The organism is Nonomuraea sp. NPDC023979 (genome assembly GCF_040639085.1).
GTDB classification, from domain to species: domain Bacteria; phylum Actinomycetota; class Actinomycetes; order Streptosporangiales; family Streptosporangiaceae; genus Nonomuraea; species Nonomuraea ceibae.
Genome location: NZ_JBEZZG010000006.1, coordinates 54,661 through 168,352 on the forward strand (window position 1 = coordinate 54,661; position 113,692 = coordinate 168,352).

105 protein-coding genes and 2 tRNA genes (2 of these 107 running past the window's edge) are annotated in these 113,692 nt (G+C 69.3%); 69 read left to right on the top strand and 38 right to left on the bottom strand.

All coding sequences use genetic code 11. The features are described from left to right. The 5 genes from AB0G11_RS13835 to AB0G11_RS13855 all read left to right on the top strand — a co-directional run. Positions 1–10: the final stretch of a cellulose binding domain-containing protein gene (locus tag AB0G11_RS13835; RefSeq protein WP_219500088.1), read on the top strand. Its footprint begins 1,319 nt before the window's first position; 10 of the gene's 1,329 nt are visible here — the last part of the coding sequence; the start codon falls outside the window, past its left edge; the stop codon is at positions 8–10. Positions 11–465: 455 nt separating this feature from the next. Then, on the top strand, positions 466–1,503 hold the full coding sequence (locus AB0G11_RS13840) for a ketoacyl-ACP synthase III family protein (protein ID WP_219500090.1): 1,038 nt from the start codon (positions 466–468) through the stop codon (positions 1,501–1,503). After that, positions 1,500–1,769, top strand: a complete 270-nt coding sequence (locus AB0G11_RS13845) for an acyl carrier protein (RefSeq protein WP_357586038.1) — start codon at positions 1,500–1,502, stop codon at positions 1,767–1,769. Before AB0G11_RS13840 ends, AB0G11_RS13845 begins: the two co-directional genes overlap by 4 nt. Then, positions 1,766–2,809 carry a ketoacyl-ACP synthase III family protein gene (locus tag AB0G11_RS13850; RefSeq protein WP_219500094.1) on the top strand — a complete coding sequence of 348 codons (1,044 nt, stop codon included), beginning with the start codon at positions 1,766–1,768 and terminating at the stop codon, positions 2,807–2,809. Before AB0G11_RS13845 ends, AB0G11_RS13850 begins: the two co-directional genes overlap by 4 nt. 45 nt (positions 2,810–2,854) lie before the next feature. Further along, entirely contained in the window at positions 2,855–6,766 is a 3,912-nt protein-coding gene (locus AB0G11_RS13855; protein WP_357586040.1) for a beta-ketoacyl synthase N-terminal-like domain-containing protein, read from the top strand. 88 nt (positions 6,767–6,854) lie between these two features. Here the strand turns inward: AB0G11_RS13855 and AB0G11_RS13860 are convergent, their stop codons facing one another. Then, positions 6,855–7,562 carry a hypothetical protein gene (locus AB0G11_RS13860; protein WP_219500097.1) on the bottom strand — a complete coding sequence of 236 codons (708 nt, stop codon included), beginning with the start codon at positions 7,560–7,562 and terminating at the stop codon, positions 6,855–6,857. Between the two features lie 324 nt (positions 7,563–7,886). Here AB0G11_RS13860 and AB0G11_RS13865 point away from each other — a divergent pair, with 324 nt between their 5' ends. Genes AB0G11_RS13865 through AB0G11_RS13875 form a run of 3 tightly spaced genes read left to right on the top strand, consistent with a single transcriptional unit; the run spans position 7,887 to position 13,276 of the window. Continuing rightward, on the top strand, positions 7,887–8,429 hold the full coding sequence (locus AB0G11_RS13865; protein ID WP_357586042.1) for a hypothetical protein: 543 nt from the start codon (positions 7,887–7,889) through the stop codon (positions 8,427–8,429). A 54-nt stretch (positions 8,430–8,483) separates the two neighbouring features. Beyond that, complete coding sequence (locus tag AB0G11_RS13870; RefSeq protein WP_357586043.1) at positions 8,484–9,350, top strand: hypothetical protein; 867 nt, start codon at positions 8,484–8,486, stop codon at positions 9,348–9,350. Further along, positions 9,347–13,276, top strand: coding sequence for a CHAT domain-containing protein (locus AB0G11_RS13875; protein WP_357586045.1), 3,930 nt, complete (start codon positions 9,347–9,349; stop codon positions 13,274–13,276). The genes AB0G11_RS13870 and AB0G11_RS13875 overlap by 4 nt, the downstream gene beginning before the upstream one ends. A 159-nt stretch (positions 13,277–13,435) precedes the next feature. Here AB0G11_RS13875 and AB0G11_RS13880 read toward each other — a convergent pair whose 3' ends face one another. After that, positions 13,436–14,314, bottom strand: coding sequence for a hypothetical protein (locus tag AB0G11_RS13880; protein WP_357586047.1), 879 nt, complete (start codon positions 14,312–14,314; stop codon positions 13,436–13,438). Positions 14,315–14,629: 315 nt separating this feature from the next. Further along, positions 14,630–14,929 (bottom strand): nucleoside triphosphate pyrophosphohydrolase, encoded by a 300-nt coding sequence (locus AB0G11_RS13885; protein WP_357586049.1) that lies wholly within the window; start codon positions 14,927–14,929, stop codon positions 14,630–14,632. Positions 14,930–15,051: 122 nt separating this feature from the next. On the opposite strand from AB0G11_RS13885, the gene AB0G11_RS13890 reads away from it, so the two are divergent. Continuing rightward, the gene (locus AB0G11_RS13890; RefSeq protein ID WP_357586051.1) at positions 15,052–16,068 is read left to right on the top strand and encodes a hypothetical protein; all 1,017 of its coding nucleotides are present in this window, start codon (positions 15,052–15,054) and stop codon (positions 16,066–16,068) included. Between the two features lie 266 nt (positions 16,069–16,334). On the opposite strand, the gene AB0G11_RS13895 is transcribed toward AB0G11_RS13890, so the two are convergent. Beyond that, positions 16,335–19,403 carry a DUF3427 domain-containing protein gene (locus AB0G11_RS13895; protein ID WP_357586053.1) on the bottom strand — a complete coding sequence of 1,023 codons (3,069 nt, stop codon included), beginning with the start codon at positions 19,401–19,403 and terminating at the stop codon, positions 16,335–16,337. A 1,010-nt stretch (positions 19,404–20,413) separates the two neighbouring features. Here AB0G11_RS13895 and AB0G11_RS13900 point away from each other — a divergent pair. After that, entirely contained in the window at positions 20,414–21,874 is a 1,461-nt protein-coding gene (locus tag AB0G11_RS13900) for a S1 family peptidase (protein ID WP_357586055.1), read from the top strand. Between the two features lie 1,469 nt (positions 21,875–23,343). On the opposite strand, the gene AB0G11_RS13905 is transcribed toward AB0G11_RS13900, so the two are convergent. Next, a complete protein-coding gene (locus tag AB0G11_RS13905) occupies positions 23,344–24,132 on the bottom strand; it encodes a PaeR7I family type II restriction endonuclease (protein WP_357586057.1) in 789 nt (262 codons plus the stop codon). A gap of 714 nt (positions 24,133–24,846) precedes the next feature. Between AB0G11_RS13905 and AB0G11_RS13910 the strand changes: the two genes are divergently transcribed. The 3 genes from AB0G11_RS13910 (at position 24,847) to AB0G11_RS13920 (ending at position 27,819) form a co-directional block, all read left to right on the top strand. Beyond that, the gene (locus AB0G11_RS13910; protein WP_357586059.1) at positions 24,847–26,523 is read left to right on the top strand and encodes an Eco57I restriction-modification methylase domain-containing protein; all 1,677 of its coding nucleotides are present in this window, start codon (positions 24,847–24,849) and stop codon (positions 26,521–26,523) included. A 13-nt stretch (positions 26,524–26,536) separates the two neighbouring features. Then, entirely contained in the window at positions 26,537–27,280 is a 744-nt protein-coding gene (locus tag AB0G11_RS13915) for a PaeR7I family type II restriction endonuclease (protein WP_357586061.1), read from the top strand. A gap of 170 nt (positions 27,281–27,450) precedes the next feature. Beyond that, the gene (locus AB0G11_RS13920; protein ID WP_357586063.1) at positions 27,451–27,819 is read left to right on the top strand and encodes a hypothetical protein; all 369 of its coding nucleotides are present in this window, start codon (positions 27,451–27,453) and stop codon (positions 27,817–27,819) included. Positions 27,820–28,279: 460 nt separating this feature from the next. Here the strand turns inward: AB0G11_RS13920 and AB0G11_RS13925 are convergent, their stop codons facing one another. Both AB0G11_RS13925 and AB0G11_RS13930 read right to left on the bottom strand, forming a co-directional pair. Then, positions 28,280–31,303 (bottom strand): N-6 DNA methylase, encoded by a 3,024-nt coding sequence (locus AB0G11_RS13925; protein ID WP_357586065.1) that lies wholly within the window; start codon positions 31,301–31,303, stop codon positions 28,280–28,282. 430 nt (positions 31,304–31,733) lie between these two features. Then, on the bottom strand, positions 31,734–32,018 hold the full coding sequence (locus tag AB0G11_RS13930; RefSeq protein WP_357586067.1) for a winged helix-turn-helix domain-containing protein: 285 nt from the start codon (positions 32,016–32,018) through the stop codon (positions 31,734–31,736). A 249-nt stretch (positions 32,019–32,267) separates the two neighbouring features. On the opposite strand from AB0G11_RS13930, the gene AB0G11_RS13935 reads away from it, so the two are divergent. Together AB0G11_RS13935 and AB0G11_RS13940 are read left to right on the top strand one after the other, a co-directional pair. Beyond that, positions 32,268–32,555 (top strand): hypothetical protein, encoded by a 288-nt coding sequence (locus AB0G11_RS13935; protein ID WP_357586069.1) that lies wholly within the window; start codon positions 32,268–32,270, stop codon positions 32,553–32,555. A gap of 62 nt (positions 32,556–32,617) precedes the next feature. Then, positions 32,618–33,958 (top strand): helix-turn-helix transcriptional regulator, encoded by a 1,341-nt coding sequence (locus tag AB0G11_RS13940; RefSeq protein WP_357586071.1) that lies wholly within the window; start codon positions 32,618–32,620, stop codon positions 33,956–33,958. A 190-nt stretch (positions 33,959–34,148) separates the two neighbouring features. Here the strand turns inward: AB0G11_RS13940 and AB0G11_RS13945 are convergent, their stop codons facing one another. Further along, positions 34,149–34,532, bottom strand: coding sequence for a GntR family transcriptional regulator (locus AB0G11_RS13945; RefSeq protein WP_357586073.1), 384 nt, complete (start codon positions 34,530–34,532; stop codon positions 34,149–34,151). A 143-nt stretch (positions 34,533–34,675) separates the two neighbouring features. Between AB0G11_RS13945 and AB0G11_RS13950 the strand changes: the two genes are divergently transcribed. The 10 genes from AB0G11_RS13950 to AB0G11_RS13995 all read left to right on the top strand — a co-directional run bounded on the left by AB0G11_RS13950 (position 34,676) and on the right by AB0G11_RS13995 (position 42,178). Then, positions 34,676–35,005: a hypothetical protein gene (locus AB0G11_RS13950; RefSeq protein ID WP_357586075.1), complete on the top strand. Its 330-nt coding sequence runs from the start codon at positions 34,676–34,678 to the stop codon at positions 35,003–35,005. After that, positions 34,998–36,332, top strand: a complete 1,335-nt coding sequence (locus tag AB0G11_RS13955) for an FtsK/SpoIIIE domain-containing protein (protein WP_357586077.1) — start codon at positions 34,998–35,000, stop codon at positions 36,330–36,332. The genes AB0G11_RS13950 and AB0G11_RS13955 overlap by 8 nt, the downstream gene beginning before the upstream one ends. A gap of 28 nt (positions 36,333–36,360) precedes the next feature. After that, positions 36,361–37,062: a DUF2637 domain-containing protein gene (locus AB0G11_RS13960; protein WP_357586315.1), complete on the top strand. Its 702-nt coding sequence runs from the start codon at positions 36,361–36,363 to the stop codon at positions 37,060–37,062. Between the two features lie 14 nt (positions 37,063–37,076). Next, the gene (locus AB0G11_RS13965) at positions 37,077–37,400 is read left to right on the top strand and encodes a hypothetical protein (RefSeq protein WP_357586079.1); all 324 of its coding nucleotides are present in this window, start codon (positions 37,077–37,079) and stop codon (positions 37,398–37,400) included. Between the two features lie 12 nt (positions 37,401–37,412). Continuing rightward, complete coding sequence (locus AB0G11_RS13970; RefSeq protein WP_357586081.1) at positions 37,413–37,574, top strand: hypothetical protein; 162 nt, start codon at positions 37,413–37,415, stop codon at positions 37,572–37,574. A 5-nt stretch (positions 37,575–37,579) separates the two neighbouring features. Continuing rightward, the gene (locus tag AB0G11_RS13975; protein WP_357586083.1) at positions 37,580–37,732 is read left to right on the top strand and encodes a hypothetical protein; all 153 of its coding nucleotides are present in this window, start codon (positions 37,580–37,582) and stop codon (positions 37,730–37,732) included. 133 nt (positions 37,733–37,865) lie between these two features. Beyond that, complete coding sequence (locus AB0G11_RS13980) at positions 37,866–39,197, top strand: replication initiator (RefSeq protein WP_357586085.1); 1,332 nt, start codon at positions 37,866–37,868, stop codon at positions 39,195–39,197. Further along, entirely contained in the window at positions 39,194–39,385 is a 192-nt protein-coding gene (locus AB0G11_RS13985) for a helix-turn-helix domain-containing protein (protein ID WP_357586087.1), read from the top strand. Before AB0G11_RS13980 ends, AB0G11_RS13985 begins: the two co-directional genes overlap by 4 nt. Continuing rightward, entirely contained in the window at positions 39,382–40,746 is a 1,365-nt protein-coding gene (locus tag AB0G11_RS13990; protein WP_357586089.1) for a tyrosine-type recombinase/integrase, read from the top strand. The genes AB0G11_RS13985 and AB0G11_RS13990 overlap by 4 nt, the downstream gene beginning before the upstream one ends. A gap of 118 nt (positions 40,747–40,864) precedes the next feature. Then, on the top strand, positions 40,865–42,178 hold the full coding sequence (locus tag AB0G11_RS13995; protein WP_357586091.1) for an IS256 family transposase: 1,314 nt from the start codon (positions 40,865–40,867) through the stop codon (positions 42,176–42,178). Positions 42,179–43,063: 885 nt separating this feature from the next. Here AB0G11_RS13995 and AB0G11_RS14000 read toward each other — a convergent pair. Next, positions 43,064–43,816, bottom strand: a complete 753-nt coding sequence (locus AB0G11_RS14000; RefSeq protein WP_357586093.1) for an AAA family ATPase — start codon at positions 43,814–43,816, stop codon at positions 43,064–43,066. A 224-nt stretch (positions 43,817–44,040) separates the two neighbouring features. Here AB0G11_RS14000 and AB0G11_RS14005 point away from each other — a divergent pair, with 224 nt between their 5' ends. Then, positions 44,041–45,804: a hypothetical protein gene (locus tag AB0G11_RS14005; RefSeq protein WP_357586095.1), complete on the top strand. Its 1,764-nt coding sequence runs from the start codon at positions 44,041–44,043 to the stop codon at positions 45,802–45,804. A 2-nt stretch (positions 45,805–45,806) separates the two neighbouring features. Continuing rightward, a complete protein-coding gene (locus AB0G11_RS14010; protein ID WP_357586097.1) occupies positions 45,807–46,100 on the top strand; it encodes a hypothetical protein in 294 nt (97 codons plus the stop codon). Between the two features lie 6 nt (positions 46,101–46,106). On the opposite strand, the gene AB0G11_RS14015 is transcribed toward AB0G11_RS14010, so the two are convergent. Continuing rightward, a complete protein-coding gene (locus AB0G11_RS14015; RefSeq protein ID WP_357586099.1) occupies positions 46,107–46,460 on the bottom strand; it encodes a hypothetical protein in 354 nt (117 codons plus the stop codon). 451 nt (positions 46,461–46,911) lie between these two features. Between AB0G11_RS14015 and AB0G11_RS14020 the strand changes: the two genes are divergently transcribed. Continuing rightward, positions 46,912–48,180, top strand: coding sequence for a DUF6236 family protein (locus tag AB0G11_RS14020; protein ID WP_357586101.1), 1,269 nt, complete (start codon positions 46,912–46,914; stop codon positions 48,178–48,180). A gap of 324 nt (positions 48,181–48,504) precedes the next feature. On the opposite strand, the gene AB0G11_RS14025 is transcribed toward AB0G11_RS14020, so the two are convergent. After that, positions 48,505–48,577 (bottom strand) — tRNA-Arg (locus AB0G11_RS14025). Positions 48,578–48,784: 207 nt separating this feature from the next. Between AB0G11_RS14025 and AB0G11_RS14030 the strand changes: the two genes are divergently transcribed. Beyond that, on the top strand, positions 48,785–49,240 hold the full coding sequence (locus AB0G11_RS14030; protein WP_357586103.1) for a hypothetical protein: 456 nt from the start codon (positions 48,785–48,787) through the stop codon (positions 49,238–49,240). A 449-nt stretch (positions 49,241–49,689) separates the two neighbouring features. Then, a complete protein-coding gene (locus AB0G11_RS14035) occupies positions 49,690–50,805 on the top strand; it encodes a D-alanyl-D-alanine carboxypeptidase family protein (protein ID WP_357586105.1) in 1,116 nt (371 codons plus the stop codon). Here the strand turns inward: AB0G11_RS14035 and mscL are convergent. From mscL to AB0G11_RS14050, 3 genes are read right to left on the bottom strand one after another with little or no spacing between them, the layout of a single operon-like run. Beyond that, positions 50,802–51,203 carry a large conductance mechanosensitive channel protein MscL gene (mscL, locus tag AB0G11_RS14040; RefSeq protein WP_219500158.1) on the bottom strand — a complete coding sequence of 134 codons (402 nt, stop codon included), beginning with the start codon at positions 51,201–51,203 and terminating at the stop codon, positions 50,802–50,804. The two genes, AB0G11_RS14035 and mscL, sit on opposite strands and share 4 nt — an antisense overlap. A 23-nt stretch (positions 51,204–51,226) precedes the next feature. Next, positions 51,227–51,790: an SAF domain-containing protein gene (locus AB0G11_RS14045; RefSeq protein WP_357586107.1), complete on the bottom strand. Its 564-nt coding sequence runs from the start codon at positions 51,788–51,790 to the stop codon at positions 51,227–51,229. Continuing rightward, complete coding sequence (locus AB0G11_RS14050) at positions 51,787–52,593, bottom strand: S-methyl-5'-thioadenosine phosphorylase (RefSeq protein WP_357586109.1); 807 nt, start codon at positions 52,591–52,593, stop codon at positions 51,787–51,789. Before AB0G11_RS14050 ends, AB0G11_RS14045 begins: the two co-directional genes overlap by 4 nt. Positions 52,594–52,703: 110 nt before the next feature. Here AB0G11_RS14050 and AB0G11_RS14055 point away from each other — a divergent pair, with 110 nt between their 5' ends. Then, entirely contained in the window at positions 52,704–54,671 is a 1,968-nt protein-coding gene (locus AB0G11_RS14055) for an MFS transporter (protein WP_219500163.1), read from the top strand. Positions 54,672–54,675: 4 nt separating this feature from the next. Here the strand turns inward: AB0G11_RS14055 and AB0G11_RS14060 are convergent, their stop codons facing one another. The 3 genes from AB0G11_RS14060 to AB0G11_RS14070 all read right to left on the bottom strand — a co-directional run bounded on the left by AB0G11_RS14060 (position 54,676) and on the right by AB0G11_RS14070 (position 57,138). Beyond that, the gene (locus AB0G11_RS14060; RefSeq protein ID WP_357586111.1) at positions 54,676–54,969 is read right to left on the bottom strand and encodes an FmdB family zinc ribbon protein; all 294 of its coding nucleotides are present in this window, start codon (positions 54,967–54,969) and stop codon (positions 54,676–54,678) included. A 69-nt stretch (positions 54,970–55,038) separates the two neighbouring features. Then, complete coding sequence (locus tag AB0G11_RS14065; RefSeq protein WP_357586113.1) at positions 55,039–56,544, bottom strand: potassium/proton antiporter; 1,506 nt, start codon at positions 56,542–56,544, stop codon at positions 55,039–55,041. A 24-nt stretch (positions 56,545–56,568) separates the two neighbouring features. Beyond that, the gene (locus tag AB0G11_RS14070; RefSeq protein ID WP_219500169.1) at positions 56,569–57,138 is read right to left on the bottom strand and encodes a 5-formyltetrahydrofolate cyclo-ligase; all 570 of its coding nucleotides are present in this window, start codon (positions 57,136–57,138) and stop codon (positions 56,569–56,571) included. A 24-nt stretch (positions 57,139–57,162) separates the two neighbouring features. On the opposite strand from AB0G11_RS14070, the gene galU reads away from it, so the two are divergent. The 7 genes from galU (at position 57,163) to AB0G11_RS14105 (ending at position 61,715) form a co-directional block, all read left to right on the top strand. Beyond that, positions 57,163–58,065: a UTP--glucose-1-phosphate uridylyltransferase GalU gene (galU, locus tag AB0G11_RS14075; RefSeq protein ID WP_219500178.1), complete on the top strand. Its 903-nt coding sequence runs from the start codon at positions 57,163–57,165 to the stop codon at positions 58,063–58,065. Continuing rightward, positions 58,052–59,236 (top strand): gephyrin-like molybdotransferase Glp, encoded by a 1,185-nt coding sequence (glp, locus tag AB0G11_RS14080; RefSeq protein WP_357586115.1) that lies wholly within the window; start codon positions 58,052–58,054, stop codon positions 59,234–59,236. Before galU ends, glp begins: the two co-directional genes overlap by 14 nt. Then, positions 59,233–59,703, top strand: a complete 471-nt coding sequence (gene moaC, locus AB0G11_RS14085) for a cyclic pyranopterin monophosphate synthase MoaC (RefSeq protein WP_219500182.1) — start codon at positions 59,233–59,235, stop codon at positions 59,701–59,703. Before glp ends, moaC begins: the two co-directional genes overlap by 4 nt. Beyond that, positions 59,700–60,179 (top strand): MogA/MoaB family molybdenum cofactor biosynthesis protein, encoded by a 480-nt coding sequence (locus tag AB0G11_RS14090; RefSeq protein ID WP_357586117.1) that lies wholly within the window; start codon positions 59,700–59,702, stop codon positions 60,177–60,179. Before moaC ends, AB0G11_RS14090 begins: the two co-directional genes overlap by 4 nt. Positions 60,180–60,219: 40 nt before the next feature. Continuing rightward, on the top strand, positions 60,220–60,864 hold the full coding sequence (locus AB0G11_RS14095) for a GNAT family protein (RefSeq protein WP_219500184.1): 645 nt from the start codon (positions 60,220–60,222) through the stop codon (positions 60,862–60,864). A 124-nt stretch (positions 60,865–60,988) separates the two neighbouring features. Then, on the top strand, positions 60,989–61,576 hold the full coding sequence (locus AB0G11_RS14100; protein ID WP_219500185.1) for a hypothetical protein: 588 nt from the start codon (positions 60,989–60,991) through the stop codon (positions 61,574–61,576). A 65-nt stretch (positions 61,577–61,641) separates the two neighbouring features. Beyond that, positions 61,642–61,715, top strand: a tRNA-Ala gene (locus tag AB0G11_RS14105). A 1,230-nt stretch (positions 61,716–62,945) separates the two neighbouring features. Here the strand turns inward: AB0G11_RS14105 and AB0G11_RS14110 are convergent. After that, positions 62,946–63,329, bottom strand: a complete 384-nt coding sequence (locus tag AB0G11_RS14110) for a helix-turn-helix domain-containing protein (RefSeq protein WP_357586119.1) — start codon at positions 63,327–63,329, stop codon at positions 62,946–62,948. Between the two features lie 130 nt (positions 63,330–63,459). On the opposite strand from AB0G11_RS14110, the gene AB0G11_RS14115 reads away from it, so the two are divergent. Together AB0G11_RS14115 and AB0G11_RS14120 are read left to right on the top strand one after the other, a co-directional pair. Continuing rightward, on the top strand, positions 63,460–63,918 hold the full coding sequence (locus AB0G11_RS14115) for a nuclear transport factor 2 family protein (protein ID WP_219500187.1): 459 nt from the start codon (positions 63,460–63,462) through the stop codon (positions 63,916–63,918). 556 nt (positions 63,919–64,474) lie between these two features. After that, complete coding sequence (locus tag AB0G11_RS14120; protein WP_357586121.1) at positions 64,475–67,774, top strand: serine/threonine-protein kinase; 3,300 nt, start codon at positions 64,475–64,477, stop codon at positions 67,772–67,774. A gap of 64 nt (positions 67,775–67,838) precedes the next feature. Here the strand turns inward: AB0G11_RS14120 and AB0G11_RS14125 are convergent, their stop codons facing one another. From AB0G11_RS14125 to AB0G11_RS14135, 3 genes are read right to left on the bottom strand one after another with little or no spacing between them, the layout of a single operon-like run. Continuing rightward, a complete protein-coding gene (locus tag AB0G11_RS14125) occupies positions 67,839–68,612 on the bottom strand; it encodes an alpha/beta hydrolase (protein WP_357586123.1) in 774 nt (257 codons plus the stop codon). A gap of 43 nt (positions 68,613–68,655) precedes the next feature. Next, on the bottom strand, positions 68,656–69,300 hold the full coding sequence (locus AB0G11_RS14130) for a response regulator transcription factor (protein ID WP_357586125.1): 645 nt from the start codon (positions 69,298–69,300) through the stop codon (positions 68,656–68,658). Continuing rightward, on the bottom strand, positions 69,278–71,365 hold the full coding sequence (locus AB0G11_RS14135; RefSeq protein WP_357586127.1) for an ATP-binding protein: 2,088 nt from the start codon (positions 71,363–71,365) through the stop codon (positions 69,278–69,280). Before AB0G11_RS14135 ends, AB0G11_RS14130 begins: the two co-directional genes overlap by 23 nt. Before the next feature lie 233 nt (positions 71,366–71,598). On the opposite strand from AB0G11_RS14135, the gene AB0G11_RS14140 reads away from it, so the two are divergent. The 4 genes from AB0G11_RS14140 to AB0G11_RS14155 all read left to right on the top strand — a co-directional run bounded on the left by AB0G11_RS14140 (position 71,599) and on the right by AB0G11_RS14155 (position 75,360). Then, positions 71,599–72,504, top strand: coding sequence for an NADP-dependent oxidoreductase (locus AB0G11_RS14140; RefSeq protein ID WP_357586129.1), 906 nt, complete (start codon positions 71,599–71,601; stop codon positions 72,502–72,504). 137 nt (positions 72,505–72,641) lie between these two features. Then, complete coding sequence (locus tag AB0G11_RS14145) at positions 72,642–73,721, top strand: hypothetical protein (RefSeq protein WP_357586131.1); 1,080 nt, start codon at positions 72,642–72,644, stop codon at positions 73,719–73,721. A gap of 9 nt (positions 73,722–73,730) precedes the next feature. After that, positions 73,731–74,717 (top strand): histidine kinase, encoded by a 987-nt coding sequence (locus AB0G11_RS14150; protein ID WP_219500199.1) that lies wholly within the window; start codon positions 73,731–73,733, stop codon positions 74,715–74,717. Between the two features lie 16 nt (positions 74,718–74,733). Further along, on the top strand, positions 74,734–75,360 hold the full coding sequence (locus AB0G11_RS14155; RefSeq protein WP_219500201.1) for a response regulator transcription factor: 627 nt from the start codon (positions 74,734–74,736) through the stop codon (positions 75,358–75,360). A 48-nt stretch (positions 75,361–75,408) separates the two neighbouring features. Here AB0G11_RS14155 and AB0G11_RS14160 read toward each other — a convergent pair whose 3' ends face one another. Further along, entirely contained in the window at positions 75,409–76,275 is an 867-nt protein-coding gene (locus AB0G11_RS14160) for an LLM class flavin-dependent oxidoreductase (protein WP_357586132.1), read from the bottom strand. A gap of 218 nt (positions 76,276–76,493) precedes the next feature. Here AB0G11_RS14160 and AB0G11_RS14165 point away from each other — a divergent pair, with 218 nt between their 5' ends. The 6 genes from AB0G11_RS14165 (at position 76,494) to AB0G11_RS14190 (ending at position 82,118) form a co-directional block, all read left to right on the top strand. Continuing rightward, a complete protein-coding gene (locus tag AB0G11_RS14165) occupies positions 76,494–78,605 on the top strand; it encodes a hypothetical protein (RefSeq protein WP_357586134.1) in 2,112 nt (703 codons plus the stop codon). Positions 78,606–78,659: 54 nt separating this feature from the next. Then, positions 78,660–79,520, top strand: a complete 861-nt coding sequence (locus AB0G11_RS14170; RefSeq protein ID WP_357586136.1) for an SDR family NAD(P)-dependent oxidoreductase — start codon at positions 78,660–78,662, stop codon at positions 79,518–79,520. Positions 79,521–79,530: 10 nt separating this feature from the next. Beyond that, a complete protein-coding gene (locus tag AB0G11_RS14175; RefSeq protein ID WP_357586138.1) occupies positions 79,531–80,019 on the top strand; it encodes a MerR family transcriptional regulator in 489 nt (162 codons plus the stop codon). 163 nt (positions 80,020–80,182) lie between these two features. Further along, positions 80,183–80,770 (top strand): RNA polymerase sigma factor, encoded by a 588-nt coding sequence (locus AB0G11_RS14180; protein ID WP_357586140.1) that lies wholly within the window; start codon positions 80,183–80,185, stop codon positions 80,768–80,770. Next, the gene (locus tag AB0G11_RS14185; protein ID WP_357586142.1) at positions 80,763–81,467 is read left to right on the top strand and encodes a hypothetical protein; all 705 of its coding nucleotides are present in this window, start codon (positions 80,763–80,765) and stop codon (positions 81,465–81,467) included. The genes AB0G11_RS14180 and AB0G11_RS14185 overlap by 8 nt, the downstream gene beginning before the upstream one ends. 219 nt (positions 81,468–81,686) lie before the next feature. After that, the gene (locus AB0G11_RS14190; RefSeq protein WP_357586144.1) at positions 81,687–82,118 is read left to right on the top strand and encodes a hypothetical protein; all 432 of its coding nucleotides are present in this window, start codon (positions 81,687–81,689) and stop codon (positions 82,116–82,118) included. Between the two features lie 18 nt (positions 82,119–82,136). Here AB0G11_RS14190 and AB0G11_RS14195 read toward each other — a convergent pair whose 3' ends face one another. Continuing rightward, entirely contained in the window at positions 82,137–82,559 is a 423-nt protein-coding gene (locus AB0G11_RS14195) for a MarR family transcriptional regulator (protein WP_357586146.1), read from the bottom strand. Positions 82,560–82,641: 82 nt separating this feature from the next. On the opposite strand from AB0G11_RS14195, the gene AB0G11_RS14200 reads away from it, so the two are divergent. Further along, positions 82,642–83,451 (top strand): SDR family oxidoreductase, encoded by an 810-nt coding sequence (locus AB0G11_RS14200; RefSeq protein WP_219500217.1) that lies wholly within the window; start codon positions 82,642–82,644, stop codon positions 83,449–83,451. A 6-nt stretch (positions 83,452–83,457) separates the two neighbouring features. Here AB0G11_RS14200 and AB0G11_RS14205 read toward each other — a convergent pair whose 3' ends face one another. From AB0G11_RS14205 to AB0G11_RS14215, 3 genes are all read right to left on the bottom strand, one after another. After that, positions 83,458–83,679 carry a hypothetical protein gene (locus tag AB0G11_RS14205; protein ID WP_357586148.1) on the bottom strand — a complete coding sequence of 74 codons (222 nt, stop codon included), beginning with the start codon at positions 83,677–83,679 and terminating at the stop codon, positions 83,458–83,460. Between the two features lie 110 nt (positions 83,680–83,789). Continuing rightward, a complete protein-coding gene (locus AB0G11_RS14210; protein WP_357586150.1) occupies positions 83,790–84,194 on the bottom strand; it encodes a hypothetical protein in 405 nt (134 codons plus the stop codon). 115 nt (positions 84,195–84,309) lie between these two features. Next, a complete protein-coding gene (locus tag AB0G11_RS14215; protein WP_357586152.1) occupies positions 84,310–85,050 on the bottom strand; it encodes a hypothetical protein in 741 nt (246 codons plus the stop codon). Between the two features lie 197 nt (positions 85,051–85,247). Here AB0G11_RS14215 and AB0G11_RS14220 point away from each other — a divergent pair, with 197 nt between their 5' ends. Then, a complete protein-coding gene (locus AB0G11_RS14220; RefSeq protein WP_357586154.1) occupies positions 85,248–85,835 on the top strand; it encodes a hypothetical protein in 588 nt (195 codons plus the stop codon). On the opposite strand, the gene AB0G11_RS14225 is transcribed toward AB0G11_RS14220, so the two are convergent. After that, complete coding sequence (locus AB0G11_RS14225) at positions 85,807–86,175, bottom strand: MerR family transcriptional regulator (protein ID WP_219500229.1); 369 nt, start codon at positions 86,173–86,175, stop codon at positions 85,807–85,809. The two genes, AB0G11_RS14220 and AB0G11_RS14225, sit on opposite strands and share 29 nt — an antisense overlap. A 79-nt stretch (positions 86,176–86,254) precedes the next feature. Between AB0G11_RS14225 and AB0G11_RS14230 the strand changes: the two genes are divergently transcribed. The 6 genes from AB0G11_RS14230 to AB0G11_RS14255 all read left to right on the top strand — a co-directional run bounded on the left by AB0G11_RS14230 (position 86,255) and on the right by AB0G11_RS14255 (position 90,208). Beyond that, positions 86,255–86,920 carry an SDR family NAD(P)-dependent oxidoreductase gene (locus AB0G11_RS14230; RefSeq protein ID WP_357586156.1) on the top strand — a complete coding sequence of 222 codons (666 nt, stop codon included), beginning with the start codon at positions 86,255–86,257 and terminating at the stop codon, positions 86,918–86,920. A gap of 148 nt (positions 86,921–87,068) precedes the next feature. Next, a complete protein-coding gene (locus AB0G11_RS14235) occupies positions 87,069–88,271 on the top strand; it encodes a glycerophosphodiester phosphodiesterase (RefSeq protein ID WP_357586158.1) in 1,203 nt (400 codons plus the stop codon). Positions 88,272–88,333: 62 nt separating this feature from the next. Continuing rightward, positions 88,334–88,693, top strand: a complete 360-nt coding sequence (locus AB0G11_RS14240; RefSeq protein WP_219500232.1) for a DUF1801 domain-containing protein — start codon at positions 88,334–88,336, stop codon at positions 88,691–88,693. A gap of 109 nt (positions 88,694–88,802) precedes the next feature. After that, positions 88,803–89,348, top strand: coding sequence for a dihydrofolate reductase family protein (locus AB0G11_RS14245; RefSeq protein WP_357586160.1), 546 nt, complete (start codon positions 88,803–88,805; stop codon positions 89,346–89,348). Positions 89,349–89,368: 20 nt separating this feature from the next. Further along, entirely contained in the window at positions 89,369–89,782 is a 414-nt protein-coding gene (locus AB0G11_RS14250) for an AraC family transcriptional regulator (RefSeq protein WP_357586162.1), read from the top strand. Positions 89,783–89,785: 3 nt separating this feature from the next. Further along, entirely contained in the window at positions 89,786–90,208 is a 423-nt protein-coding gene (locus AB0G11_RS14255; protein WP_357586164.1) for a VOC family protein, read from the top strand. Here the strand turns inward: AB0G11_RS14255 and AB0G11_RS14260 are convergent. Genes AB0G11_RS14260 through AB0G11_RS14270 form a run of 3 tightly spaced genes read right to left on the bottom strand, consistent with a single transcriptional unit; the run spans position 90,198 to position 92,587 of the window. Continuing rightward, positions 90,198–90,566 (bottom strand): MerR family transcriptional regulator, encoded by a 369-nt coding sequence (locus tag AB0G11_RS14260; RefSeq protein WP_357586166.1) that lies wholly within the window; start codon positions 90,564–90,566, stop codon positions 90,198–90,200. The two genes, AB0G11_RS14255 and AB0G11_RS14260, sit on opposite strands and share 11 nt — an antisense overlap. A gap of 36 nt (positions 90,567–90,602) precedes the next feature. Next, positions 90,603–91,808: an MFS transporter gene (locus AB0G11_RS14265; RefSeq protein ID WP_357586168.1), complete on the bottom strand. Its 1,206-nt coding sequence runs from the start codon at positions 91,806–91,808 to the stop codon at positions 90,603–90,605. Positions 91,809–91,843: 35 nt separating this feature from the next. After that, on the bottom strand, positions 91,844–92,587 hold the full coding sequence (locus tag AB0G11_RS14270; protein WP_357586170.1) for an amino acid racemase: 744 nt from the start codon (positions 92,585–92,587) through the stop codon (positions 91,844–91,846). A gap of 109 nt (positions 92,588–92,696) precedes the next feature. Here AB0G11_RS14270 and AB0G11_RS14275 point away from each other — a divergent pair, with 109 nt between their 5' ends. Beyond that, positions 92,697–93,725 (top strand): AsnC family transcriptional regulator, encoded by a 1,029-nt coding sequence (locus tag AB0G11_RS14275; RefSeq protein ID WP_357586172.1) that lies wholly within the window; start codon positions 92,697–92,699, stop codon positions 93,723–93,725. 12 nt (positions 93,726–93,737) lie between these two features. On the opposite strand, the gene AB0G11_RS14280 is transcribed toward AB0G11_RS14275, so the two are convergent. Both AB0G11_RS14280 and AB0G11_RS14285 read right to left on the bottom strand, forming a co-directional pair. Further along, the gene (locus AB0G11_RS14280; RefSeq protein ID WP_357586174.1) at positions 93,738–94,913 is read right to left on the bottom strand and encodes an amidase; all 1,176 of its coding nucleotides are present in this window, start codon (positions 94,911–94,913) and stop codon (positions 93,738–93,740) included. A 39-nt stretch (positions 94,914–94,952) separates the two neighbouring features. Next, a complete protein-coding gene (locus tag AB0G11_RS14285; protein ID WP_219500244.1) occupies positions 94,953–95,828 on the bottom strand; it encodes a LysR family transcriptional regulator in 876 nt (291 codons plus the stop codon). Positions 95,829–95,940: 112 nt separating this feature from the next. Here AB0G11_RS14285 and AB0G11_RS14290 point away from each other — a divergent pair, with 112 nt between their 5' ends. Genes AB0G11_RS14290 through AB0G11_RS14305 form a run of 4 tightly spaced genes read left to right on the top strand, consistent with a single transcriptional unit; the run spans position 95,941 to position 100,186 of the window. Then, positions 95,941–97,509, top strand: a complete 1,569-nt coding sequence (locus AB0G11_RS14290) for an amidohydrolase (protein ID WP_219500246.1) — start codon at positions 95,941–95,943, stop codon at positions 97,507–97,509. A gap of 16 nt (positions 97,510–97,525) precedes the next feature. Then, positions 97,526–98,479, top strand: coding sequence for an ABC transporter substrate-binding protein (locus AB0G11_RS14295; protein ID WP_357586176.1), 954 nt, complete (start codon positions 97,526–97,528; stop codon positions 98,477–98,479). A gap of 1 nt (position 98,480) precedes the next feature. After that, a complete protein-coding gene (locus AB0G11_RS14300; protein WP_357586178.1) occupies positions 98,481–99,389 on the top strand; it encodes an amino acid ABC transporter permease in 909 nt (302 codons plus the stop codon). A gap of 29 nt (positions 99,390–99,418) precedes the next feature. Next, positions 99,419–100,186 carry an amino acid ABC transporter ATP-binding protein gene (locus AB0G11_RS14305; protein ID WP_357586317.1) on the top strand — a complete coding sequence of 256 codons (768 nt, stop codon included), beginning with the start codon at positions 99,419–99,421 and terminating at the stop codon, positions 100,184–100,186. Positions 100,187–100,193: 7 nt separating this feature from the next. Here the strand turns inward: AB0G11_RS14305 and AB0G11_RS14310 are convergent, their stop codons facing one another. Next, positions 100,194–101,228 carry an iron-containing alcohol dehydrogenase family protein gene (locus AB0G11_RS14310; protein WP_219500385.1) on the bottom strand — a complete coding sequence of 345 codons (1,035 nt, stop codon included), beginning with the start codon at positions 101,226–101,228 and terminating at the stop codon, positions 100,194–100,196. 175 nt (positions 101,229–101,403) lie between these two features. On the opposite strand from AB0G11_RS14310, the gene AB0G11_RS14315 reads away from it, so the two are divergent. Beyond that, complete coding sequence (locus tag AB0G11_RS14315; RefSeq protein WP_219500250.1) at positions 101,404–101,676, top strand: hypothetical protein; 273 nt, start codon at positions 101,404–101,406, stop codon at positions 101,674–101,676. Here AB0G11_RS14315 and AB0G11_RS14320 read toward each other — a convergent pair. The 3 genes from AB0G11_RS14320 to proS form a co-directional block, all read right to left on the bottom strand. Then, the gene (locus tag AB0G11_RS14320; RefSeq protein ID WP_357586180.1) at positions 101,630–102,511 is read right to left on the bottom strand and encodes an alpha/beta fold hydrolase; all 882 of its coding nucleotides are present in this window, start codon (positions 102,509–102,511) and stop codon (positions 101,630–101,632) included. The genes AB0G11_RS14315 and AB0G11_RS14320 overlap by 47 nt on opposite strands. Next, positions 102,508–103,182 (bottom strand): TetR/AcrR family transcriptional regulator, encoded by a 675-nt coding sequence (locus tag AB0G11_RS14325; RefSeq protein ID WP_219500254.1) that lies wholly within the window; start codon positions 103,180–103,182, stop codon positions 102,508–102,510. Before AB0G11_RS14325 ends, AB0G11_RS14320 begins: the two co-directional genes overlap by 4 nt. Before the next feature lie 76 nt (positions 103,183–103,258). Then, positions 103,259–104,692 (bottom strand): proline--tRNA ligase, encoded by a 1,434-nt coding sequence (proS, locus tag AB0G11_RS14330; RefSeq protein WP_357586182.1) that lies wholly within the window; start codon positions 104,690–104,692, stop codon positions 103,259–103,261. Between the two features lie 65 nt (positions 104,693–104,757). On the opposite strand from proS, the gene AB0G11_RS14335 reads away from it, so the two are divergent. Beyond that, entirely contained in the window at positions 104,758–105,261 is a 504-nt protein-coding gene (locus AB0G11_RS14335) for a class I SAM-dependent methyltransferase (RefSeq protein WP_357586184.1), read from the top strand. Here AB0G11_RS14335 and AB0G11_RS14340 read toward each other — a convergent pair. Both AB0G11_RS14340 and AB0G11_RS14345 read right to left on the bottom strand, forming a co-directional pair. Then, entirely contained in the window at positions 105,246–106,787 is a 1,542-nt protein-coding gene (locus AB0G11_RS14340; RefSeq protein ID WP_357586186.1) for a DUF5722 domain-containing protein, read from the bottom strand. The genes AB0G11_RS14335 and AB0G11_RS14340 overlap by 16 nt on opposite strands. A gap of 92 nt (positions 106,788–106,879) precedes the next feature. Next, entirely contained in the window at positions 106,880–107,914 is a 1,035-nt protein-coding gene (locus AB0G11_RS14345) for a LacI family DNA-binding transcriptional regulator (RefSeq protein WP_308125604.1), read from the bottom strand. Between the two features lie 182 nt (positions 107,915–108,096). On the opposite strand from AB0G11_RS14345, the gene AB0G11_RS14350 reads away from it, so the two are divergent. From AB0G11_RS14350 to AB0G11_RS14365, 4 genes are all read left to right on the top strand, one after another. After that, complete coding sequence (locus AB0G11_RS14350) at positions 108,097–111,234, top strand: glycoside hydrolase family 78 protein (RefSeq protein WP_357586188.1); 3,138 nt, start codon at positions 108,097–108,099, stop codon at positions 111,232–111,234. Positions 111,235–111,404: 170 nt separating this feature from the next. Beyond that, the gene (locus AB0G11_RS14355) at positions 111,405–112,295 is read left to right on the top strand and encodes a sugar ABC transporter permease (protein ID WP_308125605.1); all 891 of its coding nucleotides are present in this window, start codon (positions 111,405–111,407) and stop codon (positions 112,293–112,295) included. Next, entirely contained in the window at positions 112,292–113,116 is an 825-nt protein-coding gene (locus AB0G11_RS14360) for a carbohydrate ABC transporter permease (protein WP_219500261.1), read from the top strand. Before AB0G11_RS14355 ends, AB0G11_RS14360 begins: the two co-directional genes overlap by 4 nt. Before the next feature lie 49 nt (positions 113,117–113,165). Further along, positions 113,166–113,692, top strand: the 5' end (the start) of a protein-coding gene (locus AB0G11_RS14365) for an extracellular solute-binding protein (protein WP_219500263.1). Its footprint extends 925 nt past the window's final position; 527 of the gene's 1,452 nt are visible here — the first part of the coding sequence; its start codon is at positions 113,166–113,168; its stop codon lies off the right edge, out of view.

Consider the following 113,692-nt stretch of genomic DNA (forward strand, 5'->3'; position numbering starts at 1 on the left):
CATCGTGTGAGCCCCGGCGCCCGCGGCCCAGGTCGCGGGCGCCAATTTCGGAAAGCCGTAATGGAACCGTCCAATCGGCGGAACCGCAGCTCGGCCGAGAAATGTGCATTTCAAAAATGAACACGTTCCGCCGGGTTGCGGTCACGGAATGAGGCCGTCCAGATTTCGGACCTTATATTGCTTTACCCGAAGGGCGGCCCTATCCTTTCCCCTGTGATCGCCGAGGACAGAGAGAGGGCGCTCGTGACGGCATCGACCGGCGGGAATCGCGCAACTCGACATCGCAAAAACGCCTGACCGCCGACTTCCGAAATTCACGACGCTCTCGTCCGCCGGCCGCCTTTTCCGGCCTCACGCGCCGACTCGCTGCCGCTGGCCGGCTGACTCCGCTTTCCCCTGGTGCTCCGTCCGCACGACGGCGCCCTTGCCATGCTCAGAGTTAGGGGACGTGTGCGTACTTCCAACATGTTCGTCAGGAGCCTCGGCGTTCACGTGCCGGACGCCGTGACCGTCGAGCAGGCGGTCAGCGAAGGCCTGTACCCGGCCGACGAGGCCGAGAAGTTCCAGCAGATCGGCGCCGCCGTCGCCGGCGACATGCCCGCCCCGGAGATGGCCAGGCGCGCCGTCGTGGACGCCTACGAGCGCTGGGGCGAGTCCTCCCCGCGCGAGCTCGACCTGCTGCTCTACCCGTCGGTCTGGCACCAGGGCCCCAACGGCTGGCAGCCGCAGCACTACCTGCAGATGCACCTGCTCGGCGGCGGCGTGCCCGCGTACGAGATCCGCAGCGGCTGCGTCGGCATGATCAGCTCGTTGGAGCTGGCCGCCAGCTACCTCCAGGCCGACCCGGGCCGCGAGACCGCGATGGTCGTCTCCGCCGACAACCACGGCACCCCGCTGGTCGACCGCTGGCGCATGACGCCCGGCGCGCTCATCGGCGACGCCGCCTGCGCGCTCGTCCTCGGCAAGGACTACGGCATGGCCCAGCTCCTGTCGGTGAACGCCACGACGATCCCCGAGGCCGACGCGGTCAACGACGGCGCCTACCCGCTGTTCCCCCCGGACGCCACCGTCGGCCGGGGGCTCAGCTTCGGTGACCGGCACGAGGAGTTCCGCCAGCGGCTGCTCAAGGAACGCGGCACCGGCATCCACCTGACGATCCAGAAGACGATGATGCAGCAGGTCGAGCAGACCCTGGACGAGGCCGGGATCGAGCTGTCCGACATCACCCGGGTGGCCTTCCCGCACGGCCGCCGCGAGGACCTGGACGGGCAGATGTCCTGGCTCGGCATCGAGGTCGAGCAGACCACCTGGGACTACGGCAGGCGCGTCGGCCACTGCGGCGCCGTCGACCAGTTCATCGCCTTCGAGCACCTGATCGCCACCGGCGGGCTCGTGCCCGGCGACCACCTGCTCGTGGTGGGCTTCGGCTCCGGGACGTCGGTCGCCGCGGCGGCGTTCAAGGTGCTCGCGCCCGCCCCCGTGACGAAAGAGGCACGCGCATGACGATCGGACAGACCACCGGCGAGACCACGTACCGGCTGGTCGCCTTCATCCAGGACAACCTCGTCCCGGGCGACGCCGACCTGGAGGTCGACGAGGCCACCCCGCTCCTGACGTCCGGCCTGCTGGACTCCCTGCGGACCGCGCGCCTGCTCAACTTCATCCGGAAGGAACTCGGCGTCCCGGTCCCGGCCGCGAAGCTCGACCCCGAGAACTTCCGCGACGTCACCACGATCGTCGCGATGCTCGACGAACTCGCCCCGGCATGACCCCGCCCGGCACGTACGTCAGCGGGGTGGGAGCCTTCGTCCCCCGCACGGTCGTCAGCGTCGAGAAGGCCGTCGCCAAGGGCTGGTACCCGGCCGAGGAGGCGGAGCTGCACAACCTGGCCGGGGCCGCGGTGGCCGGCGACCTGCCCGCGCCCGAGATGGCGCTGCACGCGGCGCAGAGCGCGCTCAAGCGCAGCGGGCGCGCCCCCGCCGACCTCGACCTCCTGCTGTACGCCTCCACCTGGCACCAGGGGCCCGACGGCTGGCCCCCGCACTCCTACCTGCAACGCCACCTCGTCGGCGGCGACGTCCTGGCCACCGAGATCCGGCAGGGCTGCAACGGGATGTTCACCGCCCTGGAGCTCGCCGCCGGCTACCTCGGCGCCGACCCCGCCCGGCAGGCCGCCCTGCTCGTCGCCGCCGACAACTACGGCACCCCGCTGATGGACCGGTGGCGCATGGGCCCCGGCTACGTCGGCGGCGACGCCGCCAGCGCGCTCGTGCTCACCAGGGAGCCCGGCTTCGCCCGCCTGATGTCGGTGCGCACGGTGACCGTCGCCGAGGCCGAGGAGCTGCACCGGGGCACCGAGCCCCTGTTCCCGCCCGGCGTCACCGTCGGGCGCAAGTTCAGCTTCGCGGCCAGGAACGACCAGTTCCGGAACCAGGTCATGCCCCAGGGCGAGAGCACGGCCGCCCTGTTCAAGATCCAGCGGGCGCTCATGGAGATCGTCGAACGCGTCCTCGACGAGAGCGGGATCGAGGCCCGCGACCTCACCCGGGTCGCCTTCATGAACTACTCCGAGGAGATCGTCGAACAGCGCTGCATGGCCCTGCTCGACCTGCCCATGTCACGTTCCACCTGGGAGTACGGGCGCACCATCGGCCACTGCGGGGCCAGCGACCAGGTCCTCGCCCTCGACCGGCTGCTCACCACCGGGCAGCTCGGCCCCGGGGACCACCTGCTGATGCTCGGCACCGGCCCCGGAGTCACGGTCTCCGGCGCCGTGATCAAGATCCTCGACACGCCTCCGTGGTGCTGAGAGCCGTCACCGAAACCGCGTAGTCATCGAAGGGAAACGAGCGCGATGGTCGATAGTCCGAGCGGGATCCGGCCGGAACCGGTGGCGGTGGTCGGGATCGGTTGCCGCTTCCCCGGCGACGCCGGCTCACCTGACGCGTTCTGGGACCTGCTGTGCGACGGCCGCAACACCACCCGGCCGCTGCCCGCCGAACGCTGGCTCCCGTACGAGAACCGCAGCCCCGAGGACGCCGCCGCGCTGCGCGACGCCGTGCGCCACGGCAGCTTCCTGAACGACGTCGAGGGCTTCGACGCCGAGTTCTTCGGGCTGTCGCCGCGCGAGGCCGAGCTGATGGACCCGCAGCAGCGGATCCTCATGGAGACCGCGTGGGAGGCGCTCGAACACGCCGGCCTGCCCCCGCACGAGCTGGCCGGCACCGACGCCGGGGTGTTCGTCGGCGTGTGCACCGCCGACTACGGCAGCCGCCTGCTGGAGGACCTGCCCCAGATCGAGGCGTGGACCGGCATCGGCGCCGCGACCTGCGCCGTCGCCAACCGCATCTCCTACTCCCTGGACCTGCGCGGGCCCAGCATGGCCGTCGACACCGCCTGCTCGGCGTCGCTGGTCGCGCTCCACCTCGCCGCGCAGAGCCTGCGGCTCGGCGAGAGCGACGTCGCCCTGGCCGGCGGCGTCAACCTGCTCGTCACCCCCGGCCAGACCCTCACGCTCGGCACCGCCGGAGCCCTGGCCCCCGACGGCCGTTCCAAGTCGTTCGACGCCGCCGCCGACGGCTACGGGCGCGGCGAGGGCTGCGGCGTCGTCGTGCTCAAACGGCTGTCCGACGCCCGCCGCGACGGCGACCGCGTCCTCGCGCTCGTCATCGGCAGCGCCGTCAACCAGGACGGGCACACCAACGGCATCATGGCGCCGTGCGGCGAGGCGCAGGAACACGTGATGACCAGGGCGCTGCGCCAGGCGCGCGTCTCGCCCGCCACGGTCGGCTACGTCGAGGCGCACGGCACCGGCACCCGCCTCGGCGACCCGCTGGAGGCCGGCGCCCTCGCCGCCGTCTACGGCACCGGCCGCGCGCCCGGCGACCCGTGCCTCATCGGCTCGGTCAAGTCCAACATCGGCCACCTCGAAGGCGCCGCCGGCATCGCCGGGATCATCAAGGCGGTGCTCGCCCTCCACCGCGGCGAGATCCCGCCGACCGTCCTGACCACCCCGAACCCGGCCATCGACTGGGAGAGCTCCGGGCTCAGCGTCGTCACCGAACGGACGGCCTGGCCCGAGAGCGACCACCCCCGCCGGGCGGGCGTCTCCAGCTTCGGCTACGGCGGCACGGTCGCGCACATCCTCCTCGAACAGGCTCCTGCGGAAGCGGCGAAGCCGCCGGCGGGCGAGCGGGCCGGGGCGCGGCAGGGGGAGCTGTCTGCGGCGCGGCAGGGGGAGCTGTCTGAGGCGCGCCTGTTCCCGGTGTCGGCCGCGTCGGAGGCGGCGCTGCGCCAGTACGCGGGCACGCTCGCCGAACAGCTCAAGCGCCTCGACCTCGCCTCGGCCGGGCACACGCTCGCCCTGCGGCGCACCCACCTCGGCCGCCGAGCCGTCGTCATCGGCGCCGGCCACGACGAGGTGACCACCGGCCTGCGCAGGCTCGCCGACGACCTGCCGTCCGAATCCGTCCTCACCGGCGACGTGCTGCCCGACCTGGGCCCCGGCCCCGTCTGGGTGTTCTCCGGGCAAGGGTGCCAATGGCGCGGCATGGGCCGCGACCTGCTCGCCGAACCGGAGTTCGCCGCCGTCGTCGACGAGATCGAGCCGATCTTCGCCGAGGAGATCGGCTTCTCCCCCCGGCAGGTCCTCACCGAGGGCGCCCTGGACGGCATCGACCGCGTCCAGACCATGATCTTCGTCATGCAGCTGGGACTCGCCCGGCTCTGGAACGCGCACGGCGTGCGGCCGACGGCCGTCATCGGCCACTCCGTCGGCGAGATCGCGGCGGCCGTGACAGCCGGCGCGATGAGCGTCGCCGACGGCGCGCGCCTGATCTGCCGCCGCTCCCGGCTGCTGCGCCAGGCCGAGGGCAAGGGGGCCATGGTGATGGCCGGACTGTCGTTCGAGGAGGCTGCCGAGCGGCTCGCCGGCCGTACCGACCTGGTCGCCGCCATCGCCTCCGCGCCCGGCTCCACCGTGCTGTCCGGCGACGTCGCCGCCGTCGAGGCGGTCCTGAACGAGTGGCCCGCCGAAGGCATCGTGGTCCGCCGGGTCGCCTCCGACGTGGCCTTCCACAGCCCCCAGATGGAACCGCTGGCCGTCGAGCTCGCGGCCTCGCTCGCCGACCTCCCGTTCGGCGCGCCCCGCATCCCCATGTACACCACCGCGCTGCCCGACCCCAGGTCGACGCCCGTCCTGGACAGCGCCTACTGGGCGGCCAACCTCCGCGACCCGGTACGCCTCGCCGCTGCCACGACCGCCGCCGCGCAGGACGGCTACCGGGCGTTCCTGGAGATCTCCCCGCATCCCGTGGTCGCCCACTCCGTCACCGAGACGCTGGAGGAGGCCGGGTTCGAGGACGTCTTCGTCGGCACGACGCTCCGCCGCAACCAACCCGAGCAGGCGACGTTCCTGACCGCGCTGGGCCTGGCGCACTGCCACGGCATCGACGTGGACTGGCGGCGGCTGCAGCCCGGCGGCGGCCTGGCCGACCTGCCGCCCTACGCCTGGCAGCACCGCCGCCACTGGCGCGACGCCTCCGGCGGCGACGACAACCGCGGCCACGACGTACGCTCCCACACCCTGCTCGGCGCCGGCACGACCCTCGCGGGCAGCGCGACGCGCCTGTGGCGCACCAGCCTGGAGGACGCGAACCGCCCCTACCCGGGCAGCCACGCCGTCAGCGGCATCGAGATCGTCCCCGCCGCGGTCCTGGTGAACACATTCCTGGAGGCCGCCGGTTCGGGAGCGGCCGGTACGGGGGCGGCCGGTACGGGGGCGGCCGGTTCTGGGGAGGGCGCTTCGCCGCCCGTACTCTCCGACGTGGAGATGATGCACCCCCTGATGACAGCCGAACGCCGGCAGATCCAGGTCGTCCACGAGCCTCCCGCGATCCGGCTCGCCGCCCGCACGCCCGCGACCCCCGGCGAACCCGAACCCGCCTGGCTCGTCCACGTCACCGCGTCGACGACCACCGCCCCGACGGCCACCGCGTCGACCGGCGCGGCCACCTGGGCCCCGGACGGCGCACTGCCCGACGCGGACGCGGCCGGACTCACCCCGATCGACCCCGGTTTCGTCCACGCCCGGCTGGCCGCCGTCGGTGTCCCCACCACGGGCTTCGACTGGACGATCGAGACGCTGCTGGGCCGCGACGGCGCCCTCCGCGCGACCGTCCACACCCCGCACGCCGCCGACACGCCCCCCACCTGGGCGCCGGCGCTCGACGCGGTGATGTCCGTGGCCCCCTGCGTGTTCCCCGGCGACCCGGTGCTGCGCATGGTCGTGCACATCGACGAGGTGGCGCTGACCGGCACCCCGCCGGACACCGTCATCATCGACGCCGCCGTGGACCCGGCAGCCGACGACACGGTCCTCGCCCTCCTGGCCGACGCCGACGGCCACGTGATCGGCCACCTGACCGGTCTTCGCTACCCGGTCATCGACGCACCCGTGGCGGCCGAGGACGACCTCCAGGAGCCCGCGGAATCGCTCGCCGGGCTGTCACCGGAGAAGCTGCGCGCGTACGTCCTCGACGAGACCCGCGCGGAGATCGCGTCGGTGATGCGGCTCGCCCCGGCAGACCTGGCGATCCGCCGCCCCCTCGTCGAGCAGGGGCTCGACTCGGTGATGACCGTCATGGTCAGGCGCCGCCTGGACAAGCGCTTCGGCTGCCGCCTCCCCGCGACCCTGCTGTGGCAGCAACCCACCATCTCCGCCATCGCCGACCACCTCACCACCCTGCTCACCCCCGCCCAGGACTGACCCGCCCGGCCGACGCACCCGCGTCGGCCGGCCCCAGGTCGTCAGCTCACCCCGGGCGAAGGTCATGCCGTCGTGCCCTCGCCCAGATTCAGCCGGCCGAGCCAGGGGAGAGCGGACCATACCGCAAGTACGAATAAAGGGCATCGGTCGGCAACGCAGCCCAATTACCCGGGTAAATCTCCCCATGCTCCGGTTCAGAACAGCAGGTGATGTAATGCGTCATGAACCGATGAATCTGAACCGGCGTACGAATCTCCACGGCATTCGGAGGAATCTGCAGTTCTTGGAACGTGTGCCCCGAGTATGAGTAAGCGAGCCGCCGATCACGCGAACGCGCCTCGTTGGCCGTACGCGCGTTCCACACGCTGACCCGCAGGGACAGCGAATCCACCAGCCACAACTCGTAGTCGTCGCGATGATCGGCGAGGTGGGTGATGTAGCGGCCCATGACGGTCCGCGCGACGACCTCGGCCCGCTCGGCGAACGTGATCCCGTCGGAGTGCTCGCTGGGCGCCGGGTGCCAGCCCTTGGCATGCTGGTCGGTGTATTCGACCAGGTAGACGAACTCGTCGGCGATCTCGGGTGCGCCCGACTCGTCGAGTTGATCGGCCGCCATCGCCGAGAGCCGAGCCCAGTCAGCGATGCCCGCATACAGCGTCGCCTGCTGCCTGGATGGCGGAACCCCGTCCTGAGGGGTGGTCTCGTCCAGGTTCGGCATGTTGAGCAGGGCCGCGACCTGGTGGAGCCGGCGAGGGGGAACCAGACGGTCCCGCGCTTCGGTGAGATCGTTCGTCACGGCCTTCAGTGTGGCGTGGCACCCAATGGCGAGTCATAGGAAAGCCCAAAAGATCTTCCTAGCGCTCTTCCCCTTAGGCGGAATGCGCGCTTCAGAAGCCCCTTTGTCCGGAAATATCCGGACAGCCCGGAAGTTCTTCCGCCCAACCCCGAAACCCTGCCCTGGACCCGGGACCCGACCTGCCATTGACCACGCTCTGGCCGAGTTTTCCCGGATCGCCCCTCGGCCAGGCTTCCTGCGTCATCCTAGGCATACGGTCAGCGTCGCCGTCTCCACGGAGGGTCACGCATGTCGCTCTTCCCCTCGTCGGCATCCGATTCGCAAGTGTCGCTACGCAAGCTGGCGACCACCGACTTCCTGGTGGTCGACGCACCTCCCGTCGCCAGCGTGGCGCAGGAGGTCAGGTTCCTCGTCGTCCGTACCTCCAGGGATGGCATCGTCGGGCTGTTGCGCGGCGGTTCCACGGCAGGTCCGGATCAGGCCCCGGCGGCGGGGGCGCTGGTCGTGCCGGAGGAGACCCCGATCGGGGACCTGCTCGCGCCGGGCGCGGCGAGCCTGTTCGACATCGATCCCGACCCGGCGGGAGTGGTGCTCGTCTCGCCCACGGGAGCGCCGACGGCTGTCGTGCCCCAGGAGGTCATCGACGACTTCTTCGCCACGCAGGCCGCCGAGCGCTCGCTCGGTCCCGGTGGAGAGGCGGGCGACAACCGGTTCCCCGACCTGCCGGATCAGGGCCGGCCGCACTACCGGCTGCTGTGCCGGGAGCCCGGGTGCGGCTGGCCGAACGAGATCACCGAATGGAACCGGCTCCGCCCGCTGAAATGCGGCAACCCGGTCATGGAGCACGACATCCGGCTGTACGCATAACCCGGGGCGACGCTGATGCTGCCGTTGCTGACAGGCCCGGTCGATCGTCGTTTCATGCTGACCGCGGTGCTCCCCGCGCTCCTCCTCTGCGCCGGACTGTTACTCCTCTGGGCGTACGTGACCGGCCTCTCCCAAGCGCTGGCCGGGTGGAAGGCGCTCGACGCCACCGTCCAATGGCTGCGCTGCGGAGCGTTCGCCGTCGTCGTCGCGTTCGTCTCGCTGCTGCTCACCGCGGCGCAGCCCAAGCTGGTCGAGCTGTTCGCCGGAACGTGGCCGACACCTCTCGGACGGGCCGCGGCGCGCGTCTGGTCCGCCTACCACAGGGCGCGGCTGCGGCGCTGGAAACGCCTCAGCCGCACCGGATCGCGGCACAAGCAGGCCCGCGCCCGCAAGGCGCTCTCCACCGTCTACCCGTCCCCCGACGTGCCCGAAGAGGTGCTGCCGACCCGGTTCGGCAACGCGCTGCGCCGCTCCGAGCAGTACGCTCGCGCCCGCTACGGCATCAGGCCGAGCTCGGTGTGGCCCCGCCTGCAGCCGATGCTCAGTCAGCAGTCCCTCGTCGACCTCGCCGCCGCCCGCACCAACATGATCCTGATGCTCACCCTCACCGTGGTCGCCTGCGTGTTCACGGTCGCCGCGCTGGCGGCCCTGGTGCTCTCCGGCCGCGAGAGCCTGCCGACGGCCGTGTGCGCCGCGGCGGGCCTGGTCGTCACCCTGGCCGCGCACCGGGCCGCCACCCCCGCGGCGGTGCTGTACGGCGGGCATGTCGAGGTCGCGTTCGACCTGCACCGGCGCACCCTGCTCGGGCAGCTCGGGATCGAGCCGCCGGACACGCTGCAGGACGAGATCGTCCTCTGGGAGCGGCTCGCCGCCTTCTGGGACGACGGCATCCCCTTCGACGTTCCCTGGAGTGCCGGATGACCCTCGCCGACCCGCTGTGGTGGTGCTGTTTCGGCGTCGCCGTGGCCATCTGCGTGGCCGAACACCGGCGGACCCGGCCGCGTCGCCGCAGCAGGATGCCCGCGTGGCGCCGCAGGGCCGTCCGCAACAAGCAGGCGCTCTCAGCACTGCTCGTCATAGCGATCTTGGCCGCCGTCCTCCTCGTCCTCACCCCGGTCCTGCGGCCCGTAGCGGACACGGCGGCCGGAGCCGTCGTGCTCGGCGTGCTGCTGGGGCTGCTCTCCTTCGCCGGCCTGACGTACCTGCCGGTGGCGGCCACGATCACGTACGGCCCCGTCCTGGGGGACGAAACGCTCTGGGCGGCCGTGGCGCTGCCGGTCGTCGCCGCCGGAGCGCTCGGCGAACTCGCCGACTGGTGCATGACCTCCCGGGGCTGGAGCCGGGATCCAGGCTGGCGACTCGAACGGCTCCGGTGGGCGACCTGGTCACTCCGGTCACGCAACGAGCAGCGTACGGCCGACCGCGAGCAAGGCAGAGCGGACCAGATCGCCCGTCAGCGGACGATTCTCACCGTCCCGCCCAGCCGCTGGGGGGCTTTCAGCCGGACGCTGCTGTGGTCGCTGATGATTCTGCCCGGCGCTGTGGTCGTGCTGGTCTCGGCGGGGGCGTTGGCAGGGGCGGTGCCGTCCGGGCTGCCGCCCGGCTTCCTGATGGCCTCGCTGCTGGGAGGCTGGCTCGCGATCCTGGTGGTCGCCGCGTTCATCACCGTCACCAGCGGTGACGCACCGCTCGCCCGGGAGGCGCTGTCCACCGGAGCCGTCGCCGAACTGGCCCTGATGGCGTATCTCGTCGCGGGCCCGTTCGGTGACTGGCTGGCCTCGGCCTGGCCACGGGACGGGTCGCCGCTGTGGACCCTGGCCGTCGTGGGCGTCTACCTCCTGGACTCCCACGCCCACAGGCCGCTCCGCACGTCCGTCCCGGCGATCAACGCCGCGTACGCGGTGGTCATGTTCCCGGTCGGGCTGCTGGCGCTCACGCTGTCGGACAGAGGACTGACGCTGCTGCTCATCGGCACGCTCGTGCACCCCCATCCCGGCATCGTCATGGCCGGGCTGACGCTCAGCATGATCTACGTGTTCCGTGCCGGGCTGGTGATGTGGCGTCTGCCGAACCCGAGGGTGACGATCGCCCGGCTGCGCCGCAGCCCTGAACTGCAGCGGCTCAAGCTCTGGGGATCGTGGCTGCACACGTGGGAGAGCGGACTCCCGCGGCGCAGAGGCATGGATCTCATCCGGTGGCTGGGGATCGTCCCGCTCCAGATGAGCCAGGGCGTGCCCGTACACCGCCGGGGCGCGGTCCACCAGCAGCCGGGGCTGTCCGAACAGCACATGCTGCCGCTGTTCGACCTGGTGGAGGAAGGGCTGGAGCTGGCCGGGCGGGTGGCAGAACGCCAGCCGGACACCGTCCAGGACAAGATCTTCGAGGCCATCCGCGGGGAACGGGGATGGGCGACGCTGATGCACTCCCAGACCCTGCTCGCCCTGCGCCGGATCGAGGAGGCGGAGATCCTCGGCGCGCAGGCCGTGGAGCTGTTCGACCGCACCGAGCGGCGGTCCGCCGCCGCACTGGCCCGGGTCGCGCACGGCATGACCCTGGCCGAGCTCGGCAGGGACGGCGACGCGCTGCGGCTCCTGCGCGGCGTGGCCGACGACGCGGCGATCGATCCCGGGGTGCGAGAGCTGGCGGCCCGCCGCGGGGTCCCCCTTGCCCCGCCCGGGGCGGACCAGGCCTCCTGGCTCGAGCTCGCGGGAAGCGTACAGTCCCCGGCGGCTTTCAAGGCGTTGCTGAGCGAGGACGAGGAGCCGCGCGGTGAGCGATATCCGCCGCTCACCCGGCACGCGATCCTCGCCGTCGGCCGGCGGATACTCAAGCGGCTGCGCCGGTCGGCCGCCGACGGGACGGCGCTCTATCCGACACCGTTCACCGCGCACCTCGAACTGCTCGCGGGCGCCCGCGAGGACGCGTCCGACGGCCGGACCCGACGGGCGCGGCGGGAGCTGCGGCGAGCCCTGGCCTGGGCCAAGGCCAACGGCCAGCGGCTGGCGGCGGCCGAGACCGGCATCGAGCTCGCCCGCCTGGACCGCATGGTCGACCCCGGCAGCGCCTACCGGCTGCTGTCCGAGGCGCGCGCCACGCTGGAGGAACTGCGCGCCGACTACCTGGAGCCCGACGCCCGGATCACGCAGGGCAGGCTGCTCGCCGAGGCGTGCGCCATGACGGTGGACCTGCTGACCGCCGGTGTGCCCGGCCCGGCCCGGCTGTGGCCGGCGGATCCCGCCGCCGCCGCGCTGGAGGTGAGCGAGCTCGGGCGGGCGCGTGTCCTGCTGGAACTCCTGGGCGACGGCGTGCTGAGCAGGGCGAGCGGGCACTGGGCGGCGGCCGAGCGCCGCGCGATCGAGGCCGAGACTGCGGCGCGTACCAAGGTGTCCGGCACGGACGGCGCCGCCAGGGCCGCGGCGATCGGCACGTGGCGCACCGCGCTGCGGGAGCTGAACGAGGTCTGGGCAGGCATGGAACGCCAATCAGCCGCACCGGAGCTGGCCGAGTACGCGGCGCTTCGCCGGGGCACCCCGGCCGGAACGAGCGAGATCCGCGCGCTCCTCACCGGGTCCGCGACACTGCTGCTCGCCTTCCACGTCACCGAGGGGCCCGTGGTCACCTTCGGCGTCACCGGCGCGCACGACGGGGTCCGGGTGATCCGCGACCCGCACTCCGGCCTGAAGGCACGGACCCCGGATCAGCGCCCTGGCCAGGCTCCGGGCACGCCGAAGGAGCTGGCGAGCCGGTTCCTGACCGAGGCCGGGGAGAACTACGCGGGTCTGCCAGCCCCTGCGCTCCGCTGGAGCGAACCGGGCGACGTCATCTGCCTGGTCCCGCACGGCCCGCTGCACCAGGTGCCGCTCGGCGCGCTCGACCTCGATCTCGGCGACGGGGTCACGGGCCCCCTGATCACCCGCAACCCGGTGGTCTACCTGCCCAGCGCCTCGGCGCTCCGGCACGTCCGAGCGCGTACGAAGCCGCGTACGGGGCCGCGAACAGGGGCCCGGCGCGCCGGGGCGATCGTCGTGGCGGACACGATGGCCGACGCGCCCGTGGTGCACGGCCGCCTCCAGGCCGCCGATCTGGCTGCCCGGTTCGGCGCCCGCGTCCTCAGCGGAGCCGAGGTCACCAAGGAGCGGGTCCTCGCCACCCTCGCCGAACAGGGCCGCCTCGACGTGCTGCATCTGGCCTGTCACGGGTTCTTCGACTCCGAGGAGCCGCTCAGGTCCGGCGTTCACCTGGCGGGAGGCGACCTCCTTACCGCGGCGGACATCCTCGACCTGCGCCTGGACGCCGACCTGGTGACGCTCGCGGCCTGCGACAGCGGGCTCGGCAGGCACCGCCCCGGCGACGAGCTCATCGGCCTCACCCGCTCGCTCCTCTACGCCGGAGCGGCGTCCGTGCTGGTCACGCTCTGGAAAGTGGAGGAGATCTCGACCGTGCTCCTGCTGCGCGAGTTCTACGCCCGGTGGGCGTCCGGCACGTCGAAGGCCGAAGCGCTTCGCCAGGCCCAGCTCTCGCTCGCGGCCCTCCGCCCGGACCGGCTGATCTCCTACCATCAGCAGATCCGCGCCGAGCTCGGCTCATCGGACGCCGGCACGCGACGACAGCTCGACCGCGGATTCGCCGACGCGCTGCTCAAGGCCCGCCGGTTCGCCGAGGCGTACGCGGCCTACGAGGGACTGCTCGAGGCCGCCGCGCCGGACTCGCCGGAGGCCCTGGAGCTCACCGCCCTGCTCGCGCGCTCCCGCCGGGCGAGCCGGGCAACGCCAGCGCCGACCGGCTACCGGCCTTACGCCGATCCGTACTATTGGGCGGGGTTCACCCTGGTGGGCGCCTGGGAGTGACCTTGGGCCGCCGGTAAGTGGACGGCCATCGCGTGATCCTTCGAACGGTGTGCATCCACGAAGGAGGCCAGGCGATGGCCGCAGATCACAGTCTGACGGCCGAGCAGTCGCCGGCCAGGCAGATCGGGACCGGGGACTCCGACTTGTTGCACGCGGGCCTCAGGTCTGATCGGCGGCTGCCGAGCCGTCCGAATCCTGGGTCACGGGTTCCGGGCCGTTGCGGAACCGGTAGCCGGTCGACCGGAGATGCCGGTATTCGAGCACGGCCAGCACCAGGGCCGTGGCGGCGCCGCAGAGGTTCAGCGTGAGCCACAGCCAGTCGGGCACGCCCTTGGTGTCGCGCGTGATGAGCTCCTGGCCGCTGATCAGCAGCATGAGCACCGTAGTGCCGATCGGCGCGAGCAGCGGATGGACCTCGCCCATCCAGAACCCGGTGCGCGCCGCCCAGTAGATCGTGCAATACCAGAGGCCGAAGAACCAGGGAACGAGGACGATCGCCGCGAGTATCGCCACGAGAACCCAGAGTGCCGCGCTCCCTGAGGCGTTGATGTCGATGTCACTGGTGAACTCGGCCTCACCATTGGCCAGCGAGGCGAAACTGAGGTTGCCGGCCGCGGCGAAAATCAACACGATCGGCAGGTAGAAAAGGGCCAGCGCGAGCACCGAGCGCCCGATCAGCCGGAGCACGCCGGGCAGGAGCTGAGCGCGAAGTCCGGAGCGCGTGACGACGAATATCGTGAGCAGCGCCAGCGGCAACAGGATGACGGCCAGCCGCCCGGTCTCCATCGCCTTCTGGATGATGTTGCCCCAGACGTCCTGGTAGTGGGAGGTCGCCACCAGGATCACGCCGAGGCCGATGATCGATCGCCAGAACGCCAGCCGGTCCAGCATCCGGTCCTTGGGCGACGGGCCGACCCGGGGCTTGTACAGGAACTTCGCAGTCATCCAGGGAAAGAGCACGGTGGCGACGACGCGCCAGGTCGATTTGCGGCCACCGGGATCGAGCCTCTGACCGTCGTTCGTCTGCACTGCGGACATCTGGCTCCTCTGCGATATCAACCCGGTACCGCGGACCCCTCGTCTAGCAGGTTGACCGTATAACCAGCGAGTTGGTTCGCACATCCGGTCAAATGTGAGTGGAGTCACAAAGTGCTTGGCGACCCGATCAACTCAGACAGCATCGCAGGGCTGCTGGAGCAGCGGGCCTGGGCTGCGCGTTTGTCGGTGGCGTGCTCTAGCTTGCTCATACCGACCGGCGTGGGAGGCAAGGATGAACGCTGCCGAACTGCTCGAGCCGCCCAAGCTGTGGGAGGCGGCCGAAGTTCTCGGCCGTCCCGGCCCAGGCGGGTACGTTCACGCGAGGTAGAGGCGTTCGCGGAAGGCTCCGCGTTCTTCGCGTTTGGCCGCTGCCACTGCTTCGATCGTGGCCCAGTCGTGCCCGTGGACCGCGGCTAGAGCGCGTAGGACCTCGTACACGTCAGCTATCTCGCCGGTTACCTCGTCTGGTGACGCCTGGCCGAGCTCGGTGGACTCCTCGAACAACTTGGCCACCAGAGCATCCCGGTAGGCATCCTCGGGGAGCACCGTGACGGCCGGTTCCTGGCCGCTCTGGCGAATGATGTCCGGAATTTTGTCTCGCACCAGTTTCCCCATGTCCCGGAGTCCTCCAAGGTCAGTACGGCAGAGGTGCTGAGCCTACTGACCTTCAGTGACATCCTCCTGATCGCGAACTACCCTTAACCGGTCGAGATCGTGATCAAGGCTGGCATGTGCTGATGAGTGTGGAGTTCTTTCGCGAAGAGCCGACTGCCCGCTCCTCCTGGCGGCTGGCGGTGCTCATGGGCGCCAACGTGCGCACGTACAAGTTCGCCTTGGGCGAGGCGCTGCTGGGCGCTGCCGCCGAGGGACGTACCGACATCCCGCTCAGCGAGCTGGCCGAGCCGTACGCGATGAGCCTGGTCGAGCACCTGGCCCACGCGCCGCAGGCATCATCGAAGACCGCCGCAGGCGAGCTGGACTTCCTGACCGTGGCCCAGCAGGAGGCCGCGGAATCCGTACGGCACGGTTCTCCGACCGGGAAGCTGCTCGCGGCTGCGATGAAGTCGATGCCCGCAATGGTGATGCAGAAGTTTCACAACCTGCGGGGGAGTGGCGCGTCTGAGGTGCCGCACCGCTTCTACGAAGTCACCGGCACTGGCCAGAAGCGGGTGGTCAGGCTGACCGAACACCTGCGTGAAGTCGCTCTGTCCGAGCAGCGGGAGAACCTTCAAACGGAGCTGGCGGCGAGGTGGAGCATTGTCGAGACGTCATTCGCCGCCGGCGTGGGACGGAGTCTGATCGAAGAGGGCATCGCGGTCGACCTTGAGACGCTGCGCATCACGGACAAGGAGCGGCGGCGTTCGGTAGCGGGGGTCACCGAGGCCGTCATCGGCTTCCAGCATGGCCGCTGCATCATCTGCGCCGAACCGCTCATCGTCGGCGTCGACGCGATCGTGGTCGACCACGTCTTCCCGTACTCGTTCAAGCGGCTGCTGCGCGGCTCTGCTGCCATCGACTTGGACGCCATCTGGAACCTCGCCCCGGCGCACGGAGCCTGCAACGGGCAGAAGAGCAATCAGCCGCCTACTGAGGGGCAGCTGACTCGCCTGGCGCTTCGGAACGAGGCGATCATGCAGTCACCTCATCCGTTGAAGAAGACGCTACAAATGATCTTGAAGCGTCATGGCTACACGGGCGGGCGGGTGGGCGAATGGTGGGACTTCATCCAGACGGTCCGTAACGAGCTGCGGTGATCGCTGCGATGGGGTCGTCCCGTCAACCTTGTGGTCACCGTGAGAGCTCAAGTACGCGGGCGACCTTGCGAGGTCAACCAGTCTGCCCTCGTGATGGGCGAAAGCTATGGCGGTGTCCTTCACCTCGAACGAGGACAGCCCGTTATCCGGACCTGGCCCGTACCCCCCTACCTCGCAGGCAATCCGTCTCTCGCGGGATGGCACGATGTGCGACAGCCCCACTGCTCTATGCCTGATCTGAGCGACTTGCGTGAGGACCGGGTGGCTCAGCCGGCGGTTGCCTTGGCGTAGTGGAATACCTCAGGTGGGAGCCGGTGGTCTAGACGCCAGACGAAGCGGACGGGTCGCTCGCCCTCGTGGCTCACGTACCGCATCGGCCCCGCGTACGTGTACGGCGGGGCGCCCAGTCCTTCGTCGCGCTTGGACTGCCTGATGAGGAGGTGGATCGTGGATTCGCCCGTCACGTAGCGGCGGGCGGTGGCGGCCGACGAGCGTAGGGTGCTCTGCGACTCCCACTGGAACAGGTCCTCGCTGATCGCCCGGTCGGCGTACAGCGTGGTGGGGGAGTAGTGGTCCTCCAACTTGTCGATGGTGACGAAGAACAGGTCCGCCCGGTGCTCCTGCACGTATTTGACGCCCTCCCGCATGTGCGCGGGCTTGTCGATGCCGAAGGCGGCCAGCACCTCGTTCTTGCTGTAGCGGGCGTGCACGTGCAGAGGCACGACGGGGTCCAGCGGCGGGGCCACGTGTCGCAGGCCGGAGCGGAGCACGTTCGCCAGCTCTTTCAGCTCATCCGCGCGAGCACCCGTGAGGCGGGCGAATCGGGTCTCCATCCCGGAGATCGGTTCGGTGCCGCCCCACAGCATCGCGTCCAGCATCGCCATCAGGCGTAGCTCGCGCGGCGATTGTGGAGCCTTTCCGGCCAGCACCTCGGTGAGGAAGGCCAGGCGTTCGACGTCGTCGATGTGCAACATACGGCCGAAGGCCCGTCCGAGCGCCTCGTCACCCGGCGTGCTGCTGAAGCCTGCCGCGTGCCGCAGTGAGGCCCAGCCCTGGCGGCTGCGACGGTAGAGGTCTTCGACGTCCAGCCCGGTCTCCTGCAGGAACGTGGGCAGACGAACGTCTCCGAGGTCGCGGAGTTCTCGTGCCAGGTCCCGCCAGCTGAGGTTGAGGGCCTGCCGGACATTGTCGAGGACGAGTCGGCGTACGTCCCGGTCCAGGTCGATCACGCAACCTGCCGGCAGGGTGGGGAAGCCCTGCTCGATTTCCCGGGCGATGCCGGTACGGCTGGCGCCGGTGAGCGCTCGGTAGCGCCGGTCGAAGCGGAACTGTTTGTGCTGGTGGCCGACGAAGTCGAGCACGGTCAAGCACGGCTTGTCCTCGGCCAGCCGTAGCCCACGGCCGAGCTGCTGCAGGAAGACGGTGGCGCTGTCGGTAGGCCGCAGGAACAGCACGGTGTCGATCTCCGGGACGTCAACGCCCTCGTTGAAGAGGTCGACGGTGAACACGGCGTTGATCTTGCGGTCTCGCAGGTCACGTAGTGCCTGGTCCCGCTCGTCACGCAGGCTGTGCGCGGTGACGGCGACGGAGGGGAGCCCGGCTCGGGTGAAGCGGTCGGCCATGAAGCGGGCATGGTCGATGCTCACGCAGAAGCCGAGGGCGCGCATCCGCCCGACGTCGCCGATCTTGCGTTGCAATGCCTCCAGGACCACGGCGGCACGGCGGTCGTTGCCGGTATAGACGTTGGAGAGCTGGCCCACGTCATACCCCTGGCCCCGGCGCCAGCCGATCTGACGCAGGTCGGTGCCGTCGTGGACGCCGAAATACTGGAACGGGGCCAGCAGTCCGCGTTCCAGCGCCTCCCACAGGCGGAGTTCGGCGGCGATACGGCCACCGAACCAGTGCTTGATGTCCTGCCCGTCGGCGCGTTCCGGTGTGGCGGTCAGGCCCAGGAGCACCTTGGGCCGAACTCCGGTGAGCAGTTTCCGGTACGTGGCGGCCTCGGCGTGGTGGAACTCGTCCACAATCACCATGTCGTAGCGGTCAGGCTCGAGGAGCGGGTTGGCGTCCAAGGTCTGGATCGAGGCGAACACGTGCCGCCACTGCTCGGGGCGGGCGCCGTCCACGTACAGCTCGCCGAACGTCTCATCTCGCATCACCTGCCGGAAAGTGAGCAGGCTCTGCCGCAGAATTTCCTTGCGGTGAGCGACGAACAGCACCGACTCCGCCTGCCCGGCCGCGCGCAGCCGCCGGTAATCGAGCGCGGCAACGACGGTCTTGCCGGTGCCGGTGGCCATGACGACAAGGTTGTGCCACCGGTTGTGGATCTGCCGTTCGGCGTCGAGCTCGTCCAGGATTTCCCGCTGGTAGGAGTACGGCCGGACGTCCACGTGCGCGAAGTCGAGCACGACGGCCCGCCCGCCGGCCCGTTCGGCGGACAGGGCGCGGTCCAGCCGCTCGGCGTCATGCTCCGGGTCGTAGGGCTCGAACGACGGATCGCCCCAGTAGTCGTCGAAGGTGGCGCCGAACGTGTCGATCAGGTGTGGCTGTTCGGCCTGGGCGAGGCGGACGTTCCACTCAAGGCCGTGACTGAGAGCGGTGCGCGACAGGTTGGAGGAGCCGACGTAGGCGGTGGACAGGCCGTTGCCGCGGTGAAACAGCCACGCCTTGGCGTGCAGCCTGGTCATCCGGGTGTCGTAGGAGACGCGGATCTCGGCGCCCATGCCCGCCAGCCGGTCCAGCGCAAGGCGGTCGGTGGCGCCGATGTACGTGGTGGTGACCACGCGCAACCTGCCGCCACGCTTTAGGAATTCGTGGATCTCCTCGGCCAGGACGCGCACGCCGTTCCACTTCACGAACGCGCACAGCAGGTCGACGTGATCGGCGGAGGCCAGCTCGCGCTTGAGCTCATGGCCGATCTCCGGCTGTCCGCGGCCGTTGACCAGCAAGGCGCTTCCCGTGAGAGGGACCACCGGCCGCGCTGGGAAGCGCACGCGCCCGCCCGCGTCCCGGCCCCTGGCGATGCCCAGCAACTCATCTGCGGCTTCAACGAGTTCCTCGGGTGAAGCGGCCTCGGGTACCAGTTCACCGATCAAGTCGGCGACCCGGTTGACGATCTCCACCTGCCGCGCCAGCCGCACCGTGTCGCTCTCACCCCGCACCGAGCGGAGCGCCCGGCGAGTGAGGGCAGCCAGATGCCGGGCCAGTGTCTCGTGAGAGTCGGCGAGATCCAAGGACCGGCGATCGATCAGGTCGCGATCGGACACCGCACGCAGCAAGGCGCCCACCTCGCGGGTGATCAGATGCTGGTAGACACCCGGCTGAAGATCGCTCACCTCGGCGACTATAGGACGCGGCCGGCCAGAGCGGTATGCCTTTGCCGAGGTCGAAAAGTGCCTCCCTACTGCGGCTGATGGTGAACTGGATCAAGTGGTCGACTAGATCTGGCGCTGGGGCAGGGGCGGTGAGCGCACCTGTACGAGTGGCTGCTTCTTCTGTGCGTCCTGGGACATTTGCAGCGGCACGACAACCCGTCTAGGCAGAGCCTGGGAACTGCTTAAGGGAGTACGGACCGTCCTGCGACACGAGCGCCGACCATCCCGTCTACCTCATGATCGACAGCCTCTGGCTGTTGAGACTCGCCGTGGGGCAGAGAGTCAGCGCCCGAAGCTGGGCCACTGGACGAGGGCCAGGCCGCCGGACGCGTACACCCTGATCTGGCCGGCCATGTCGGAGGAGCCTGGCCCGCTGTGCGCATCGCCGCTACCTCTGGACGCCAACTTCGCTTCGTCTCTCCACCAGGACCTGCTGCACAGGTCGCCGCGTGTGCAGGCCACAGCGCGGAGGTCCACTTACATGTCTACGCCAAGTGCATCGTCGGGCACGACGAAGGTGCCAAGCGTCGCATCCCTCTGAGTACGTGGGAGCCCTATCGCCGACCTGCACATTACCCCAGGCGGCAGAGGCCGTTCTGAAGCACTTCTATGAACCGGACATTACGGGCTTGCTGGGGGCTGGAGCGTGGAGGCGGTGCAGCACATCGGATCGTGGCAACAGTGTGGCGTGTCCAGAGCCGTGCGCACGTACAAGACTGCAGCGTCCCCCTAAATATGTCGAGCAACAATATGTTCTTTGTTTGAATACGCGATCGCCCACAGTCTGCGGAGGGCGACTGTCCAGATGCAATGCCAGCCCCACAGAATGATAGGAATATCAAGCCTTACTCGTAGAAAAAGGCCATGTTAACTTCGCTCCGGAACTCCCTCAAGTGCGTGGAGGTAAAGTGGCGGATCATTCTTCACAGTTAGCAGGCGGGACCGCGGCAAGGCGGATAACGTTCCTGGCCATGGTGGCGCTACTGCTGCCGTTATCGGCGTTCAGCCTCGCGGGTTCCCCCGCTGTAGCATCTTCCGCTCAGACCGAGACCATGGTACTGGCCGCAGAGTCGCAACCGAAAGTCCACCGTCCAGCACTGGAAAGACTCAAGCGAAACGCGGCTCGCAAGGGGATCTCCCTGGAGCACGCCGTGGCCGCTTACATCGCGCACAAGGCAAAGACGGATCCGGCGGCGACCGCGAACTGGCCAGACGGCCCCGTCGATATCCCCGACGTCACCATCGATGATCTTTCCGCCGCGCACCTCGAAGTCCTGAAGGGTATGGCGCAGGCCCAAGGCGTCAGTTTCAGCGAGGCCATCGAGCGCCACGGATCATGGCCAGCGGCCAAACAGAAGCTGGTCCAGCTCCAGCGCACCTTCAAGGGCGATTTTGCTGGTGGCGAGCGCGCCGCCGACGGCTCGCAGGTCTGGCTCGGCTTCAAGGGGGATATCCCGGCGCCGGCCGTAGAAACTGCCAAAACCCTGCCCTTCCGGGTGGAGCTACAGGGTCGCCTGGGCTACACCGAGGCCGAGCTGAACGACACGAAGAAGCGTGTGCATCGTGCCCTACGGGACGACCCTCGCTTCTCTGATGTGGCCAGCTACTACGACGCCAAGACCGGTACTGTGCACAGCCTCGTCGTCCCCGCACCCGCAGCTAAAGCGTCCGTCCAGGAGGACGCCGTCAGTTCGGCGGTGACCTCGCTGGTGACCAATCCGTCCATCACCGTGGACGTGACGGTCACGGAGAAGCCTGTCGCATCCAACTTCTCATCCACCACCACCGCCTCGGCCACCACCTCTGCCGCGGACCCGTACATTCGGGGCGGGGGGAACCTCGGAGACTGCACGTCCAACTTCAATGTGGTAGCCACCTGGGACTATGAGACGCGGCGCCATGCCACGGCTGGGCACTGCTCTAATGGCGCACCGACGAGAACATACTGCAACTATCCCGTTGATGGAGGCAACTGCACCGGGATCAGCTTGACCAACTCATGCTGGTTGGGTTGCGACTACGGTGAAGCTGCGCTGTACACCCGGGGAGGTCTAACGCTCACCCGGACCTTCTACTGGAGTTCCAACCAGAAGGCATACGTGGATGCCGAGGATCCCATCCAGTGGGTCGGTGATGCCGTATGCAAGTGGGGGAAGAGCACCGGGACAACTTGCGGTACTGTGCAGAGAACCAACTGGTCCAACGGCACCGTAGATAATCTCTACGTCACCAACGAACGTGCCGGGACCAAATGTGCCGGTGGTGACAGCGGCGGCCCCGCCTTCACGGGAGGCCCGTCAACAGGCTTCACCGCATATGGCATCGTCGTCGGAGAGGGTGCACTCGCTGGCGAGACGGCACTGTACTGCGCGTACAGCCACGTGACGGTGTACCGCGACGCCTTCGGCTACAGGATTTGGAACCGCGAATAGAGGGGCTAGGAGTAGCGTAGAGGGCTGGACCGCGGCCTTATAAGGCGGTCCAACCCTCCTTGCCAGAAGGGTGGTCTCCGTGAGACGAGTGTCCGCAATCGCTGCGATGCTTGTGGCGGCCGTGAGTCTAGTGGCCTGCACTGCAGACGCTCGCCGAAGCGGGTCATCATCCGCTGCCGCTCCGCCTGAACCGTGCCCGTCGGACAAGGTATGCCACGCCGTTATCGGCACCGATCCGGCCATCGCTGTATACCACGGGGAGTTCTACTCCACCTTGATGCCGTTGACGGCACGGCTTGAGTGGGTGGAAAGTGAGTCGTGTCTTGTGGTTACGAGACATGGCGATCACGATCGTCAACTCAGGACGCTGATCCCCCTATGGCCCGAGGGGACGAAACCGGTCCGAACATCAGACGGCAGACGAGGCATCGAGATTCACCAAATTGGACAGATTTTCGAGGGTGCATTATTTACGGCAGATGGCTCGGACTATCCGCCTAACCTCAAGCCGCCCGTCCCTGGAATCTCTACGCTTACTCAGCCGCCTGGCACGTGTACCGCCCATGATGGATTCTTCATCGTCGAGCCATCTGGGATTGGACGTTTGAAAAGTTAGTTTCGCGGGCTCTCTACGCTAGATGCGGCGCATAGTGCATTTGGCTGTAGTGGGGCATGCCAGGAGTCGTGCTCACGCATTTGGCGCGATCAGCTGCAAACGATCAGCAGCAGCCGGACATCGCCGGACACAAGAAGGCCATCAGCCAGCGCTTTCCCGGGTCAATCCCTCTTTGTCGCTGCTGGACGATGGGGTCTCGGCTGGATTTGAACCTGCGGCACCCGCTTTAGGAGAGCGGAGGCTGGGACGTAAATTTACATGGGCGGACCTGCTGAAAGACGGTGATGGGCTGGTGCGAGCTGCTTGATCATCCCGCACTTGTCCCGTGTCACCGCCATACGGATGTCGCGTGTCTGCCGATTGGAGGGACGGACAGCTTCGACGGCGCGCGAACCGGTTATTGGGGCGACAGCCGGCCCCGTCCTCGTTCTTCGCCTGAGTAGGCGCGCGGAGGTAACTGCGAGGACAACCATGCCTGCAACCGAGATATCAATGCTCCGTCGCGTTCCCCGGTCTTAGAAGTGAGCAGATCTTGCGCTGCGCTGCACCGCCACTCACCGCACGATCGGCGTACTGCCTACGCCTACCGCCGCACGTTCCGGCGTGAGGCTGCGCTCCTCGGCGCCCAGGCACGATCAGGAACCGCAGCACCTACTGTAGGAGAGCGGCAGACGTAAGGTTGGTGTAGGTGTCTGAACTGGGCGCGCCTGTTACGCAGCCCAAACCGCTCGCGAGATCCTCCCCCACATGGTCCGAACACGGTGCACGTCAGAAGGTCCCAGACCGCACACGCAGTTTGCGACCGAGTACAGGGCCATGTGGTGGCCGGGGCGCCGCTCTTATATATTTCCTTCTAGAACAATTCAGGAGTGCGGCCAGTGCTGGGTTCGTCGGACTGAGTCTGCTTCTCGCGACGGTCCTCAAGGAAGGCCTGAACCTGTTGGACTCGGCCGTTGAGTGCTGCTGCGAATACGGCGAAGCTAGCGATACTAAGTGGCTCTTTGTGTGTGCGTACACCGTCGATATAGGTCGTTGTGAGGAACCATCCAGCGTCGTACACCTTGTGCAACAAGAAACGCCTGATCATTTCTTGGTAGCGATCTTCGTATGACATGCCGACGTAGGTTGGATCGACTTCAAACTTCGCGCTTGTATCGCGATCTTTCTTGGTGGTTTCTTCGTCTTCTTGGAGGATGAAGACATAGCCCATCCAGGGGGCAATGGGTCCAAATGCTTCGTTCCTTTCCTGGGCGGCCGCTGTGTCTGTGGCAGTTCCAAGCGCTTCTTCAAACCTGTTGTTGATGTTCTTGGAGACACTGCCGATCTGTGACTTGAACTCGATCGCCGCGACTAGAATGCCATCATAGCTAACAACTAAATCCCACTGCTTCCGTGCGCGATAGTATCCAGGGAGGTAAGGCTTTCCGGTGAAGATATAATTATCTGGAATGCCAGCGTTAATGAGCTCTTGTCGTATGAGGGCCTCAAAGCCTTTCATGTGAAGATTTCTCTGGACACTCTGCTTGTCGCGATTAGTCCAGAAGACATCAAGTGCTTCGTCGATCTGCGCTCCGTGCACCGTGGCACTCCCCTCGGCCCGCTCCGTCGGGTTCTGAATGCGATCAAGGGTACCGGTGTACATCTCGCGATCAAGCCGGAGTAAAGTCCCCAGCAGGGATCGCTGCTGGCCTGTCTAACTGAGTGCTGTCGGATGCGGCTACTCACCGTCGATCTCTGCATCGCCGTGAAGGTGGCGTCCCCTATCGCGTGGAGAGCCGAACGCGAGAGACGGTCGGCTTGCGGCACGAAAGAGGCTCCGGGGGTTAGCATGCCCGTCACGTAGGTCGTGCGTGATGTGGGGAGCAAACCCGTACCTTGCCCAACTGGATGTCCATCGACCACCCATCCAGCAGCACGGCGACGGGAACACGGTGTCGGCCGCTTCTGGAGCAGGAAGAAGGGCCCCTGCTGCAGCGGAAACCGACCGGCAAGGAACGTGATCATCCGGAAGAGGCGCGTGACGACATCCTCAGGCGCTCAGTGGTCTTGTGGGCATAGAGGTGATGGGCCCGGTAAGCGCATGTGCGCGAACGATCTGGAGTGACAGCGACACATGGGCTGACCATGACCATCACGCGGACCACGTCTACCGGTCTGGGGCCAAGCCCGTGCTCATCGGCGAACTGCTCGGACCACCCACATCCGCACGCCTTGTCCAGGTCTTCGGGGCGTTTGTACAGGTCGAAGAGGGTGTAAGCGGCAGGGGATCATCCTAGGCTTGGCCGCCTTTGGCTCCAGATGGTTACGCTCGTTCAAGGGCCAAACAAGCATGCTGAACAGCGGGTATGGTCGGTCAGTGGCCACTCGCGAACTCTCCCGGACCGACAGCTTGCCCTTGCCCGTCTCCCTGCAAGAGGCAGTCTCGCACGGCGAAGTCTTTACCCGACGGTGGGTAGTCGAGACTGTCCTTGATCTTGTGGGGTACACCGCTGAATGCGACCTGGCCGAAATGCGCATTGTTGAGCCTGCCTGCGGTGCTGGCGCCTTCCTCAGCCCCATCGTGGAGCGCCTGAGCGCGTCTTGTCGAACCCACGGACGCTCGCTTCTCGAGGCAGTCGACGCAGTAGAAGCATTCGATCTGTTGGAGCGGAACGTTCAGCTGAGTCGCGACTTGCTGGTCAACCAGCTGGTTGCAGATGGGTGGGATCTCGCTGAAGTTGGGAAGGTAGTCCACTCCTGGGTCAACCAAGGCGACTACCTACTTCAGGAACAGATCACACAGACGGCTGACTTCATCGTCGGCAATCCTCCCTACATCAGGCTGGAAGATGTCCCGGATGAGCGTATGGCTGCCTACCGAGCGGCATGCTTGTCCATGGGCGGCAGGGCGGACGTCTACGTCGGCTTCTATGAGGTGGGCCTACGGAGCCTCAAACCTGGAGGACAGCTCGGCTTCATCTGCGCAGACCGCTGGATGCGTAACCAGTACGGGCAGAAGCTCCGGCAACTAGTGACCCAGTCCTACAGCATGGAACTCGTCTTGAGCATGCACGATGTGGATGCCTTCCACGAACAGGTGTCCGCGTATCCAGCCATCACGATCATCAGGAACGGGCCACAAGGCCCGGCCATTGCCGCTGATACGACACAGCATTTTGGCGCCTCAGAAGCTGCAGAGTTCATAGCGTGGACAAGAGTCGCCGATCAGATCAGGGTTGACCGTCCAACTTACCACGCGGCTCGACTTCCTCACTGGTTCCCAACTGGAGACTCCTGGCCGGCGGCCTCACCCGGCCGCCTCGCAATGCTGGAAGACCTCAGCGACCGTTTCGCCCTGCTGGAAGACAAGACGACAGGCACACGAGTCGGCATAGGCATCGCCACGGGTGCTGACAAGATCTTCATCACCCACGACAGAGACCTTGTAGAAGAGGACCGACTGCTACCCCTGGCTATGGTCCGCGACACCACTAGCGGCACCCTCAAGCGTGGGGACGCTTACCTGGTCAACCCCTGGGATACACAGGGCAATCTAGTGGACCTAGCACAGTACCCCCGCCTTGGTGCCTATCTCAGACGGCACAGTGCAGTCTTGAGGAAGCGCTACGTTGCCGTCAATCAGCCCGAACGCTGGTACAAGACCATCGACAAGGTGGACCACAGTCTCACTGGGCGGCCGAAGCTTCTGTTCCCCGACATGAAGTTGACCATCCACCCTGTTCTTGATCCCGGTGGGGTGTACCCTCACCACAACCTGTACTACATCGTCTCGAATACGTGGGATCTCCGTGTACTTGGAGGCCTACTCCTCTCGAAGGTTGCCGAAGCCTTCGTGGAGGCGTACGCGGTGAAGATGCGGGGCGGGACCCTACGGTTCCAGGCCCAGTATCTTCGCAAGATTCGCGTTCCTGACCCATCGGAAATGAGTTTCGAGGTCTGCACGGCTCTGATCGAAGCGTTTGAACGTCGTGACGTACAGGCTGCCACAGAGGCTGCTCTATGCGCCTACGGGCTATCTGAGCTTCCGGACTAGGAGGGGAACTCTGGTGACGGTCACCCGCCAGGACTTTGTGGACGCTATCGCCGCGTATTGGGGGGCAAAGCACACGCAGAGGGAGATGTCTGCGATCAAGGACGCGGTGGGAGCTGGCACGGCAGGTTCTGTGCGCGGAGGCAAGCACTTCGATGACATCGCGGCTCTGCTGGCTAAGTTCTTCCTTGAGGCTGGGTATGCACCGCGAGACATCCGGATCAGTAAGGGCCTGGAACTGCCTGGCTATTACCGTCCTCAGAAGAAGTGGGACGTTGTTGTAGCACATCGGAATACTTTGGTTGCGGCATTCGAGCTTAAGGCGTTAGGCGGTCCCTCGTTTGGTAATAACTACAACAACCGAGTAGAGGAAGCACTCGGTAGCGCTGTAGACCTCCGACGGGCCGCGCTGGCCGATCTCTTCCCAGGCGAGAAGCCATGGCTCGGCTACTTCTTTATAATGGAAGACGCCAAAGGGTCACGCTCTCCCGTGAAACCCAGCAATGGTGCGGCCTTCCCGATAGAAGATATTTGGCACGGCGCTTCTTATCAAGACAGATTTTCGATTTTCTGTCAAAGGCTATTGGCGGAAGGGCTATACGACGCAGTGTGCTACATTGCTTCGTCGCAGGTTAATCCTGAGCCTAGCGAGCCAACCAAGAGCCTCGATTGGCAGCATTTTTCTGCAGCTATCACGGCAAGAATCACCTATTTGAAAGAGTTGGGACTACCTGAGCGCGTGGATACGCTGCCACTCTGATCCTGCAAGCTCAGGGAAAGGGTTAGAGAAACGGAAGAGTCGCAAGGATGACAAACGTACGTCTGTCCAGACCTCATACCGCGGCAGAACATGCTTAGGAGAGCAGGGTAGCTCGGCCTATTTAGGCCGCTTAGGCTGGGCAAATAGCCTGCACGGCGGATGCGCGGTGCGTGATCACCCCATGCAAGGAATTGAGTATTCGCGAGGTACCTTTCGATGTTTCGGTATCCGAGAATGCGTCCGCCTTCCGGGCCACGACTGTGAGGGTCTCCAAGAAGAAGGCGTACATTCTCGCGGCGATCCGCGCGTTGCTCGCCCGATCTGGACGTGACAGCTTCACCCCGGCTCAGGTCGTTGCTGAGATAAAGCGTCGTGGAACCGGCTATGCGGACGCGACCATTCGGACCATGGTCACTGGGCACATGTGCCGCAACGCGCCGGACAATGCGGGGACGACCTATGACGATCTGGAACGGATCAACCGTGGAGTCTATCGCTTGAACCGTAACGGCCATGCAGACGATCGACTACAGAGGTAGATCCCAGCGAATTGCTGCTGTGGATGACGGTGCAGCCCAGGTTCCGGAGCGGCGGCGTGAGGGCCACGACCGTGACATCGTGACCGGATTGCGTGCCACATTGCCGGCGCCCGACAAGAATGGGCCTCGGCGTCGATCGCCCCGACACAGCCAGCGAGTGGCGAATGAGCGATCGTCACGGTCAAAGTCGATCGACATCCGCCGTAGGAGAGTGGGCGCCTCTCCGGCTCCTTAGGCATGTTGAGCTGGGCGAACGTCCTCCGGACAGTCCATGTCAGTGCGATCATCCCCTGCATATCCTCAGCCCGAGGGGGGAGCACCACGTCATCCGGTGGCAAGCCGACCCGGAGCGCAGGGCCGCCAGGCCCGAGCACCGGAAGCGGCGCGGCAGCCCAGCGTTTCCGCTTTCCGGTGTAGCAACAGCCCACGCCACGCCACGCGGTGCTCGACGGTACCCCAATTAGACCAGCGTCCCAGCTCTAGCGAAGAGTTCTTCAACCAGAACCCTCATGCGAGACACGATCCCAAGACGCTCCAGCTCCTGAAGTACAGTCTCCCGGGCCTTCCGGAAGTGCAAATCTGGCGTAAGAGTCAAGTTCGCAGCTGCCGTCTCTGCCTCGGCACCGAGCGCGGCGATCCGAAGATGCAACTGGTCGGACGAGTCAAACAAAGGGATGGGAGCGTACCATACATACTTATCAAAATCGCGGCCACCGAACAGTCCACGTGATTGCATGGCAGACGCTATTTTGTGGACCGCGTCGCTATTGAGAAGCGTTACAAGGTAATGGGCTTCATCAACACTACTAACTGCGCCCCAATACAGCTTCTGATCGATTATCGCACGCACATCCTTGATGCGAGCTGCAGCAAGATTGTTCCCAGCCTTCGTATAGACGACCCTGTGCGGGCTAGCGGGAACCTGGCTACTTAGCTGCCGATGAAAGTCGATTCTCTCCAAGAACGTTGAATTATCGCTCCTCCGTTTGTTCTGATCCCAGATCTCACTCGCCCGATTCCACCATTTAGCAAGTCCTGGATATTCTTCGATTTCCTCCGCTTCGAGGAGTCCATTCTGCCGGATAGGCACCACGGCCCGAAGAGGTGCAAGTGCTCTGAAGGGAGCCACAGTTTCGCCAAGGTGAACCGGATGTACAAACTGGGACTCAACATTAGCCGAGATATCCGGAACCGAGCTCCACGGCGGCTTCTCCTGAGTGGTTCGTCGAGATCGGATAGCTTTTCTTCCAGAGCCTGCGCCTAGAGGCTTTGATGGTGCTTCCACACAGAACAGTAGCGCTCTTGGGATGAGCACCGCCCCCTGTCTAAAACGAGTCCGATACGGCGAGCCGGCAGCTTCCCTCGCGCGTGTAACCTGATGTACGTATCCCTCGCTGACCGTGATATAGCTCTCGGCAGTAATCCATCGGACATCTGCCGCCGGAAGTCTTCCCTCCCAGTACTGCACGTCTGCGGAGAGTGCTTTGGCGCTCTCCGCAGAAAATACGGCTCTAATGACAGCCGACGGCACAGGAAAGATATTCGGACTGATATGCTCTAGATCCCACGCAGTATCGAAGGAAACCTTGAGACTGCCATGACCGGGGGACATCCATGCGCCGGTCCTGAAGCCCTCATATCCCTGCCGTGAGAGGGTAGCCCTTGGCATTACAAAAGCAAAGCTCCCCCCCACTTTTAGGTAGAGCTCTACCGCCCTCGTAACAAAAAGGGCCGACAAATCCCGTCCAGAGATTCCGAGCTTGCCCACCAGCTTGCGCTCTTTGGACAGCGTCGTAAATCTCCGTTGCATGGCGGGCGTCATGAATCGGTATGCTAGCCAAGGCGGGTTACCAATAAGAACGTCTACGCGATTTTCTGGCCTCGCCAGCCAGATAGGCCTAATGTAGTTCCGAACATAGTAACCCCAGATGTGATTCCGCCCGTCTGCGTGTAGTCGACACATCGTCGCAAAGGTAGCCTCGACGATAGGCCAATCACCTGGATGGATTCCTAGCCTGGTCAACACTGGGCGAATGCTGGGGTAGCGGCCTTGCCCAGTATAAGAAATAGCTCGATCCGCCATTTCCGCCACCAAGCGGTCAAAGATTTGTGCATCGGCCAGAACCCGTTCAGGAAAGACCAAATCGTCGCCGAAAAGCATCGACTCGGCGCCTTCGGCTAGGTCCGAACCTGCTGTGGGAATAGAAACTTCGCCTTGCGAAATAAAGCCTCTGTTCTGCTCCCATTGCACAGAATCGCCTAGGTATACGGGAACTGCTAGTGCCTCTCTATCTTCGGCACTCAATCGATCTGCACCAATTGCCATGAGATAAGTAACACGTGCTAGCGTTACTGACACAGGGTGAACGTCCACGCCGATTACATGCCTCGGAAGCTTGGCTAGTGCTTCGCCGTTGCTCATCCCGGACTCATCGGCGGCACGCAAGTATGCCTTGATGGCATGAAAAAGGAATGTCCCTGATCCGCATGAAGGGTCCATTACTCGCTGATGCAGCGGATCCTTAATCGTCTCGGACACCATACGCTCTGCGAGCCAGTCGGGCGTATAGTACTCTCCGAGATCTTTTCGGGTCTGCTGATTAATGACCGATTCGTAAAGCACCTTAAGCACATCATGTTCGATGTCGGACCAGTCGAATCGGGAGAGCCGGCGGGCTAAATCACTGACAAACTCTCTTCCGCTGGGGACCTCTAGCACCCAATCAAAGAAGTCTGCTTCAACGACTCCAAGAATGTCAGAGTCGCTAAAAGACTCCCCGCGCACCAAGCTCTGCGGCGAGAGCTCAGCTGAGGTCAGATCGAAGCCCAGAACTGCATGGGCGATAACTTCCGCTGTTAGAACCAGCAGGGTGTGGTCGACAAAAAGCTTGTCATCGTCCGTGAATGCCGACCCAAGTGCAGTTCGGAGCAACTTCGCCCAGAGATCCTTCTTCAAGCGAATCTCTGAGTTATTGGATGCCGTCTCATAGAGAGTTAGGAGAGAGGCGTGATCGAGCTTATATGCTGGAGAATCGGCCCCGAGTCGCCTCTTGATTTCGGCGGGTGTTGGCCGGATATCTTCCCTTGTTGCAAGGATGGCCTCAAGCCACGTCAGCAGCTGGTCAACTGCTGGATCGCTTGGATTAAGGCTTAGGCGAGCAACCTCCGAGAGCGAGCCCTCCGCGAGGTGAAAGAGATGCCACTCTGCACCATCGGTCAAGATTCCAACGTACCGGGTACCCAGTCGGTAAGTCTGGGCTTCGACATAACCCTTTAGCTGACCGATCGCTTCTTGCATTACCCCTGGACGCCTGAGATCACGCTTTACCTCAATAACAGCATGACCGATCTCTATATCAATGCGGCGACGGGTGCCATCCCTTAGCGGCTGCTCCATTACTGCAACCTGCGCATCAAGGATGTTGAGGTTGGCAGTCGTGAGCAGCTGCTTGATGTCGGCCTGTAGATCAGCCTCGGGTCTCATAGCGTCGCGAGCGGCGATGCGCTGGACCAGTTGCTCCAAGCGATCCACTTGCGACGTCATATGAAAATCCTCCATGCACCGGTGGTCTGGCCAGCAACTCTACGGCCTACCCTTCGTCTGAGCTACACATCTCGCCGCATGTCTCTATCCACCCGCCGGGTTCGGGCGGAACCCCGAGAGCTCCTCACCGTCGCCTTGGTACGCCAGGCAACGGCTCCGTTGGTGGGAGAACGTCGTCGACGGCTGCTGTCCGTTGTGACGGTTGGGCGCGTGGGTGGCGCTGGTCGCGACCGGCCGGAGAGCCGCAGCGCGGCCAGCGACCGCCCGACGCGCGGCAGGCCGCCGTAGGCGGGCTGCCCTTGAAGACGTAGAGAAAGTTCTCATCCGCCGGTATCACGTCTCGAAATGATCTTGGCGTGATGCTGGGCGCTCAGCCGTTGCCGCTGGTCGCGCCTTCGTCGCCGGCGCCCTTAACGAAGCTGCCCAGGTTCGGGACGGTATAGATCCTGTCGGCAGCTCTGAGGCGTTCCATGGCCTTGCGTACGGTGGGGCGGGCGACCCCGAACTCCTCCATCAGCTTGACTTCGGAGATCTTGAACTTGGCTCCCCACTCGCCTGAGTCGATCCGCGCGTTGAGGACCTCAAGGATCTGCTCCCAGCGAGAGCGATCCTCGTCGAACTCCCAAGTGCGCGTGTGCTCGACATATCTGGCCACACTACGAGGCTAGGAGGGCGCTTCATGCCCTTTCACACCGGCTCATGAAGCTTCATGGAGCTCCATGCAGTAGACAGGGACTTACAGGCTCGCTACTCTTGCGGTATGGCGTCGATGAGCGACAGGACAGAGCCCCTCCGGGTGGGGCAAGCGCGTACGCGCTCGGCCGCAAGCGCAGACGTACGTGCTGCATGGCCGGATCTATCCGCTCACTCATCGGCGCCCCTTCCCGTCAAGGGTGGAGGCGCTGTGGACGAGTTCGGGATCTATCACGGCGCTCACCCGGCTGCGGCGAGCCCCAACCTGACTGCGGTTCGCTGGTATCCCTGCGCCTCCCGCACCACCAATGTCCGTGTCCGCGACTACACGTGTGGCTGCCTGCCCGTCGTCTTCGAGCTCTGTAACGCCGCCGGCCTCGCCTTCATTCGCCGTCACCAACGCTCGACCTCTGGCACGGTCGTCACCGAAAGCGGCTGGGAGACCTGGAGTCGAACCGAGGCGCTCTGGAGCCACATCTTGAGAGGGGAAGCAGGCTAGAGAGACGCCACGCCGGTAATCAGTAGCGCCACGGTCACGTTGCGCTACTGATTTGTGGCGGCATGTTTCCGCAGGTCGAAGGCCGACCTGCGCCTTCGCTTGTCCCCGCACTGGCAATTTTTCTGCTGGTGACGCAGGTCACCCGCCTTATCGTCGAGTCAGGCGACGGAGATAAGGAGGCGGGACACGTGGCCACCGAGAACCTGACACAGGGGCAGCGGATCGCGCGCGCTCGTCATCGTAAGGGCTGGGACCAGGCGACCCTGGCCGAGAAGATCGGCCGGTCCGTCTCTTGGCTCTCCAAGGTCGAGAACGGGCGCATGCCCTTGGACCGCATGAGCGTGGTCGGACAACTCGCCGAAGTGCTGGGCGTAGAGGTCGCTGAACTGACCGGTCAGCCGTACCGGCACGAGACGGCAGAACTCGACTCAGGCCATGCCGCAGTTCCGGGGTTGCGCCTCGCCCTCCAACAGGCTTCATTGCCCGCCGGGGTTGCACCCCTGCCGGCCCGTGCTCCGCGCACGCTGGCCGACCTGGAGGCGAATGTCCGCCTGGCCGAGCAACTCCGCCAGGACGCGAAGTTCACGGCGCTGGGAGAAGTCCTGCCCGGCATCCTCACGGACCTGATCGCTATCACGGGCGACTCCTCGACGGACCGCGATCGGGCTGAGGCGCTCATGCTGCGGGCCTGCCACATGGCGCGAGTCTCATCCAACCTCCTGGGTCACCACGACCTCGGCTGGACAGCGGTGCAGCGCGAACTCGTCGCCGCTCAACGCGTCGGCTCACCGGACCTGATCGCCGCAGCCAGTTGGGACCTATGCGGCGTCTGGCTTCACGAAGCCCAGCTCGACCCAGCGAAGAGCGCAGCACTGACCGCCCTGGATCAGATCGAACCGTACGTGGGCGCGAGCGACACGATCAAAGCCATGTGGGGCGCGCTGCACCTACGGGCCGCCGTCGTCTGCTCCCGGCTATGGGACCAGCACGAGGCCGAGAACCACCTCGACGAGGCTCGCCGCATTGCTCAGGCTCTTCCCCCGGACGGCAACGTCTTCCAGACCCAGTTCAACCGCGTCAACACCACCATCCACGCGGTAGAAGTCAGCATGGAGCTGGGAAGACCCAGGGACGTCATCACCCGCGCGGAACAAGTCGAGATCGCCACTATCGCCTCCTCCGAAAGACAGGCGCACTACTGGACCTGCACAGCCGCCGGCTTCCACATGAACCGAAGAGACAACGAAGCCGCGGATGCCCTGCCCCGCGCGGATCGCATCGCACCTCAGCACGTCCGCAACCGTCCACTCGTTCGCAACATCGTGCGCGACCTACGCGACAGCGCCCGTCTGCACCGCCAACGCGAGGTCCTCAACCTCGCCAAGGCGATGCGACTGCTCTAATCCCGATCATCGGTGAGCCGACGGCCCGCCGGCTCCCAGCCCATCAGGTAACCCGGGGGCGCCACGGCGTCCTGCCTAACGAATGGGGTAGTGCTCGTGGGTCTCACAGAGGACGAACGACAACTCTTGCTACGCGAACTGGCGGAGATCACGGTCGGCCTAGCCGAACTACAGAAGCGAGCAGAAGGGATCACTGCTCGGATCGATCAGGAGAAGTCCGAGCGTCTAGCTCGTCCAGCCTGATCGTGAGCTTCTCCATGTGCTGCCGGATCTCGTGGAGCTGCTCGGCGATGATGCGAAACTCTTCGCTTCGCTCTCCTGGTGGCGGCTCGGCAGCTTCATCACCGGGAGGGCGCATGACGAAGCTGCCCGCGCCCTGGCGGGTCTCGATCAATCCCTCGTCCCGCAGCACGGCCAGCGCGTTGCCGATGGTCATCATGGCCACGCCATATCGTTCGGCCAGCTCGCGAGCCACGGGGAGTTGCTCACCCACGGCATATCGGCCTGACGCGATGTCGCGCCGGACGTCCTCGGCAATCCTGAGGTACGGCCGGCGCCGGTCAGTGGATGCCATGTCTCCACAGTAGACGTTCTAGATGCCTAGGTCTCTGGGCAACCTGTAACCAATCTCGAAAAGATCATGGCATTCTCGGTTTGCAGAGCTAGATACCTAGGTATCTTGATAAGCAGAACAATCTCTTCAAAGGAGCTCCACTCATGCGCACCGTCCCCATCCCTGTGGACACCAGCAAGCTCACGATCACCTGCGTTAAGGCCCCGCGCCCGCGCGTTCTCAACCGCGACACCGGCGAGATCAAGACCGACAAGCACGGCAACACCGTCTACGAGGTCACCGTCTCCGTGGAAGACGAGTTCGGCCGGATCGAACTCGTCAAGATCGGCATCACGGGCGAGCCGCCCATCAAGGCCGGGCACGCGGTCAACGCGGTCGGCCTGCTCGGCTACATCTGGGAGATCGCCGGCAAGTGGGGCATCTCCTACCGCGCCACCGCGCTCCTCCCGCTCCAGGAGGCCGAGGATGTCTGACCAGCTCTACACGGTGCTCGGAGTCCTGGCCGCCGTCGCGGCTGGGCTCTGGGCCTGGCACCGCTGGCACTACCGCTCGTTCTGGCTCGTCGTCGGCTTCCCCATCATGGCCATCACCGTCCGGGCCACCTGGCGCAAGGTCGCCCTCGGCTGCGGGCTGACCAAGAAGCGGCAACGCTTCTGGTTCACCACCGTCCCCGGCCTGGTCGCCTCCACGGGCGTCGTCCGCGTCAAGCGCAAGTTCCAGCGCATCGCCGTGGACACCAAGCCGTTCATGTGGCTGCCCATGCCAACTCGGCACGGCTGGCGGGTCACCCTGCACACCCTGGAAGGACAGATCCCCGCCGACTACGCCGACGTAGCCGAACGGCTCGCGCACTCCTGGGGGGTGCACGCCGTACGGGTCACCTCCGACAAGCCAGGACGGGTACGGCTGGCCGCGACCATCCGCGACCCACTGGTCAAGGTTGACGAACTACCGCCCTCGACTGAACTGCTCAAGGTCACCGTCGGCAGACTGGAGACCGGCGGCCCCTGGGTCGTCGACTTCAAAACCGTTCCGCACTGGCTCAACGCCGGGGCCACGCAGTCCGGCAAGTCCAACCTGGCCAACGCGCTCATCGTCGGCCTCGCGCCGCAACCGGTCGCCCTGGTCGGCTTCGACCTCAAGGGCGGAGTCGAGTTCACCCCGTACGCGCCCCGCCTGTCCGCCCTCGCGACCTCTCGGGCCGAATGCGGCGGGCTGCTCGATGACCTGGTGGCGCTCATGACCGACCGCATGGGCGTGTGCCGGATGGCCTCGGCCCGCAACATCTGGCAACTACCGCCCGCCATGCGTCCGGTGCCGGTCGTGGTCCTGGTCGACGAGCTGGCCGAGCTCTACCTGATGGCCGACAAGTCGGAGAAGGACGAGATCGCCAAGACCTCCACCGCGCTCCTGAGGGTGGCGCAGCTCGGGCGGGCGTTCGGCATCTACCTGTTCTGCTGCGGCCAGCGCATCGGCTCCGACCTCGGCCCCGGTGTCACCGCCCTGCGTGCCCAGTGCTCGGGCCGGATCTGCCACCGGGTCAACGACCCCGAGACAGCGACCATGACGCTGGGCGACCTCGACCCGGCCGCGCTCGACTCCGCTCGCGCCATCGCCGCCGAGACACCCGGCGTGGCCATCGTGGCGAGCCAAGACGGCCAGTGGTACCGCGCCCGCTCCTTCTACGTCAGTGAGGCTGCGGCCGAACACGCCGCCCACACCTACGCCGACCACGCCCCGCCCTGGGCCGACGTCATGGCCGCCCAACCCCACCAAGCGCCCGACTCCCAATCCGCCTGACTGCCTGACCAAGAAGGGAGGAACCGTGATGCGCCGCTTCGCCGCCTGGCTGCTCGACACCGGCCCCGTCCTCGTCCTGGCGCTGATCGCGGGCGCGGGCTCGTTCTCCCACATCCGCGACACCGCCACCGAGCACGGCCAGCACGGATGGATGGCCTGGGCCGTAGCCGTGTGCATTGACCTGACCTGCGTCATGGCCGCTCGCGAACGCCAGCGCGACAAGAAGACCGGCCGAGTACGGCGCGGCCCGCTGTCCTGGCCCGTCCTCGTCCTGGCCGGCGGCATCGTCCTGTCCCTGGCCGCGAACCTCCAACAAGCCGACCCAACCGTGTGGGGCTGGATCACCGCCGCAACTCCGGCCGCCGCGTTCCTCGTCGCGGTCTCCATGCTCGAACGCCGCGCCACCACGCCCAGCCCCGAACCGTCCCCGGACGTCCAGCAGACGTCCCCGTCTTGGACGACGGCGTCCCCGTCCGTCCCCGACCGTCCCCAAGCCGTCCCGTACGAGGACCGTCCCGCGCTCGTCCCCGCCCACGAGGACGACGAGCAGGACGACGAGCAGGACGACGGCCCGGCACCCGACCCCGCACTCGTCGACTACGCCCGCCGTGTCGCCGACGACCATCACACCGCCCACAGCAGGCCCATCACCCGCGACCAACTCCGCGCCCGCCTGGGCGTCTCCAACCAACTCGCCTCAGACCTGCTCCGCACCCTGCGAACCCGATGAACAGGAGATCACCGATGACCGACGACCGCACCGCCCTCATCCACGGCCTCATCCACCTGGCGGTCTTCCTCCAGGCCAACCCCGACGTACCCGCCCCGCGCGGCACCACCGTCCACCACTTCCCCAGGGACGCCGACGACGACCAGATGCGCGCGCAGATCGACGCCATAGCCGACCTGATCGGCACTCCGATCGACTCCGACGGCGGCCACTACGGCACATCACTGCTCTTCGGCCCCGTCGAGTACCGGGCCGTGGCCATCCTGTCCGACGCCCGCACCCGCCACGCCGCCCACGACAGCTACCACGGCTGCATCACACCCGACAGCCCCGCTTAGGAGGTCACCAGCATGCGCATCCGCCTCGAAGGAAACCGCGCCGAAATCACCCTCGGCATGATCCACCTGCGCGAGGTCTTCGACGTCACCTCGATGTCGCGGGCCTACCCGGACCGCACCCGGCCCCGCAGCTACCGCATGTACGTCACCATCACCCCGCGCAAGAGCCGGTGATGACCATGACCGAACAGCCCTGGGCCGACTGGCCCCAGATCCTCGACACCATCCCGATCGCCGGCTACCGCTGCTGCACCTGCAACGGCACCGGCCTCACCGACAACAACACCTGCGCCGACTGCCACGGCACCGGCCTCGACAACCACGGCGCCTAATCGCGCTGAGCGCCCCCCGCCTGGCCACACATCCGCCAAGATCCGCGCCAGGCCGGGGGCTATCCCACACCAGATGACTGGATAGGACGGTCCCATCTTGCCCTGCCTTGCCCACTCCCACGCTGTAGCCGGGATGATCGACCGGCTCAACCACCCCGACTACGACCGCTGGGCCGCACAGATCAAGCGCTCCGGCGGCTGCCGCCAGCCCATCCACCTACGCGGCAAGGTCGAACACTACGACCAGGCCACCGGCCACCTCCTGCACCGCTACACCACCCGCACCGAACCTGACGGCATCCTGCGTGTCCCTTGCAAGACCCGCCGGGCCACTCGCTGTCCGGCCTGCGCTGAGACGTACCGCGCCGACACGTACCAACTCGTCCGCACAGGGCTGGTCGGGGGCAAGGGCGTGCCGGAAACGGTCAGCGCGCACCCGTGCCTGTTCGTCACCCTGACCGCACCTTCCTTCGGAGCCGTGCATGTTCGGCGGGAGAAGAGCGGCAAGGTCCTGCCGTGCCACGCCCGCCGCAACGCCGAGACCTGCCCGCACGGACAGGTCATGTCCTGCACTCGGCGGCACTCGGCAGAGGACGCGTGCCTCGGTGAGCCGCTCTGCCCGGATTGCTACGACTACGAAGGGTCGGTCTTGTTCAACGCCATCAGCCCGGAACTCTGGCGGCGCTTCACCGAAGCCCTCCGCAGGCGCTTCGCCAAACTCTCTGGCCTCACTCTCAAAGCCCTGCGTGAGCAGGCCGTCATCTCCTTCGCCAAGGTCGCCGAATACCAGCGGCGCGGCATCGTCCACTTCCACGCCGTGATTCGCCTCGACGGACCGGACGGCCCCACCTCACCGCCCCCTGCCTGGGCAACCGCCGAAGCCCTCGCCGACGCCGTCCAGCATGCGGCGGCGGTCGTGACGGCCGACGTGAAACCGCTCAGCCGTACCTTCCGCTGGGGCGAACAACTCGACGTACGCCGCATCACCATGGATGGCGAACTCACCGAGCAGGCCGTCGCGGCGTACATCGCCAAGTACGCCACCAAGGCCGCCGAATGCGTCGGCACCCTGGACCGGCGCATCCAACCCCTCGACGACCTGGCCGCCCTGTCGATCCGCGACCATGCCCGACGCCTGATCGCCGCATGCATGCGCCTGGGCTCCCTCGACGCCCTGGCCGACCTTCGCCTGATCCAGTGGGCCCACATGCTCGGCTTCCGCGGCCACTTCTCCACCAAGAGCCGCCGCTACTCCACCACTCTCGGCCAACTCCGCGCCGCACGCGAGGAACACCAGCGCGCCGAGGACATCACCACCGGCCGCCTCCCTCTCTTCGACGAAGACACCGTCCTCGTCATCGCCCATTGGGAGTACGCCGGACAGGGCCTCTCCGCCGGCGAACTGCTGCTCGCTGCCGCCATCACCGGCACCCAGCTTCCCACCGCTGGGAGTGGTGCCCGATGAGTAGGCGTGACGAACTGCTGACCGTTCCGGAGGTCCTCGCCGAACTCGGCGGAGTCTCCCGCCGCACCTTCTACCGCTGGCGGGAACTCGGCCGCGCGCCGGTCTGCATCCAACTGCCCAATCTCGAACTCCGCATCTGGCGGAGCGACCTCATGTCCTGGCTCGACTCGCGACGGGAGGCAGTGTGAACACCACCTATGACGTGAAGCTCGGCGCCATCCAACATCGCTCCGACCGTGATACCCCTACCTTCATCGCTCGCTGGCGGGTGGCCGGCAAGCAGAAGTCCAAGAGCTTCCGCACCAAGGGTTTGGCCAACGCCTTCATGTCGGACCTGCGGCAGGCGGCCAAGGCGGGGGAGGAGTTCGACGTCACCACCGGTCTACCAGTCTCGATGCTGGCGCCGGAGTCGTCGGGGCCGACGTTCCTGGAGTTTGCCCAGGCGTACATCCTTCAACGCTGGAACACCTCGGCCGCTAGGACTCGCGAAACGGACGCGTACGCGCTCCTCAGTCTCATCCCTGCTCTGGTGGACGACGCACCGCGCCGTCCATCCACTGCAGACCTGCGGGAGGTCCTCCGGGCTCATGTGCTGCTCCCAGAGAAGCGGCGGGCTGCCCTGACCTCTGCTCAAGCCGTGGCTCTGGGGTGGCTGGAGCGGGCTTCGCTACCGCTGTCGAGCCTGGGGGAGGCTCCCGTTCTTCGCACGGCCCTGGACGCTATCTCGGTCACCTTCGCCGGTGCCCCCGCAGGAGCGAACACCGTGCGGCGTAAGCGTGCGGTCCTCCATCACCTGCTGGAGCACGCGGTCGAGCAGAAGGTGTTCAGCAGCAACCCGCTCGACGCGATCAAATGGACGGTGCCGAAGGCCGTGACGGTCGTCGATCCTCGTACGGTGGTCAACCCCGTCCAAGCGAGGCAACTCCTCGACGCGGTTCCCAAGGTGGGCCGCAAGCGGGGTCCTCGCCTCAAGGCACTGTTCGGATGCATCTACTACGCAGCGCTTCGGCCGGAGGAGACGGCGGATCTGCGCGCGAACAACTGCACGCTGCCCGAGTCGGGATGGGGGCTGATCGTCCTAGAGCGAGCGCGGCCGCAGAGCACGAAGCGATGGACGAACTCTGGCGAGACTCACGAGTCCCGGAGTCTGAAGCACCGCGCAGACAAGGAGACGCGAGAGATCCCGATTCCGCCCGCCCTGGTCGTCATGCTCCGCGAGCACATCGCCGAGTATGGCACGGCCAAGGACGGCAGGATCTTCCGCACCGGTACCGGCGGGACCTACTCCAGCTCGGCGCACTCGTACGTCTGGCAGGAAGCCCGGAAACTCGCCCTCACTCCCGCTCAGGTGGCCTCGTCACTCGCCGCGCGCCCCTACGACCTCCGCCATGCGGCGGTTTCGCTCTGGCTGAATGCCGGTGTCCCGGCCCCTGAGGTCGCAAAACGTGCTGGGCATGGTGTTGACGTGCTGCTTCGGGTCTACGCGAAATGCATGGATGGCCAGCAGGAACAGATCAACGGAAAGATTAACGACGCTCTCGACGTATAGAAGCCGGACTTCGGCCCCGGCTGTGGCTGGGGCCTTTCTCCGATGCGCATCCGGGCAACGCCCCTGGCGGGGAGTGTAAGAACAACGGTGTAACTCCTGATCATGGAGGACACCCGTGATGAGTACTGTGATCCAGGCATCGACGGAGATCGACCTGGAGGACGCCGGCGTGGCGGGCAAGCCCAAGCAGAGCAAGGCCAAGGAGTCGGATCGGGAGCTGGTGGCCCGGCTGGTGGATCAGGCCCGTGCCGAGGGCGTGGAGCTGGTGGGTGAGAACGGGCTGCTGGGCCGGCTGACCAAGCTGGTGCTGGAGTCCGCGCTGGAAGGCGAGATCACCGACCATCTCGGCCACAACAGGCATGAGCGCTCCGGCAACGAGGGCGGCAACACCCGTAACGGCAGCCGGTTCAAGACCGTGCTCACCGATGTCGGGCCGGTGGAGATCAGCGTGCCGCGCGATCGGGACGCGAGTTTCGAGCCGAAGATCGTGCGCAAGCGGCAGCGACGGCTGTCCGGCGTCGATGAGATGGTCATCTCGCTGGCCGCCAAGGGACTGACCACCGGCGAGATCGCCGCGCACCTGGCCGAGGTTTACGGCGCCGACGTCTCCAGGCAGACCATCTCCACCATCACCGACAAGGTGCTGGAGGGCATGACCGAATGGCAGAACCGGCCGCTCGACCCCGTTTATCCGGTGATCTTCATCGACGCCATCCACGTCAAGCTGCGCGACGGCCAGGTCGCCAACCGTCCCATCTACCTGGCGATGGCAGTCACCGTGGACGGTGAGCGCGACATCCTCGGGCTGTGGGCCGGCGACGGCGGCGAGGGCGCGAAGTTCTGGCTGCACGTGCTGACCGAGCTCAAGAACCGCGGCGTGGCCGATGCGCTGATGGTGGTCTGCGATGGCCTGAAGGGCCTGCCGCAGGCCATCGAGACCGTCTGGCCCCGAGCCGTCGTGCAAACATGCGTCGTTCACCTGCTGCGCGCCTCGTTCCGGTATGCCGCCCGCCAGCACTGGGACGCCATCGCCAAAGCCCTCAAGCCCATCTACACCGCCCCGACCGAGGCCGCTGCACTCGAGCGCTTCTACGAATTCGCCGAACTCTGGGGCGGCAAGTACCCGGCGATCGTGAAGCTGTGGGAGGACGCCTGGGCCGAGTTCGTGCCCTTCCTCAACTTCGACACCGAGATCCGCCGGGTGATCTGCTCGACCAACGCCATCGAGTCGGTCAACGCGCGGATCCGGCGGGCGGTCAAGGCCCGCGGCCACTTCCCCAACGAGCAGGCCGCGCTCAAGTGCGTCTACATGGCGATCATGAGCCTGGACCCAACCGGCAAGGGCCGCAAACGCTGGATCACCCGCTGGAAGGCCGCCTTGAACGCCTTCGCCATCACCTTCGACGGCCGCCTGACCCCGACCCCTCGATAACTAATCAAGATCGAGATACACCGTTATCTAGACACACCCCCCTGGCGACACGCGACAGGTTGGGTGATCGCGGCGGATCTCGAAATCATGCGGCACCCTGGCAACCACTCGGTGAATAAGGAGGATTATGCACGGTGATCGCTCCCCGCTCGAAGGCTCCAGGCCACGCCGACGGCCACCGTACGGCCTGCCGCTGCATAGACGCACCACGCTCCATGAAGAGTCGGAGTCGACCGCCGAGCCGCAGTCTGGGCCGTCGGTCAGCTATAGAGACGCCTCGATCCTGGGACGGGACGATCTCTGGCCCCGGATGTACTCGACTCCGACACCTCCCAGGGGACATCCTCAGGGCGTCGGAGATCGCTGGCTGAGGCCGGTGCTCGTCGCGAGCTTCGTGGTCTGCCTTGCTCTCGGGATGTGGTCGGGCATGTCCGGCGCGGGAACCCCGCCATCGAAGACCGGCGTCGCCTCGGCGCCCAGCACCCGCACTCACACGACCGCTCAGGGTGCAGTGCCTACCCCGCGCCCGACTTTCACGCCCGCTGGCCCCCGTGCGACGCCTTCCGCCTCACCCCGGTCAGAGCGCAAGGTATCGAAGCGATCCGAGCGGAGGCACGGGCCAGTGAGCCGTACGGCACGCCAGCAGGAGCCGAGTGCGGCCGGCAGGCGGAGCCACTCGCAGAAGGCGGCCCGAAAAAGCCCTGGAGGAAACGTCAGGAATGGATCATCCCGTTTGATCTCGGCGAAGTGTGACCGTCTGTTCCCGCCGTCTCGTCCCAACTTTCGCGTCCGCAATCGGGTCTGCCACCAGATCTACGGTTAGCGTGCGGCTCGACGGCGTGGGGGACGTGCCCCTTGCAAGAGGTTGGTGGAACGGGGCCATGGTCACGCGAGGATTCGCTTCAACGTGACGCGAGTCTGATCGATCACGCTGATAGCGGCACCGAGCCGGTTATCGACGTTGATGTGCGCCGTGGGTGGGCTGTTGTTGGTATCCAGGCCGCTGGTATAGGCGGCCCAGTTGTCCAGCTTCCAGGCGTCGCGGGCGGCTCGGCGGATCTCGATGTGCCTGCGCATCGACGTGAGGTCGCAGCGTATCCAGATCACTCCCACGTCCGCGCCCATGGCTGAGCACTGGCCAGTCAGGTGGGACATCCAGCCGGGGCTGTTCATCTCGGCGATGAACGGCGCGGACAGGATGGCCGAGGTACCCACCCGCAGATTGTCAAAGGCGGTCTCCAGCAAGCACCGGTACTCCAAGGGACGTACTTCGCGTAGGTAGAGCTCGGTGTGCCGGTCGTGGGGATCGCCGCCGAGTGCGGTAAGCAGCCGCTCGGCCATAGCGCAGGTCATGGAGTCCTTGTCGAGAAGGGCCCAGCCAGTGACCTCGGACAGGAACCGAGAGAACTCGCTCTTGCCGGATCCGGCGTAGCCGCAGACGAGCGTGAGAATCGGCTCGACGCTGCGCCGCTGGCCGCGTTTGCGCCATGTCTGTACAACGCGGCTGATGAATCGTGTCTGCTCGACGTCCGCCAGAGGGCCGGTAATCCTCATGAGGCTTCGTTCGATGACTTCGGCAGCGATGTCGCTGGTGGCGGGCCCGATGGATCGAGTCAAACCGGAGTCGCGATTCTTCACGCCTCAATAATGCGGGGCGCAAACGGCCCATGGGGCCATGATCCTGAATAGCTGTAGGCGGCGCTGAAAGTAGGACACCGAGTCTGTCTTGTGTCATATATAGACTTATTGTGACTAAACGTACATCGGCCATTCCATTTCCATATGGTGGGGTATTACGGGTTCACGTGGTGCGTCCGTTGTGTTTGACTCCTGACGTGTAGCCACGCCCTCGGGGAGGGGCCATGGGGGAGTTCGTCGGGATCGATCCCCTCGGCGCAGAGAAACTGATCCGCCAGATGGAAGCGGGGAAGGACGTCCTCGCCAATGCGCGTCCGGGGCTCGAAGCGGCGATAGCGGAGGCGGGCGCCGAGTGGGCCGGCCGCGAAGGCGTTGCCCCGATGCACCGCACCTGGTGGTTCTTCCACGAGTCGCAGCAGGATCTCAAGTGGCGCATCGACATCATCAAGCGCATCGTGCCGACCCAGCAGAAGGGCATGCTGACCGGCACCTTCCCCTTCAGCAGCGCCACCGAGGCCACAGAGGCGGCCAAGCGGGACGCGGGTGCCATCACTGCCGCGCTCAACTACCACGACCAGTTCCTGTCGGGGCCGAGCTGGGCCGGGGTGGAGAAGGCATTGGCGGCGCTCAAGGGCAGGATCGACGACCCGAGCTACTCGGGGGCCCTGCTGACCGCGCTCGGTCCCACGACCTTCCAGAAGTTGATGCGCGACTGGATGAACACAGAAGCCGCGGGAACGCGTAGAGGACTGACCCCGGACACGCTCAAGCGCGCTGGTGAATCTTCCCCCGGCCTGCTGGCAAGAGCCTTCGCCACCGCTGAGAGCTCCGGGCGACTCGGGAACGAGTGGCAGAAGATGATCGAGACGGCCCCATCGGACATCCTGTCCAGCCTCGTCGCGCTGGCCCCGCAGTCCGGTACGTTCCTCAACCGGGTGGCGACCAACCTGCTGACCCGCTCACCGAACTCCGACGCGTTCCCCACCGATCCGAACTGGAACCTGCACAACCTGGCCAAGGCGTACGAGGCAAACCCGGAGGCGTTCCGGCGTCTGCTGGTCGAGCATCCGAACGAAGCCGGGGTCATGCTGGATGCCTACACCATCAGGTCGTTAGGCGTTCCTGCGTACGAGGAGACGTTGGCCAGGGCGCTGCATGGGGCGTTGAAGCCCGGCGCCGGGGCTGACGACATGCGGGAACGGGCCTGGATCACGGTCATCAACAGCATCGGAGCCGAGCACACGTTGTGGGTGGGTGGCGGCATCGGCACCTTCGCCGACTCGCCCATCAGCCGCGTTCTGGCTCAGGACATCACGCCCATCCTCGACAAGCTCGCCCGGGGCCAGGCCGTGCGCAACTCACCAGACGTGCCGTTCCTGGAGCCCAGGGCGCCATGGGACAAGCTCGACCCCACAGTGAGCGCCCGGTTCCTCGGCGCGCTGATGCAGGACTCCAGGGCGGCCGACACGTTGATGAAGGCCGGTACGGACTACATGAAGCAGCTGGACATGGGGCGCTTCCATCCCTTCGACCCGAGCCACTACGGACGAGAAGCGCACGTCAAACTGGCCGAGCGGACAGGCGCGCTGACGAACCTGCTGCTGGCCGGCTCGACATACGCCGAGTGGAGCGACGATGAGTATGCCGACCACCTGGCTGGCTTCCTCCTCATGCCAGTCGACTTCATCAGCAACAAGTACCTGCCAGTCAACGGCGCCCTTGCGTCCACGGTTAAGGACAAGGGGCTTGACGACGTCAAAGACGTGATGAAGGACCTGATCACGGACTACCTCGACAAGAAGACGCCAGATACAGCCCGGTCGATCGCCAGCACCCTCGTGAACGAACAGGTCGAATGGCTGAGCCGCTCGCTCAGAGAGAACGGGCAGAAGGCGTTGACCGCATCCGAGACGGCCATGATGCGAGATGCCATGGAAGGCCGGATTCACGACGCTCTTCTTGACGCGCTGGAAAGACGGGGTGGCTGACCTTGCCCGTCAAACACCAACTCCTCCGCGAGGCGGCTGAGAAGGAGACGCTCGCCTCTACCTTCACCAGGTACGCCAAGACCCTGGCCGAGACCTTCGACGGTATCCCCGCGAAACCAGGCGACAGCGAATCCTTCTGGAAGGGGCCGGCTGCTGAACGGTACCTCACGCAGACCGCCCGCCTCAGACGCGAGCTGGCCGAGCTGGAGAATTCGTGCCTGGCCACCGCCGAGAACCTTCGCCGCCGCGCCAAGCAGCTCCGGGACGATGCTGCGAGTGTACCTGACCCCATGTGACCGCGTTCAGGCATTGATGTGATAGCACTCAGTCTTCCCGATGATCATGACGTTGGGTGTTGATTCCATGCGGGCGAGCAGGACGAAGGTCAACCTCGCCTCGGGATTGACCACCACGGCGACACTCACATCGTCTTCCCAAAGGTCGAGATTATCCACGACCTGAGTGGAATAGCCCTTGCTGATGAGCTGGCCTTTCAGCAACCCGACAAGGTTGGTCGCACTCTCTGCCGCCGGATTCGCGAAGTTCCCTTTGGCGATGTAGAAGCGCTGCTCCTCGTCGTTGAGGCATGTCGAGTCCCGGTCTCGGTCGGCCCGCTCCTTCGTCAGCCCCGTCAGGCCTGCTTCGATGCCGGACACCACCGCGTCCCCATCGCTCACGAGGTGCCGTACCGCTTCCGCCAATGTCGGCCGCTCTGGGTCTCCGGAGCACGCCGTCAGGGCCGCGAAACTGATAAGTACCACGGCCACTGCTCTCGAACTCGCAGTAAGGCGCACGACCCGGACCCTATCCGATCACTCCTCGCTCGTACATCCATTCGTCCCAGCTATAGCAAGTCGCGATAGGCGCTGTTGGTCTCGATCGCTGCGGCGGTGCGCGCAGTCGTCCTCAGCGTTCTAGTGCTTACAGAGCGCTGAAACTACTGCTCGGGAGGCTAGGCGCGCGCTATGATCGCCAAGCTAGCCATCGGCCACTGTGTGATCTACGAGATGCTGACGGACGGGACTGCAAAGCAGCGCCAGAGAATGACTGGAAAGTAGGATCGTGCCGTGATGACATCAAAAGCCTCTCTCTGAAGGAAGATGAAGCGTGCGACGCATCGGCCTTTACTATCCCTACATTCATTTTCGCGATGACCGGTGGCTCAAGGCGGCAGCGCTGTACTGGCCTCAAATGGCGCGCGTTGTGCCGCCCGGATACCAACTGCGTGACTCGGAGGTGGCGCGGACTCTTGCAGATGGGCTCGATTTCCTCGTTGACGTGGGCCCCGATCCCGCAGCCGCCGCTGTGTCCTCCCTGTTCCAGCAGGTGCTTGCGGAGTACGCTGACCGCCTGCGCGGGCTGTATCGGGCGCTCCCTGAGCGCCGATTGTCCCACAGCGCAGAGTCGATCCTTCCCGTTCTCCTGGCGAATGAGCGCCTGTATCCTCCAGCTCTTATAGAGACGCTTGAACAGCCGGGCAACAATGAAAATAACACACCTGAACCATTTGATCCGTTTCGGCAGCTCCCCCTCACCGGAATTCTCCTCGACGAAGTCGAGCCTGAACTTCGATACAGCTTTATACAAGCAGGACTTGCCTTCGAAGCGGGCAGAGAGGAAGGCAGTCCCAGGAGGTGGCTCGCGGTCCATCCGCAGCTCGCATGGGTCTACAAATGTGCTCTCACGCGGGAGATCGCTCGGCAGAACCTTCTCCAGCCCACAACCGACCAGGTTGTCACACAATCTGTGGACCATGAATGGACGGCCGACCGGATCGCAGACGCCCTGCTGCTCCCACTCAACGAATCGGTAGATCGGCGCGCCCACGAGCTGAGCAACAGGCTCGCCTTCCTGGCCCTCGAAATCGCCGTTCCATCCAACCTAGACAACGTCCCGACCAAGAAGATCGTCGCTCTCCGGAAGCGTTACGGAGCCGACTTCGATGCCTTCGGAGAGTCGGTGACCACGACGGTGGCTGAGTTGGCCGACACTCTTGCCGAAGTTGAAGAACCCCGGATCCTTGACGCCTATCTGCGTCAGGAAGTAGAACGAAAGTTCAAGCGTCCCCTTGAAGAGCTGCGCAAGGCCATGCGAGGTGTTGGCGTGGACTCTGTTTATGGAGCATTGAACGTCAAGTTCGAGCTCCCTGCGTCTGTGGCCGCCCTGAGCGGAGGTATTGCCGCCGGAGAGCCCGTTCTCGCCAGCGTTGGAGCAGCAGCGTTTGGCCTGATCGGCATCGTACGCGCCGCAAGGCATGATCGAGCTCAGAAGCTCGCTCCTTCACCTGAGAGCTACCTACTCCATCTTGGCAAGCTGGCCCCGGAGTCATTGCTGAGCCGAGTCGCCGGCGGCTCCCGAAGGGCGGCCGGGCACTAGCGGACCGTTCGGCGCTGATAGAGGGCTTCTTTGGTTGTTGTCAGTCGCGGGGCGAACGCCGCGACGATCAACGAATGTCCTGCCAAGAGCTCTCACAGGAGGGACAAGGTGAACGGCGTCCTCCCGAGAGTGGATCGCCGCAGGGTAGTCAATTGCCCCTTGAGTCGCGTGGGAGATGCCGTCAAGATCATCCCCCGTGTGTCCCCAGGTCGTGGTCCTACGGCTGCATTCGGGTGCCTTTGGCGACCTACCAAGGGTCTGGAAAGCAAAGACCTGCGGTCAAGAAACCGCAGGTCAGCGTACGAAAAGCCTGGTCGAGATGAGTGCCCCCGGCAGGATTCGAACCTGCGGCACCCGCTTTAGGAGAGCGGTGCTCTATCCCCTGAGCTACGGAGGCGGACGAAGTAAGCCTAGCGAAAGTCTGCCACTGCGTGGGCCCTCAGCCCCCACCAACTTCACCGAGGCCCTGCGCCCAGGGCGTGCCGTGCCATGGGTGCGCAGGCGGGCGGTAAACACATGGCAACCGGTTACCGGCCGTGGTGTCGCCCGCGGTTACGGTCGGCGCGTGGACAGTAGGCGACGTAGGCAGGCGCGTAGGCGGCCCGTGGTGTTGTTCGCGGCGCTGCTCGCGCCTGCGATCTTCGCAGGCGGGTTGCTGGCGGGGGAGATGTCTCAGTACCAGCACGAGGGCAAGAGGGGCCGGGAGCGGGAGTTCAAGGTGTTCGCTCCGGTGCTGGTGCCTCCGCCTGCGCATCCGGCGCGGCAGTACGTGGCGGCGATGCCTGCGCCTGTCACAGAGGCGGAGACGGAGGCTGGGGTGGAGGTGTTGGTCGTTCCCGGGGAGCCGGCGGTGCAGGCGGTGGGGATTACGAGGGATAGTTCGGCGCCGCCAGTCCAGGAGGCGGCCCCGGAGCCTTCGGATCGGGCGCCGGCAGCGCCGTCCGATTCGCAGTCCGATTGCCCGGGGGAGTGGGTGGACACGTGGCTGTGGGAGCTCTGCAGGGAGCATGAGCGGCAGCCGGCGGTGAGCCTCACGGGCGATTTGGCGTCGGGGTTGTGACGGGATCCGGGATCAGGGCGTACGCGTACGGGCGTACGGGCGTACGGGCGCGCACAGGGTGACGTGGTGGCGCTTCAGGTGACATGGGGGTGTCACGACTGAGGCCGTGCTCCTGAAGCCGGTGCAAGGCCGGTGTCCGTGCTCCATCGTCTTGGAGCGGCGAACGGGTCGGCATGGCAGCGGAGCCTCGGGTCGGGCAGAGGGCCGCCGTACGACGTATCGGATCGTCGATGGCGCTCCCACAAGCACTCACAAGCACCCACAAGCCCCCGCAAGCCGCCACCGCACCCCCGAAGCCACACCCCAACCCCCACCTCCCAAGCCAGGAGCAGTACAAAAGCGTCGTTTGCCTCATAACGGCTCTTCGGAGTTCGGTCCGGGCACTCGGGGGGCTGTAGTAACGTGCGTGCCGGACGCGGGTAACGAGTTTGCAAACGGAGGAGTCGAACGTGCCAGCCCCTCGATCAGCAGGTCTGATCGCGGTCGTCGTGGCGATGACTTCCCTGCTGGGTGCTCCTGCCGAAGCCCGGCAGGCCCAGGACACCCGCCAGCCCCTAGGGAGCCAGGCCCTAGGGGCCCAGGCCCTGGGGACCCGGTCCGACCCCGCCAACCTCACCGAGCTGCGCAAGGAAGCCGAACGGGCGGCGCAGGAGCTCGAGGAAGCCAACAAGGCGCTGATCAAGCGGCGTACCGAGTTCGAGGCGGCCGAGAAGGAGCTGGAGGGCAAGCTCCAGGCCCTCGCGAAGGCCGAGCGGCACCTGGCCCAGATCCGGCAGCCGGTGTCGCAGATGGCGGAGCTGCTCTACATCCAGCCGCTGGCCAGTGACACGGTCGTGCCGTTCCTGGCGGGGGACGCCGATGCCGACACCCTGCGGACCATGGCCAGCATCAACCACATCGTCATGGTGCGGCAGCAGGCGGTCGACCGGAGCACCGCGCTGATCCAGCAGACGGAGAGGCTGGCCGCCGAGGCGCAGGAGCTGCGCGCGGGGAACCTGCTGGCCGAGGCGCAGATGGCCGCCGAGGTGGATCTGCTCAGGAAGCGGTCGGACAAGGTGGTCAAGTCGCTCACCGCGGCCCTGGTGAAGATGGGCATCAAGATCGACAAGGTGGGCCGGGCGGCGCTGGGGTGCAATCCGCTGCGGGCGGCGACGGCGGGGGAGTATCCGAACGGGCTGATCCCCAAGAGCATGCTGTGCCCGCTCCAGCAGAAGGGGTTCAGCCTGCGGGCCGACGCGACGATCGCGTTCGTCAGCCTGAACGAGGCGTTCAAGCGGCAGTTCGGCAAGCAGATGTGCGTGACCGACGCCTATCGGAGCCTGGCCGAGCAGCAGTCGGTCTATTACCGGCGGCCGGGGTTCGCGGCGGTGCCGGGGCGCAGCAATCACGGGCTCGGGCTGGCTGTAGACCTCTGCGGGGGCGTGGAGCGGTTCCGGTCCCCGGAGTTCAACTGGCTGGAGAAGAACGGCAAGAGGTACGGGTGGTTCCACCCGGACTGGGCCTACAGCAGCCCGTTCGAGCCGTGGCACTGGGAGTACGACCCGAAGATGGACACCCTGCCCTAGGGCGCCGGGGTGAGCTCGGCGGTGCAGTGGGCGCAGCGGGTGGCGGCCTTGGGGATCTCCGAGAGGCATTCGGGGCAGGCCCGGTGGGTGATCTCCTCGCGGGCCTCGGCGCGGTCCTTGAAGTGGGTGTAGGGCTTGACGATCAGGAAGTAGATCACGGTGGCCATCACCAGGAACGACACCAGGGCGTTGATGAAGTTGCCGTACATGAAGTTGGACTGGCCGATGGTGATCTTCAGGGACGAGAAGTCGGGCAGGCCGCCGAACGCCGAGATCAGCGGCGTCAGCAGGTCGGCCACGAACGACTGGACGACGGCGTTGAAGGCCGCGCCGATGACCACGGCGATGGCGAGGTCGATGACGTTCCCGCGCATCAGGAACTTCTTGAATCCACTCATGCCAACAGAGAGTAATGGATCGATCACTCCGTGATAGTGATCGACAGGTGCCCTCCCGCCTGGGCGCCGGCCAGGTCGGCGGCCTGGGACCGCGTGGTGGCCAGGACCACCAGGGCGCCGTGGTCGCTGGGGGCGTCGGGGATGGTGAGGACCGTCACGTCGTCGGCGACGAGCGCGGCGGGGGCGCCGTCGCGGGCGGCCAGCACGCCGATCGTGGAGCCGGGGGAGATCAGGCGCACGACGTCGGGGTCGGAGATGCGTACGGGCGTGGCGACGGCGCCGGGAGGCAGGCGGAGGGAGTGGAGCAGGCGGACGTCCGTCAGCGGCTCGCCGCGGCGCATCGCGCCGGCCAGGACCCGGCCCACCGCGCCCGAGCGCAGGGCGCCGTCGGGCGGGTGGGGGAGCGGGACCGCGCGCAGGTCGCCGGGGCGCAGCACGCCGGGGGCGAGGTCGCGGGCGGCGACCAGCACCGTGGGGCCCGGAGCGGGCCGCAGGGCGACGAAGGCGGCCAGGACGCCCGCCGCGGCCAGGGCGGCCGCGACGAGGCGGCGGCGGCGCTCGCAGCGCCGCAGCCACAGGCGGATCACGGCAGCTCGAAGGGGAGCTTGATGCCGTCGAGGGCCGCGCCGCAGGGGCAGGAGCGCTCCTCGGGCAGGGACCGGACGGCGTCGGCGACCAGCGAGCGCATGCGGGTGACGTTGCGCGCGAAGAACTCCAGGACCTCGTCGTGCGTGACGCCCTGGCCCGCCTCCACACCGGCGTCGTGGTCGGTCACCAGGGACAGGGACGTGTAACACAGGGCCAGCTCGCGAGCCAGGACGGCCTCGGGGAAGCCGGTCATGCCGACGATGGCCCAGCCGTTGCGCTGGAACCACTGCGACTCGGCCCGGGTGGAGAAGCGCGGCCCCTCGATGACGACCAGGGTGCCGCCGTCGAGCGTCTCCCACTCGCCGGCCCGCGCCGCGGCGACGGCGACCGCGCGGCCGGCGGGGCAGTAGGGGTCGGCGAAGGAGACGTGCACGGCGCCGCCGGTGTCGTAATAGGTCTGGACGCGGCCGGAGGTGCGGTCGACCAGCTGGTCGGGCACGACGATCGCGCCGGGGCCCAGCTCGGCCCGGAGCGAGCCGACGGCGCTGGGGGCGAGCACCTGGCGCACGCCGAGCGAGCGCAGCGCCCACAGGTTGGCCCGGTAGGGGATGCGGTGGGGAGGGAAGCGGTGGTCGCGGCCGTGCCGGGGGACGAACGCGACCTGGCGCGAGCCGATGCGGCCCACGGTGACGGTGTCGCTGGGCGGGCCGTAGGGGGTCGTGACCTCGACCTCCTCCGCGTCGTCGAGCAGGGAGTAGAAGCCGGAACCGCCGATGACGCCGATGTCTGCGCGAGTGACCATGGCGCAGACATTAGCGGCGCGCCGGGTGGCCGCCGAGACCCCGAATCCCGTTCTGTGGATAACCTGCAGCGGAACGTGTTCGAATCCTCACGATGAGTATGATCGCAGGCATGCGGCAACGTGGCCTGGGGCTCATCATCGTCGCGCTCATGCTCGGCATGCTGCTGGCAGCGCTCGATCAGACGATCGTGTCCACGGCGCTGCCGACGATCGTGAGCGACCTCGGCGGGCTGGAGCACCTGTCGTGGGTGGTGACGGGCTACATGCTGGCCGCCACCGTGTCGACGCCGCTGTGGGGCAAGCTGGGCGACCAGTACGGGCGCAAGAGGCTGTTCCTGGCCGCGATCGTGATCTTCCTGGCGGGGTCGGCGCTGTGCGGGCTGAGCCAGAGCATGGGGCAGCTCATCGCGTTCCGGGCGATCCAGGGGCTCGGCGGCGGCGGGCTGATGGTGCTGGCCCAGGCGATCGTCGGTGACGTGGTGTCGGCCCGCGACCGGGGGAAGTACCAGGGGTTCTTCGGGGCGGTGTTCGCGGTGTCGAGCATCGTGGGGCCGCTGCTCGGCGGGCTGTTCGTCGACCATCTGTCGTGGCACTGGGTGTTCTATGTCAACCTGCCGCTCGGCGCGGTCGCGCTGCTGGTGATCGTGGCGGCGCTGCCCGGCGACGCGAGCCGCACCCGCCACACGATCGACTACGCGGGCGTGGCGCTGCTCGGCGGGGCGACCACGTGCCTGGTGCTGATCACGACGTGGGGCGGCAACACCTACGCGTGGACCGAGCCGGTGATCATCGGCCTGGCGGTCGCGGCGGTCGTGCTGGTGGCCGGCTGGATTCGGGCGGAGCGGCGGGCCAGGGAGCCGGTGCTGCCGCTCGGGCTGTTCCGCAACAGGGCGTTCGCGATGTCGTCGGTGGTCGGGTTCGTGGTCGGGTTCGGGATGTTCGGCGCGCTCACGTACCTGCCGCTCTACCTGCAGATCGTGCACGGGGTGACGCCGACGCTGTCGGGGGTGTTCCTGCTGCCGATGATGGCGGGGACGCTGACGCTCTCCATCGTGAGCGGATTCGTCATCTCGAAGACTGGCAAATACCGATATTTCCCGATCGCCGGCACCGCGATCGCCAGCGTCGGCATGTTCCTGCTGTCCACGCTCACCGAGCACAGCGGCACCGCCGTCATGGCCGCCTACCTGCTGATCCTCGGCATCGGGCTGGGCATGACCATGCAGGTCCTGGTGATCGTCGTGCAGAACGCCGTCGACTTCAAGGATCTCGGCGTGGCCACCTCCGGGGCGACCTTCTTCCGTTCGATCGGCGGCTCGTTCGGGGTGGCGACGCTGGGCTCGGTCTTCGCGGCCACGCTGAGCACCGACGTGGCCCAGGTGCTGCGCACGACCACGCTGCCGCCCGGCTTCGACCCGGCGCAGATCCAGCGCGACCCGACCGCGATCCAGCGGCTGCCGTCCGACCTCGCCGCCGACTTCCTGCACGTCTACGCCGACGCGATCGCCGCGGTGTTCCGGGTGGCGGCGCCGATCATGCTGGTGGCGTTCGTGCTGACCTGGTTCATCCCGGAGCACCGGCTCAGGCAGACCACCCGGGCCTCCGACATCGGCGAGGGGCTCGGCGCCACGTCGGCAGAGCGGTCGTCGCTGGCCGAGGTCGAGCGGGGCCTCGTCCGGCTGGCGGACGCCGACCTGCGCAAGGGCTACTACGCGCGGATGGGCGACCTGGCCGGGCTGGAGGGCATGCGGCCCGAAGGCGTGTGGATCATCGCCAGGCTGGGCGGCGAGGGCTGGGTCAAGGCCGTCGACCTGGCCGAGCGCGCCCAGGTCAGCAGGGCGCGCGGCAGACCGTACGTGGACCGGCTCGTCGCCGACGGCTACGTGGAGCGGTCGGCGGACGAGGAGTGGCTGCGGCTCACCGAGCGCGGGCAGGCGGCGGCGCTGCGGCTGCTGCGCAGCTCGCGCGAGGCCCTGGGCCGGCTGGTGGCCGACTGGGGGCCGCACCCGCAACTGGAGGAGCTCCTCGACCGGATCGCCCCGGAGCTGCTGGGCGCCGCGGGCGACAGGCCCCGCTAGCTCGTCAGTTGGACGCGGCGGCCGGAGCGGGCTTCGACTCGGCGGGCTTCGACGACGACGACTCGGCCGACTTGGACTCCGCGGGCTTCGAGGAAGCCGTGGCCGGAGCGGACGTCGACGACGAGCGGTTGTCGGTCTTGTAGAAGCCGGAGCCCTTGAACACGATGCCCACGGCGGAGAACACCTTGCGCAGGTTGCCCTGGCACGCCGGGCACACGGTCAGCGCATCGTCGGTGAACTTCTGAACGACTTCGAGCTGCTCACCGCAGTCGTTGCAGGCGTACTGGTAGGTCGGCACGCGCTCCTCCTTCAGGGGTTTGGCACTCGAGCGATGCGACTGCTAATGGTAACCGATACGGTCAAACGACTATTCCACTCCCCGCTCCCCGTACCATCCGGCCAGCTTGCCGCGGCGGCTGACGGCGCGCATGCGGGTCTCGGCCTGGTCGCGGCAGGCGGCGGTGGTGACGAGCAGGATCTGGTCGTCGACGCGGACGCGGGTGTTGGCGGCAGGCACGAACGACCTGCCCTCGCGGACGATGAGCGTCACCTGGGCGCCGGCCGGGAGCCGCAGCTCGAAGATCTCCACGCCGTGCAGCTTGGAGCCAGGCGGGACCTTGATCTGGAGCAGGTCGGCGTTGAGCTCCTCCAGCGGCGCCGACTCCACCTCCAGGTCGTGCGCCTCGCCGGGCGCGGCGACCTTGAGCAGCCGGGCCGCGAACGGCAGCGTCGGCCCCTGGAGCAGCGTGAACACGATGACGATCACGAACACCTGGTTGAAGATGTCCTTGGAGCCGGGGACGTCGGCCGCCCACGGGATCGTCGCGAGCACGATGGGGATCGCGCCGCGCAGCCCGGCCCACGACAGGAACGCCTGCTCGCGCCAGGTGACCGTGGCCAGCCGGCCCACGCGGGCGACGGCCGCGCTGACCATCACCGACAGCGGCCTGGCCACCAGCGCGAGCACGGTGCCGGCGATCAGGCCGGGCACGATGGCCGACGGCATCTCCTTGGGGCTGGCCAGCATGCCGAGCATGACGAACAGCCCGATCTGCGCCAGCCAGGCCGCCGCCTCCGCGAAGCCCCTGGTCGCCGCCCGGTGGGGGAGCCGCGAGTTGCCGAGGATGAGCGCGGTCACGTACACCGCGAGGAATCCCGAGCCGTGCAGCATGACGGCGCCGCCGTAGGAGGCGAGGGAGAGCGCCAGGACGGCGATCGGGTAGAGGCCGGACACCGGCAGGGCGATGCGGCGCAGCGCGTAGGCGCCGGCGGGGCCGACGGCGAGGCCGACGCCGCCGCCGATGAGCAGCTCCAGCGTCGTCTCCAGCAGGAACGAGCCCATGCTGGGGGTCGGCTGGGCGGCGCTGCTCAGCAGCACGACGGCGATCACGGTGGGGGCGTCGTTGAAGCCGGACTCGGCCTCCAGGGTGCCGGACAGCTTCGAGGGCAGCGGCAGCCTGCGCAGCACGGAGAACACGGCCGCGGCGTCGGTGGGGGCGAGCACCGCGCCGAGGATCAGCGCGGTGGTCAGGCCGACGCCGAGCAGCGCCTGCACGGCCGCCGCGACGACGACGATGCTGACCGCGACGCCGATCGTGGCCAGGATGAGCGCCATCGGGACCGCGCGGCGTACGTGGTTCCAGTTGGTGGTCAGGCCGCCCTCAGCCAGGATCACCGCGAGCGCGATCAAGCCGATGCGCTGGGCGACCTCCGGGTCGCTGAACGGGATGCCGAACCCCGCGTCGCCCAGCAGCAGGCCGAACCCGAGGAAGAGGAGCAGGCTGGGCAGGCCGCTGCGGTGGGCGACCCGTACGGACACGACTGCGGCGATGACGATGGCAGCGCCGAGAAGGAGCCAGACATCAAGCGTCATCCAGTCCCCTCTGTGCGTGCGTAGTCACTTTAGACTAGTCAGTCCCTCGGGGGTGATCGCAAAGCGGACCCGGCGATCGTGCGGCTCGGCGGGCACGTCCTCGCGCAGCTCGCCGTCGTGGAGCAGGGCGACCGTGGGCACGTTCGGCCCGACCCTGCTCAGGGCCCGGTCGTACGATCCCCCGCCGCGCCCGAGACGTACCCCGGTGTGCCGGTCGACGGCCAGCGCCGGGACGATCACCAGCGCGGCCGTGCGGATCGCGCCGGTGCCGCGCCGCGTGTCGACCGGCTCCATCAGCCCGAACCGGCCCGGCGCCAGCGTGTCGGGCCCGTCGTACACCGCCCAGTCGAGGTCGTCGTCCTCGCGCAGGACCGGCAGCATCACGGTCGCGCCGTGCTTCCACAGCGCGAACACCAGCCCGTGCGTCTCCGGCTCGGTGCCGATCGACCAGTAGCAGGCGACGAGCCCGGCCATCTGGACCCACGGCTGGTCAAGGAGGGTTTCGCGGATCTTGATGGAGTTGGCGCGCAATTGGCCGGGAGTGAGGGAGGCACGCGCCGAAATCAGCTCACGGCGCAGGTTGAGCTTGTCCACAGGGTCCTCCACTAGGGTCTACTCATGGCTGACTTCGACCCTGTGACGAAAGCCGTGGTGCCCGCCGCGGGTCTGGGCACCCGGTTCCTTCCGGCGACCAAGGCGACACCCAAGGAGATGCTGCCCATCGTCGACAAGCCCGCCATCCAGTATGTCGTCGAGGAGGCGGCCTCCGCCGGGCTCCTCGACGTGCTGATGGTCACGGGCAAGAACAAACGGTCGATCGAGGATCATTTCGACCGCGCGTTCGAGCTGGAGGAGGTGCTCGAAGCCAAGGGCGACGAGCACCGGTTGTCCCAGGTCCGTGAGCCGGCCTCGCTGGCGACCCTGCACTACGTGCGGCAGGGCGAGCCGAAGGGGCTCGGGCACGCGGTGCTCTGCGCCAAGCAGCACGTCGGCGACCATCCGTTCGCGTGCCTGCTCGGTGACGACCTGATCGACCGGCGTGACCCGCTGTTGCAGCGCATGATCCAGGTGCGCGACACGTTCGGCGGCAGCGTCATCGCGCTGATGGAGGTGCCCAAGGAGCAGGTGTCCCTCTACGGCGTGGCGACGATCGAGGCGACCGACGAGGACGACGTCGTCCGCGTGACCGACCTGGTGGAGAAGCCGCCGGTCGACGAGGCGCCGTCCAATTGGGCGATCATTGGGCGTTATGTCATCGACCCGGCCGTGTTCGAGGTGCTGGAGAACACGCCGCCCGGGCGCGGCAACGAGATCCAGCTCACCGACGCGCTGCGCACGCTGGCCGGGCGCGACTCCAGCGAGGGCGGGCCGGTCCACGGCGTGCTGTTCCGGGGCCGCCGCTACGACACCGGTGACAAGCTCGACTATCTGCGCACCGTGGTGAAGTTCGCCGCGGACCGGCCCGACCTGGCTCCCGAGTTCCTGCCGTGGTTGCGAGAGTTCCTCGATGAAGTCGGTTGATCAGCACCTCGCTGACATCCTGTCCACCGTGCGGCCGCTCGCGCCGCTCGAGGTGGAGCTGGAGAGCGCGCTCGGCACGACACTGGCGGAGGAGATCGTCTCGCCGGTGCCGCTGCCGCCGTTCAACAACTCCGCCATGGACGGCTATGCCGTACGCGCCGTCGACGTCCAGGACGTGCCCGTCACGCTCCCGGTGATCGACGACGTGGCCGCCGGGGCCGGTGAGATGCTCGCCATCGGCCCCGGGCACGCCGCGCGGATCATGACCGGCGGGCCCATGCCCGCCGGGGCCGACGCGGTGGTGCCCGTGGAGTGGACCGACGGCGGCAAGGTCTCCGTCCGCGTCGACCGCGCCGCCTCCGTCGGCAACGCGATCCGGCTGGCGGGCGAGGACGTGCGGGCCGGCGACACGGTGCTCCGGCCGGGCACCGTGATCGGTCCCGCCCAGCTCGGCATCATCGCGGGCGTCGGCCGCCGCCGGGTTCTCGTACGCCCCCGGCCCCGCGTCGTCGTGCTGGCCACCGGGGCCGAGCTGGTCGAGCCGGGGCTGGCGCTCGGCCACGGGCAGATCTGGGACTCCAACAGCTTCACGCTCACCGCCGCCGTGCGCGAGGCGGGCGGCGACGGCTTCCGCGCGCCGACCGTGGGCGACGACCCGGCCGCGTTCCTGGAGCAGCTCGACGCCCAGCTCGTCCGCGCCGACGCCGTGATCACCAGCGGCGGGGTGTCGATGGGCGCGTACGAGCCGGTCAAGGAGGCCCTGGGGCCGCTGGGCACCGTACGGTTCGAGAAGGTCGCCATGCAGCCCGGCATGCCGCAGGGCTTCGGCGTGGTGGGCGACGACCAGGTGCCGGTGTTCGCGCTGCCCGGCAACCCGGTCTCGTCGTTCGTCTCCTTCATGCTCTTCGTACGGCCCGCGCTGCGGCGGATGCGTGGGCTGGAGGCCGGGTTCCCGGAGACGACGGCCGTCCGGCTCGGCGCCGATGTGCGCTCGCCGGAGGGCAAGAGGTCGTTCCTGCGCGGGCGGCTGGCCGGCGACGTCGTCGAGCCGGTGCGCGGGCAGGGCTCCCACCAGCTCGCGGCGCTGGCCTCGGCGGACGCGCTGATCGTGGTGCCCGAGGAGGTCACGGCGCTGACCGCCGGAGAGGAAGTGCGGGTGATCCGGCTTTGAGCGAGTTCACGCATCTGGACGAGACCGGCGCGGCGCGGATGGTGGACGTCTCCGCCAAGGACGTCAGCGTCCGCACCGCCACGGCGACCGGGCGGGTGCTGCTGTCGGGCGAGGTCGTGGAGCTGCTGCGGTCCGGCGAGGTGCCCAAGGGCGACGCGCTGGGCGTGGCCCGGATCGCCGGGATCATGGGCGCGAAGCGGACGCCCGACCTGGTGCCACTCTGCCATCCGATCGCGCTGCACGGGGTGAAGGTCAGCCTCGACGTGGAGGACTGGGGCGTGGCGATCACCTGCCGGGTGAAGACGGCCGACCGCACCGGCGTCGAGATGGAGGCGCTGACCGCCGTCACCGTGGCGGGGCTGGCGCTGGTGGACATGGTGAAGGCCGTCGATCCGGCCGCCGTGATCAGTGACGTGCGGGTGGAGGAGAAGACCGGGGGCAAGACCGGGATCTGGAGGCGGGGATGATCCGGACACTGGTGGTGACGGTCTCGAACCGCGCCTTCACCGGCGTTTACGCCGATAAATCAGGACCTGTCCTGGTTTCCCTGCTCCAGGACGCCGGGTGCACCGTCGACGGCCCCACCGTGGTGCCCGACGGCGACGCCGTCGAGACCGCCCTGCGCGAAGGCGTCGCCTCCGGCTACGACGTGATCGTGACCACCGGCGGCACCGGCCTCACCCCGACCGACCTGACGCCCGAGATGACCGCCCGGGTGATCACCCGCGAGATCCCCGGCATCGCCGAGACCATCCGCCAGGCCAACCGCGACCAGGTTCCCACCGCCGTCCTGTCCCGCGGCCTCGCCGGGCAGGCCGGCAACACGCTGATCGTCAACCTGCCCGGCTCGACCGGCGGCGTACGCGACGGGGTGGCCGTCCTCGCGCCCATCCTGCGCCACGCCGTCGACCAGATCCGCGGCGGCGACCACCCCGGTTCCTGACCCGTGGCGGCATCGCGCCGGTTGGGGGGATGATGGTGTGGTGGATCGACTACGCGGCTGGCCTGCGGCGCTGAGCGAAGGTCCGGTCGGCCTCCGGCCGCTCCGGCTGGCGGACGTGCGCGTATGGCGCGACACCCGGGTGCGCAACGCCGACTGGCTCCGCCCCTGGGAACCCAGCAACCCGGAGACCCCGCTGTTCAAGACCGGGCTCAGCCCGTACGTCTCCATGGTCGGCACCCTGCGCCGCGAAGCCCGCCAGGGGCTCGCCCTGCCGTGGGTCGTCACGTACGGCGGCCGGTTCGCCGGCCAGCTCACCATCGGCGCCATCGTGTGGGGCTCGGCCCGCTCCGCCCAGGTCGGCTACTGGATCGACGGCGCGCTCGCCGGCCGCGGCATCACCCCGACCGCCCTCGCCCTGGCCGTCGACCACTGCTTCTTCACCACCGGATTGCATCGGCTCGAAGCAAACATCCGCCCCGAGAACCAGGCAAGCCGTAGGGTGGTTGAGAAGCTCGGCTTCAGGGAAGAAGGCATACGGCGTCGCCAACTCCACATCGACGGAGCCTGGCGCGACCACATCTGCTACGCGCTGACCGTCGAGGACGTCCCCGGCGGCCTGCTGGTGCAGTGGCGTCGCGCGCGTGAGTCAGCGGCTCACGGTGGTTCTCCGGTTGAAGAGGTTTGACGATCTCGCGACACACCGCACCGAATGCTCGTCAATCAGTGACACGCGGTCTTACGGTGCGTGACGTGAGCACTTTGAAGACGCCGATGACCCACAGGCGTCTTCATGTTGCCCGGAGGTGGCCGTGAGCGGTGCCCTCCTCTACCTTGCCATCGTCATCATGTGGCTGTGCGTCCTGGTCCCCATGTGGCTGCGCCGGGACAAGACGAACCTCGCCGAACTGGCCGAACTCGAGGAACACTACACCGGCGAACACCAGCTCCCCGACCTGACCCGCTCGCCCCAGGACTCGGGCACGGGCCTGGAGGACGACGCGCCGCCGGCCGACTACGTCGACCCCCGCCAGTTCCGCGCCCGCCGCCGCGCGATCATCGTAGCGCGGCGCAGACGGTTGCTGTTCTTCACGCTGCTGCTGGTGGCGGCCTCCATCGCGACGGCCGCCTTCCAGCTCATCCCGTGGTGGGCCGTGGCCCCCTCGGGCGTGATCATGATCGGCTACCTGGCGTTCCTGCGGATGGCCGTACAGGTCGACCGCGAACGCCGCCAGCGCGCCGCCCGAGCCCGCGAACGCGCCCGCCGCATCCGCGAACGCCGCGCCGCCGAGCTCGCCGCCCAGCAGGCGGAGGCGGAGATCATCGAGTTCGAGGCCCGGCAGGCGGACGTCCTCTTCGACCAGTACGCCGAACCGCCCCGGCGCGCGGTGGGCGACTGACGGGGTGCGCGACCGAAAGGGTGGCGCGAGGACCCTCTGGAGTTTGCTAATCTGGTCGAGTCCTTGGGGATGTAGCGCAGTCCGGTAGCGCACTTCGTTCGCATCGAAGGGGTCAGGGGTTCGAATCCCCTCATCTCCACCCAGGTCGAAGGCCGCTTCCGAGTGATCGGGAGCGGCCTTTGCGTTACTAGGCGAGTAACTGAGTGACTGTCCGGTTGAATGCGAAGATGATCAATCGGCTGGTGACGGCGACCATGAGTGCGGCGCGCCGAGGCCATCGGGGTGCAAGGTGATGGTGGCCTGAGCACAGATGTGTGCTGGGTCGCCCTTGCCTCTGGGGGCGGAAGGGGTTCGTCGGCGGGCAGGAGGACGGTCGGCTTGGCAGTGCCGTGGGCGGCGCGCTGGCGGCTGTTGGTCAGGTCCACCGCGGTGGGTGGCGCGGCCGGGCTGCGGTGGAGGCGGTTGAGGCGGGGGCAGGTCACCGAGGGGGAGGTGCCGGCGGCCGGGTATTGCAGCCGGATCCGTCTCTGGGTGCCGGCGCCTTGCTTGAGCTTGAGCCAGTAGGGCTCGCGGGCGGCGATCAGTTGGGTGAGCTGCTCGGGTGGCCTGCGGATGATCTGATCGTCCAGACCGGTGGTGGCCTGGGCCAGCCGTTCGGGCATGAGGGGGGGGCAGGCCAGGTTGCCGTCGATGAGCAGGGCGTTCGTGGACGCTGCCTTGGACGCCGGCTGATCCTGTTTGTAGTCCAGGACGAGTTGGTAACCCAAGGCGCGGGCGGGCCGGGCGAAATGATCGGCCCGCCTGGTCGCTATAGGCGCGGTCGACGGCGAGGATGCCGGTGGGCAGGTCGAGCGGGAGGAAACCTGCAGAGTGGCGATCGCGTTCGCACCGATGCGCTTGTACGGAGTGTCGATGACCAGGCAGAGCGCGAGGATGAAAAGCGTTCACGGGGTGAGCCGGGAAGCGGTCTTCCCAGCCCTTACTCCACCCCTGGGTCCGTGCCTTTCGTGAACACCCCACCAGGAAGATGCAGGTGACCGCCGTCCGGGCCATCTGACCAGCGCGGGCGCTCTACTTTGCGTCTGGTGACAGACCCGAGCCCCGGGCCTTCAAAATCGGCCCCTCCGCTGCCTACGAGGCGCTGACCCAGCGCTGAGCAGCGGCTCTGCTGTCCCGCGGCCCGTTTCTGCCAGCGTGGTACTCGTTCATGATCCACTCAATGTGGGTTTCGGGCTTATGTGGTTCTGACCGCCAGAATTCCAGAGTTCGCGAATACCGCAGGGCAACCTGATTGCCCTGCGAACCCCTAGCTCAGCAACAGTGTTCGCCGTTTGGCACCGCACAGGCATTGGTGCGCTCCGGCAGTTGCCTACCGTGGCCGAGGGGCTGTGGTGGTCGAGCCCCACTCCCACAGCGCCTGCAGGACCGGTGCGAGGGCGCGGCCGCGTTCGGTGAGGGCGTAGCCCACTCTTGGCGGCCAGCCCGGCTTGCGGTGGCGGTTGAGGGCGCCGGCCCCGACCAGTTGGGTCAGCCGGTCGGTGAGGACCTTGTCGGAGAGTGTGGGCAGGGCCTGTGCGAGCTGGCTGAAGCTGCGCGGACCGTGCAGCAGTTCGAGGATGACCAGGGCGGTCCACCGTCCGCGCAACGTGGCGAGGGTGATCTCTACCGGGCACGACGGGTCGGGCTCGACCACCGGGCCCGGGCAGCTGTGCAGGAACTCGGTCGCTGTGTAGCTGACCGTTTGGTGAGCCACGTAGGGCCTCCTTAGTGTTGCCGTCACATCCCAGCATGCAGGGCCGGGAGCCGGCCCTGGACATCGGTGCGGCATGTCCGGTCAACCGGCCAGGCGACCATTCAGGCGGAGGAGCGACGTGGTGCAATCCATGGAGAAGATAGCGATCGCGGAGTTGGTGACTCGGCTCTTTCATGCGCTGGACGCGCATGATTGGGAAACGATCGGCGCACTGGCAACGGAATTCGTTGATCTTGATTACCCGTCGAAACAGGGTGGTCCGGAACGGGTGTCTGCAGGCGATTTCGTATCGGGCCTGCAGAGTTTCCTTCCTGGCTTCGATGCTACGCAACACCTGCTGGGTCCGATCGTGGTCGACCTGGGTGAGGAACCCGAGGCGACGGCGCGCTTTGACGCCCGTGTCACGCACCTGATCACCGAGGCCGCCGATGCCCCTATCTGGGTGATCGGCTGCCACTACACGCTCGGCCTCGAACGGCGAGACGGTGAGTGGAAACTGTGCTCCTCCCGTGTCCGGGTGCTGTACGAGGAGGGCAACCGCGACCTGGAAGCCGCAGCGCGTCAACGGGCGCAGCCATCGTCCCAATAGTTGCTCGCCCCTGAGGAAGTCGCCGGGGTAAGTGCTTCCGAGCTCGGCAATTACAGCGCTGTGAGGCCTGGCGGGTTGAGAATGACGTTGCTGTCATTTCGTCGGAGGTGGTGGCCGGTGCTGCGGTCTCGGGACGACAGGCCGCGTAGGTGGCGGCCTTTCTGACGCTGCCGGCGGTTCCGAATCCGGATCTTGTGCATCGACTGCGTAGGTGTCTTCGGGCGGAGGCTCGCGGTGGTCGTGGGCTTGCCGCCGGGTGCGTCCTTCGAGAGCTTCGCTTCGTCCGGCTTCGGCGCTGTGCACACCTTGGAGCCGCAGACAGGTGCTGTCAGCAGGCCAGCGCTTTCCGGACCCCATCCAGGTGCGTGACGGAGGCTGCACCGGGCAGCGGGCCGCGTACGTGCTCAGGTGTCAGCCGGATGCCCGGTGAACGCCGGCCAGTGCCGTGGCTGCCGGCAGCGGGCGAACCGCGTCGCGCGTAGCCCTCTGCCTGCAGCGATGCGTACGTGGGTGTTTAGGGCGGAACTTCGTCGGTGATGATCGCATCAAACCAGGCGTGTTGATCGAAGGAGACCCTCAGCGGCTCGGTCGTTACTGGCTGGCCGGGCGGCTCGGTGCCGGCGGCCAGGGAGTGGTGTATGAGGCATATGCCGAGGACGGCCGCCGGGTGGCGATCAAGGTGCTTCACGGCGATCAGGTGGCCCAGCTCGGCCGGGAAGCGGCGGCCGCCCAGCGGGTGGCCTCGTTCTGCACCGCGCCGATCATCGAGGCCAAGCTGGAGGGCCCGCGTCCCTACATCGTCAGCGAGTACGTGGAGGGCCCGAGCCTGCGTACGGCGGGCAGGATCTTCGTGGGTGACGACCTGCACCGCCTGGCCACCGCCATCGCGACGGCGCTGACAGCCATCCACGACGCCGGGGTGATCCACCGCGACCTGAAGCCCGACAACGTGCTGCTGGGCCCGGACGGCCCCCGCGTGATCGACTTCGGCATCGCCAGGACCGCCGAGATGTCGCTCACCGCGACCGGCGTGGTGAGCGGCACGCCCACCTACATGGCCCCTGAGGTGTTCATCGGCCAGCGAGCGGACGCCTCGGCGGACGTGTTCGCCTGGGGAGCCGTCATCGTCTTCGCCGCCACCGGCCGTGATCCGTTCCACGCCGAGAACCTGGGAAGCGTCATGCACCAGGTGTTGTCGGCCACCCCCGACCTGTCCGCGCTGCCCGGCACGCTGCGCCGGTTGGTCTCCTTGGCGCTGGCCAAGGAGCCGGCCCAGCGGCCGACCGCCCGCGAGCTGCTGCTGGCGCTGGTCAGCGGCGACGGCGGCCTCGACACCGCCCGCCTGCTCGCCCAGGGCGGCCACCGGGCCGCCGGGATCGGCGCGCAGGGGCACGATCCCGCACTCGGCACGCTGGCCGAGCAGGCGTACGCGATGCTCGATCCGGCCGAGCGCGAGCTGGTCCCCGAGGTGCTACTGCGGCTGGTGACGGTGGACGAGGCGGGCGAGCTGTCGACCCGGCACGCCGAGCTGGCCGAGCTCATCGAGGGGCGGGCGTCGCACGAGGTGGCCGCCGTGCGCAGGATCCTCGCCGTGTTCGGCTACTTCCTGGCCAGGCAGGACGGCGGCGTACGGCTGGCCAGGCCGGCCCTGCCCCAGGCCTGGCCGCGGTACCGCCGGTGGATCGAGACCAACCGCGACGGCCTGGCCGTACACCGGCAGATCCTCACCGCGGCGCGACGATGGCAGGCGGCGGGACGCCGGGACGGCGACCTGTTCCAAGGCAGCAGCCTGGACAGCGCGTTGGAGTGGGCGGCTACCGCCCGCCGCGACATCACCCTGTCGCCCACCGAACGTGACTTCCTGTCCGCGGCGGCCACCCTGACCAGGCACAGGGCCAGGCGGGCCCGGCTGACCTCGCTGAGCCTGGGCGGGCTGCTGGTGATCGCGCTGGTGGCCGGCGGGCTGGCCGTACAGCAGGGCGCGGTGGCCGACGGCCGGGCTGAGCAGATTGCCGGGCAGCTGACCAGGTCGGAGGCGGCCAGGCTCGCTGGGGTGGCGACCACGACCCGCGGGAGCGACCCTCACCAGGCGATGCTGGCGAGCCTGGCGGCCTGGCGGCTGGACCGCACGCCGGCCACCAGGGCGGCCCTGGTGGCCTCGCTGGCGCAGCGCGAGACGGCGATGTTCCGCGACCCGTCGACCGCGGGCGACACGGTACGCGCGCTCGGCGCCGACGGCCGGACGCTGATCAGCGCCGATTCCACCGCGACGCGTGTGTGGGACGTGCGCAACGGCCGGCTCCTGCGGACACGCGGCGCCCGGCGGGCCGAGCCGATGGACAGCGTGACGCTGAGCCCGTCGGGCAAGGTGCTGGTGACCGTGACGGCCAGGCGCGCGTCCGCGGTGGACCTCGCCAGCGGCAGGAAGATCAGCGACCACGTCTTCCCCGCTGCCAAGGATTTCACGAACGAGTGGGTCGACGTGGCGTTCGAGCGGGACGATTCCGTCCTGCTCGAGGAGGCTGACCGGCGTACCCGCTGGGACCTGCGAACCGGCGCCGCCAAGGCCCTCGGGCCCGCCGCCGCGGGCACATTCAGCCGGGACGGGGCCTGGCGGGCCGTACGGCGCGGTCGCCTGCTGGAGCTGACCAACCTGCGGACCGGGGCGAAGGACTTCATCGGCGACAAGGACGGCGCCGGCACCCAGGGCACCTGGAACGGTGGCGCGGCCGTGTTCGGCGCCGGCCTCGTCGCGACGGTGGCATCGCGGTCCATCCAGTTCTGGCGCAGGTCGGACACGCAACTGCTCACCACGGTCCAGGTACGGGGAGGAGTCGACGAGGCGGTTCAGGGGGCCTTCGACGGAAGCACGTTCCGCTATCTGGTGGGTGACCAGGTTTTCTCGGTGGACGTGGCCGACCTGACCACCGAGGACGACGATCGCCTGGTGAGCGCGGCGGCGCTGAGCGGCGACGGGCGGCTCGTGGTCCGCGACGGCGAGCTGTCGGCCGTCGGCGGGAGGAAGGTCGGCGCGCTGCCGGAGGCGGAGTACGCGGTGTTCAGCCCGGACGCCCGTTTCGTCGCCATGTTCGGGCCCGGGGTGCGGATCGTGGACACCGCCTCGGCCGCCGTCCAGGGCACGCTGCGTACGTCCGCCGCGCAGGTGGCCTTCTCTCCCGACGGCGCCAGGCTGGTTGTGGTCACCGAGAAGGGCGGGGTCGAGCTGTGGGACCGGCAGACCGGGCGGCGCATGTGGTCGGCCGAGGCGGGCGCGGCGAAGTACGCGGCCTTCTCCGCCAACGGGCGGACGCTGGTGGTGGCGGGTGACCGCGTTCACCTGCTGGAGACGGCCGCAGGCAAGGCGCTGGGGCCGGCGTTCGGCGGCGGTGGCAGGAACGCCGAGGGGGTGCGCGCGTACTTCACCCGCTCCGGCAAGGCGGTCGTGGTGCTCGACGCGCGGCGACGGATGACGGTGTGGGACGTGGCCACGCGCCGCAGGCTCGCCACCGCGCGCGGGTTCGGCGACCCCGCCGCCTACTCGCCGCGCGAGGACCTGCTCGCCAGCCTTCAGGTGGGGGGCAGGGTGCGGCTGGTCGACGTGATGTCGGGCACGGACCTGGGCGCGCTGCTCGACCAGGGCGGCGGGCAGGACCCGGAGATCGGGGCGCCGCTCGACGTGGCGTTCACCGGCGACGGGTCGGCGGTGCTGACCGTGAACGGCAACGGCGCGGTCAGGCGGCACGCCGTGGGCGGGGAGGCGTTGGCTGCGGCGGTGTGCGCGAAGGCGGGCGGGCTGAGCGCGGCGCAGTGGCGGGTGATCGTGCCCACGCTGCCGTACAGAAAGGCGTGTCCCTAGCCGGCGACCCCGACGAAGACGCGCGTGCGCGATGCTCGCCTTGGACGTCGGGGGCCGTACCTGGTCAGGGTGATCGGAGGAACGTCAGCGCGTCGGCTGCGAAACGCGGGTCGGTGAACGTCGCGCCGTGGCTTCGGCCCGGGTAGACGATCAGCTTGGCGCCGGGGATGCCGGCTGCGGTCTGGCGGGCCAGTTCGAGGGGGTAGGCCAGGTCCTTCTGGCCCTGGATCAGCAAGGTGGGGGCGGTGATCTCCGGTAGCCGGGCGCGCAGGTCGAAGCCGATTTCGGCGTTGAGCATGGTGGCGCCGTCGGTGTGGTCCCCGCGGCCGTCGGCCAGCCAGGCCAGCGCGGCGACGAGCGTCCGGCCGATCGGCGACTCCGTCACCAGGTCGGCCAGAGGGGGGCTCGGCCGCCGGCCCCGCCTGGCGCGCTCGACGTAGGCGCGGTTGGCGCGCTCGCAGATCGGGCCCGGTGCGGCGGCCGTACCGCCCAGGACCAGGCGCGCGACCAGGCCGGGGTGGTCGGCGGCCAGTTGCAGGGCCAGGGAGCCGCCCGTCGACAGGCCCAGCACGTGCACCGGTCCGGTGAACGCGGCCTCGATCCCCCCGGCGTAGTGGGCGGCCAGATCGGCCATGGTGGTGTCCGGCGGCAGGCCGGGACGGCGGGTGAGGGCGTGGACGGTGAAGTGCTCGGTGAAGGGCTTGACCAGCCGCATCAGGTAGCGACGGCCCCAGCCGGCCGGCACTGCGGCCTGCGGGGTGAAGAGGAGGACGATCAGCGGCGGTCCTGTCCCGAGGGAGAGGCAGGGCAGTCCGCCCAGGGAGTGCGCAACTTCCATAATGGGATTACTGTAATAGTCTGATTATCAGAATGGCAAGATGCTAGCCGTTCGCGCCCAGGCCCGACTCCCGGGCGCGGACGATGGCCTGCGAACGGTCGGCGACCTGGAGCTTGGTGAAGATGGCCGAGACGTGGTTGCGGACCGTCTTCTGGCTCAGCCCGAGCCGGGCGGCGATCTGCGGATTGGTCAGGTGCCTGGCGACCAGGTCGAGGATCTCGCTCTCGCGCTGCGTCAGGCCGGGCAGCGCCGCCCCGGGCCGTTCGCCGCCCCCGCTGAAGTAGTCGGCCAGGCGATGGCCGAGCGCGGGACCGAAGACGGCGCCGCCCTCGGCCACCACCTGCACCGCACGGACGATCTCCGCCTTGCGCGCCCCCTTGAGGACGTAGCCGCGCGCCCCGGCCCGCACGGCCGCGAACACCGAGTCGTCGTCGTCGGACATGCTGAGCACCACCACCCTGATGTGCGGATGGTCGCGGACCAGCAGCTCGGTCGCCGCGATCCCGCCCATGCCCGGCATCTCCAGGTCCATCAGCACCACGTCCGGCTGCGCGCGGCCCGCCAGCGCGAGCGCCTGCTCCCCGCTGCCCGCCTCGTCGGCGACCTCGATCCCGTCGGCTCCCGACAGCAGCGCGCGCAGCCCCGCGCGGAACCCCGGATGGTCGTCAACCACCAAGATCCTGATCATCGCCGTTCCCCTCCCCACCCGCGGGCAGCTCGACCCGGACGCGGGTGCCGCCGCCGGGACGCTCCTCGACGGTGCAGGATCCTCCCAGCTCCAGGGCACGTTCGCGCATCGACGCCAGCCCGACCCCCGAGCCCGCCGCGGCGGACTCCCGCCGCCCGATCCCGCGGCCGTCGTCGCAGATCTCCAGGTTCAGCCTCCCGCCGGCGAGCTCGATCCGCAGGCGGGCGTACGTGGCTCCCGCGTGCCTGCGCGTGTTGGCCAGAGCCTCGCTCGCGATCCGGTACGCGGCGACCTCGGTGGCGGCGGGCAGCACGGGCACCTCGTCCGGGGCGTGCACCTCCACGCGCAGCCCTGAGGGCTGGCGGGCGGCGTGGGCGCGCAACGCCCCGGCCAGGCCCAGCGAGTCCAGCGCCGGCGGGCGAAGCCCTTCCACCAGGGTCCGCACGTCGGCCAGCGCGGCCTCGGCGTCGCCGACGATGTCGGCCAGCAGTTCCCGTACGCGCTCGTCGGCCGCCAGGTCGTGGGCGGCCTCGGCCCGCATGGTCAGCGCGGCCAGGGTCGGCCCGAGGCCGTCGTGCAGGTCGCGCCGCAGCCGGCGCCGCTCCTCCTCGCGGGCCATGACGAGCCGCTCCCGCGACCGCCGCAGGTCGGCGGAGAGCCGTGCCGCGTGCACGGCCACGGCCACCTGCCGGGCCAGGTCCGCCAGGACGCGCAGGTCACGGGGGCCGAACCCGGTCTCCCCCGGCCGGGGGCGCAGGATCAGGCCGCCGACCTGCCGGCCGTTGTGCGTCAGCGGCAGCCGGGTCAGGCCCGCGTCGCCCGTCGCGGCCGGGCCCGGCGCGGTGTAGGCGTGGCGCTCGCCCCCGGCGGTCTCCACCGCCGCGTACGGCAGGCGCAGCGCCTCGGCGATCGACCGGGCGATCCCGGACAGCCCGGCGTCGGGGCCGGCGGCGTTCTCCAGCCTGCGGCCCAGCCGGGTGAGCGCGGCGTACGGGTCGTCGGCTTCGCCGTAGGTCAGCAGGTTGACCCAGCCCTGCAGTCGCTGGCGCAGCGGGGCGAAGGCCAGCGCGACCAGCCCGGCGGCCCCTACGGAGATCGGCAGGTCCTGGGCGGGGAAGAGCGCCCCCAGATAGCCGACCACGAGGACGTACCCGCCGGTCACGCAGCCCGACAGCAGCACGTAGACCAGTGTCCGGTTGATCACCAGGTCGATGTCGAAGAGCCGGTGACGCAGGATCGCCACGCCGATGGTGACCGGGACGAGGGCGGCGCCCAGGGCGGCGACCAGCTCCCACACGGGGTCGTGGGCGGGCCACACGGAGCCGGGGACGTCGTCGGTGAGCCCCGCCACCAGCCTGGCCCCGATCACCAGGGCCTCGATCCCGGCCCCGTAGAGCAGCCAGGCGACCTGGCGGCGTTCGGGGCCGTCGCTGCGCAGCAGCCGCCTGCCCAGCCCGGCGGCGCCGACGGCGAACACCGCCACCAGCACGCCGCCCAGCACCGGCTCCAGCACCGGCGCGACGGGGGCCAGGGCGGGCACGCCGAGCGGGTTGGGCACCCCGGCGCCGGCGCCCACCTGGGTGTCCGGCCCGGGGCGCAGCGCGCTCAGCACGGCGACGACCGCCGCGACGGCCACCGCCGCGGCCGGCCACGGGCGTAAGGAGGCGGAGGGCAGCCGCCCGCCGGGGAAGAACAGCGGGACCAGGGCCGCCGCCGTGTTGGCCGGCACCCACAGCCAGGTCTGCGGCCAGGCCAGCGGCGCGGCCAGCGGCAGCCCCGGATGGGTGATCAGCCCGAGGATCGCGTACTGGCCGGTGGCCTCGTACAGCGCGAAGCAGAACGAGGACAGCGCGAGCAGCCGGCCCACCATGTGCCCGGGCCGCCGGGCGCAGATCAGGCCGCCCACCAGGGCGCAGGCCGTCACGAACAGCAGGTGGAGCACCGGCGCCGGCGCGCTGCCGTTGGCGCCCGCCAGGGCGGCGGCCGTCGCGGCCAGGGCCAGGGTCAGCCCGCACCACCACCACGCGGCCCGGCCCGTCGCTGGCTTCACCTCGGTCGCCGTCACGATCCCTCCGATCAGGAGCCAAGGTAGCCGTTCACGAGCCCGGCGGGGAGGGACGCCGTCCTGGGACACACAGGACATTCATCCCGGCCGGGCGGTCCGGAACGATCACCGTGCAAGGCGTCGCCGCGTCCGCGACCGTCACGATGGCACTGGAGGCTCGCCGGGTCTGCCGGCGGCGCGAAACGGGCCACCGTTTAAAGTTGGACGCTCATCGAACTCTAGGGGAGTTGGGTATGCGTGCTCTGCGGATCGACCGCTTCGGAGATCTTGACGTGCTGGCGCTGGTCGACGTGCCGGAGCCCCGGCCGGCCGAGGGCGAGGTGCTGGTGCGGGTCATCGCCTCGGCCGTGAACCCGGTTGACGACAAGACGCGGGAAGGGGCCATCGGGGAGGGCACGCCGCCGTTGCCGATGACGCTGGGCTGGGAGCTGGCGGGGATCGTCGTCGACCCGGGCACGAGCGGGCTGTCCGTGGGCGAGCGGGTGTTCGGCATGTCGCACCAGCTCGCGACCGGGCGTGGCTCATGGGCCGACCTCGTCGCCATCCCGGCTGCCTCCATCGCCCAGGCGCCCACGTCGATCAGCCTGGCCGAGGCGGCGACCCTGCCCCTGCCGGGACTGACCGCGCTGCAGACCCTGGACTGGCTGCAGGTCGGCCAGGGAGACAAGCTGCTGGTGGCAGGTGCGGCGGGAGCCGTCGGCGGGCTCGCCGTGCAACTCGCGGTTGCTCGCGGAGCGCAGGTGGACGCGCTGGTGTCCAGGCAGGCGCAGGTCAAGGTGGTACGGGAACTGGGGGCCGAGCACGTCACCACCGACCGGACCACCCTGCCGGCGGGCGGCTACGACGCCGTCTTCGACACCTTCGGCGCCTTCGTCACCGACGCGGTGGCCGCCGGCGGCCGGTACGCCTCGATCGCCACTCAAGCCGGGCCCGTCCCCGACCTGTCGCATCGTCGGGTGCGCACCACGGTCAACCAGGTACGCGAGGACGGCCGCGGCCTCGCCGAACTCGCCGCGGCTGTGGACGGCGGGCGACTGAGGGCGCGGGTCGACGCGCAGTACGCCGTGCAGCACGTCAAAGCCGCGCACGAGCATTTCCGGCGGGGGAGCCTGAACGGGAAGATCGCGCTGATCTTCTGAACGGACCATCCGGGAAGGGCGCGCCGCCGCCCTCTGTCCTTTTGCAGAGGCGGTGGGGTGGACGCCGGGGAAGTTCTGCCGTTCGGCGGATAGGGCGGCGCGGGGCCGGGATCGAGGCTTGAGCCATGAGGAAGGTCATGGTGAAGTGGCCCCACTGGGCCGGGTACGCGGCGGCCGTCTGGGCGTTGGGCTACGGGGCGCTCGGGCTGTACTGGGCGCTCGGCGGCAGCGGGTTCCCCTTCGGCAGGAGCGATCCCGACTGGGAGCCGGGGCTGTCGGTGCTCGGGGAGGCGATCCCGGAGCGGGCGGGGCCGGTGATCGCGGTGCTCGGCGTGCTGGGGGCGGTCGCCGGGCTGGCGCTCGCGCGAGGGGTGCGGCGGGGCCGTGCCGTGCTGCTGGGGTTCGCCTGGGCGGCGGCGGTCGTCCTGACGGTGGTGGTCACCGACAACCGGGTGCTGATGCTGGTGGCCTATGCGCCGCTGCTGGCGGTGTTCGCCTTCACCGGGGTGCCGGGAGGGCAGCCGATGTCGGAGCTGGTGCCGTGGTCGCGGGTCAACCTGTTCGTCGTCCTGGTGGGCGGGCTGCTGTGGGCGATGGCGGCGCTGGCCTACCAGCGGCGTACGGCGGCCAGGTGCGTGATGTGCGGGCGGGGCGCGTACGGGCCGGCACGCTGGGCCACGCCGCAGGCGGCGCGGCGCTGGGGCCGGTGGGCGGTGGTGGTCGCGGCGGCCGTCCCGGCCCTGTACGACGCCAGCCGCTTCGCCTGGGCAGCGGGCATCCCACTGGGGATCACCGAGGAGTTCTGGCGGTGGCTGGACGAGTCGGGGCTGCGCTGGGGCGGGCTGTTCCTCAGCCTGATGGGGCTGGCCGGGGCGATTCTCACGCTGGGGCTCGTGCGGCGCTGGGGCGAAATCTACCCGCGGTGGATCTGGTTCAGGGCGGGCCGGCCGGTGCCGCTGATGCTGGCCGTCGTTCCCGCCTCGATCGTGTCGGTGATCGTGCTGTCGGGCGGGCTCACGTACTGGCGCCTGCGCATGGTGCACGGGTTCGACGACTGGGGCATGTGGGCGACGTGGTTGCCGCCGCTGACGTGGCCCCTGTGGGGCGTCGCGCTGGCCGCCGCCGCCCTCGCCTACTACCTGCGCCGCCGCGGGGTCTGCCGGGTGTGCGGAGGCGGTGGGCTCAGGGAAGCCGAGCCGGCCGCCGAGCGTGGTTAGGCTTTCGGCATGAGGGCGTACGGCGAGGCGGAGGGCCGGCGTGGTGACGCGGCACGCCGGCTCCCGGTGGCCTGGGGAGCGGGAGCCGCCGGGGCGCTCTCGCTGGCCGTCACGCTGGCGCATCCGCTGACCGGGACGGTCAGCGGCAGCGCGCCGTTGCAGGTGGGCGAGGTGTCGGTGCTCCTGGTCCTGACCGCTGTCACCGTCCGGCGCTCCCCAGGAGGGCGGGCGGCCGTGTGCGCGGGGCTGAGCGGGCTCGCGGTGGCCTTCATCCTGCTGCGGGCCGTGTGGCAGGGGCCGCCGCAGCTGGCGTTCGGCGCCTGTGCCGGGTGGGCGCTCGGCGCTGTGGCGGCCGTGGGGGCCGGGCTCTACCTGCGTGGGCTGGACGACAAGCGGCGGCGTGCGGTCGAGGAGGCCGAGCGGGCGCAGCGGCTCGGGCTCGCCCGCGACCTGCACGACTTCGTCGCCCACGACCTCAACGGCATGCTGGTGCAGGCGCAGGCCGCCCAGGTGGTGGCCGGCACGCTGCCGGAGCCGGTCGCCGAGGCGCTGCGGCGCATCGAGGACGCCGGGCAGCGGGCGCTGGCCTCGCTGGACCGGGCCGTGCACGCGCTGGGCGAGCGGGGGCCGGGGATCGAGGAGCTGGAGCGCCTGGCGGACGCGTTCTCGCCGGCCGTGCGGGTGGAGCTGGCCGTCGAGCCGGGCATGGCGGTACGCCACGAGGTGTCGTCGCTGGCCTACCGGGTGGTGACGGAGGCGCTGACCAACGTACGCCGGCACGCACCGCGCACCACGACCGTGCGGGTGGACATTCGTAAGGAAGGGGAGGTCCTGCGCGTACGGGTGGAGGACGACGGCGGGGGCAGGTCGCAGAGCACCAGAGCAGGCGGTTTCGGGCTGGCGAGCCTGGCCCACCTGCTGGAGGCGCGTGGTGGGAAGCTGGCGGCAGGCCCGGACCGGCGTGGCTGGCAGGTCACCGCGCGGATCCCCGCATGACGGCCGGCGGTTACGGATGACGACGCGGATTCTCATCGCCGACGACCAGGAGGACGTGCGGATCGGATTCCGGCTGATCCTCGACGCGCAGCCGGACATGACCGTGGTGGGCGAGGCCGCCGACGGCGCGCGGGCGCTCGAGCTGGCCCGTCACCTGCGTCCCGATGTGGTGCTGGCCGACATCCGCATGCCGGGCCTGGACGGGCTGGAGGTCACCCGGCAGCTCGCCGCCGAGACCCGCGTGATCGTCGTGACCACCTTCGACCTGGACGAGTACGTCCACACCGCGCTGCGGGAAGGGGCGTGCGGCTTTCTGCTCAAACGGTCGGGCCCCACCCTGCTGGTGGAAGCGGTCCGCGCGGCGATGGCAGGTGACACGCTGATCAGCCCCCAGGTGACCCTCCGGCTGCTCCGGGGCCTGATCCGGACGGCCCCGCCGCCGCTGAAGGACCCGCTCACCGCGCGTGAGCTGGAGATCGCCCTTCTGGTGGCGCGAGGGCGCACCAACGCCGACATCGCCGCCGAGCTGGTCATCAGCCCGGGCACGGTCAAAACGCACATTGCGCATATCCAGCGCAAGGTGGGAGCCGCCAATCGGGTCGGCATCGCCGCCTGGGCCTGGAGCAGCGGTCAGGTCCGCTGAGCGCGGACCCGTCGAGCGGCTCGGGTCCTGGTTCGCGGGTCGCCTGCTTCAGGCGTCCCGGACATGGGTCAGTTGTGCTCTAGCCTCCGCGAACGCCTCCGCCTGCCGAATCCAGTCCCCGCCGTCGAGGCTGAGCCCGACCGTGTCGGCGCCCGCCTCCGCGTAGGCGTGGAGGCGGTCCGCCACCTGCGCCGGGGTGCCGGTGACCGGTACGGCTGCCGCTTCCTCCGGGGCCATGCCGTGCACGTCCACCAGGATGCGGGTGAAGGAGGCGACGGCGGCCGGGTCGTCGACGAGGATCGCATGGCCGCCCACCGAGATCGTCGGAACCGGGCGGCCCAGCTCGTCGGCGATCTCGCGCAGCCGTGCCGCCTTCTTGCGCAGAGCCGCGGGGCTGATCAAGGAGGGCACCCAGCCGTCACCGAGGCGGACGGCGCGGCGCATCGCCGCCTCGGAGTTCCCGCCGACGAGGATGGGCGGGACCGGGGCGGCCGGGCCGAGAGTGACCTGGTCCTCGCCGAGTGGGGTCGCCTCACCGCGGATCAGGCCGGGGAGCGCCTGCAGGGCTTCGTCGGCCCGGCGCCCCCGGCCCTGAACGGGCGCTCCGACCGCACGCCAGAACGGCGAGCCGGGGAAGCCGCCGATCCCTACGCCCAGGGTGACTCGGTTGCCCGACAAGTGCTGAAGTGTCTGTATCTGCGTGGCGATCCAGGCGGTCGGGCGCAGCGGGAGGCTGAGCACGCCGAACTCCAGCCCGATCGTGTCGGTCACCGTTGCGGCGGCGGCCAGGACGAGCATGGCGTCGAAGCTCGGTGTCCCGTCTCCGACGATGAAGTCGGCCATGCCGAGCGAGTCGTAGCCGAGGTCCTCAAGGCGCTTCGCCATCGCGATGTCAGGCACGCCGGTCTTTGTCATGGGCAAGGTGGTGCTGATCCGCATGGTGATCCTCCTGGACGTTCGGACCGGAATTGCAGATCACGCTAGGAACTCAAGGCGGGTTGAGGTCAAATTGCGGGGCGCGTGGGGAGATCGTTCGCCGGGGGACGGAATTCCTCAAGGGAGGGAGTCCGCCTGTTCCGGGAACGGCCGGAATTGTTCAGTGAGTTGAAAGTGGGCCTGGTTGGATCTTCCGCATGGCAGAGAATTCCGGCGCGGTGGCGGACGTCTGGGCGGAACGCATGCGGGCCGCGCTGGTCGGAACGTCGGCATTGAGCATCGTGGGCACGCGCGTCCTACGCCACCTGTTCACGCTGATGGTGCCCACGACGGTGCTGTCGATCCCGGTCGGCCTGTTGGCGGCGGCGCTGTTGCCGATCGCGGCCGCCGGGCGGCTTCTGGTGGTCAACGGGCGGATCGAGCTGGTCGGGGACGCGGATGTGCCGCTGTTCGCCTGGCTCGGCGTGCTGGTGCTGATCGGCGTGCCCGCCGCCGCGGTCGCCGGGGGCGCGACCATGCTCATGGCCGCGGGCCGGGTGCTGGGCTGGCCGGTGCCCTGGCGGTCCGCGCTCCGGGTGGCGGTACGTCGGGGGCGAGGGCTCACCGCGCTCGCCTTCGTCCAGGTCGCCTTCCTGGCACTGACGGCGGCTGCCGGGGTGGCGTTGACCGTGTTCGTGAACCCGTGGGCGGGCATCGCGGCGATCGTGGTCGTCGGACTGGCCCTGATGCCCGGCCTGCTGGCGATGCCCGCCATGCTGCTGGAGGAGCTGGGGCCGTTCGCGGCGCTGCGCCGGGCGTACCGGCTCGTGGCGACGATGCGGTTCACCTCGCCGCTCCTGCTGGCGATCGGCGTGATCATCCTGCACGGCCTGGCCGCCGGCGGCTTCGACTGGGTGGCCGACCGCCTGCCCTATCCGGTGAACGTCGCGGTGAACTCGGCCGCCGCCGTCCTGCTGTCCGCGTTCCAGGCCGCCGTGCTCGCCGTGGTCTTCCTGAACCGCATCGCGAAGCAGTGGCACGAGGTGGGCCGTCCCGAACTGCGCGCCATCGTCGACCGGTTACCGGAGCGGGACGGAGCGCGTACCCGGACGGCACCGATCCTGGCGCTGCTCGTGCTGCCCGGCCTGGTGACCGGCGTCGTCGCCGCGGTGAACCCGCTGGGGTGGGTGGAGGTCTCCGACCACGTGGCCGCGTTGTCCCCGGCGGACGAAGCGGACGAAGCGGACGACGACGGCGGCGACCGCGGGCCTGTCGTGTGGTCGCGGGACCTCACGGCGCTGTACGTCTCTCCCGGGCCGAAGCTCGCGATGTACATGCAGGGCTTCGACGACGACGCGCCCAGGATGCTGACCTGCCCGGACCTCACCTGCGCCGACCTGGACATCTTCTACGCGGGCGACAACCGCACCGACCGGTTCGCCGCGACCGCGGCTCTGCCCGACGGCAGGACGGTGGTCGCCTCCTGGGACTGGGACCAGGCGGAGCGCAACTACCGGCTCCGCTTGGCGGCCTGCGACCAGGCCCGCTGCTCGGCTCCCGGGAAGCCGATCGCCTGGTGGTCCAAGGACGACGGGCAGTTCCTGTGGTCGAGACTGGCGGTGGCGGCCCACCCGGGCGGCGTGGTCCTGGTTCAGGCCGACAGGCCCGACGACGCCAAGACGCTGACCTTCACCTCGTGCCGCGACCTCGCGTGCGCCGATCCGGTGCGGCATACCCCGGTACGGCTGAGGCGTGACATCGCGGGGACCAGCGACAAGCACGCGTTGAAGGTCGCCTTCGGCCCGGACGGCCGGCCTGTCGCCGCCGTTCGTGACGGTGACAGCGGCGCGGTCTCCCTGGTGACCTGCGGGACAGCGGACTGCGCGTCGGCCACGGTGACCACGCCGGGACCGCCGCTGACGGCAGCCGGGGCCCGGATGCGCGGCCTGTCCCTGGCCGTACGGCGGGACGGGCGGCCGGTCATCGCCTACGGCGACCCGGCAGCCGGCGCGATCAAGCTGCTCGACTGCCAGGACCGGGCCTGTTCCAGGGCGCAGAGCGCCACGCTCGCCGGGGATCGTCACGAGGACCCGCCCGGCCTGGTGCTCTCCGGCGACCGGGCGCTGGTGGCGACGTTCGCCGACGCGCACCTGGTCGTCCATTCCTGCCGGGGCACCGCCTGCCGGGCCACGAGGATCGCCAAGGCGGGGAACGTCCCGGAGCAGCTGGCCATGTCCCTCACCGGCACCGGCCGGCCGGTGATCGCCTGGATCGACGCGAACCCGCGCGAGGACGAGTGGTCCCTGCGGGTGACCTCGCCCCTCATCTGACCGAGCCGGCGACGGTTTGCGTTTGAGCGCGCTCCAACGCCTAGCGTCCACGCCATGACAACACGGACTTGGATCATCACCGGCGCGTCCCGCGGATTCGGGCGCGCACTGGCGGAGGCGGCGCTCAAGGCGGGCGACCGCGTGGTGGCGGCGGTACGCAGGCCCGGGAGCGTGGCCGACCTGGCGGCCGAGTACCCGGACAGTTGCCTGGTCGCGGCGTTCGACGCCCGGGACGTCGCCGGGGCCGAGCGCCTCGTACGGGACAGTCTCGACCGTTTCGGTCAGATCGATGTGCTGGTCAACAACGCGGGCCGGGCCGTGGTCGGAGCGGTCGAGGAGGTCAGCGACGCGCAGTTGCGGGAGCTGATGGATCTGCACCTGTTCGGCCCTGCCGCGCTCATCCGCGCGGTGCTGCCCGCCATGCGCGAGCGGGGGACGGGGACGATCGTGCAGATGAGCAGCCAGGGCGGGCGGACGTCGTTCCCCGGCGTGTCGGCGTACTCGGCGTCGAAGTTCGCGCTCGAAGGCTGGTCGGAGGCCCTGGCCGGGGAGGTCGCGCCGTTCGGCGTCCGCGTGATGATCGTCGAGCCGAGCCGGTTCAGGACCGGTTTCAACGGGGGCGACGTGCTGGAGTTCGCCGAGCCGTCCGCGACGTACCGGGACCTGCTCGCCAACGTCCGGGCGGACATGGCCGGGACCGACGGCCGCCAGGAAGGCGACCCGGTGCGGGCGGCCGAGATCATCGTGTCCCTCGCGCACGGCGACGAGGTGCCGCTGCGGCTGCCGCTGGGGCGGGAGGCGGTCGAGCGCATCTCGGGCGCCTACCGGCGCGGCCTGGACGAGGTCGAGCGGTGGGCCGAGGTCGCCCGCAGCGCCGACTTCGCGGGTGTCCCCGCATCGGTACGGCCCGTCTAGGCTCGTGGTCATGGCTACCGACGAGCTGATGGCCAGGGCGCTGGCGGCGCTCGGGGACGACGGGCCGCTGTCGGTCGAGGCGATCCACCGCCTGGCCGACCTGGGCGATCTGCCCGAGACGATGACGATCGCCGAGGTCGCGGACCTTCTCGACATCTCGCCGCACACGCTGCGCTACTACGAGCGGGCCGGGCTGGTCGAGGTGGCCCGTGACGGCAACGGGCATCGCGTCTACGACGCCGACGTGGTCCGGCGGCTGGTGTTCCTCACGCGGATGCGGCTGTCCGGCATGCCGATGCGCGACCTGCAGCACTACATCTCGCTCGTCGACTCCGGGGCGCACACGGTGCCGGAGCGGCTCGATGTGCTGGTCGAGCATCGCGACACCATCCGCCGCCGGATCCGTGAGCTCACCCTCTCCCTCACGGCGGTCGAGTACAAGATCGCCACGTACGGGGGCGCGACCGGGCCGGACGTCCAGGACCCCGGCCCGGCATGACCCCCTGACCAGGCATAGCCGACGGGATCCCGTCCGATCATCGCGATCGGGCGGGATTCGTCGTTTCAGGACCCCGGCGACGGCACCGGTGAACACTTCCGGCTCTCGTGACAAGACACAGATGACATCTCGAAGGGGGTCCCATGCTGGAAACAGATCATCTATGGTGACCGACACGTCACCAGCGGTGGTGGACTCCGAGATCATCGCAGGCTCGCTCGATGATCCGGAGAAGTTCGCCGCCCTGTTCGACCGCCATGCCGCGACGCTCTACCGGTACATCTCCTTCCGGCTCGGCCCGGAACTCGCCGAGGACCTTGTCGGGGAGACGTTCCTGATCGCCTTCCGCCGGCGCGACGCGTACGACAGCTTCTACCGCGATGCCCGGCCGTGGCTGCTGGGGATCGCGACCAAGCTCATCACCGGCCACCGCCGGACCGAGGTCAGCCGCTACCGGGCGCTGGAACGGCAGAGCCCGGCCCGGCCCGTCGAAGGGCCGGAAGAGGCGATCACCCGCGAGCTGACCGCCCAAGGGTCGCGGACGGTCCTGCTGAACGCGCTCGCGCTGCTGTCGCGGGGCGACCGCGACGTCCTGCTGCTGGTCGCCTGGAGCGACATGACGTACGAGGAAGCGGCCCGCGCGCTCGGCATCCCGGTCGGCACGGTCAAGTCGCGGCTCAATCGGGCCCGGCGCAAGGTCCGCCACACGCTGGGCGGAGTCAACCCATTGGAGGAGAACGATCATGGATGACCTGAAGACGCTCATCAAGGAACTGGAGCACGAGCCGCCCCGCTCCCTGGCCCGGCAACGGCTCCGGCTCGTCCGGGAGGCGACCGCGCCGCCGCCCCGGTTCGGTCGGCGCACCGGGCGGTGGCTCGCGATGGGCGCGGCCGTGGCGGCGGCCGTCGCGGTGGGCGTGGCCGTGCCTCCCCTGCTCGGTTCCGCCGAGCCCGCGTACGCCCTGACGAAGAACCAGGACGGATCGATCAACCTCAAGATCTACGACTTCCGGGACCCCGAGCACCTTGAGAAGGAGCTGGCCGATTGGGGGGTGCGGGCCGACATCACCTACCTGCCTCTCGGCAAGCGCTGCGGAAACAACCGGGCGCCCTTCCTCAAGGGTGACCACTTCGGCGCGACCAGGGAGGAACTGTCGAGCAACGATGCCGCCACGCAGGCCAGGCTTCGGCAGAGACTGCAGAAGTCGATCTCGTACCAGGCGATCCGCCCGCAGGACGGCATCACCATCTACCCGCGCCACATCCAGCCGGGCCAGATCGCGATGATCGAGGTCAGCGAGAATCCGGTCACGCCCACGGTGGAGCGTCCCGGGGTCGCCTGGCAGTTCAGCGGGCGGCTGACGACCGGGCCCGTCGAGCCGTGCGAGGTCGTGGCGGACCCTTCGGCGGGCGACATCGGTGACGCCACGCCGCCGCCCGGCGGGTGATGCTCAGCTGAGGGCGGTCAGGGCGGTCTCGTCATGGACGCCCGCATGACGGCCGGCACCGTACGTGACGGCATGCGTACCCCGGCCATGTGGCTCAGCAGGGACGCCTGCCGGCCTTCTCCGGCGTGCGCGCCGAGACCACGCCGGCCGCGGGCTCCCTGCACCGGATCCGCACACAGGCTGCGCGTCGTCCGCATACGGGTCTGCTTCGATGACGCCGTGACGGTGCGGCGAAGGCCACAGGCACGTGAGGTCTACTGGGCGTTCGGCTGCGGGCTCTCCGCGGTCATCGCCCTGGCGTGCGCGACGTTCGGGACGTTCCTCGATATTCACCTGGTGGCTCGGGCGCAGCTCTACTGCCTGGGTGACCTGGGCTCCGGTGAGAAGTTCGCCGGCACGGGCTGGGCCCCGAGCAGGATCGTGATCTTCCCGGCTGTCTCGGTGCTGTCGGCGCTCGGCGCGCAGTCCTTCCACCTGCTGGCCCGGCTGCCGTGGCCGGCCGGGCGGGTGTGGCCGGGGGTGCTGCTGCTCGCTCTCACCGTCGCCGGCTCCGTCGCCGGGCCCGTGGCCATGACGGTGTACGACCTGGCGGGCGAGGGCACTCCGGGTGATTGCGTGCTTCCCTGGTGGCCCTCGTGGCTCCCCTCGTAGGCCACGACCGGGTCGGCCTCATCGCGCCCTGGTCAGCACGCGCTGGAGGATTTCGGCGAGCCGGCTCAGGTCTTCGGGGTCGCAGTGGGCGAACGGGGTTTGGGCGAGCGTGACGTCGATGACGCGTTCGCGTGCCTGCCGGCCTTGCTCGGTCAGCACCACGACCCGCGAACGCCGGTCGCCCGGGTCCACGGCGCGTTCCGCGTATCCGCGATCGGTCAGCTGGTTGACGACGAAGCTGAGGTTGGGGGCGTTGCAGAACAGGCGTTCCGCCAGGGCCTTCATCGACGGCGCGGGCCCCGCGGGGTCGATCGCCCAGAGCGCCTGGGCCGTCGCGTAGGTGAGGCGGAGCTCGTCGAGTGCCTTGGCGATGCGGTCACCGGTCAGCATGAAGAGCTCGTGGTTGGCCCGTACCACCTGCTCCAGTATCTGCCTCGTCATGCCGTGAGCGTACCAGTTTGTTTCGAGTCTCGAAGCTGATAGCGTCCATTTCGTTTGAGGCTCGAAGTAGATGGGAATGATCATGTACGGATACCGTGGCGTCACCGCGCTCGTCACCGGCGCGTCCAGAGGGCTCGGCACCGCCTACGCCCGCGAGCTCGCGCGGCGCGGGGCGAACCTCGTCCTCGTGGCCCGCTCCGGCGACGCGCTGGACCGGGTCGCCGGCGAGATCCGCCAGGCGCACCAGGTCGAGGTGACCCCGGTGGCCGCCGATCTCGCCGGGCCCGGCGGCGTGACGGGCCTGGTCGAGGAGCTGGACCGGCAGGGTCGTACGGTCGACCTGCTGGTCAACAACGCGGGCGCGGGCGCCGTCGGCCCGTTCCTGACCAGCTCGCTCCAGCGGAACGTCAGCTCGGTGGAGCTGAACGTCACCGCCCTGATGAAGCTGAGCCACGTGCTCGGCAGGCGCATGGTCGACCGGGGACATGGCGGGATCATCAACGTGGCCTCGACCGCCGCCTTCCAGTCGATGCCGTACCAGGCCAGCTATGCGGCGACGAAGGCGTTCGTGCTGTCGTTCACGGAGGCCCTCGCCGAGGAGCTGCGCGGCACGGGGGTCCGCGTCATGGGAGCCCATCCCGGGGCCACCGACACGTCGTTCTTCGACGGCACCTCCGCCACCATGAACCCGGCGTTCACCGACGCCCCCGAAGGCGTCGCGGCCAGAACCCTCGACGCCTTCGCCAAGGGCGCCGTCAACTCCTACCCGGGCCGTACGATCAACCGGGCGATGACCTGGGCGCCCCGCCTGCTGCCCCGCGTCACGGTCACCCGGCTGACCGGGCGCCTGAACCGGAGCCTGGGCCTCCACCGGGCCCAGGACCTCGGATAGCGGCGCTCAAGCCGCCCGGCGGCTCATGATGAGATCGGCGGGGATGCGTACCGGCAGGCACAGGGTCTGACCGTGCCGGTCGAACAGGTCGTCACGGGAGTCGAAGCAGCCCAGATCGGCCAGGACATGCCCGGACAGGTCGCAGGAGGAGCGGTGCTGCCGTCCCAGCAGCGCCATCCGCCGGCTGCACGAACCCCGCCCCAGGCGCAGGGTCGTCGATTCGTTCATCGCGTACACCGGGCGTACGCGGGCCGCGATGAGCCGGTGGGCGGTGGTGAGGAAGGCGCGCTCTGTCTCAGGTGCGGCGTCGCGTATCTCGGGATCACAGCCGCGCTGCCCTATTTCTTCTTCTTGTAAATGCCGGCCACCATCACCGTCCAGCGGGCGTCAGGCGGCGCCTTGATGGTCAACGTGCGCGGTCTCGGTTTCTTGGCGGGGTAGTTGTCCAACGTGAACGTGGTATAGCCAGCGCTGCACCGCCGCGTCGTCCGGAAGCTCTCGCTGAGCACTATTGCCAGCTCCCCCCAGGAGCCGGTGCAGTCCACGGCCAGCTTGTACGAGTTCCCCACCTTCAGTTCGCCTGTCCAATCAGTCTCGCCGCTTTTGGCAATGTGGTGCAGCAGGACTTTCCCTTTCCGCTTCACCTCCTTGCGCAGATCGACCAACGGCCGCGCCGATGGGCTCTTTTTCGTAGGTACGGAGGCGCCCCTTACGCGCTCTGAGCAGGCGGTCAGCAGAAGCATGGCCGTGAGTAAAGCGACAGGAAACCGGGCGGATCGGCTGGAAAGAATCACGAAAGCACTCTAACGACGTGATGCACGCCGATAGGGGAGACCGTCTTTGCGTGCGGAAATCTGGTCAGGTGATTTCGATGTAGTCCAGTTCGGCGAACCTGTTGTGATGCTGGAAGCGCAGCGTGTTCCAGCCCTGGTTCAGCTTCACCGGGAGCGAGGCGGTCGCCCAGGTTCCCCAGCCGAGCGCGGGATATTCCAGGATTTGCCTGTCCTGGCCATTAACCGTCACGAAGTGGCGCGCGTGGCCATCGCCGGCGCGGTAGCGCACGTGCGCGGTGTAGGTGCCGGCCTGGGGTGCCTGTACGCGGATGTCCACCCAGCTGTCCGGCTCGTTCAGATAGCCCATCGAGGCGCGGTTCGACGCGCCGTCGACACCGTTGAGGGGCACGGCCTTGTGGGGCACGCCCGTCTCGGCCTCGTAGCGGGGCGGGCCGCCCGGCAGCGCGATCCAGACGACGGCCAGCACGATCAGGGCCGCGGCGGCGGGGACGGTCGCGAGCAGCATGGTCGTACGACGTCGGGGGGCCGGGGTGACCGTGGGGGAGGGGACGGTGTCGGCGGGACGGTTCTGGAGTTGGGCGCGCAATCCCAGGGTCGCGATGACGAGCCCGGCCGCGCCGGTGAACATGCCGATCACGCTGGCCCGTTGGTCCAGCGTCTCCAGCACGTCCTCCGGCACGTGGAGCGGGTCGGTGACGAACCAGGTCAGCGCCGAGACCCCCAGCACCGTGATCGCGGCGATCCGCACGGCCCGCCACGGCTGCGGAGCGGCCGTCCGCCCCTGCTCTGCCGGATTCTTCGACATGGTTCCAGACTGCCCCTTCGATCACTCCTGGGTGCGCGTGGGTAGGGAGAATGTCACCCCCCGTACGTGGGATGGGCGGAGGTCGGGCGTTCTGGCATGGTGGGCGGGTGCGGGCGACTGCGGGTGATCGGGCTGAGCCGATCTCGACGTGCTGGAATTACTGGATCGCGGTTCCCACCGGTGATCAGGCCGGGGTCATGGCGATCCTGGGGTTGTCGTCGCCTCGGCCGGTCACGTTCGCCGAGGCGCGTGCGGTGATCGACGCCGATGGGCATGGCGAGCCGGGGGACCGTGAGCACCTTTCGCGGGTGTTCGTCTCTCCCGAGGTGGACGGCTGGACCCTGGTGATGGGGGCCTGGTGCGATCCTTGCGGTGAGCGGCATGCGGAGGTGCTGCGGTCGTGCCAGGAGCTCAGTGACCGGTACGGAGCGGCGCAGGCTTACTACTTCGGCGCGCAGGACGACGGGTCGGCCTGGCTGGTGGCGGAGAACGGCCAGGTGATCCGCCGGTACGCGGCAACGGGCGAGCCGGACGACGCCTCGCTCACCCTCGGCACTCCGCTGCCCTGCGAACGGGTGAAGCTGCTGGAGCTCGGGCTGCCGGCCGACGGTGATCTGCGGGCGGCGAGCGCCGAGCAGGTCGAGGAGTGGACGGTGGCGGCCTTCGAGCTGGCTCCCGAGGTGGCCGCCGCCTTCGGCGTCACGCCGTTCACGCTGAGCGGCGACACGAAGGTGCGGGGGACCGGCCTGCTCGCGGTCACGCCCGACGGCGCTGGGCCGTGTTGAGGAGGGCGTCCAGGAGGTCCTGGGAGGTCTGGAGTGCGGCGATCGCGTCGGCGATGCGGGTGCGTTCGTGGTGCAGGGCCTCGATGAAGGCCGGGCAGTCGGCCGGCACGGGCAGGCCGGTGTCCGTGTCGTGGACGCAGTGCAGGACACGGCCGATGACCGCGGTGGGGAGCCCGGCGGCGAGCATGGCGCGGATGTGGCGCACGGTCGCGATGTCCGCCTCGCTGTACTCGCGGTAGCCGTTGACCAGCCGGGCCGGGCTGAGGAGGCCCTGCTCCTCGTAGTAGCGAAGCAGCCGCCGGTGCACCCCGGTCCGGTGGGCGAGGTCGCCGATGCGCATCCGGCTCCTTCCGCTTGACCTTCACATCGATGTGACGCCTTACCGTCCCCAATTATCACTGGTCACGAAAAAGGGGGAGATGTCGGTGTCGAGCGCGGTGATCATCGGGGCGGGGCCGGGGATCGGGCAGGCGGTGGCTCGCCGGTTCGCCAGGCAGGGGATGTCGATCGCGCTGGTCGCGCGGAGCGGGCGGACGTTGCGCGCGGTGGGGGAGGCGGTCGCCGCCGAGGGGGTTCCGGTCCTGCGGCTGGAGGCGGACAGCACCGACGAGGCCGCGCTGCGCGCCGCGCTCGACGAGGCGGTCAGGGCGCATGGCGTGCCGGACGTCGTCGTGTACAACGCCGCGATCATCCGGGCCGACCGGCCGGGCGAGCTGTCGGTGCGCGGGCACATGGAGGCGTGGGCGGTGAACGTGGTCGGCGCGCTCAACGCCGCCGCCCGGCTCGCACCCGCGATGGCGGCGCGCGGCCACGGGACGTTCCTCGTCACCGGCGGCATGCCCGAGCCCAAGCCGCAGTACGTGAGCCTCTCGCTGGGCAAGGCGGGCGTGCGGACGCTGGTCACGCTGCTCGACCAGGAGTACGGGCCCGCCGGGGTGCACGTGGCGAGCGTGACCGTGGCGGGTCCGGTCGCCCCGGGCACCGACTTCGACCCGGACGACATCGCCGAGCACTACTGGCGGCTGCACACGCAGCCACGCCCCGAGTGGGAGCGGGAAGCCCTGCACGCCGGCGGCCCCCGGTGACCGGCTCGGCGGAGGCACAGGCTCGTTGCCATGCCGGTCACCGGAAATTTCGCCATTGTTGTCCCATTGGGGGATTTCGGTCCGTACCATAATCCGCGCGGTGATCACCGGTGAGAGTCTCCGGTGCAGCTGCCGCAGGGAGCTTCACGTGCGCAAGATCGCAGCCACCACCCTCGCCGTCCTCACCCCCCTCGCCGGAGCCGCAGCCGTGGCCGGTGCCGGAGGAGCCGCCGCCGCGACCCCGGCCCCCGCCCCGACCGCGGCCGTGGCGGCGGGGAAGCCGGACCGGTCCCAGGTCGTCGTCATCGGCCACCGCGGCGCGGCGGGCCACCGCCCCGAGCACACGCAGGGCAGCTACGAACTCGCCGTCGCCCTGGGCGCCGACTGGATCGAGCCCGACCTGGTGCCGACCAAGGACCACGTGCTGGTGGCCAGGCACGAGAACGAGATCTCCGGCACCACCGACGTGTCCCTGCGCCCCGAGTTCGCCGCCCGCAGGACCACCAAGGTCATCGACGGACGGAACGTGACCGGCTGGTTCACGGAGGACTTCACCCTGGCCGAGCTGAAGACGCTGCGCGCGGTCGAGCGGCTGCCGTCGATCCGCCAGCGCAACACCGTCTACAACGGCTACTACCAGGTGCTCACCTTCCAGGAGGTGATCGACCTGGCCGAGCGGATGTCGCGCCAGTACGGCAAGCGGGTCGGCGTGTTCCCCGAGACCAAGCACCCGACGTACTTCAGGTCCATCGGGCTGCCGCTGGAGGAGCCGCTGATCGAGACGGTCAAGCGCAACGGGCTCAACCGGCCGAACAGCGCCGTGGTGGTGCAGTCGTTCGAGCCGTCGAGCCTGAAGCGGGTGGCCAAGGACCTGCGCGTGCCGCTGTGGCAGGCGCTCGGCACCAGCGGCCAGCCGTACGACCTGAAGGCGGCCGGGGACCCGACGACGTACGCCGACATGATGAAGCCCGAGGGGCTGGCGAAGATCGCCGAGTACGCGCAGTGGATCGGGCCGGACAAGTCCTCCGCCATCCCCGTCAACCCGGACGGAAGCTGGGGCAAGCCGACGACGCTGGTGTCCGACGCGCACCGGGCGGGGCTGAAGATCGGCGTCTACACCTTCCGCAGCGAGAACCAGTACCTGCCGGGGCCGCTGCGCCGGGGCCAGGTCCCGACGGACCACGGTGACGCGCTCGCCGAGTACCGCGCCCACCTGGACCTGGGCGTGGACGCCTTCGTCACCGACTACCCGGACACCGCCGCGCTGGCCAAGGCCGAGCGGGGCGGGCCGCACAAGCACGTGCAGCCGAAGCAGTTCGACAACGGCCTGCCCGAGGAGGGCCAGGAGTAGGAACGCCGGTCGAGCACGATGGAAGAAGCTGACGGGACCGCAGCCGGTGTTAGCTTTGCGAAATGTCCAACTCCGCGAAGGTTGACGACTTCCTCGACAAGCTCGACCACCCGCTGAAGGAAGAGATGGCCGCCGTCAGGGCCATCATCAGCGCGCATCCGGAAATCGAGGAAGACGTGAAATGGGGCGGCCCCAGCTTCAGCTACAAGGAGGAGCTGGCCACGTTCAACCCCAGGCTCAAGGACTGCGTCGCGGTCATCTTCCACCAGGGCGCCCTGCTGACGGACGACACCGGCCTGCTGGAGCCGGGCCCCAAGGGCAAGGCCTACGCCAAGCTGCGCAGCATGGACGAGGTCACGGCCGCCAAGGCGACGCTGGAGAAGCTGGTGAACGACTGGATCGCGCTGATGGACGCCAAGTAGCGCGCCGCGCAGAACAGCAGGTTTCGAGAAGGCAGCGCCGTTGACGTGCTGCTGAGCCCGGTGGAAGCCTCGTTCCCGAGCCGGTACGAGGCCTTTCCCTGGAGAAACCATGCGCAAGATGATCTGCGGTCTTTTCATTTCCCTGGACGGCGTCGTGGAGTCGCCGGAGAAATGGCAGGGCCCCTATTTCGACGGCGAGATCGGCGCCGAGCTCGCCAGGCGGCGCGCCGGGGTCGGCGCCATGCTGCTGGGCCGCCACACCTACGAGCAGTTCGCGGCGTTCTGGCCGCACCAGACGCAGGCCGGCAATCCGATGGCCGACGCCATGAACAAGACGCCCAAGCTCGTCGCCTCCACCACCCTGGAGGCGGCCGAGTGGGAGAACTCCACGCTCATCAAGGGTGACGCCGTGGCCGAGGTGGCCGCGCTCAGGCGGGGCGACGGGCCGGACATCCTCACCACCGGCAGCCCGACCCTCGTCAGGTCGCTGCTGCGGGCCGGGCTGGTCGACGAGCTGGGCCTCCTGGTCAACCCCGTCGTCGTCGGCAGCGGGCGGCGGCTGTTCGACCAGGGGTTCGGCGAGCTGCCGCTCAAGCTCCTCGACTGCCGGACGTTCGCCACGGGGGTCGTGGCGCTCACCTACACGGCCGCATAGCGGTTCGCGATACTGGCCGCATGGGGACGGTTCCGGAGCACAGGCGCCTGCTACGCGCCAAGGACCTGATGGACAGCCGCTACGCCGAGCCGCTGGACGTGGCCGAGGTGGCGCGGGCCGCGTACATGTCGAAGGCGCATTTCAGCCGTGAGTTCCGGCGGGCCTTCGGGGAGACGCCGCACCAGTATCTGCTGACCCGCCGGATGGAGCGCGCCGCGGCGCTGCTGCTGACCACCGGCCGGACGGTCAGCGACATCTGCGGGCAGGTGGGCCTGCTCAGCGTCGGCGCGTTCACCACGAGTTTCGGGCGGACGTTCGGCCTGTCGCCGACGGCCTACCGGGCGAGGTTCGCACCGGCCGCGCACCGGGCGCGCGTCCCGGCCTGTGTGCTGCGGGCGTGGGGTCGGCCGGTGCGCGCCGAGGGGAGTGCCTGAGCGATGCGGCTGCGGCTCACGCACGCCAACCTGTGGGTGCCCGATCAGGACGAGGCGCTGGACTTCTATGTCGGCAAGCTCGGCATGGAGGTCCGCGAGGACGTCTCGATGCCCGAGATGAACGGATACCGCTGGCTCACCGTGGGGCCGCCCGGGCAGCCGGAGGTGTCGTTCATCCTGAACGTCCCCCGGCCCCCGGTCGTCGACGACGGCACCGGTGACCAGGTGCTGGAGCTGGTGGCCAAGGGGACGGCGGGCGGGTTCCACCTGGAGACCGACGACTGCCGGGGCGCGTACGAGCAGCTCAGCGGCGCCGGGGTCGAGTTCGTCGAGGAGCCGGAGGAGCGGCCGTACGGGATCGACGCCATGTTCCGCGACCCGTTCGGTCACCGCTTCCGGCTCGTGCAGACGTTCGTCACGCGCTGAGGCCGGGGCCGGACCGCAGCGCCCGGAGCTCGGCCTGGAGGCGGGAGCGCAGGTCGGCGAGGGTGTCCATGCGTTCCTCGACGGCCCGCAGGCGCTGCTCGTACAGCTTGACGGCCGCGTCGCACGGGGGCTCGCCCGCCAGGTCCACGGTAAGGCAGCCGCTGATCTGCCGGATGTCGTCCGAGGTGAGCCCGGCGGCCAGCAGCGTGCGGATGTTGCGCACCAGGGTCTCGGCGGACGGGTCGTACTCGCGGTAGCCGTTGCCGCCCCGGACGGCGGTGAGCAGGCCCTGCTGCTCGTAGTAGCGCAGGGCGCGGGTGGTCGTCCCGGTCCGGCGGGCCAGCTCTCCGATGCGCACGGTTGCTCCCACGGTCGTCGGCCTTTCCTGTGCAGGCTAGCGGCGGCAGGCCAGCGCGAACATGGCCAGGCCGAGCAGCGTGAATCCGGAACCGGCCAGCAGCACCCCCGCCGCGCCTCCGGCGGCCAGCGCCAGCCCGCCGGCCGAGCCCGCGACGGCGATGCCGGCGTACATGGCGCTGGTGTTCAGCGCCAGGGCCTCCGTGCCGGAAGGGCCGGCGATGCGCAGCAGCCGCGCCTGGCTGGGGGCGTTGAACGCCCAGCCGCCGATCTGCCAGCAGGCCAGCACCAGGGCGAGCAGCAGCGCCGGCGTCCGGCCGGGCCACAGCCACGCCAGCGCGGTCAGCGTCAGTGTGCCCGCGCTCTGCACCGCGAGAGCCAGGAAGATCGTGCGCTCGGGGCCCAGCCGGTCGGCGCCCCGGCCGCCGAGCCACGCCCCGGCCATCCCCGCGACGCCGATCACCGCGATGAGCAGCGCGAGCCCGTACGTGGTCACCCCGGACAGAGCGTGCGCGATGGGGTCGATGTAGACGAACGTCATCAGCCCGCCGGCTGCGCCGGGCACCATGGCGGCGAGCGAGACGAGCACGGGACGGCTCGCCAGCGGGGCCAGCCGCCGCCCGAGTGTGAGGGGCGGCGCCTTGTCCAGGGCGGGCATGAACAGCCCCAGGCCGGCGGCCGTCACCAGCGCCAGGGCCGCGACGAACAGCATGGTCGAGCGCCAGCCGGACAGGCCGCCCAGCCAGGTGCCGAGCGGGACGCCCGCGAGCAGCGACAGGGTCAGCCCGGTCGCCACGGTCCCCATGAACCGGCCCGCCCGCCCAGGCGGGGCCAGGACGGCGGCGGTCGCGAACGCGGCCGGGGTGATCATGGAGGCGGTGACCGCGGCCAGGACCCGGCAGACCATCAGGGCGGTGTACGTGGGAGCGAGCGCGGCCAGGGCGTTCAGCGCGGCGAAGACCGGCATCCCGCAGATCATGACGGCCCGGCGGGGCAGCCGCGCGGTCGCCACGGCGGCCAGGGGCGCGGCGGCGGCGTAGGCCAGGGAGAACGCCGTGACGAGCTGGCCGGCCGCCGATTCGGTCACCCGGAGGTCGGCGGCGATCTCGCCGAGCACGCCGGCGATGACGAAGTCGTCGGTGCCGATGACGAACGTCAGCAGCGCCAGGCAGAGCAGCCACGCGGGGGAGCGGCCGTGTCCCGTGGTGGACCGGAGGCGGGCTGCTGGGGTGGGAGCAGTCATGCCGGGACGCTAGAACGTTGACCCCGGCGTCAAGGTCAAGCCCGCTGGGGGAACCGGTCCGGGAGACCCAGGGAGACGGCGGCGACGCGGCGGGCCAGGAGGCGGGCCGGATCCAGGACGGGGACGGGCACCCGGCGGCTGTCCAGGGCGAGGACGATCTCGGTGCAGGCCGCGACCACCCGTTCGGCGCCGCGATCGGCGAGTGCGCGGGCGACCTCGGCCAGGGCGTGCCGGTGCGTCGGGGTGACGGCGCCGGCCTTGACCGCGGCGATCGCCGCCGACACGCGCTCCTGCTCGTCGCCTGACGGTTCGAGAGGTGCGACGCCCCGGCCGCGCAGCGCGTGCGCGTACAGGCCGGAGTGCAGGGTGCCGGCGGTGGCGAGCAGCCCGGCGGCGGTGACGTCGTCGGCGGCGAGGGCGTCGGCGGTGACCTCGACGATGCTGACGAGCTCGAGGCCGGCCTCGTCGGCGAGGCGGGGGACGAAGGCGTGCGCGGTGTTGCACGGCACGGCCAGCACCTCGCACCCGGCGCGGCTGAGCGCCTGGATGCCCTGCCGGAGCTGCGGGGTCGGGTCCTCGCCGAGGCCGAGCAGGCTCAGCGAGCGGTCGGGGACGCGCGGGTCGCCCCAGATGACGACCGGCACGTGGCTCTGGTCGCCGTGGGCGGGGGTCTCCTCGACGAGCTTGCCGTAGAAGTCGGCGGTGGCGGCGGGGCCCATGCCGCCCAGGACGCCGACCAGGCGCGGCGGACGGGCCGGCCGGTGGTGCGACCGGGTCACGGGATGCGTCCTCTCCTTCGCGGCCGGTGGGACAGCCGCGGGCAACAGGATCGCCGGATAAGGTGACTTTTCGCGAAAAATGCTGCAATCGGTCATCCAGGGAGGCTCGGTGCAGGAATCCGGCAGACCGCTGTCCGAGGCCGAGCTGGAGCTCATCGACGCCCTCCAGATCAACCCCCGGGCGAGCTGGGTGGACATCGGCCAGGCCACCGGCTCGGACCCGGCCACGGCGGCGCGGCGCTGGCAGCGGCTGACCGGCTCGGGCGAGGCGTGGACCACCGTCGCGCTCGGCAAACGGCAGATGCACGAGATGAGCATGGCGTTCCTGGAGATCGACTGCGCGGCGGGCGCGGCCGTCGAGGTCGCGGCGACGCTGGCCGAGGCCAGGCACCTGATCACCGTGCAGCACGTCGCCGCCGGGCACGACCTGTTCGTGATCGCCGCGGCGGCCTCGATGCCGGCGCTGGCCGACTACCTGCTCACCGACCTGCCCCGGGTGCCCGGCGTCGCCAAGGTGCGCACCCACCTGGCGACGCGCGTGTTCGAGGCGTCGTGCCGCTGGCGGCTGCGGGTGCTGCCGCAGGGCGCGGCGGCCGGGCTGGCCAGGCGGAGCGGGCCGCCCGAGTCCACCCGGCGGATGGACGGGATCGACCGGCAGCTCTTCCACGCCCTGCTGGCCGACGGCCGGGCCGGCTACGCCGAGCTGGCCGCGACCGTCGGCACCTCCGAGCGGACCGTGCAGCGCAGGCTCTCCAGGCTCGTCGCCACCGAGGACATCGACTTCCGCTGCGACCTGGCCCGCTCGCACGCCGGCTGGCACTCCTCCGCCGTGCTGTGGCTGCGCCTGCCCGACCGGCTGCTGGAGGAGACCGGCACGGCGCTGCTCGGCTGGCCGGAGACCCGCACCTGCGCCGCCCTGGCCGGGACCAGCAACATGCTGCTCACCGTCGGTTTGCACGCCGTCACCGACCTGCACCCGCTGGTGATGCGCCTGGAGCGGAAGTTCCCGTACGTGACCGTCGCCGACCGGCAGGTCGTGCTGCGCCAGACCAAGTTGTACGGCAGGCTGCTCGACCCGGCGGGACGCTGTACCGGGGTCGTGCCCGTCGATCCGTGGAGCCTGGCGCCGCACCCTTGACGGGTGGGGCGGTCAGCGGGGCGGCGGTATCGGCTCGCCCAGCGACTCCCAGGCCAGCCCGGCACGCAGCACCGCCTCCTCGGACCAGGCGACCAACTGCAGGTCGCCGATCGCCAGCGCGGGCAGCCCGAGCGCGGACACCACAGCGGTGATCCGGCCGGCCTCGCCCCGGACGGCGGCCTCGTCGCAGCCCGCCCGGGGCGCGGGGCCGCCGAGCGTGGGCATGATCAGCAGGTCCAGCCCGGTCGTCCGGTCGGCGAACCCGGCCCGCGCGGCGCCCAGCGCCTCGACGGCCGCCGCGTAACGGTCGCGGCCGATCCGGCCGGCGTCGTCGAGCTTGCGGCGCACGCCGTCGCTGTAGTGACCGGCGTTCCTCGGGTAGGTGGCCTCGTGCGTGCGCCGCGCCTGCGCGCCGACGATCGTCCAGTAGGGCGCGAGGATGTCGTACGGCAGCGCGACCTCGCGGAGTCCGGCGCCGAGCGCGGCGAAGGCGGCGGCCTGCGCGCAGCCCTCGGCGACGCCGACCGTCCACCCGGCCAGGGAGGAGAGCGGGGCGACGGGGGCGCCGGACAGCACCTCCCACACCCGGGCGAGGTCGGCGACCGAGGCGGCCATCGGGCCGACCACGTCGAACATCGGCGCCAGCGGTGCGACGCCCGCGCCCGGCACCGAGCCCGCGCGGGGCCGCAGCCCGACCACGCCGCAGCAGGCCGCCGGCATCCGCACCGAGCCGCCGGTGTCGGTGCCGAGGCCGAACCTGGCGATGCCGGCCGCCAGCGCCGCCGCGGTGCCGCCGCTGGAGCCGCCGGGGGACAGGTGCGGGTGGCGCGGGTTGCGCACGTCGCCCCAGTGCGGGTTCTCGCTGGTCACACCCCAGGCGAACTCGTGCTGGTTGGCCTTGCCCACCAGCAGCGCACCGGCCGACTCCAGCACCTCGACGCACGGCGCGGTCGTCAGCGCCTCCTCGGCGCCGTACAGGATCGAGCCCCTGGTGGTGGGGAGGCCGGCCACGTCGATCATGTCCTTGGCCACGAACGTCCAGCCGTCGAGCGGCCCGCCGGGCGGCCGGGCGGGGAGCGTGGCCAGCCTGTCGATCACGGGGGCCGGGCCGGCCTCGATGAGGATGTTGTGGTCACCGTGCCGTCTGATGGCCTCGGCCGAAGTGGCGATCGCCGCCGCGCGTTCCATGGATCTCCTGTCGAAGGTGCTGTGCGGAATTGATAGCGCTCAGACCTCCAGGGCGTCCAGGAGCGCCCGCAGCCTGGCGGTCTCGCGGTCCGGCCTGACCAGGGCGAAGATGCTGCGGCTGGTGTTCAGCCAGGGCACGTCGGCGACGACGACGCCGGGGCCGTGCCGGGCCAGCGCCAGGTCGGCGACGAACGCCGCGCCCACCCCGGCCTCGATCAGCGACAGCGTGATCTTGAAGTCGTCGGAGTGGCAGGCCACCCGGGGGTGCAGGTCCCAGCGGGAGAACACGCCGTCGAAGAACGAGGCGTCGCTGCTGCCCGGGTGGTGCACGATCCACGGCAGGTCGACGAGCTGCTCGGCCCGGTACGGCGACAGGTCGGGCCAGCTCGCGGGCAGCACCAGCCGGTAGCGGTCCTCGGCGATCCACCGCCTGCTCAGCGCCGACGGCCACGACAGCCCCGAGTTGCCCACCTGGTAGACGATCGCCGCGTCCATCTCGCCGCCCGCGCCCAGGTGCGGGATGAGCTGCGACGGCTCGGCGACCGAGATCCGCACCCCGGCCAGGTCCGCCTGCTCCAGCTGCCCCAGCACCTCGGCCAGCCGGTCGGCGAAGCTCGGGAACACGCCGAGCCGGATCTGCCGCTCGCTGCCCCGGTGCACGGCCTGGACGGAGGCGATCATGCGCTCGATGTCGACCAGGACCGTCTCGGCGTGCCTGGCCAGCACCTCCGCCGCGTCGGTCGGCAGCACGCTGTGCGCCGAGCGCTCGAACAGCCGCACGCCGATCTTCTTCTCCAGCGCGGCCATCTGCTGGGAGACGGCCGAGGAGGTGTAGCCGAGCCGATTCGCCGCCGCGGCGAAGGAGCCCAACTGGATGACCTCACGCAGAGTGCGAAGGTGTTCCGGCTTCAGCATTAGCGTTCCTTGCTCTCAGGGTTGCTAAATGCCGTGTTTATAGCGCTTCCGCGTTCTTTTAGCTACTCCTACAGTGATGCTCACCGTCACTCCAGCACCCTTGAGAGTCACTTTGAGCATCCGTGTGTACCGCAACGCCGCCATCCACACCGGGGCGGACGGCCGCCCGCCGGCCCAGGCCATGGCCGTGGACGGCGAGCACCTCGTGGCCGTCGGCACCGAGGCCGAGGTCCGCGAGGCCGCGGGCCACGGCGCCGAACTCGTCGACCTGGACGGCGCCGCCGTCCTGCCCGGCCTCTACGACGCCCACATCCACACCGCCCAGTACGCCCACAGCCTCGACGCCATCGACCTGCGCGACGTCCGCTCCCTGGCCGACGCGCTCACCCTGATCGGCGCGCACGTCGCCAGGTTGCGCCCCGGCGCCTGGCTGTTCGGCGGCCGGTGGAACAGCAACACCTGGAACCCCCCGGCCCAGCCCGACCGGTACGCGCTCGACTCCGTCAGCGGCGACCTGCCGATCGCGCTGCCGAACATCGACGGCCACACCGTGTGGGCCAACTCCGCCGCCCTGCGCCTGGCCGGCATCGACGCCACCACCCCCGACCCCGTCGGCGGCGAGATCGTCAGGGACGCGAACGGCGAGCCCACCGGCATCCTGCGCGAGTCCGCCTCCTACCCGCTGCGCGCCCTCATGGTCTCCGACGACCTGAGCGACAAGCTGCGCCGCGCCCAGGACGAACTGCTCTCCCTCGGCCTCACCAGCGTGCACGACATCGACGGCGAGGACTGCCGCGACGCCTACCTGCGGCTGCGCGACGCCGGCCAGCTCAAGATCCGCGTGCACAAGGCGATCCCGACCGTCCACCTGGAAGCGGCCATCGCCGAAGGACGCCGCACCGGCCAGGGCGACGACTGGATCCGCACCGGGCCGGTCAAGATCTTCAGCGACGGCGCGCTCGGCTCGCACACCTGCCACATGAGCGAGGCGTTCGCCGGCGACTCGGACAACGTCGGCATCGCGGTCACCCCGTACGACGACCTCGTCAAGCTGTTCAGGACCGCGGCGGACGCCGGCGTCGCGATCGCCACGCACGCCATCGGCGACCAGGCCAACCACCTCGTGCTGGACGCCTACGAGGCCATCGGCCGCACCCCCGGGCTGCGCCACCGCATCGAGCACGCCCAGCACCTGCGCCCGGCCGACCTGACCAGGATGGCCAGGCTCGGCGTCGTCGCCTCCATGCAGCCCGTCCACTGCACCAGCGACATCGACCTCGTCGACTCGCTGCTCGCCGGGCACGACCTGGCCTCCTACGCCTGGCGCGGCATGCTGAACGCCGGCGTCGCGCTGGCCTTCGGCTCCGACGCCCCCGTCGAGCACCCCGATCCGTTCGCCGCGCTGTACGCCGCGGTGACCCGTACCCGCCAGGACGGCACCCCCGTCGGCGGCTGGCAGCCGGAACAGCGGCTGAGCATGGCCGAAGCGATCACCGCGCACACCCTCGGCGCGGCCTACGCGGCAGGCGAGCAGGACCGCAAGGGCCTCCTCGTCCCCGGCATGCTCGCCGACTTCATCGCGGTGGACACCGACCCCTACCAGGAGTCGCCAGACGCGGTGCTGCGCACCAAGGTCATGACCACCGTGGTCGGCGGCGAAGTCCGCTGGCAGCGAGCCTGAAGGAGAGCCACCCCCCGTGAACACCCGTATCCCCACCCTCCTCGTCAGCGGCGCCCTGCTGGCCGCCACCGCCGCCTGCGGCGCCCAGTCCCTCGACGCCGCCGCCGGTGGCGACGCGGAGCCCGCGGCGGAGGTGGTCCTCGACCAGGCCCCCGCCGAGGAGAAGGCGGCCGGCGTCATCAACGCCATCACCCCGGACAAGGAGCTCGCGGCCAAGGTCCCCGCGGACGTCAAGGCCGAGGGGCTGAAGGTCGTCTCCTCCATCGGCTACCCGCCCATGGAGCTGTGGGCGAGCGACGGCAAGACGGCCATCGGCTTCGACCCCGCGCTGGCCAGGGCCATCGCCAGGAAGCTCGGCGTCAAGTACACGCTCACGGACGAGGAGTTCAACTCCCAGATCCCCGGCGTGCTGACCGGCCGCTACGACTTCGTGATCTCCTCCATGACCGACAACGCCGAACGCCAGGCGAAGATCACCTTCGTCGACTACGTGAAGGCCGGCTCCGGCCTGCTCGTCAAGAAGGGCAATCCGGCCGGCGTCAGCACCCCCGCCGACCTGTGCGGCAAGACCGTCTCCGTCGTCGACAACGGCTCGTCCCTGGAGCTCGCCGAGAAGTACGACGCCGACTGCAAGTCCGGCGGCAAGCAGGCGCTGAACATCCTCAAGTTCCCCGGCGACACCGAGGCGATGCTCCAGGTCATCAACGGCCGCGCCCAGGCGACCATCACCGACTACGTCGTGGCCGCCTACAAGGCCGCCGACCCCAAGGTCGAGGTCGAAGCCATCGCGCTCGAAGGCACCGAAAGCCCGTGGGGAATCGGGATGAAGCCCGACAACACCGCCCTCATCGAATCGGTCAAGGGCGCGCTCGACTCCCTGATCAAGAGCGGCGAGTACGGCAAGATCCTCGCCGCCTGGAACCTCGACAAGCTCGCCGTCGAGTCGGCCGTCGTCAACGGCGGGAAGTAGCGTGCGCACCGAACCGATCGCCGGCCAGTCGGGGGCCATGATCCCCGTCGCCCGCACCCGTCACTGGGGCCGCGTCCTGTCCGCCGTGGCCGCCCTGGCGATCTTCGGCTGGCTGCTCTTCCTCATCGTCGTCAACCCGCGCCTCGACTGGAGCGCGGTGGCCACGTACCTGTTCAACGAGCGGATCCTGGCCGGCGTCTGGGTCACCGTCGAACTGTCCGTCCTGGCCACGATCCTCGGCCTGGTGCTCGGCGTGGTCATCGCGATCATGCGGCTGGCGCACAACCCGGTGCTGAGCCGGCTGGCGACGCTCTACATCTGGTTCTTCCGCGGCACGCCCGTGCTGGTCCAGCTCATCTTCTGGTACAACCTGGCCTTCCTGTTCCCGGCCCTCATCATCAAGATCCCGTTCACCTCGATCGGCCTCATGTGGGACACCAACCAGGTGATGACCGGGTTCACCGCCGCCATGCTGGGACTCGGGCTCAACCTGGCCGCCTACTTCGCCGAAACCGTGCGCGCCGGCATCCAGGCGGTCGACACCGGCCAGAGCGAGGCCGCCTACGCGCTCGGCATGACCCCGGCCAAGCGCATGCGGGTGATCGTGCTGCCCCAGGCGCTGCGCATCATCATCCCGCCGACGGGCAACGAGTTCATCTCCATGCTGAAGACCACCTCACTCGTGTACGTCGTCGCCGGGCACGACCTGATGACCAACGCGAGCCAGATCTACAAGACCAACAACATGATCATGGAGCTGCTCATCGTGGCCAGCCTCTGGTACCTGCTCCTGACCACCGTCGCCACCTTCCTGCAGGGCCGGCTGGAACGCCGCTTCGGCTCCGACGCCGTCCGGCTCGTCCGCCGCGGCGGCGTCGCCGCCAAGGTCCTGCCCAAGGTGCCCGCGTGAGCCCCGTCGTGCGCGCCACGGGCGTGCGCATGAGCTACGGCGACGTCCAGGTGCTCAACGGCGTCGACTTCGAGGTCGCCGCCGGCGAGGTCAGCTGCGTCATCGGCCCGTCCGGCTCCGGCAAGTCCACGTTCCTGCGCTGCATCAACGGCCTCGAACCGGTGCTCGGCGGCAGCCTGCGCGTGCTCGGCGAGGAGGTCGGCCACACCCTCCGCGACGGCCGCTACCACCCCTGGTCGCCCAAGGAGTACGCGGCCTTCCGCAAGAACATCGGCATGGTGTTCCAGCGCTTCAACCTGTTCGCCCACCACAGCGCGCAGGAGAACGTCGCCTGCGGGCCCGTCCACGTCCTCGGCACCCCCAAGGACCAGGCCGGCAAGCTGGCGCTCGAACTCCTCGACCGGGTCGGCCTCGCCGACCACGCGCACAAGCGGCCGCACCAGCTCTCCGGCGGCCAGCAGCAGCGGGTCGCCATTGCCAGGGCGCTCGCCATGAGCCCCGCCCTGATGCTCTTCGACGAGCCCACCTCGGCGCTGGACCCCGAACTGGTCGACGAGGTCCTGGAGGTCATGCGCGACCTGGCCGCCGACGGGATGACCATGGTCGTCGTCACCCACGAGATCGCCTTCGCCCGCGAGGTCGGCGACCGGCTCACCTTCTTCGCCGACGGCGTCGTCGTCGAGCAGGGCCGCCCCGCCGAGCTCCTGGCCAACCCGGCCCACGAACGGACCAGGGCGTTCCTGTCCAGCGTCCGCGGCCCCGGCGCCCCGGAAGCGGCCCTCCGATCGGACGCCTGAGGAGTGGTCAGGCCGTGAAGGTCTTGACGTAGGCGCTCACGCGGTCGGTGAGCTGGGGCTCGGAGAGGTCGAGGTGCTCGAGGATGGTGTAGCGGCCCGGACGGGTGCGCGGCGCGTACGCCACGGCCTTGGCGAAGTCGGCGTCCGACAGGCCGAGGTCGGCGGGCGTGCGCGGGAGGCCGTGGCGGCGCAGGCACGCGGAGATGAGCTCGGCCTTGGCGTCGTCGCCGCGCAGGAACGTGCAGAACAGCGCGCCCACTCCGGCGAGCTCGCCGTGGCTGGCCGTGCCGGGGAAGAGCTCGTTGACGGCGTGCATGATCTCGTGATCGCCGCCGCTGGCCGGGCGGCTGGACCCGGCCACGGCCATCGACATGCCCGACATGATCAGCGACTCGGCCAGCACGGTGAGGAACTCGTCGCCGCGCGCCGGGCCCGGCTGGTGCAGCACCACCAGGGCCGCCGACCTGGCCATCGCCACCGCCAGGCCGTCGATCTGCTCGCCTGCCTCGGCCGCGGCCAGCTCCCAGTCGGCCACCGCCGACAGGTCGCTGATCACGTCGCCGATCCCGGCCGTGGACAGCGCGGCCGGGGCGGACCGGACGCGGTCGAGGTCCACCAGGACGGCCGTCGGCATGACGACCCCGTAGGAGCCGGTGCCCGATTCGTGGCGCAGCGTGCTGACGGGTGAGGCGATGCCGTCGTGGCCCAGGCTCGTGGTCACTGCGACCATCGGGATGCCCGCCATGTGCGCGGCGAACTTGGCCACGTCGATCGTCTTGCCGCCGCCGATGCCCGCGATCGCCTCGAACTGGCCGGAGCGCAGCCGCTGCCCGAGCTCGACGGCCGAGGCCAGGCTGCCGTCGGGGATGCGGAGCACCTCGGCGCCGTCGATGCGCAGCTCGTCGCGGATGGCGTCGCCCTGGCTTGGGCCGACGGCGACGGCCACCCGGCCGCTGCGGGCGATCTGCAGATCGGACAGCAGCGTGCCCAGACCGGCGACCGCGCCGGCCCGTACGTCGATGAACAGGGGTGCGGCGAGCATGCGGGCCAGCAGGGGCATGGGTGTCCTTGTCGTCGGTGGCCGGGTGTCCGGCCGATCATAGGCCGGAGGTCCCGCCCCGCTGCACCGGACGAAAGGACGATTCCGCCCGGTTCATGCGGTGGGCGTGGTCGGCGGGGTGGCATTCTGGGAGGCGGCCGTCGTAAGGAGACCAGTGATGACGCAGCCCGCGTTCCGCCGCACCCCGCTCACCACGGACGAAAGGGCCCGGAGTGAGGCGGGCTTCGTGCCGCTGGTCGTCGAGCACCTCACCACCCACGGGCGGTTCCGGGTGAGCGCCGACACGCCCGAGATGGTGGAGCTGTTCCAGGCGGTCGCGCGGCAGGCGGGCGAGAGGCTGGGGCGGCCCGTGGTCAGCTACGCCAACGGCCGCTACATCGTGATCACTTTCGCCGACGAACCGGCTGAACTTCGTCCAGCAGGCCCATGACCAGGGCGTTGACCTCGTCGGGCCGGTCCAGCGGGGCCAGGTGGCCCGCGCCGGGCACGACGGCGTAGCGGCCGCCGGGGGCGAGCGAGGCGGCGCGGCGGACGACGGCCTCGTTCACGGCGGTGTCGTGCTCGCCGTGCACCCACAGCGACGGCACCGCGAGCCGGTGCAGGTGCGGCAGGTGGTTCAGCCGCATGCGGCGCGGCCCGTACGCGGTGATCTGCCAGTCGTCCAGGGCGGCCTCGCCGTGCGCGGCGCGGGCGCGCGCCTCGGCCTCGGTCATCGCCATCACCTCCGCGAAGTCGCGCGTACGCTCCCCTTCGGTGAGCGCGTCGACCATGGAACGCCGCAGGTAGGCGGAGGAGGCCAGCCACTTCATGGTCCAGCGCAGCGCGGGCCGGGAGCGCAGCGCGAGCCAGGTGACGAACTGCCAGGGGCGCACGTCGTCCAGCGCGCCCGGGTTGACCGCGACGAGCGCGCTGACCCGTTCGGGGCGGGTGAGCGCGTAGCCGGTCGCGAGGCCGCCGCCCATCGACAGGCCGACGAACGGGGCCCGGGCGACGCCGAGCCGGTCGAGCATGTCGTCGAGCACGCCTTCCAGCCGCTGCTGGTCCAGGGTGCCGGTCCAGGGGCGTGAGCCGCCGTGCCGGGGCAGGTCGGGGGCGATCACGTGCCGGGTGCCCGCCAGGGCGGGGATCAGGTGACGCCAGATGAGCGGGGCGACGTCCAGCATCGCGCCGTGCAGCAGGACCACGGGCGGGGCGGCCGGGTCTCCGCTCCGGTGCACGCTGAGCGGGCCGCCGTCGAGTCGCAGCACGGTGGTGGAGGTGGTCATGGTGCTCCCATCTGGGCGTCGAGCCGGTCGAGCAGGGTGTCGTGCGCCCGGCGCACCGCCGCCGCGTCGGCCCCGGCCGGGTCGAGCTCCCAGCCGGCGCTGATCAGCGCACTCATCTCGCGTACGGCCCGCGCGAGCCGCTCGCGGGGCAGGTCGCCCAGCACGGGGGCGGCGTTGATCAGGCCGACGGAGAAGACGGACATCACCAGCGAGGCCGCGTCGGGGTCGACGTCGCCGCGCAGCAGCCCGGCCTCGCGCAGGTCGCTCGCGTAGCCGGTCAGCCAGTCGAGGCGCGGCCCGTACCGTTCGGGGCCCTTGTCGCGTACGTAGTCGCCGAGGACGGCCGTGTCGGCCAGGTAGAAGGCGAGCATGAGCTCGTCGGCCAGCAGCGCGTCCATGCTGATGCCGTACAGCTGGGACAGCGTGACGGGGCCGTCGTGACGCTCGACGCGCCCGCGCACGGCGGCGGCCAGCTCCCGCATGGAGCGCGCCAGCACGGCGTCGAGCAGCGCCTCCTTGGAGGGGAAGTCGAGGTAGACGGCGCCCTTGCCGATGCCGGCGCGCCGGGCGATGTCGGCGATGGTGGCGCGCGGGTAGCCCTTCTCCAGGATCACGGCGCGGGCGTGGTCGAGGATCACCGCGGCGCGGTCGGGGATCGTGGGGCGTGGCATGCGGCCTCCCGGGATCGAGGTAGTGACCACACTAGCAGTTCTGGTCACTACCGCCGATCCCGGGAGGCCGGCCCGGTCAGTAGGAGCGGCCGAAGATCACCCGCTTGCCGTAGGCGGCGGGCCGGCCGCAGCGCACGCAGACGCCGCTCTCGGCGGCCCCGTCGAGCGGGACGCACCGGGGCGTCGCGCCGGTCTCGGCCTTGATGTCGTCCTCACAGGCGGGCTCGCCGCAGTGCGGGGCCAGCGCCCAGCCCGAGGCGACGGCATCGGTGAACGAGCCCCAGTCGCCGGCCGCCCGCGTGTGGGCGTCGCGGAACTCGGTGGCCCGACGCAGCAGGAACGCCTGGAAGTCGTCCAGCACCCCCGGCAGCACCTCGGCGGCCGAGTCGAGAGGGATCGGCTGCTTGCCCTCGTCGCCGAGCCGCTTGACCATGACCACCGTGCCGGACTCCAGGTCACGCGGCCCGAGCTCCAGCCGGACCGGCACCCCGCGCAGCTCCCAGTCGTTGAACCGGTAACCCGGCGACAGGTGGGCGCGGTCGTCGACGTGCACCCGCACCCCGGCCGCCCGTAGCCGCCCGGCGAGGTCGCGGGCCGCGGCCGGCACCTCGTCGCCCCGGCCGATCGGCACGATCACCACCTGGTGCGGCGCGAGCCGGGGCGGCAGCACCAGGCCCTTGTCGTCGCCGTGCGTCATGATCACGCCGCCGATCATCCGGGTCGACATGCCCCAGGACGTCGTGTGGCAGGTCTCCTGCCTGCCCGTCTCGGCGGTGTAGCGGATGTCGAACGCCTCGGCGAAGTTCGTCCCCATGTAGTGGGAGGTGCCCGCCTGGAGCGCCTTGCCGTCGCGCATCATGGCCTCGATGGTGAACGTGCGTTCCGCGCCCGCGAACCGCTCCCCGGCGGTCTTCTCGCCCGGCACCACCGGCAGCGCCGCGATGTCGCGCGCCACCTCGGCGTAGAGGTCGAGGGCCAGCATCGTCTCGCGCATCGCGTCGTCCCGGTCGGCGTGCGCCGTGTGGCCCTCCTGCCAGAGGAACTCCGTGGTGCGCAGGAACATCCGGGGCCGCATCTCCCAGCGCACCACGTTGGCCCACTGGTTGAGCAGCAGCGGCAGGTCGCGGTGGGAGGAGATCCACTTGGCCATCATCTCGCCGATGATCGTCTCGGAGGTCGGCCGCACGATCAGCGGCTCCTCCAGCTCCTTGCCGCCCGCGTGGGTGACGACCGCGAGCTCCGGCGAGAAGCCCTCGACGTGCTGGGCCTCGCGCTGCAGGTAGCTCTCCGGGATCAGCAGCGGGAAGTACGCGTTCTCGTGACCGGTGTCCTTGATCCGCCGGTCCAGCTCTCCCTGGAGCAGCTCCCACAGCCGGTAGCCATACGGTCGGATGACCATGGTGCCCTTCGCCGGCCCCCGGTCCACCAGCTGGGCCTTGGCGACCAGCTCGTTGTACCAGGCAGAGAAGTCCTCGCTCTGAGGTGTCACACCGCGTTCATCACGTCCCATCCACAGAGGATATCGGGCGCTGTCCAGGGATTTTCGGCGTTCCGGCCCGCTGCTAGGGTGCCCGCATGGCGGTGCCGGAACGGCTGGCCTGGGCCGTCGACACGCTCGACGTCCAGGCGGGCGAACGGATCCTGGAGATCGGCTGCGGCCGTGGCGTGGCGGTCGAGCTGGCCTGCGACGCCGGAGCCACGGTCACCGCGATCGACCGCTCGGCCACGATGATCGAGGCCGCCCGGCAGCGCAACGCCCACCACGTCGCCGCCGGGCGGGCGATCCTGCGGACCGCGGCGCTGGCCGACGCCGACCTGCCGGAAGGCGCGTTCGGCAAGGTCTTCGCGGTCAACGTCAACGTGTTCTGGACCGGCGTCCCCGCCCGCGAGCTGGACGTGATCCGCCGGGCCCTGGCGCCGGGCGGCACGCTCTTCCTGTTCTACGAGCCGCCCGGCGCGGCCAGGCGCGACGACCTGCTGGGGCGGCTGCGGCTGGACGGGTTCGCCACCGAGGTGCTGACCGGCGGCGACACCCTGCTGTGCGTGCGCGCCCGGCCCGAGGGTCAGGTCAGCGCGTAGCCCAGCACCTGTTCGTGGACGAGACCCTCGCAGCCGGCCTGGTCGGTGACGAGGTGGTCGCCGCCCGCCGAACGGCACCGGTGCAGGGCGACGGAGCCGGGCACCTGGCTCGTGTGGATGTGGCCGACCGGCCCCATCGCGAACTGGCCCTCGCAGCCCGGGTCACGGGTGAGCATGGTGTGCGCGGCGACCTTGCACTCGTACAGCGGCACGGTGCCGGCCGCCTGGTTGCGCAGCAGCTTCCACACGCGCTCCTGGGTGAAGCCGGGCGGCAGCAGCCGGGAGGTGGCCACGTGCCCCTTGGCCGGGTCGTAGCCGCGCCGGAGCTGGGTGTGCGGCAGCAGCTCGAACCCGCACGACAGCCGGGGCGGCGACAGGTCGGCGCGGTTGGCCAGCGCCCAGGTCGCCCAGGCGGGCTTGGCCGAGCCGTCGGTACGGCGCAGGCCCACGCCGAGGCCGGCGGCCGTCTCGTCCGGGTGGTCGGTCATGCGGTGCCAGATGTAGCTCTCGATGCCCGGGGTGCCGAGGACGTTGCGGAAGCTGTTGCAGAGCTGCGTGGCCTGGGCGGCCTCCGACGAGGGCGACAGGGAGTTGACGCCGCTCTCGGTGAGCTGCACCTGCCAGGCCGAGGGCGTGCCGGGGAACTGCTGCCGCAGCCAGCCCACGAGCACGCCGATGTTGCCGTAGGTGACGCGGGGGAAGTCGTCGGCGGAGAACTGCGGCGCCAGCAGGTTCGGCGGGTACGGGTGGTAGGCGACGCGCCAGGCCCGGTTGCCCGCCCGGGCGGCCAGGCCCTTGAGCACGGTCATGCCCGACAGCATGGCCTCGTGCGCGGCGGGCCGGTCGTAGGCGGTGCCGAAGTAGTGGTCGAGCGAGGTGAGGACCTTGGCGGTGGGCTGCTGGGCCATGACGGCGTCGTAGGCGGCGTTGTACGTGGCGGCGATCGCGTCGAGCCAGGCGGTGGTGTCGCAGGGCGTGCCCTGGCCGCAGCCGATGTCGAACCAGATGTTGCTGTTGACCTCGTTCATGACGACGAAGTCGGCGATGCGGCCGTTGCCGTGCTGCCCGTCGTAGCGCTGGGCGAGCATGCCGGCGAAGCGGCCGTACTCGGCGGGGTCGTTCGGCACGCAGAACTTCTCGAAGCCGGGGGCGTGCGGGGTGCAGGTGCGGCCCTGCCGCGCCCAGGCGGGGGTGCCGTAGACGACGGCGGTGACGACGAGGCCGCGGGCGGTCCAGTCCTTGACGGCGGAGTCGACGGCGGCGTTGACGGTGTAGCAGCGTCCGCCGAACTCCTGGGCGCCCGTGGCGCACGGCGGGGTCCTGACGGTGGGCTCCCAGTCGGACCAGACGAGGTTCATGGCGACGCCGCCGGCGTTGTTGCCGGATATTTCGTTCTTGTCGGGCCAGAAGTCCGGCTGGAGGCCCTTGATGCGGTAGTCGGAGCGGGTCGGGTACGGCAACGCGGCTGTGGCGTCAGCGGGGACGGCGGCGACGAGGAGTAAGAGGAAGGCGACGAGCCAACGCATGGGACCTCCTGGATTTAAACGTCTCAACAATGACGCCCAGAAGGCAGCCCGGCAAGACCCGTTTTCCTGCGGGAATCGGCTTTGAAACGTGTCTAGCCGCTCGTCGACGCCCTGACCATGAGCTCCGGCTGGAAGACGATCTCCTGGTGCCAGTGGCCCGAGTCGCCCCGCGCGTCGGTCAGCAGCAGCTCGGCGGCGGCCTGGCCGAGCTGGTGCTTCGGCTGGCGCACCGAGGTCAGCGCAGGCGACAGCAAGGCCGCGAACTCCACGTCGTCGTAGCCCATGACCGCCATGTCGTGCGGCACCGAGACGCCGCGCCGCTCCAGCCCGCGCAGCGCGCCCAGCGCCACCGTGTCGTTGACGCAGAACAGCGCCGTCGGCCCGCCGCGCGCCGGCAGCCGCTCCAGCGCGGCCTCACCCTCACGCGGGGTGAGCGCGGGCAGCGTGATCTCGGTGATCACCTCGTCGGGGTCGAGCCCGGCCGCGCGCACCGCCTTGACCAGCCCTTCCCTGCGGTCGGCGCACTGCCGCACGATCGGCGGCCCGTTGAGGAACGCGATGCGCCGGTGGCCGAGCGACAGCAGGTGCGCGCCGGCCAGCTCGCCGCCCCGGACGTTGTCGACCGCCACCGCGCACAGCTGGGAGTCGGCGCCCGGCCGGTCGAGCAGCACCATGCCGATGCCGCGCCGGCGCAGCTCGACCAGGTGGGAGATGTCCTGCCCGGCGGGCGTGATGAGGATGCCGGGCACCCGGTGCTGCTCCAGGATCTGCAGGTAGTGGGCTTCCTTCTCGATCGAGTCGCCGGAGCTGCACAGCACGAGCAGGAGCTGCTCCTGCGACAGCCTGGTCTCGATGCCGGGCAGCACCTCGGAGAAGAACGGGTTGCCGATGTCGCGCACCATGACGCCCACCGAGCGGCCGGAGCCGCCGCGCAACTGCCGGGCGGGCGCGCTGGGCACGAAGCCGAGCGCCTTGATGGAGGCGCGCACCCGGCGCAGCGTCGGCTCGGCGACCAGCTCGGGCCGGTTGAGCACGTTGGAGACCGTGCCCACGGACACGCCGGCGTGGGCCGCGACGTCGACCATGCTGAGCCGGCGGCGCTCGGCCGGCCTGTGGATGTCGGTCACCGGGGGAAAGCCCTTCTGGTCACCTGGCTGGAAGCGTCCAGTCTACCTGTTGAAATGTTTCAGCCGACCGCACCGTCGGGCTGGGCCTGGGGGAGCGGGGATTGACGCGGAGACCTCGGGCTGTTTACGGTGCGCAGATATTGAAATGTTTCAACTAGCTTGGGAGTCCAATGCATCTCGCCGTGACCGATCCACGGGTGGAAGGGCTGAGCGAGCCCCTGGGCCTGGACGTGCGCGCGCCCGGCTTCTCCTGGCGGCTCACCGGCCCCGGCCGCGGGCGGGCGCAGAGCGCGTACCGGCTGATCGTGGCGCGCGAGGGCGACCCGGTGGACGACGGGGCCGAGCTGGTCTGGGACAGCGGCGACGTGACCTCGGCCGCGACGTACGACATCCCGTACGGCGGGACGGAGCTGCGGCCGCGGACCCGCTACCACTGGCGGGTCAGGGTGGCCGACGAGAGCGGCGCGTGGTCGGCGTGGAGCCCGGCGCACTGGTTCGAGACCGGGCTGGGCGACGCCGGCGGCTGGACGGCCGGCTGGATCGGCACACCCTCCGTGCCCGGCTCGGAGCGCCTGCCGTCGCTGGAGAACGTGCCGCGCGTCTGGGTGGCCGGGCCGCTCGGCCCGTCGCCGTCGGAGAGCGGGGCGTTCCGGACCCGGTTCACCGTGCCGGGCGGGGCCAGGCCGCTGTCGGCGTCGCTGGTGATCGGCGGCGGCACGGCGGTCGAGGCGTACCTGAACGGCGAGCCGGTCGCGGGGGAGACGCGTGACGGCGCGTTCGTGGCCGAGGCCGGGGACCTGGTCGCCCCGGGCGAGAACGTGCTCGCGATCAGGGCTGACGGGTCCGGGCTGTGCGTGCGGCTGGAGGTCGTGGTCGAGGGCCGGCCGGTGCTGCCGCAGCTCGTGCCGGTGGCCGGGGAGAGCGCGGTGACCGTCACGTCCGGCGGCCGGTGGCGGGCGAGCGACGAGCCCGGCGACGGGTTCGAGCAGCCGGGCTACGACGACTCCGGGTGGTCGCTGGCCGAGGAGGTGGGCCTGCACGGCGACCCGCCGCACGGCCGCGAGCCGATCGGCGACCGGCCCAGCCCCTACCTGCGCCGCGAGTTCGGCGTGCCGTCGCCGGTGCGCCGGGCCAGGCTGTACGCCACCGCGCTCGGCGTCTACGAGATGCACCTGAACGGCACCCGGGTCGGCGCCGACCACCTGGCCCCCGGCTGGACCGACTACCGCCACCGCGTCACATACCAGACCTACGACGTGACGGCGCTGGTGTCGGAGGGGCGCAACGCGATCGGCGCGGTCCTGGCCGACGGCTGGTACGCGGGCCACATCAGCTGGTTCGGGTCCTTCCAGTACGGCAGGCGGCTCGCCTTCCGCGCCGAGCTGGAGATCCTGCACGACGACGGCAGCGTGACGCGGCTGTGCACCGATCGCGACTGGCGGGCCGGGTCGGGCGCGATCCGCTACGCCGACCTGCAGAACGGCGAGCGGCAGGACCTGGCCGCCGAGCCGCTCGGCTGGACGGCGGCCGGGTTCGACGACTCCGGCTGGGCGCCGGCGGTGCCGGTGAGCCCGCCCTCGGGCCGCCTGACCGCCGCCGTCGCGCCGCCGATCCGGGTGCACGAGGAGCTGGAGCCCGTGGCCGTGTGGGAGCGGCGGCCGGGCGTGTGGATCGCCGACTTCGGGCAGAACCTGGTCGGCTGGGTCCGGCTGACCGGCCGCGCCGGGCGCGACCGGCCGGTGGTGCTGCGCCACGCCGAGGTGCTCGACCACGAGGGCGGGCTGCACCTGGCCAACCTGCGCTCGGCGCGGGCGACGGACGAGTTCCTGCCGCGCGGCGACGGGGCGGAGACGTTCGAGCCGCGCTTCACCTTCCACGGCTTCCGCTACGTCGAGGTGTCGGGGCTGCGCGAGGCCCCGGCGGAGCTCACCGCCCGGGTGGCCCACGCCGCGATGGAGCCCGCGGGCGAGTTCGTCTGCTCCGACGAGCGGCTGGACAAGCTGCAGCGCAACATCGTGTGGGGGCAGCGGGGCAACTTCGTGGCCGTCCCCACCGACTGCCCGCAGCGTGACGAGCGGCTGGGCTGGACCGGCGACATCTGGGCGTTCGCGCCCACCGCGCTGTTCAACTACGACGCCGCCGCCTTCCTGCGGAGCTGGCTGGCCGACGTGGTCGACGCGCAGGCCGACGACGGCGCGGTCACGCACGTGGCGCCCGACGTGCTGTCGGGGCGCGGGCTGTCGCCCAACGCCAAGGAGGCGGGCTCGCCCGGCTGGGGCGACGCGCTGGTGATGCTGCCGTGGGCGTTGCACCGGCTGCGCGGTGACGCCGGGGTGGTCGCCGCCTGCTTCGAGCCGATGCTGCGCTGGCTGGCGTACCTGGAGCAGCGCTCCGACAGCGGCGTCTTCCCCGAGGAGGGGTTCGGCGACTGGCTGTCGATCGGCGCCGAGACGCCCAAGCGGCTCGTCGGCACCGCGATCTTCGCGCTGTCGGCGCGGCAGCTCGCCGGGCTCGCCGCCGCGCTCGGCCGGGACGAGGACGAGCGGGCCTGCCTGGAGCTGTACGGGCGCGTCCGGCAGGCGTTCCGCGCGGCCTTCGTCGAGGGGCCCGGCGTGGTGGCGAGCGGGACGCAGACCGCGTACGTGCTGGCCATCACGGCCGGGCTGCTGGAGGAGCACGAGCTGCCCAGGGCCGCCGCGCGGCTGGCCCGCGACATCGAGGCGCGCGGCGGCCACCTGTCGACGGGCTTTCTCGGCACGCCGTTCCTGCTGGACGCGCTCACCTCGACCGGGCGGCTGGACGTGGCGTACCGGCTGCTGACGCAGGACACGTTCCCGTCGTGGCTCTACTCGGTCGTGCACGGCGACGCGACGACGATGTGGGAGCGCTGGGACTCCTGGAGCCACCACCGGGGGTTGCAGGACCCGGGCATGAACTCCTTCAACCACTACGCGTACGGGGCCGTCGGCGACTGGATGTACCGGACGGTCGGAGGGCTGGCCGCCGGATCGCCCGGCTACGCCGACGTCGTGGTGCGCCCGCGCCCCGGCGGCGGCATCACGTGGGCGCGCACCGCGCACCGCACCCGGCACGGCCGGGTGGAGGTCGCCTGGCGGCAGGGGGACGACGGCTTCGCGCTGGACGTGGTGCTGCCGCCCGGCACGCGCGGCGAGGTGCACGTGCCGGCGTCGCCCGAGCGGGTGAGCGAGGGCGGGGCGCCCGTGGCGGAGTCGCCGGGCGTGCTGTTCGACCGGCCCGGTGACGAGGGCGGGTCGGTCTTCCGGGTGGGCTCCGGCACGTACGCGTTCCGGACGTTTTAACGTTTCACCGTGGCCGCCCGTACATCCCGAAATGTCGGGTTTGAGGCAGCCACGGTGAACAAACCGTTATCCCAGGCTATTGACACAAATAGAGGGGATCGCGAGACTCGAAACGTGTCTGAAACGTTCAAATCAACGCAGGACACGGCAAGGTGAGAGGCAGTTCCATCGTGACCAGCACAAAGGCGCGCCGCCGGCTCCCGTGGGGCGTCTATCTTGTTCTCCTCCCCACGTTCGCCCTGCTCGCGGCGTTCGCGTACTACCCCGCGCTGAACGGCATGGTCCACTCGCTCTTCGAGTGGCGGCCGGGCTTCGAGTCGCCCTTCGTCGGTTTCGAGAACTACCTCACGATGCTCGGCGACGACCTGTGGTGGGCCTCGTTCCGCAACATCGGCGTCATCTTCGTCTGGGCCGTCACGCTCATGTGGGTGTTCCCGCTGCTGGCCGCCGAGCTGGTGATGTCGCTGTCGAGCGAGCGGCTGCGCTTCGTCTTCCGCACGCTGCTCATCCTCCCGCTCGCCTTCCCCGCGGTGGTCAACGTGCTGCTGTGGCAGTTCATGTACGACCCGCGCGACGGCGTCATCAACAGCCTGCTGCGCGCGGTGGGACTGGACGGGGTGGCCGCCAACTGGATCGGCGACCCCGACACCGCGCTGGTCGCGCTGATGACGATCGGCTTCCCCTGGGTGGCGAGCCTGCCGTTCCTGGTCTTCCTGTCGGCCCTGCAGAACGTGCCCGCGGAGATCTACCAGGCCGCCGAGGTCGACGGGGCCGGGCGGCTGCGCCGCTTCTGGAGCATCGACCTGCCGATGATGCTGCGCGACGTCAAGCTGCTGTTCGTGCTGGCGGTGATCTCGGTGCTCCAGTACGGCATGCAGGCGCACATCATGACCAAGGGCGGCCCCGACAACGCCACCCAGGTGCCGGTGCTGCGCATGCTCGACGCCGCCTTCCTGGACACGAGCTGGGGCTACGCCGCCACGCTCGGCACCGTGCTGTTCGCGCTGACGCTCGGCGTGAGCCTGGTCTCGCTGGTTCTCGGCAGGAAGGCGGGAGCGTGAGCCGCACGCGCAGGACCAACCTGGTGGCGGGCGCGGCGCTGTCGGTGCTCGCCTTCGCCGGGCTGTTCCCGTACCTGTTCATGCTGGCCGCCTCGGTCAAGGACAACGAGCAGTTCTTCGCCAGCTACTGGTCGCCGGCCTGGCCGGTCCACCTGGACAACTACGCGGTGGCCTGGGAGCAGGTCAGCCCGTACCTGTTCACCTCGTTCGTGGTGGCGGGGCTGGCCATCGCGGGCACGCTGGTGCTGGCCCCTGCCGCCGCGTTCGTCTTCGCCCGCTACCGCTTCCCGGGGCGCGGCGCGCTGTTCGGGCTGATCGCGGCGCTGCTCATGGTGCCGTCGATCACCAGCCTGATCCCGCTGTTCGTGCTGATGCGCGACCTGGGCATCCTGGACAGCCGGCTGGTGCTGATCATTCCGCACGTCACCGGCAACACGGTGTTCGGGATCGTCATCATGCGCACCTACATGGCGCAGATCCCGGAGGAGATCTTCGAGGCGGCGCGGGTGGACGGGGCCGGCGGCGTCCGCCTGTTCCTGGCCTTCATGCTGCCGCTGGCCCGGCCGGTGATCGGCACGGTGGCGCTGATGACCGTGCTGGGCGTGTGGAACGACTACTTCTGGCCGCTGCTCACCGTGCAGACCGACGAGTTCCGGACGATCCCGGCCGGCCTGGCGTTCTTCGCCAACCAGAACGTGCAGCAGTGGGGGCCGCTGTTCGCCGGATACGTGCTGGCCAGCCTGCCGCTGCTGGCGCTGTTCACGTTCCTGTCGAAGTGGTTCCTGGCCGGCATCCAGGGCGGCATCGTCTCCGGCAAGTGAGGTCATGCGGTTGTTTGAAACGTATCAACCACGAAAGGACCCAGCTCTCATGAGAACACCCCCCAAGAGCGGGCTGGCGGGCGCCGCCATGCTGCTCGCCCTGACAGGCTGCGGCCTGCTGGGCACCGGCGACAAGGGCGCGACCGGCGCCGACGGCAAGGTCACGATCACCCTGGCCGGCCCCAACCAGTGGAACTCCAGCGGCAGCACCTTCGGCCCCGCCTGGGAGGCGATCGTCGACTCCTTCGAGAAGCGCGAGCCCGGCATCGAGGTCAGGACCCAGGTGCTGCCCCTCGACGGCTTCTCCCAGACGATCACCACCCAGCTCGCCGCCGGAACCGCGCCCGAACTCGTCTTCAACCAGCCGCCGCACAAGGCGCACGAGGTGCACGCCCTCGACGCCGAGCTCCAGAAGCCCAACCCGTACGTGCCGGGCAACCAGCGCTGGCTCGACGTGTTCAAGAAGGACTACTTCGGCCCCGGCGTCGCCAAGGCGCTCAGCAAGGAGAGCGGGAAGCTGGAGTACATCCCGTTCAACCTGGTCGCGATCGGCCTGTTCTACAACAAGGACGCCTT

Bases quoted from the DNA above. Each gene is read 5' to 3' on its own strand.
- AB0G11_RS14315 (WP_219500250.1), top strand. From the start codon at position 101,404: ATGACGCAGCCCGCGTTCCGCCGCACCCCGCTCACCACGGACGAAAGG.
- AB0G11_RS14220 (WP_357586154.1), top strand. From the start codon at position 85,248: ATGGCGATCCTGGGGTTGTCGTCGCCTCGGCCGGTCACGTTCGCCGAG.
- AB0G11_RS14320 (WP_357586180.1), bottom strand. From the start codon at position 102,511: ATGACCACCTCCACCACCGTGCTGCGACTCGACGGCGGCCCGCTCAGC.
- AB0G11_RS14065 (WP_357586113.1), bottom strand. From the start codon at position 56,544: ATGACGCTTGATGTCTGGCTCCTTCTCGGCGCTGCCATCGTCATCGCC.
- AB0G11_RS13845 (WP_357586038.1), top strand. From the start codon at position 1,500: ATGACGATCGGACAGACCACCGGCGAGACCACGTACCGGCTGGTCGCC.
- AB0G11_RS13900 (WP_357586055.1), top strand. From the start codon at position 20,414: ATGGTGGCGCTACTGCTGCCGTTATCGGCGTTCAGCCTCGCGGGTTCC.
- AB0G11_RS14200 (WP_219500217.1), top strand. From the start codon at position 82,642: ATGTACGGATACCGTGGCGTCACCGCGCTCGTCACCGGCGCGTCCAGA.
- galU (WP_219500178.1), top strand. From the start codon at position 57,163: ATGGCTGACTTCGACCCTGTGACGAAAGCCGTGGTGCCCGCCGCGGGT.
- AB0G11_RS14240 (WP_219500232.1), top strand. From the start codon at position 88,334: ATGTCCAACTCCGCGAAGGTTGACGACTTCCTCGACAAGCTCGACCAC.
- AB0G11_RS14255 (WP_357586164.1), top strand. From the start codon at position 89,786: ATGCGGCTGCGGCTCACGCACGCCAACCTGTGGGTGCCCGATCAGGAC.
- AB0G11_RS13965 (WP_357586079.1), top strand. From the start codon at position 37,077: ATGACCGACGACCGCACCGCCCTCATCCACGGCCTCATCCACCTGGCG.
- AB0G11_RS14325 (WP_219500254.1), bottom strand. From the start codon at position 103,182: ATGCCACGCCCCACGATCCCCGACCGCGCCGCGGTGATCCTCGACCAC.
- AB0G11_RS14130 (WP_357586125.1), bottom strand. From the start codon at position 69,300: ATGATCAGGATCTTGGTGGTTGACGACCATCCGGGGTTCCGCGCGGGG.
- AB0G11_RS13905 (WP_357586057.1), bottom strand. From the start codon at position 24,132: ATGTACACCGGTACCCTTGATCGCATTCAGAACCCGACGGAGCGGGCC.
- AB0G11_RS14170 (WP_357586136.1), top strand. From the start codon at position 78,660: ATGACAACACGGACTTGGATCATCACCGGCGCGTCCCGCGGATTCGGG.
- mscL (WP_219500158.1), bottom strand. From the start codon at position 51,203: ATGAGTGGATTCAAGAAGTTCCTGATGCGCGGGAACGTCATCGACCTC.
- AB0G11_RS14115 (WP_219500187.1), top strand. From the start codon at position 63,460: ATGGAGAAGATAGCGATCGCGGAGTTGGTGACTCGGCTCTTTCATGCG.
- AB0G11_RS14230 (WP_357586156.1), top strand. From the start codon at position 86,255: ATGTCGGTGTCGAGCGCGGTGATCATCGGGGCGGGGCCGGGGATCGGG.
- AB0G11_RS14185 (WP_357586142.1), top strand. From the start codon at position 80,763: ATGGATGACCTGAAGACGCTCATCAAGGAACTGGAGCACGAGCCGCCC.
- AB0G11_RS14140 (WP_357586129.1), top strand. From the start codon at position 71,599: ATGCGTGCTCTGCGGATCGACCGCTTCGGAGATCTTGACGTGCTGGCG.
- AB0G11_RS14155 (WP_219500201.1), top strand. From the start codon at position 74,734: ATGACGACGCGGATTCTCATCGCCGACGACCAGGAGGACGTGCGGATC.
- AB0G11_RS13925 (WP_357586065.1), bottom strand. From the start codon at position 31,303: ATGAGACCCGAGGCTGATCTACAGGCCGACATCAAGCAGCTGCTCACG.
- AB0G11_RS13855 (WP_357586040.1), top strand. From the start codon at position 2,855: ATGGTCGATAGTCCGAGCGGGATCCGGCCGGAACCGGTGGCGGTGGTC.
- AB0G11_RS13940 (WP_357586071.1), top strand. From the start codon at position 32,618: ATGTTTCCGCAGGTCGAAGGCCGACCTGCGCCTTCGCTTGTCCCCGCA.
- AB0G11_RS13985 (WP_357586087.1), top strand. From the start codon at position 39,194: ATGAGTAGGCGTGACGAACTGCTGACCGTTCCGGAGGTCCTCGCCGAA.
- AB0G11_RS14245 (WP_357586160.1), top strand. From the start codon at position 88,803: ATGCGCAAGATGATCTGCGGTCTTTTCATTTCCCTGGACGGCGTCGTG.
- AB0G11_RS14305 (WP_357586317.1), top strand. From the start codon at position 99,419: ATGAGCTACGGCGACGTCCAGGTGCTCAACGGCGTCGACTTCGAGGTC.
- AB0G11_RS14210 (WP_357586150.1), bottom strand. From the start codon at position 84,194: ATGCTTCTGCTGACCGCCTGCTCAGAGCGCGTAAGGGGCGCCTCCGTA.
- AB0G11_RS14280 (WP_357586174.1), bottom strand. From the start codon at position 94,913: ATGGAACGCGCGGCGGCGATCGCCACTTCGGCCGAGGCCATCAGACGG.
- AB0G11_RS14265 (WP_357586168.1), bottom strand. From the start codon at position 91,808: ATGACTGCTCCCACCCCAGCAGCCCGCCTCCGGTCCACCACGGGACAC.
- AB0G11_RS14005 (WP_357586095.1), top strand. From the start codon at position 44,041: ATGGGGGAGTTCGTCGGGATCGATCCCCTCGGCGCAGAGAAACTGATC.
- AB0G11_RS13960 (WP_357586315.1), top strand. From the start codon at position 36,361: ATGCGCCGCTTCGCCGCCTGGCTGCTCGACACCGGCCCCGTCCTCGTC.
- AB0G11_RS14340 (WP_357586186.1), bottom strand. From the start codon at position 106,787: ATGCGTTGGCTCGTCGCCTTCCTCTTACTCCTCGTCGCCGCCGTCCCC.
- AB0G11_RS13870 (WP_357586043.1), top strand. From the start codon at position 8,484: ATGCTGACCGCGGTGCTCCCCGCGCTCCTCCTCTGCGCCGGACTGTTA.
- AB0G11_RS14225 (WP_219500229.1), bottom strand. From the start codon at position 86,175: ATGCGCATCGGCGACCTCGCCCACCGGACCGGGGTGCACCGGCGGCTG.
- AB0G11_RS14250 (WP_357586162.1), top strand. From the start codon at position 89,369: ATGGGGACGGTTCCGGAGCACAGGCGCCTGCTACGCGCCAAGGACCTG.
- AB0G11_RS14150 (WP_219500199.1), top strand. From the start codon at position 73,731: ATGAGGGCGTACGGCGAGGCGGAGGGCCGGCGTGGTGACGCGGCACGC.
- AB0G11_RS13995 (WP_357586091.1), top strand. From the start codon at position 40,865: ATGAGTACTGTGATCCAGGCATCGACGGAGATCGACCTGGAGGACGCC.
- AB0G11_RS13945 (WP_357586073.1), bottom strand. From the start codon at position 34,532: ATGGCATCCACTGACCGGCGCCGGCCGTACCTCAGGATTGCCGAGGAC.
- AB0G11_RS13950 (WP_357586075.1), top strand. From the start codon at position 34,676: ATGCGCACCGTCCCCATCCCTGTGGACACCAGCAAGCTCACGATCACC.
- AB0G11_RS13980 (WP_357586085.1), top strand. From the start codon at position 37,866: ATGATCGACCGGCTCAACCACCCCGACTACGACCGCTGGGCCGCACAG.
- AB0G11_RS13875 (WP_357586045.1), top strand. From the start codon at position 9,347: ATGACCCTCGCCGACCCGCTGTGGTGGTGCTGTTTCGGCGTCGCCGTG.
- AB0G11_RS14195 (WP_357586146.1), bottom strand. From the start codon at position 82,559: ATGACGAGGCAGATACTGGAGCAGGTGGTACGGGCCAACCACGAGCTC.
- proS (WP_357586182.1), bottom strand. From the start codon at position 104,692: ATGGGACGTGATGAACGCGGTGTGACACCTCAGAGCGAGGACTTCTCT.
- AB0G11_RS14285 (WP_219500244.1), bottom strand. From the start codon at position 95,828: ATGCTGAAGCCGGAACACCTTCGCACTCTGCGTGAGGTCATCCAGTTG.
- AB0G11_RS14160 (WP_357586132.1), bottom strand. From the start codon at position 76,275: ATGACAAAGACCGGCGTGCCTGACATCGCGATGGCGAAGCGCCTTGAG.
- AB0G11_RS13890 (WP_357586051.1), top strand. From the start codon at position 15,052: ATGAGTGTGGAGTTCTTTCGCGAAGAGCCGACTGCCCGCTCCTCCTGG.
- AB0G11_RS14335 (WP_357586184.1), top strand. From the start codon at position 104,758: ATGGCGGTGCCGGAACGGCTGGCCTGGGCCGTCGACACGCTCGACGTC.
- AB0G11_RS14215 (WP_357586152.1), bottom strand. From the start codon at position 85,050: ATGTCGAAGAATCCGGCAGAGCAGGGGCGGACGGCCGCTCCGCAGCCG.
- AB0G11_RS13880 (WP_357586047.1), bottom strand. From the start codon at position 14,314: ATGTCCGCAGTGCAGACGAACGACGGTCAGAGGCTCGATCCCGGTGGC.
- AB0G11_RS14205 (WP_357586148.1), bottom strand. From the start codon at position 83,679: ATGAACGAATCGACGACCCTGCGCCTGGGGCGGGGTTCGTGCAGCCGG.
- AB0G11_RS13840 (WP_219500090.1), top strand. From the start codon at position 466: ATGTTCGTCAGGAGCCTCGGCGTTCACGTGCCGGACGCCGTGACCGTC.
- AB0G11_RS14180 (WP_357586140.1), top strand. From the start codon at position 80,183: ATGGTGACCGACACGTCACCAGCGGTGGTGGACTCCGAGATCATCGCA.
- AB0G11_RS13955 (WP_357586077.1), top strand. From the start codon at position 34,998: ATGTCTGACCAGCTCTACACGGTGCTCGGAGTCCTGGCCGCCGTCGCG.
- AB0G11_RS13850 (WP_219500094.1), top strand. From the start codon at position 1,766: ATGACCCCGCCCGGCACGTACGTCAGCGGGGTGGGAGCCTTCGTCCCC.
- AB0G11_RS14090 (WP_357586117.1), top strand. From the start codon at position 59,700: ATGATCCGGACACTGGTGGTGACGGTCTCGAACCGCGCCTTCACCGGC.
- AB0G11_RS14175 (WP_357586138.1), top strand. From the start codon at position 79,531: ATGGCTACCGACGAGCTGATGGCCAGGGCGCTGGCGGCGCTCGGGGAC.
- AB0G11_RS14165 (WP_357586134.1), top strand. From the start codon at position 76,494: ATGGCAGAGAATTCCGGCGCGGTGGCGGACGTCTGGGCGGAACGCATG.
- glp (WP_357586115.1), top strand. From the start codon at position 58,052: ATGAAGTCGGTTGATCAGCACCTCGCTGACATCCTGTCCACCGTGCGG.
- AB0G11_RS14145 (WP_357586131.1), top strand. From the start codon at position 72,642: ATGGTGAAGTGGCCCCACTGGGCCGGGTACGCGGCGGCCGTCTGGGCG.
- AB0G11_RS14310 (WP_219500385.1), bottom strand. From the start codon at position 101,228: ATGCTCGCCGCACCCCTGTTCATCGACGTACGGGCCGGCGCGGTCGCC.
- AB0G11_RS14050 (WP_357586109.1), bottom strand. From the start codon at position 52,593: ATGGTCACTCGCGCAGACATCGGCGTCATCGGCGGTTCCGGCTTCTAC.
- AB0G11_RS14125 (WP_357586123.1), bottom strand. From the start codon at position 68,612: ATGGAAGTTGCGCACTCCCTGGGCGGACTGCCCTGCCTCTCCCTCGGG.
- AB0G11_RS13885 (WP_357586049.1), bottom strand. From the start codon at position 14,929: ATGGGGAAACTGGTGCGAGACAAAATTCCGGACATCATTCGCCAGAGC.
- AB0G11_RS13970 (WP_357586081.1), top strand. From the start codon at position 37,413: ATGCGCATCCGCCTCGAAGGAAACCGCGCCGAAATCACCCTCGGCATG.
- AB0G11_RS13975 (WP_357586083.1), top strand. From the start codon at position 37,580: ATGACCGAACAGCCCTGGGCCGACTGGCCCCAGATCCTCGACACCATC.
- AB0G11_RS14055 (WP_219500163.1), top strand. From the start codon at position 52,704: ATGCGGCAACGTGGCCTGGGGCTCATCATCGTCGCGCTCATGCTCGGC.